Raw genomic sequence first — 82,066 nt, 5'->3', positions numbered from 1 at the left:
TCTCCTCGTCGACCGCGATCTTGATGCAGCGCAACCACGCGTCGCGTTCGATCGAGAACACGAATCGCCACTCACGACCGGCACGCACCTCACGTACCAGGACGGCAGAGGACCGGATTCACCAGCTCGGCGCACGGCCGGTGCCCGTGGGACCGGACGATGTCCTTGCCGACCTGGTTCGTCACGTACCGCAGGAAACTCGCGACGAGCGAGTCGGCCTTCGGCTCGCCGAAGGTGTACGCGTACTCGGTCTCCCAGAACGGGTACGCCGCGTGGATCGCGCCCTCCAGGGTCGCCTGGTGCCCGTCGATCCGGACCGGCAGCACGTCCTCGCGTTTCGTGGCGGCGCCGAGTTCGCTGTAGCCCAGCCCGCCCGGCACCCGCGAGACGGCGTCGAGGACGTCGTTCGTGGACGGCTTCGCGCAGCGCACCACGCCCGGCTGGGCGCCCGGCGCCTGTTTGAGGCAGTCGTCGGAGTTGTCGCCGGGTTCCCGCTTGCCCGCCAGGATCTGGACCTCGAACGTCCGCCGCGTCCCGGAGTCGGAATGCCGGTCGACGAGCCGGACCGGCAGGTCCTTGCCGCCGATCTCCTTCCAGTTCGCGATCTTGCCGTCGTAGACGTCGCGGATCTGCGCGAGCGAGAGATCCCGCACGCCGGCGTCCTTGTTGATCACGAGCGTGAACAGCGAGAACGCGACCGGCCGCGGCAGTAGTTGCGGGAAGCCCTCGCCCTTGGCGCCGTCGGAGAACGCCAGCACGCCATCGTTCCCGGCCTGGTTCAGGCTGCCGAGCCCCTCCGCGCTCCCCCGGCTGTCGAAGGTGAACGACGCGCCCGGGCACGTCTTCGCGTACGAAGCCGTTGCTTCCTTCAGCACCGGCGCGAACGCCGTCGACCCGGTGATCGTCAGCTTCCCGGCCGCGCAGTCCAGCGGCGGCGGCTTGTCGTCGAAGACCAGTGACCGGGTCAGCTGGAAGATGCTGACCACGACGAGGAAGCAGATGAGCGCGAGCACCGAGGTCGTCGGCCCGGTGCGGCTCTTGGTCTCGCGGAGGCTGCCGCCCTTGATCTCGCCGATGACCTGGGGGTCGTCGAACTCGACCGGGGTGCCGTCGGGGATCCGGTCGAGGACGGCGAGGACCTTGTAGTGCGCGCCGCGGTTCAGCGGCACGCGCGGCAGGTCGATCACCCCGGCCGGACGTTCGGGATTCTCGTCCCGCGCGCCGAAACCGGAGTCGTCGCCGAAACATTCGTGCAGATGCGGCGAACTCAGCTCGGTCACCACCATCCCGGCCACGGTGCGGCCGGGGAACTTCACGCGGATTCCGACGCGATCGTTCTCGTTGACCGCGTAGTCGTCGGTGTCGATGTCGGTGGTGCCGCTGTTTTCGATGCGCAGCAGCACGAACGACGGGTCGACGAGCCGCTCGCCGTTCTCGTGCTGCAACTGCGCCAGCGCGTCGGCCGTCGGCGCGAACCCGCGCCCGGACGCCGTCGGGGTGTCCATCTGCACGCGATAGCCGAGCCGTTTGCGGCCGACCAGCACGAACTCCCACAGGAACGCGATGGCCGGGACGGCGATCCCGACCACCGCGAGCAGGACGTCCCAGGGAAAGCCTTCCAAGACCAGCCTCCAGGTTCGGGGAATCGAACCTAAGGCTCATCCCGGCCCGGGCGGCCGGACTTCAGCCAGTGTTCACCGGCCGTCCGCGAAGGCGTAGTCGTCGAGGTCGAAGAACCGGCTCGTCACCATGGTTTCCAGTGTGGGCGACGCCCGGAACGGCACGTCCCCGTTCGCGTCGAAGTAGTAGCTGTTGGCCAGTGAGCAGCTGTCCTGGAAGAACACCTGGTGCTTGCGCCGGTCCAGCATGCTCCGGAAGTACCGGTCGTTGGCCTCGCCGGTGACCTCCACCCGGGTCGCGCCGGTCTTGCGCGCGTTGCGCAGGCACCGGACGATGTGCGCGGTCTGCGTCTCGATCAGGTTGAAGTACGAAGAACCGTTGTAGCCGTAGGGCCCGAGAATGGTGAACAGGTTCGGGAAACCGGGCACGCTGACGCCCTGATAGGCCTGGAACCGGTTCTCCTCCCAGAACTTCTCCAGATCGACGCCGTCGGCCCCGCGCACAGTGAACGCGGGCATGTTGCCCTTCTCGAACACCTTGAACCCGGTCGCGAGCACCAGGACGTCGACCGGATGCTCGACGCCGCCGGCGGTGCGCACACCCGATTCGGTGATCGTGTCGATTCCCGTGGTCTCCAAAGCGACATTCTCGCGATTGAACGTCTGGAGGTATTCGTTCGAGAAACTCGGCCGCTTGCAGCCCAGCGCGTAACGCGGGGTGAGCTTCTCGCGGGTCTCGGGATCCTTGACCGCGCGGCGTAGATGCGCGAGCCCGATCCGCTCACCCGCGCCCGCGGTCGGCAGGAGATTGTGGAAGTGCGCGGCCAGCGGGAAAGTCAGTTCGACGAGCGCCTGACTGGCCAATCGGGACAGCCTTTTGGCGCCGGGCAGCCGTCGCAACGCCAGCCGTACCGGGTCCGGCAGGGCGACGTCGGGTTTGGGCAGGCACCAGATCGGCGTGCGCTGGAACACCGTCAGCCGTCCGGCCGCCGGCGCGATGGACGGGATCACCTGAACGGCCGAGGCCCCGGTCCCGACGACGGCGACGCGTTTGCCGCGCAGGTCGACGCCGTGGTCCCAGCGCGCGGTGTGCATGACCGTGCCGCGGAAGCCGGCGAGCCCGTCGATGTCCGGCGGCTTCGGCTGGGTGAGCACGCCGGTGGCGCCGACGACGAACCGCGCCGTCATCGACCAGCCGTCGGCGGTTTCGAGGCGCCACAAGTGCGTTTCGTCGTCGAAGGTCGCCGAGACGACCTTGCTGCCGAGGCGGGTGCGGCGGCGGATGTCGTATTTGTCGACGCAGTAATCGGCGTAAGCCTTCAGTTCGCGGCCGGGCGCGTAGACCCGCGACCAGCCGGAGATCTGCTCGAACGAGAACTGGTAGCTGAACGACGGGATGTCGACGGCGACGCCGGGATAGGTGTTCCAGTGCCAGGCGCCGCCGACGCCGTCCCCCTCCTCCAGCATGACGAAGTCGCCGAAACCGGCCTTTTGCAGGAGGATCGCGGCCCCGATGCCGGAGAACCCTCCGCCGATGATCGCGATCTCGTGGTCCGGCGTCATGCGGGAAGTCCTTCCGTGGCGAAAAGCGAACTGGCGCCGAGCACGACGACGTCGGCCTGGTGCTCGATCCCCTCGGCGGTGCGGATTCCGTGGGGCGCGAAGGCGTAGACCGGCCAAGTGATGAGCTTGCAGCCGGGCCGCCGCAGCGCGCCGTAGTAGCCGAGCCCGGACGCGGTCCTCCGCGAGCCGAACCGGCGGTCCGGCGTCAGCAGCCTGCGGATCCAGGGGTCTTTCACCTGCCAGCGCAGGAAAACTCGGGCGACGGCGATGCCGAGGACGTTCGGCCCGGGGACCGGCATCGGCACGACCCAGTCAGGTTCCTCCTGGAACACCTTGACCGACCGCGCGGTGGCCGCCACCTCGGGCACGATCTGCGCCGCCTCGCGGCCGGGCGCGACGACCGCGACCCGCTGCCCGGCGAAGTCGTGCCCGAACCATTCGGTGCCGCGCAGCACCTCGCCCTCGAAGTCGCCCAGCTTCATGACGCGACCGGCTCGTGAGTGATCTCCTCGGTCCACGACTGCGGCTTTCCCAGCAGCCGGGAGGGGATCAGGCGGGTCACCTTCACCATCGGGTCGGCCAGCAGCCGGTGGTAGACGTGCGAGCGGTCGACGATCATCGCCGCCTGCGCCTTGAGCACGTGATACGCGGGGATGCGTTGGGTGAACTCGCCGCGGCCGCCGATGGTCGAGAACCGTTTCACCGCGTTGTACAGCTTCTTCTCCGGCAGGCCCATCGCGACGATGTTGTCCCGCATCTTGTTGATCAGCGGCACGAAGACGACGATCAGGCCGAGCACGATCTGCGGTTTGAGCGACCCGACGGACTCGGTGATCAGCTTGGTGGTGGAGCCGGCGCCGATCAGCTCCAGCACCTCGAAATCCGCCGTGATGTGCCGGGCCTCGTCGGAGTTGATGTGCCGGAACACCTGGTGGCACACCGGATCGGAGACCTCGTCGAGCAGGAACTTCACCAGCGCGCCGTCGAGCGCGCATTCCAGCAGCGGGATGAGCGTGGCCAGCGCCGTCAGCGGCAGTGTGTCGCCGTAGTCGTCGAGGACCTTGATGGCGAGCTTGACGTTGATGTTCGGCTCGGGCATCGAACCGTGCTCGTCGAGCATGCCCCAGCGCTTCATCAGCGCGAGTTCCGCGTTGGCGTGCTTCTGTTCCTCGGCGTGGAAGTACCGGTAGATCTCCTGGATCACCGGCGTCGGCGCCTTCTTCGCGAGCGAGGCGAACCCGCGGGCGCCGACGTGCTCGATCCACACGAGATCGGCCATGAACGGCCGCATCTTGGCGCGGAGTTCGTCGGTCATCGTCTCCGCGCCGGGCGCGTCCCAGTCGATGTCGGCGAGCGACCACTGCTTGTCCTTGATGGTCTGCAGCATCGCGGCGAAGTCGTAAGCCATCACTTCTCCTTTTCGGCGGGCAGGAACCGGCCGAGGAGACCGGCGATCCGCGTGTACGGGACGGGCACGAACCGCTTGGCGTGCCACAGAAGCTGGGCGTCGGGCTGCGGGACGACGTAGAGGCGTCCGCGATCGTGGGCGTCGAGCGTCATCTTGGCGACCTTTTCGGCGGAGAACCCGACCAGATCGGACACCTTCCGCGCGAGGCCGCGTGCCTCGTCGTCGATGAGTTCGCCGTCGAAGATGTTGGTGCGGACGAAGGTCGGGCACAGCACGGTGACCGCGACGCCGGTGCCGGACAGTTCGGCGGCCAGTGTCTCGGAAAGGCTGACGACCCCGGCCTTGCTCACGTTGTACGCGGCCATCCTCGGCGCGGCGGTGAAGCCGGCGGCCGAGGCGACGTTGATGACGCCGCCCGCCTTCGCCGCGCGCAGGGCGGGGACGAACGTGTGGCAGCCGTGGATCACGCCCCAGAGGTTCACACCGAGGGTGCGGTGCCAATCGGACAGCGGGCTCTCCCCGACGGGTTTGCCGCCCGCGCCGATCCCGGCGTTGTTGACGACGAGATCCGGTTCGCGGCCGAGCCACGAGCGCGCCTGGTTCGCGAGTTCCCCGACTTCGTCCACAGTGGACACGTCGCACGCGATGGCGACCGCGTTCTCGAGCGACTTCGCGGTTTCCTCGGCGGCTTCGAGGTCGATGTCGGCACAGACGACACGGCCGCCGCGCCGGACGAGCTCGGCCGCGATCGCCCTCCCGATCCCGCTTCCCGCGCCGGTGACGACGGCGTGCGCTCCGTGTGTCCGTTTCGTCATGCCGCCCTCACGATCGCCGGGAGATTCCCGGTGAGGAAGCGGCAAGCCCGCTCCATCGCCGGTCCCGCTTCGGGGATGAAGCGGGTCAGTGCCTGGAAGACGTGCATCTGGCCGGGGACCACGTCCAGTTCGCAGTCCGCGCCCGCCCGGCGCAGCGCCCTGGCCAGCTCGATGGCGTCCGCGGCCAGCATTTCGAGACCGCCCGCCTGGATGAGCGTCGGCGGGAAACCCTTGATGTCGTCGAAGGCGAACCGCAGCCGCTCGGACGCGAGGTCGGCGTCCACTGTGTACAGACCGACCAGCCGCGCGGCCGCGGCGGCGGAGATCATCGGGTCCGGGCTCATGCGTTCCCTTTGGGCGGCCAGCGAGAACGTCACGTCGAACAGCGGCGAGAACAGCGCGAGCGCGGCAGGCGGTTCTTTTCGTTCCCGGATCAACTGGGCGGCGAGGTCGACCGCGAGATGCCCACCGGCGGAGTCGCCGGCGACGAGGATCCGCCGATAGCCCTGGTCGAGAAGCCTTTCGTAGGCCGCGCGGACGTCGTCTGCGGCGTTCGGGAAGCGATGCCGGGGCGCGAGCCGGTACTCGCAGGCGAAGACCGGCAGCCCGGTGCCGTGGGAGACCCGCGTGGTCAACCCTCGATGCGTGCGTGCCGAGCAGAGCGCGTAACCGCTGCCGTGGACGTAGAGGACGACGGCGTTGCCTTCGGTCACTTCGGGACCGCGGACCCACTCGCCGCGGATGCCGGGCTCGACGCGGCTTCCCTTCAACGGCGGCGAAGCCAGCCACAAACCGCTCGCGATGAACGCGCGGGAGAACGCGATCCCGGCCCGGTTCGCCGGGATCGCGTTGGCGATCGGCCGGACGAAGGCGGACGTCAGCGCGGCGGCCAAACCGGGTCGCAGGCCATTCTGCGGTCGCATGCCCTCAGAATGAATCTGACGGCACCTGCTGTCAAGATGGAGGGGTGACCGCGTCCCGCCGCTACAGCGGCAAGACCGCCGACGAACGCCGTGCCGAACGGCGGCTCGCCCTGCTCGGCGCCGCCCTCGACATCTGGCAGGAACAAGGCTGGGCGGCGGTCACCATGCGAGGCGTCTGCGCGCGGGCGAACCTGACCGACCGGTACTTCTACGAGAGCTTCGCCAACCGCGACGCGCTGCTCGCCACCGCATGGGAACAGGTCCGCGACGAGACCCTGCGGATGGTCCTCGACGCCGTCGCTTCCCGGATCGAGCAACCGGCCTTGGACCAGCTCCGCGCCGCTGTCGACGTCGTCGTGCACCACGTCCAGGAAGAGCCTTCACGGGCGCAGATCCTCTTCGGCGACCACGCGGGCAGCGCCGTCCTGGAGCAGCTGCGGCGGCAGACCGTCCAGGAGACCACCGGCCTGCTGATCGAACTCGCGCGGCCGCATCTGAAGCCGGACGTGGACGAGCTGGAGTTCCGGGTCAACGTCCTGCTGGGGATCGGGGGCTTCGTGGAGATCATGCTCGCGTGGCGCTCGGGCCTGCTCGACGCGGACGCGGACCGGCTCGTCGATCACCTCACGGGAGTGGGCACCTCACTGTCGCGGATGTTCCTCAAGGGGTGAGGGGGATTGAGCGGTCCCGCGGCCAGCCGCCGAGGCCGGGGAACTGACGCAGGTACGTCTCGCATCGAGCAGCGAAGTCACTGCCGCCTTCGGCCAACCGAGTCTGGTCGACGACCTGGTCGGGCTCGGTCAGTCCCGGCCTCACCATGCGGATCTCCTCGTCGAGGTACTCGCCGCGGGCGAGCCGGGCCGCGGCCAGCGCGAGGCCGGTCGCCACGACCACACCCACACAGGTCCGGTCGGGACTGAACACGGCGCACCGGTGCCGGTACTCCCCGAACTGCTCGTGCCGGTGGTCGATCACCATGAGCGAGACCCCGTCGCCGGTGGCGGGCACGTCGATCTCGAAGTGGACGCCGCCGGAAAGGCCGCTCTCGCCCGGCGCGATCGGATCGCCGATCACCGCGGCGGCCAACCCCGCCGCGTCCAGGCGCCGGCCAGGATCGGTTCGCGCACCCTGCCGGTACTGGCGGTCGGCGAAGACTTCGAGGTCGGGCACGTCGGTGACGCCGAGCAGGTCGGACAGGGTCGTACGGGTCTGCTCGATCATCGCGGCCAGCGTGATCGGTTGGCGCAAGGTCGCTTCGAGATCGACGGACATACTGCTGACTGCTCCCCGGATCGGGTGAACTTGACCAACCCGGTGTTCCTGCGGCTCGGTCACGCCCAGAAAAGTTCAGGGCCCCATCCGGAGTGCTCCGAATGGGGCCCTGACCTGCGGAGCCGCCTAGGGGAATCGAACCCCTGACCTATTCATTACGAGTGAATCGCTCTGGCCGACTGAGCTAAGGCGGCAGACACCGGGCTCACACCCGATGACGAAGTCCAGTGTAGCGGAGGGGTTGAACGTCACCTTCTCCGGCCACCGTCGTTAGGGTCCTATGACGCCGGTCTCAGTCCCCCAAGACCGGCCCATCCCCACTGGAGGACCTGTTCATGCGGCAACGACTGCCCCGTGTGCTGGCACTTCCGGCCGCCGCGGCCCTGCTTCTGCTGACCGCGGCTCCGGCGATCGCCCAGGACATCCCGACCACGCCGATTCCCGATCCGGCCAATCCGGGGCAGCCGCCGATGTCGGCGCCGATCGGGCCGCAGCCGCTGGGGAAGGCGGTCGGTGACGCGGGGGCGGCCCTGGGTGTGCTGCGGCTGCTGCCCAACGCGGTGCCGACGAGCGCGATCCTGCCCGGGGCGGACAAGCTGCTGCCGAAGCAGTCCGCGCTGGAAGCCGGGATGGGGCTTTCCAGCGCGCAGGCCAACTCCGAGGCCTACCTGAACTACGAGAAGTCGATCGCGCAGTCTTCGCCGTTCGGCCTGTCCGCCGCGGGCAACGCGCCGCAGACACCGGGCAGCCTCGTCCAGACGGCGTTGCCGGACAACCCGAAGCCGATCAGCGGCGGCCTGAACGCGCCGACGAACCCGCTGTTCAACCTCGGTCTGCTGAACGGCGAGGCGCACGCGCGCTGGAGCCCGACGCTCGGGCCGTGTGTCGGCACCATCGCCGATTCGAGCACGTCGATCGCGAACCTCGCGCTGCTGCCGACCATCCCGAACCTCCCGGACGCCAAGCAGCTGACAGCGGCTAGCGAGCAGCTCCAGGCCGGTCTCAGTGGGCTTCCGGGTCCGCTGGCGAGTCTGGGAGGGCTGCTCTCCGGAACTGGCACCAACGCCGACGGCAAGGGCGCGGTGCTGAGCCTGCCGAACACGCTGTCGTCGCGTTCGGTCGTGCGGCTGGTCGACATCCCCGGGTCCAAGAACAAGGCCGTCGAGTCGACGTCGACCCTGCAGGCGGCCAGCATCGAACTGCTGAAGGGCACGCCGCTCGGCCTGACGATCAAGGTCGCCAGCCAGCCGACGCTGCGGGTCACCTCGACCGGCGACAAGAAGACGTCGAAGGTCGAGTACAGCGCGCCGGTGCTGCAGATCGTCCGCGGCGACAAGGTGCTGTTCACCCTCGACGCGAACAACCCGACCAAGGACATCCCGATCGGCATCCCGCTGCCTTCGCTCAAGCAGGTGCCGGGTTTCGAGCAGCTGAAGAACGTGCCGGTCATCGGCGGGCTCGCCGAGATGCTCGACGGCGCCACCAAGCAGCTCCCGGGCGGTGAGGCAGGGAACGGGCTCACCCTCGACCTCGGGGTGCTGAAGCTGTCGATCGCCGGGCTGAACCAGAAGTCGAGCGACACGACCACGCCGTTCAAGGGCTTCCAGCTCGGCGCTTCGGCGCGGCTGCTGGACCTGCAGATCCTGCCGACCACCGCGCTGCAGAAGGCGCTGCCGCCGGACGTCGCGAAGAAGCTGCCGTCGTCGCTGGCGCAGATCTCGCTCGGCGAGCAGATCGCCCGGGCGCACGCGCCGGCCGGTGGTGTCGAATGCGGCACGGCGACTCCGCCGCCCGCGGGCAACAACGGTGGCGCGGCGCCGAAGGGACCGGTCAAGAACCTGGCCTACACCAACGCCGCCTACGACACGGTGCCGATGTTCTGGTCGGGGACCGCGATGCTGCTGATCGGCGTGGTCCTCGTGGCCGCCATGCCGGGACGGCGCCGGCTCTCGGTGGTCGCAGTTCCTGTCGAGGCGAAGAAGCCCTTCAAGCCTTCTCCGCGTCCGCGCTCGGAGGACTGAGACGGGGCGAGGAGGGTGATGAACGGTCCTTTCACGCCCAGCCCCCGCGTGGGAGGCCCGTTCGTACCCTGATCGCCTGAGGCCCATGGGGACCTTCGCCGCTTCGCGGTGGAGGTCCCCTTTCTTGCCCGCCCCGCCTCGCTGGCCCCCGTGAGGTCCCCGTGGAACCCGAAGTCCCTTCACTTACCCACAGCACTTGTCCACAACCACCCCCACCTGTGGACAACTCCCCCGACCAGCACTTTTCCGCCCCATCCCCCGGTAAACTGGACTCGGGGTCGCCCCCCTGGGACGGGCGGGGGCTGGGGTAGGCGCGTTGAGGGTGTGGATCAGCCTTGGCGCAGGGTGGTGACCATGGCTTCGACGGCGATCCTCGGCTTCACGTTCAGATCGATGGCCTCGCGGCATTCCAGGACGGCTTCCAGCCGCCGCAGGATCGAGTCCGGCGCCCAGGCCGAGGCGGCCTGCGAGATTTCCGAGGCGTGATCGGGGTGGTTCAGCGTCGCGCCCGCCGCGCCGCTCTTGGTCACCAGCACGTCCCGGTAGAACGCGGCCAGGTCCACCAGCGCGAGATCGAGCGTGTCCCGCTGCGTCCGCGTCGCGCGTGACTTCTGGCGCTTCTCGAGCTGCTTCACCGCGGCCTCGGCGGCTCGTTTCGCACCGGCGACGCCCTTCCCGGTGCCGTCGCCGCCCATCGCGGTGCGGAGTTCGGACCGTTCGGCCTCGTCGCGGACCTTGCTCTCCTCGCCCGCGTCGGCCTCCGCCGCGCTGATCAGCTGATCGGCGCAGGTGAACACATCGGACGGACGCCGCAGGCCGAGCGGGATCCGCAACACCGTCGACCGCCGCTGCCTGGCCGCCTCGTCGGTGGCGAGACGACGCGCACGGCCGACGTGTCCACTGGAGACGGACGCGGCCCACCGCGCGCGTTCGGGATCGATACCGTCCCGTTCCACGAGCACCTGCGCGATCGCTTCGGCAGGCGGCGTCCGCAACGTCACCAGACGGCACCGCGAGCGGATCGTCACCGAGACGTCGTCCGGGTGATCGGACGGCGCGCACAGCAGGAACACCGTGCGGTCCGGCGGCTCCTCGACGGCCTTCAGCAGCGCGTTCGACGCGCCTTCGGTCAGCCTGTCGGCGTCCTCGATGATCACCACCTGCCACCGCCCGGTGGTCGGGCGGCGCGCGGCGGCCTGGACCAGCGAACGCATTTCGGCGACGGAGATCGAGAGGCCTTCCGGCGCGACGAGTTTGACGTCGGCGTGCGTACCCGCCATCACGGTGCGACAGCCGGGGCATTCCCCGCAGCCCGTCCCGGTGCTGCACTGCAACGCGGCCGCGAAAACCCTCGCGGCGGTCGAGCGCCCCGACCCGGGCGGGCCGGTGACCAGCCACGCGTGGGTCATCGCGCCGGGCGCCACAGGCTGGTTCTCGATGATCCGCGCGGCCGCGGCCGACGCCGAGGAAAGCGTGCGCGCGGCGGGCTCCTGGCCGACGAGCTGCTTCCAGACACCGATCAGCACAGGGGCTTCCGTCATCTCGCCTCGACCTTTTCCTCCGCCGGGGCGATCCCGGCGAGCCTGCCGACGAGCACCGCGCGGACCGCGGTCCGCACCCGGTCGCCCACTACTTCCTCGGTGCCTTCCGCGTCGACCACCACGTACCGCTCCGGGTCGGCGGCGGCCATCTCCGTCAGCAGGTGCTGCACCCGCCACTGCGCGTCCAGCGACTCCGACTTCCGCATCACCGTGCCGGGATCGGCGTCGAGCAGCACGGTGATGTCGGGCCGCAACCGGCCGGTCGCCCAGTCCGCGAGCCCTTCGAGTTCCTGGCTGTCCAGCCCGGCGACCGCGGACAGATGCGCCAGCGGCGAATCCACGAACCGCTCCATCACCACGACGGAACCGGCGTCGAGCGCGGGCTGGATGTCCCGTTCGACGATGTCCGCCCGCACCGCGGCGGCGGCCAGCGCCTGCGCCCGCGCACCGGACAGCGAAGCGCCCGAGACCAGCTTCGCGAGCCGTTGGTCGTCCAGCGCCGGGTCCGCCGCGAGGACGACCGGACGCGTACCCCCGCGCAGCCATTCGGCCAGCCGCTCGGCCTGCTTCTCGGTGTTGATCGCCCGCGTGCCTTCGAGCGCGATCAGCAGCCCGTTCACGCGGCGCGGGCTGCGGCGCAGGGCGTTGCGCAGGTCGGCGAGGATCGGTTCGGCCCGGCGATCGTCCATCTGCCGGTACGCGAAGATGCCGGCGAGCAGGGCGAGGATCCCGCCGCCGATCATCACCGGCCGCGTGCCGTCGATCGTGATGGTGCCGCCCCACAGCTCGACCTCGGTCGTCTGGACGGCGCTGATCAGCACCGGCACCAGGATCGTCGAGCCGAACAGCACGATCTTCATCAGCGACTGGTAGATCGCGTTGATCCGGCCGCGGATGGAGTCCTCGATCCGCGAGCCGATGATCGTGACACCGGTCAGGAACGCCGTCCCGGCCCAGACACCGACGGCGGAGACCGCGACCAGCGAGACGGCGAGGTGCGGCGACAGCGCGACGACCACGAGACACAGCCCGGCGGCGACGATCGAGAGGCCGAACAGCCGGTCGTGCGCGAGCCGCCGCGCGAGCTTCGGGGCCACGGCCATCCCGGTGGCGAGCCCCAGGAAGACGGCGAGCACCAGCAGGTTGAACGCCGCGTCACCGGCGAGCAGGCTGGACGAGTACGGCTTGGCCGAACCGATCACCGCGCCACCGGCGGCGAAAGCGCCGAAAGCGCCGATCATCAGCCCGCGCACCAGCGGCGTCGTCCGCACGAAGCGGGCGCCGTCGGCGATCATCTGGCGGAAGCCGAACTTCTCCTCGTCGGCCGCCTTGACCTTGGGCTTCTCGACCGCGTGGACGTTGCGCAGCGAGAGCTCGGGGATCCGGGTGGCGATCACGATCGCGCTGGTCAGGTACAGCAGACCGGTGATGACGACGGCGACCTTCGCGATGCCGAGCTGGGCGTCGCCCTGGAAGAAGTGGAACGTCGTGTTGCTGCCGGTGAGCACGGCGTTCGCCCCGGCCGCGGTGATCACCGCGAGGCCGTAGGTCATCACCATGCCGAGCTGGTTGGCCGTCTCGACCTGGTCCGGACGGCGCAGCAGGTTCGGCACCGCCGCGTCCTTCGACGGGATCCACATCATCGAACAGCAGCCGACCAGGAAGTTGCCGACGAACACCCACCACGGCGTGCCGACGAACGCGATCGACAGCAGGAACCCGCAGCGGCCGAGGTCGCAGAGCACCATCACCTTGCGCCGGTCGAACCGGTCGGCGAGCAGCCCGCCGAGCGGGGCGAACAACAGCCCCGGCAGCAGCGAGGTCAGCACGACCCCGACGAACGCGAAGTTCTGCGCGGCGTAGCTGTCGGTCAGTTTGGTGACCAGACCGGTCAGCGTCAGCAGGTTCAGCCAGTCCGCGACGCTGCACAGGTAGGAGACACCCCAGATCCGGCGGAACGGCTTGATCGCCAGTACCCGCCGCACACGGTGCATGGTGGACGCGTCTCGCCCCGCCGCACCCGTGCCCGCTTCGGGCACCGACTGCACGCCCTCGCTGATACGCCCACCCCACTAGTCACGCGGCGCCGGGAGCGACCCGGGTCAACGCCGAGTCCCCCGACCGTATGGCCAGGGTATCCCGATGGGTGAGGTGGGGGCGGACGGCCCCGTCCGGCGCTACCGCCGGACGGGTTACCCGAAGATCCCCGCGATGCTACTGAACAGGCTGGCCAGCAGCTGGATGGCGAGAACCGCGAAGACGATCATGAGGGCGATCGCGATCATCACGCCCGCCGTGTTCGACGACGGTTTGCCGATCCGCGGCATCTGCATCGATCGCTTGGCACGCCGCACTTCGGCCTCGGCCTCTTCGTCGACCTCGACCGGCTCTTCCTGCTTCAGCCGTCGGGGCTGACGGATCAGCTGGGACGGCCTCGACGGCCAGGTGCGCTGCTGCGGCAGGATCCCGATCGGCGCAGCGCCTTGCTCACCCACCGTGCTGACGATCTTGTTCGGCGGCTGGTCCGCGGTCTGCTCGGGACCCGGGCTCTCAGCGGGCTGATCGTCGGCGAGCATGGCCGCGTTGACCATCTTGCTCACCACTTCGGGGTCGTGCTGGACCGGTCCCGGCACCTGCACGTGGACCTCGTCGGCACCCGCCGACGGGTTCCCTGGCGCCGTCGTGCCCGTCGTGACCAGCCCGGACAGGGGATCGGCGAACCTGTCGCCCGGAGGATCTGCCTGAGTGCCGTCGCCTTTCACGAAGTCGGGGGCATCGAAGAAGGGGGTTCCGCCCTTCCCGCTCATGGTGACCACCTCACTACGGAATGTCTTCTGCTTCAAGGGTAACCACCTCGGCCCGGCGCACATCCGCCCAATGGGCCAGATAAATGTCACGCGCCGCGAGGCTGATCTTCACGTCTTCGAGCAAGGGTTCGAAGAAGGAACGCCGGTAACGGGCATCCGTCGCCGTCGACGCGGCGAAGTACAAACCGGAGAAAACGGCAAGGAAAAGGGAGACATTGACGAGTGCGGAACTCACCGGAAGAGGGACACCCAGCAGTGTTCCGGGCGCCGATTGCCTGCCGGCGAATTCCGTCACGACCTCCGGCCGGAGAATCAGCACCCCGAACACGATGAAGAAGGCGAACACCAGCACGCCGAACGCCACGATCTGCACCGCCTGGGCGAAGAACAGCACCAAGGCGATGTTCAGCCGCTCCGTCTTCGCCAGCGCGCGCCGGGCCCGTGCCGGCTCGGCGTCGTCGAAGGGCGTGTCGTCGTCGAACGGCGTGCCGCGCAGGACGGCCGCCCCCGGCTCCACGGTCCAGGACTTCAGCTCCTTCATCTCGTCGGACAGCATCGACGCCAGGAACACCGCGCCGATCAGCACGAGGAACCCGACCACCAGCCACAACCGTCCCGGGTCCAGCCCTTCGACGGCCTGCCACAGCTCCGCGGTGAAGAAGCTGAACATCACCACCAGCAGAAGCAGCGGCAACGCCCGCGACGCCAGCGTGCCGATGGCCCTGACCTGCGCGACCGCGCTGCGCGCCGCCCAGGTCAGGATCGAGCCGACGCCGATCCGCACCAGCAGCATCAGCACGGCCAGCGCGACGAGGTTGGTGAGCACGGCGGCCCACAACGGGTTGTCCCACGACACCAGCCCGGTGAGCCGCTCGCCGAGCGGCAGCACCAGCACCCAGAACCCGATCGTCGCCGCCATGACGGCCAGCCGGACCCGGGTGCGGCTCAACGCCCTGAGCAGCTTCACCATCAGGCGTCCGGCGATCACCGGGACCACGGCCACGGCGAACGTCAACGCGAGCACCCCGAGGACGTACGCGAGCCCGCTTTCGCGCATCCGGGCGTCGAGCACGTCCTGCGGGACGTCGAGCAGCTTCAGCAGGCCGGCCAGCAGCAGGTCGAGCAGGCACAGGAACACCAGGCCGGGCGTGGAGCGGCGCAACATGCCCGCTCCACGCCTCCTCCGGTGGATGACCATCGGCAACCCGCGCCGCCGGAACCACGCGTCGGCCGCCCGCCGATCCAGATCCATTCCCGCCCCCTCGTCGAAAGCGGCTACGTGCGGCTCATGTCCACCGCCTCGTGCAGCCAGCCCGCCAGTGCCCGGCGGTCCATTCCACCGAACATCAGCCACCCTTCGGAAGGGGCCGCGTACACCACGAACCTCCCCGAATCGTTGTCGACTATCACGAATCCGTAGTCCGGGTACTCGGCGTTCAACCCGCCGAAGGCGACCAGGTCGAGGATCGCCGTCCCGGTCCGGGGACGGTCGAGCACGTCCCCGACCAGGCCGACCTCTTCGTCCTGCCCAGGCAACGGCACGCCGTGCGCGTCGATCCTGATGCGCATCGGCTCCGTCTCCCCGGCGGGGACGTGCGGGAGCCCGCCGAAGACACGGGCTCCCAGCTCCTCGAAGTCGCTCAGGCTGAACGTGGTCCGCCGCCCCGACCGCATCCGCCAGACGACGGCCTGCTGCCCGTCGCCGTAGCAATCGACGCGCACCGAGCGGGGCGCGGACGCGAAGACGCCGGTGAGGACGCCTCGCACCGAACCCCTCAGCATCACGCCGTGCATCCGGACCGCGGCGGGATGGATCTCGCCGTTCTCCATCAGCCCGGCCTCTTCGAGCATCGCCGCCTTGGCCGCGTACCGCTCGGCCTGGGTGACGAGGTCCGCCGGCCCGTCATAGGACGGGCACAGCCGTCGGATCTCGTCGTCGGTGATCTCCGGGTCGTAGCCCAGGTAGACGCTCCGGCGCTCGGGCACCGCGCGCAGCACCGGCTCGGCGGCGCGCCTCATCAGTTCCCTCACCGTGGTCGGTTCACGCATGGTTCTGCACCGCCTTCACGATCCATTGCTCGGCCATCGACCGGCTGGCCGGGCCCCAGGTGAGCGTCCAGCGCCCGTCGCCGTTCATCGCCGCGCTGAACTGGTATCGGCCGAGGTCGTTGTCCACCAGGCCGAAAGCGCCGTGCGGGTACTCGGCGAGGATGGAGTTCCGCACCGCGAGATCGACGAGGACCGTGCCGTGACGCGGCCGCGAAGCACCCTCACGGATCACTTCGACGGCTTCCCTGGCCTTCAGCGGGATCAACCCGTCCGCGTCCGTCTCGATGCGCACCGTCTCGCCCGGCCCCGTCGGGTGGTCGGGCAGCCCGTCGAACACCCAGCCCGGCAGCGCGCTGAGGAAACCGGACCGCAGCCGCGCTCGTTTGCCGAGCTTGTTCAGCACCGTGGTGTAGTCCTCGTCGCCGAAGAACCGGACTTCCCACGGCTCCTCGCGCGACGGGAAGACCCCGGTCACCACACCGCGGATGAACCCGCCGCGCAGCGCGCGATACAGCCCGACGGCCTCGGGCGTGACCTCGCCGCCGGGGGCCAGCCCGATGGTCGCCATCCCGCTCACGAACCGGGTGTACTGCTCCACCTCCTCGGCCAGGGTGAGCCCTGGAGTCGGCTCCTCGTCGGCCAGCACCGGCGGCACGGCGAGCTCCGGGTCGTAGAACTCCATCACCGAGGGACGCTCCGGAACCTCGGCGGCCAGCGGGGCGATGACCTCGTCGATGACGTCGAAGACAGCGGTCGTTGAAATGCTCACCCGACCATTGAACACCCTGGTACCGACAATTTTTAGAACTTTTGTTCGAATGGGTGAGACGGGTCTGCGAGCGGTCGGCGAGCGGTCGGCGGTCGACAGATTTGCTCGGCTGAGCTATTTTTTGCTCATGCAAGCAAAAGCGAGGTCGTTCACCGAGAGCGCGCGGCGCGCACAGATCGTGGCCGCGGCCATCGAGACGATCGCGAGCCTCGGATACGCCCGCGCGTCGTTCGCTCAGATCGCGAAGGAGGCGAAGCTGTCGAGCACCGGGCTGATCTCGTACCACTTCGCGAACAAGGAGGAACTGGTCCGCACGGTCCTCGAAGACGTCTTCGGCGAGATCGGCGCGTTCATGGCGGAGCGGATGAGCGAGCCGTCGTCCGCGAGCGCGGCGCTGCGGACCTACATCGAGACGAACCTCGAATTCGCCGCCGCGCAACCGACCCGGATGCGGGCCCTGCTGAACATCTTCCTGGGCGGCGCGCTCGACTTCGACGCGTCGACCGAACAGGCGGCGCTCGAACCGGTGGAACGCATCCTGCGCTGGGGCCAGGAAAGCGGTGAGTTCCGCGAGTTCGACGTCCGGGTGATGGCGACGACCGTCCGCCGCTCGGTCGAGGGGCCGGTGTTCCTGCTCGCCGGCGAACCGACGATGGACCTGACCTCCTACGCCGAGGAACTGGTGACGCTCTTCGCTCTCGCGACCCGGCGATCGACATGACTCCCGCGATCCGCCAGTGGGGCGTGGTGCTCCTCGAAATCGTGGTGCCGCTCGCGGGCTACTACGTGCTGCGGGGTTTCGGCGTCGGAGCGCTGCCCGCGCTCGCTCTCGGCGCGCTGCCGACCGTGGCCTTCGTGCTGTACCGGGCGATCCGGCGGCGTTCGATCGACACCCTCGCGATCTTCGTGCCGGCGATCTTCGCGGTGAGCGTCGGCGTCTCGTTCGTGACCGGCAGCCCCCGGTTCATGCTGGCGAAGGCCGGCTGGGTCACCGGGGTGATCGGCGCCGGCTTCCTGATTTCGCTGCTGTTCACCAGGCCGCTCGCGTTCGGCATGGGTCGTTCCATGGTCGCGAAGAGCCGGTTCGCGGACACCCTGCGCGTCACCGAATGGAACGACCTCTGGCCGCGGCACGCGTGGTTCCGGCGTGCTTGGCGGGTCGCGACCGTCCTGTGGGGCGTCGCCCTGCTCGCGGACGCCGCCGGACGGGTCCTGATGGCGTACGCCCTCCCTGTCGACGCCGTTCCCGCTCTCGGCACCGCGCTGTACGTCGTCACCTTCGTCGCCGTGCAGGTCCTGCAACACCTCTATTTCCGCCGTGTCGGCCTGTGGCGCCGTCTCGCGGACTCCTGAAAGGACATCTCATGCATCTCTTGCTCGCACTCGTCACCGGCCTTCTCACGATCGTCGCGCCCGCGGATCCGCTGGTCGTGCGCACCGACGCGGGCGCTGTCCGCGGCGCCGAATCCGGACAGGCGCGGACGTTCAGCGGCATCAGGTACGCCGCGCCGCCCGTCGGCGAGTATCGCTGGAAGCCGCCGAGGCCACCGCAACCGTGGAAGGGCGTCGCCGACGCGACGAAACCGGGGAACGTCTGTCCCCAGGCCACCGGCGGCGACGAAGACTGTCTCTTCCTCAACGTCACCGCGCCCCGCGACGCGGGGAACCGCCGCCTGCCGGTGATGGTCTGGCTGCACGGCGGCGGGTACACCATGGACGCGGGCAGCCACTACGGCGCGCAACGCCTGGCGGATCAAGGCGACGTCGTCGTGGTGACGGCGAACTACCGCCTCGGCGTCTTCGGCTACTTCGGGTTGCCGGGGCTCGCCGGATCCGGCGATTTCGGCCTGGCGGACCAGATCTCCGCGCTGCGCTGGACCCAGCGCAACATCGCGTCGTTCGGCGGGGACCCGCGGAACGTGACCGTGGCCGGGCAGTCCGCGGGCGGGATGAGCACCTGCGCGCTGCTCACGTCACCCGCGTCGACCGGGCTGTTCACCAAGGCCGCGATCATGTCCGGCTCGTGCCTGCTGGACTGGCCGTACGGCGGTCTGGTCCCGAATCAGCCCGCGCAGACGCCGTACTCCCCGCTGGCCAAGACCGAGGCGGACGGCGTCGCGGCGGCCGCGAGCCACGGGTGCGCGGGCCCGGACGCGGTCGGCTGCCTCCGCCGTCTCCCCGCCGCCGATCTGCTGAAGCACACGCAGACGTTCTCCAACCATCTGACCTACGGCACCCCGCTGCTGCCCCTCGACCCCGCGAAAGCCTTGCGGCTGGGCGCTTTCCCTCGGGTGCCGGTGATCTCGGGCGGTACGCACGACGAGATGCGGTCGTTCATCGCGGGTGTCGCCTTGTACAAGCCGATCACCGAAGAGCGCTACCAGGAGTTCCTGCGCGCGTCCTTCGGCGAGCACGCGGACGAGGTGGGCGCGGAATATCCGTCGCGGGACTACGAATCGCCCGCGATGGCGTGGGCGACCGTCACCACCGACCGCTCCTGGGCTTGCCCGACGTCCGAGGGGAACAGGCTGCTGTCGAGGCGAACTCCCGTGTACGCCTACGAGTTCGACGACAAGAACGCGCCCAACGTCAACCAGATCGAGGTGCCGGGCCTGCCGCACGGCGCGGCGCACGCGCTCGACCTGGCCTACCTCTTCGAGCTCCACGGGCAGGAACTGCCGCTGCTCCCGGAGCAGAAACGCTTGTCGGAGCAGATGATCGCGTACTGGACCACCTTCATGCGCACGGGTGATCCGAACGCCGCCGGTTCGCCGCGGTGGCAGCCGGGCGACGTGCTGTCGCTCGCCCCGGACGCTGTCCGGCCGGTCGATCACGACGGCGATCACCGGTGCGGGTTCTGGGCGGGCCTGGGTTCCTGACCGGGGCTGCGACCTCCCCCGGATGTCATGAAAGGGTCGTTCAGGACGTTTTTCGTCCTGAACGACCCTTTCATGACACTTGCGGTCCGGGAGCTACTTCGTCTTCGTGGCCGTCGAGCGCGAAGCAGGCTTCTTCGCCGCGGTCGTCTTCGCGGCCGTTGTCTTCGACGCGGCGGTCTTGGTCGCGGCGGTCTTCTTGGCCGCGGTCGTCTTGGTGGCCGTCGTCTTCGACGCCGCTGTCTTCCGCGCCGGAGCCTTGCGCTTGGGCGCGGGGCCCTTCGCGCGCTTCTCCGCCAAGAGCTCGGCGCCGCGCTCGGCGGTCAGCTCCTCGATGCTGTCCGACTTCCGCAGGGTCGCGTTGTACTCGCCGTCGGTCACGTACGGACCGAAGCGCCCGTCCTTGACCACCATCGGCTTGCCGGACACCGGGTCGTCGCCCAGTTCCTTGAGCGGCGGCTTCGCGGTCGCCGAACGGCCACGCTGCTTCGGCTCCGAGTAGATCTTCAGCGCCTCTTCGAGCGTGATCGAGAACAGCTGGTCCTCGGTCGTGAGCGAACGCGAGTCCGTGCCCTTCTTCAGGTACGGCCCGTAGCGCCCGTTCTGCGCGGTGATCTCGTCACCGGATTCCGGGTCCTTGCCGACCACGCGCGGCAGCGAAAGCAGCTTCAGCGCGTCTTCGAGGTTCATCGTCTCGATCGACATGGACTTGAACAGCGAACCCGTACGCGGCTTCGGCTGCTTCGCCTTGGCGGCCTTCTTCTGCGCGGCGGTCGCGCCCTCGGGCAGCGGCTCCGGCTCGGGCAGCAGCTCGGTGACGTACGGGCCGAAGCGGCCCTCCTTCGCCACGATCTCGTGCCCGCTGACCGGGTCCTTGCCGAGCACGCGGCCTTCCTGCGGCGTCGCGAACAGCTTCTCCGCGATGGCCGGGGTCAGCTCGTCCGGCGGCAGATCCTCGGGCAGGTTCGCCCGCTGCGACGTCCCGTCGACCTCACGCTCGAGGTACGGGCCGTAGCGGCCGACGCGCACGACGACCGTGTGGCCGTCGGCGTCGCTGAACAGCGGGATCGAGTTGATCTCGCGGGCGTCGATGTCCTCGACACCCGAACCGACCAGCTTCTTCAGCCCGCCGAGGCGGCCGACGGAACCGTCGACGCCCATGTCGCCACCGAAGTAGAACTTCGACAGCCACTGCGTCCGGTGCTCGTCACCGGCGGCGATGCGGTCGAGCTCGTCCTCCATGCCGGCGGTGAAGTCGTAGTCGACCAGCCGCTCGAAGTGCCGTTCCATCAGCCCGATCACGGCGAACGCGACCCAGGAGGGCACCAGCGCGGAACCCTTCTTCCACACGTAGCCGCGGTCCTGGATGGTCTTGATGATCGACGCGTACGTCGACGGGCGGCCGATGCCCAGCTCTTCGAGCTTGCTGACCAGGCTCGGCTCCGAGTAGCGCGCCGGCGGCGATGTGGTGTGCCCGTCCGGGCTCAGCTCGGTCGCGGTCAGCGCCTGGTCCTTGACCAGCTGCGGGAGACGGCTCTGCTTGTCGTCCGCTTCGCCGCCGCTCTCGGTGTCGACGGCCTCGACGTACGCCTTGAGGAACCCGGCGAAGGTGATCGTGCGGCCCGACGAGGCGAAGGTGACCTCTTCGCCGCTGGTGGCGGTGCCGACGATGCGCACCGACATCGTGGTGCCCTTCGCGTCCGCCATCTGCGACGCGATCGTGCGCTGCCAGATCATCTCGTAAAGGCGGTACTCGTCGGTGTCCAGATCCTTCGCGACCTGGCCCGGCGTGCGGAAGACCTCGCCCGAGGGACGGATCGCCTCGTGGGCTTCCTGCGCGTTCTTCACCTTGCGGGTGTACTGGCGCGGCGACGGCGAGACGTACTCCTTGCCGTACAGCTGCGTGGCCTGGCTGCGCGCCGCCGTGATCGCCGACTCCGACAGCGTCGTGGAGTCGGTACGCATATAAGTGATGTAACCGTTCTCGTACAGCTTCTGCGCGATCCGCATGGTGCGCTCGGAGGTGAACCGCAGCTTGCGGCCCGCCTCCTGCTGCAGGGTCGAGGTCATGAAGGGCGCGTACGGCTTGCGCGTGTACGGCTTCTCTTCGACGCTCGCGACCTTGAAGTCACGGTTCTTCAGCGCCTCGGCCAGGCGGACCGCGTCGGCCTCGGCAAGCACGCGGATCTCGTTGTTCGAAGCCTTGAGCTGCCCGTCCGAACCGAAGTCCCGGCCGGTGGCCAGGCGCGCGCCGTCGACGGCGATCATCCTGGCCGGGAAGCTGCGCGGCGAGGCCTCGGCCCCCGCGTCCATCGTCGCCGAGATGTCCCAGTACGACGCCGAGGTGAAGCGCATGCGCTCGCGCTCCCGCTCGACCACGATCCGGGTCGCCACGGACTGCACGCGGCCCGCCGAGAGCTTCGGCATGACCTTCTTCCACAGCACGGGCGAGACCTCGTAGCCATAGAGCCGGTCCAGGATGCGGCGGGTCTCCTGCGCGTCGACCAGGTCGCCGTCGAGCTCGCGGGTGCTGTCGGCCGCGGCGCGGATCGCCTGCTCGGTGACCTCGTGGAAGACCATCCGGCGTACCGGGACCTTCGGCTTGAGGGTCTCCAGCAGATGCCACGCGATGGCCTCGCCCTCGCGGTCGGGGTCCGTGGCGAGGTAGAGCTCGTCGACGTCCTTCAGGAGCCCCTTCAGCTCGGTGACCTTGGATTTCTTGTCCGGTGTGACGACGTAAAGCGCCTTGAAGTCGTTGTCGACGTCGACACCCAGCCGCGCCCAAGACTCACCCTTGTACTGGGCGGGGACGTCCGCCGCGCCGCGGGGAAGGTCGCGGATGTGTCCGACGGAGGACTCCACGACGTAGTTTCCGCCGAGGTACGGGGCGATCTTGCGGGCCTTGGTCGGCGACTCGACGATCACCAGCCGACGACGGCCGGCGCCGTCGTCCGACGCCGCGGTCTTCTTCGTCCGTGCTCCTGCCACGCTGTCCTGCTCTCCGCTCATCTTCGGCGCTCTCGCGCCGCCTCTCGACCCGTCAGTGTGCACGCTCGTACCGCTCGGACCCCGGCTAGGTGGCGCAACACGCCGCCGATCGTGTGTCCAGCGCATCGCCGCTGACCTCGTCGATGTTTCCTTTCAACACCTAGCACGTGATGTCGGACACGTCCGCCTGGGGTACCGCGTGACGGGGTGAACACCCTCCGTTCGACGGTGGTGGGTCCCTTCCGCCAACGCTTCACTTGGTATCCACGCCGACCCGAAAGGACTCCACGTGACTCGACGACTCCTCGGCACACTGTTCGCCATGCTGACCGCATCCGCCCTGGTCGGAGCCGCCCCGGCGGAGGCGGCGACGACCACCTTCGCCGGCACCGTGGCGTTGTCGAACTGCTCCGGGTCGGTGGTCAAGCCGCCCGAGGCGAGCCTCGACGACCCGGCCCTCGTCCTCTCCAACGGGCATTGCCTGCAAGAAGGTTTCCCGGACCCGGGAGAAGTACTCGTCGATCAGCCTTCGTCACGGACCTTCACCCTGCTGTCCAAGGACGGCCGTTCGTCGCTGGGCACGCTCAAGGCGAAGAAGCTGCTTTACGCGACGATGACCGACACCGACGTCTCGCTCTACCAGCTCAACACCAGCTACTCGAAGATCCAGTCGACCTACGGGATCGCCCCGCTGACGCTCTCGCCGACCCGTCCGTCGGCGGGCGTCGCGATGGACGTGGTGTCCGGCTACTGGAAGAAGATCTACTCCTGCAACGTCGACGGCTTCGTCCACGAGCTGCACGAGGCGAACTGGGTCTGGAAGGACTCGATCCGGTACACCCCGGCGTGCAAGACGATCGGCGGGACCTCGGGGTCGCCGATCGTCGAGACCTCGACCGGGAAGGTCATCGGCGTCAACAACACCGGCAACGAGAGCGGCCAGCGCTGCACGATGAACAACCCGTGCGAGGTGGACGCCGCCGGGAAGGTGACCGTGCGGAAGGGCATCAACTACGGGGAACAGACCTATCAGCTGACCTCCTGCCTTTCCCACAGTGAACTGAACCTGTCGAACCCGGACTGCAAGGCGCCCAAGCCCTGACCCGCGTGGGTCGTGAGAGGCGTTTCGAGCCGGCATTCGCCTATCTGCCGGGCTTGGGCTCGTTTGAGGAGTTCGGCCGCTGAACGTCCGGATTCTTCCCCGCTCGGCTGTCGGCGGAGAGGCCTTGCCACTCACGAGGCCGGGAGGTGGCGCCGGGCGTGTCCTGAAGGGTCCTTTGGGGCGTTCAACGTCCTGAAGGGCCCCTTTGGGACAAGGCCCGGCGACGCTTGAAGAGGCGAGGGTAATTATTGAGGGGTAAGGCAAATGTGGCGTGGTGCTTCGCTCGCCTACCTGCCGATCGCGACACCTCCACACCTTCGCCGCCCCGAGGCCCGCAAGACCCGAGCACCAGTCCGTGAAGGCCTCCTTGAGGGACCCAGGGTCCCTCAAGGAGGCCTTCACGGACTTGGCACCCGACAGGACCTTGCCTCTCAAGAGAACCCGAAACGCCACTCACGAGGCTCAGACGGCGCGCACCACCGGCACCAGGCTGGGCCAGGCGGGCTCGGCTCCCGCGGGCGCGTCCCCGATCAGCTCCAAGACGTGCGCGAGCCGCCGCCGTCCGGTGACCCGGAGCAGCGCGTCCTCACCTTTCTGCGCCTTCGCCGGCACGCCCAGCTGGGCCAGCGCCGTGATCAGCCGCTCATGCGTTTCCGGCGCCTCCGGATCGAGCGCGAGCAGGTAGCCGTTGCCCTGCGGACTGCCCGCCGCCAGCGCCCACATCCTCAGCATCGCCCCGTCGAGCCGGAACCCGTCCGGCAGGACCTTCTCCTCACCATGGGTCCAGCGCTGCTCCAGCGGCAGCAGATCGACCCGGAACGGCGTCCTCACGAGCGGCCGCCCGCATTCGGCGGCCGAGACCTGCGCCTGGACACCGCGCCGACGACATTCCCTGGCGAGGGCACCCGCCCGCCAAGGCTCGTCGACCAGGGCGGACAGCCGTGCCGCCGTCCGCCCGAAGCCCGTCATCCGCCCGGGCCCGCACAGCACTCCGGCGAGATCGGCGAGCCCCGGCCCGCTCGCCTCCGCCGAGAAGAGCGAGATCGTCCCGTCCACCCGGACAGAATAGAACACAAGTTCGAGTCGTGGCCAGTGATAGCCCGGTGACTCAGCGCGGTTGTTTGACCAAATCCTGGCAGGCCGGGATCCGGCTGCTCGCCGAAGCGAGCTGAGGCACGTCGTTAAGGCCCCTGAGAAGGTCGAGGCGGTCGAGTTCGTCGAGGGAGGTCCTCGCGTCTCGAAGCGCCGTTTTCGTCGTCTCGGCGTCGGCTGAGGAGTCGAGGCGGCGGCGGACGTCGTCGGTGCGGGTGCGGATGCCGTCGAGCTGGGCGACGGCGGACGTCCGGGAGGTGTCCCCGCCGGCGACCGGGGCCGGGCCGAGGTTCGTGAGGGCGGAGGACGTGCGCTTCAGGCCTTCGGAGAGCGAAGCCATCAGGTCACCAGAGGTCCGTGAAGCCTGCTGCGGAGTGCTCGGGTCGACGCTGGGCAACGTCGCCAGCGTCCGGACGAGGCCGCCCGCCGCGTCGCAGTACCCCTCGGTCCAGGCGGAGGTGGGGTCGGCCTCCGACGCGCTGACCGTCGCGAGACCTTCTTGTCTGGCGTGGGAAGTCACCGCGGGCTGCTGCCCGCACCCGGCGAGGCCGAGCCCGATACCTGTTGCTAGCGCGGCAAGGACGGTGAACCGCGGCCGCACGAAAACACCTCCCGATCTCCACGACTTCCCAGCTGGTCCCCGACGGTACCGATACCGGGGGGCAATGCAAATCGCCGGGCGATCACCGTGGCGAAAAGAATGGTCAGGAGGGCAGCTTCTTGCAGTTCGGGGCCTGTTCGGCGAGGGCCTTCAGCGAAGCGTTCGTTTCCAGCTGCTGGAACGGGTCGGGCATGTCGTTGATGTCGGACCCGATCTGCCGGAAAGCGACCGCCGCTTCGGCCGCGGCCGTCTTGTCGTCCTTCGGCGCTGAGTCCAGTTTCGCCTTCGCGGCGACGACCTGGTCCCGGATCGGCGTCAGCGCGTCGACGATGCTTTTGCGCGCGTTCTCGGCATCGGCGTTCGGCGCCTGACCGAGCCCTTTCAGGCCGTTGACGGCGTTGTCGAAACCGGGCGCGAACACCCCGAAGGCCTCGTCCATCGCCTTCCGCGCACTGGCGACGTCACCCTGCTCGACGTCGGGCATCTTGAAGTCGCCGATCTTGGCGAAGTCGATCATCGATCCGCAGAAGCCGTCCATCCAGGAACCACCGGCCGCGGGGGCGGAAGAAGGCGGGGCGACGGCAGCCGGCTCGGCGCCAGTGCAACCCGCCAGCAGGAACGCGGCGGCGAACAGGAGGAACGAACGCCTCATGGCGGGACTCCCGGGATCAGGATCGGTGTGACGCGCAGAGATTAACCTGCCCGGACACGGCGCCGGGCCCGCCACGGGAATGTGGCGGGCCCGGCGGGTACTGCTTTTACCGCTATGCCTTCGCTTCCGCGGGGCTGTCGGAAAGAACCGACTCGCGACGCTTGGAAACGACGATCGCCGCGACGATGATCGCGACCGCGACCAGCGAGATCGCGATACGGACGCCGACGTTGGCGTCCGCGCCGATCGAGAACTGCACGATCGCCGGGGCGATCAGCACCGACACCAGGTTCATCACCTTGATCAGCGGGTTGATCGCGGGACCGGCGGTGTCCTTGAACGGGTCGCCCACGGTGTCACCGATGATGGTGGCCTCGTGCGCGTCCGAACCCTTGCCGCCGTGGTTTCCGTCCTCCACGAGCTTCTTCGCGTTGTCCCAGGCGCCACCGGAGTTGGCGAGGAAGATCGCCATCAGGGTGCCGGTCGCGATCGCGCCGGCCAGGTACCCGGCGAGCGCGCCGGTGCCGAGGCCGAAGCCGACCGCGATGGGCGCGAAGACCGCGAGCAGACCGGGCGTGGTCAGCTCACGCAGCGAGTCGCGCGTGACGATGTCGACGACCCGGCCGTACTCGGGACGGGTGGTGCCCTCCATGATCCCCGGGATGTCGCGGAACTGGCGGCGCACCTCGTAGACGACCGCGCCGGCGGCGCGGGACACCGCGTTGACCGCGAGACCGGAGAACAGGAACACGACGGCCGCGCCGACGATCACGCCGACGAGGGTGTTCGGGCTGACCACCGAGTTCACGAAGAAGTTCAGCGTCGACATGCTGGCTTCGGCCGCTTCCGGGATCGACTTCAGCGCCTTGCTGATCGCGTCCTGGTAGGACCCGAACAGCGCCGTCGCCGCGAGGACCGCGGTGGCGATCGCGATGCCCTTGGTGATGGCCTTGGTGGTGTTGCCGACCGCGTCGAGCTCGGTGAGGATCTGCGCCGCGTCTTCGTCGACGTCGCCCGACATCTCCGCGATGCCCTGCGCGTTGTCCGAAATCGGGCCGAAGGTGTCCATCGCGACGATGACGCCGACGGTGGTGAGCAGACCGGTACCGGCCAGCGCCACGGCGAACAGCGCGACGCCACCACCGAGCAGGTACGCGCCGAACACGGCCGCGCCGATGACCAGCGCGGTGTACACGGCGGACTCGAAACCGACCGAAAGACCGGACAGGATCACCGTCGCCGCACCGGTTTCCGAGGTCTTGCCGACCTCCTTGACCGGCTTGTACTCGGTGCCGGTGTAGTACCCGGTGAGCTTGAGGATGACCGCCGCGAGCACGATGCCGATGATCACCGAGATGGTCGCGATGAGCGCCGGGTTGCCCGGCTCGCCCGTGGCGCCACTGGTCAGCTCGGAGAACGAACCGGGCAGGTAGACGAACGCCGCGATCGTCGAGAGCACCGCGGAAATGGCGGCGGAGATGTAGAAGGAGCGGTTGATCGTGACCAGACCGCCTTCGCCCGCCTTGGCCTTGGTGATGTAGACACCGATGACCGCGGTGATCACGCCGATGGCGGGAACGATGAGCGGGAAGATCAGGCCCTGCACGCCGAAGGCGGTGCTGCCCAGGATCAGTGCCGCCACGAGCATGACCGCGTACGACTCGAAGAGGTCCGCCGCCATGCCGGCGCAGTCGCCCACGTTGTCACCGACGTTGTCGGCGATGGTGGCCGCGTTGCGCGGGTCGTCCTCGGGGATGCCCTGCTCGACCTTGCCGACCAGGTCCGCGCCGACGTCGGCGGCCTTCGTGAAGATACCGCCGCCGACACGCATGAACATGGCGATCAGCGCGGCACCGAACCCGAAGCCCTCCAACACCTTCGGGGCCTGTCCCGTGTAGACGAGGACGACCACCGCGGCGCCGAAGAGACCGAGACCGACGGTGATCATGCCGACCACGCCACCGGTGCGGAACGCCAGGCGCATCGCCTTCTCACGACCGCCGGACTCGCGCGATGCGGCCGCGACGCGCAGGTTCGCCTGCGTCGCCAGCCACATGCCGAGGTAGCCGATCGCGAAGGAGAACGCCGCGCCGACCAGGAAGAAGATCGACCTGCCGATCTTTTCGTTCCAGTCATCGGCCGGCAAGGCGAAGAGCAGTACGAAGACGATCGCACCGAAGATCGCGAGGGTGTTGCGCTGCCGTTTCAGATAGGCAGCCGCGCCTTCCTGCACTGCCTTCGCGATGTCCTGCATCTTGGTGGTGCCCTGGCCGGCGGCCAGCACCTCCTTGAGCAGAACGTAGCCGATGACCAGTGCGGCAAGGGCGACCACGGCGACTACACCGACGACGGTGTAGCCACCTCCGGTGAGCGAGAGTTCGCCCGCCGCGAGGAACTGCCGGGACATTCGTCCTCCTGGAGACGTCGCCGTTGGCCAGCGACGCTCCGCCGATGGATCCGGCGGCTCGTGCGCTGGCATGGGGATCTGAACCGAATGTCACGCTAGTCGCACTGCAAGGTACGTCTCACATGACGCTCGCCACAGACGGTGTGGATTGCGGGAGTGTATTGGTAGTGGGATGGCGGGCGGCAAGGCGTCCCTGCCACCATACGTTCCGTAACCTTGTGAGTCTGATCACTGTATCGATCATCCGCGGCCCCTTTCCGGCGTCCGCTCCGCCCGGCGGCGGTCCGTTTCTGTCGGTGCGCTGTGCGAAGCTTCCGAAGGTGGACGGCACGGCGGAATCCGGTAAGGGGCGGCGGCTTCTCGACCGCGCGACGGCGGGAATCCCGGCTTCGCTGTACCCGGTCACCCATGTGGCCGAGCTGCCGGCTCGCGCGGCGGATTCGGTGGACTGGCCGGGATGGGCGGCGGCCGAAGTCGTCGAGGCGCTGAAGGCGAGCGGCGTCAAGGCGCCGTGGCGGCATCAGGCCGAGGCGGCGTCCTTGGCCCGCGAGGGCGAGCACGTCGTGATCTCGACGGGGACCGCGTCGGGCAAGTCGCTCGCGTACCAGTTGCCGGTGCTGTCGGCCCTGGTCGAGGACGAGCGGGCTTCGGCGCTGTACCTGTCGCCGACCAAGGCGCTCGGCGCGGATCAGTTACGGTCCGTGTCCTCTTTGGACATCAAGAAGGCGCGGGCGGCGTCGTTCGACGGCGACACCCCGCTGGAAGAGCGGGATTGGGTCCGCGCGCACGCGAACTGGGTGTTCACGAACCCGGACATGCTGCATCGCGGGATCCTCTCGTCGCACGCGCGCTGGTCCCGGTTCTTCCGGCGGCTCTCGTTCGTCGTGGTCGACGAATGCCACAGCTATCGCGGCGTCTTCGGTTCCCACGTCGCTCTGCTGTTGCGCAGGCTGCGGCGGGTCGCGGCGTACTACGGCGCTTCGCCCGTCTTCGTTCTCGCGTCGGCGACGACGGCGGATCCGGCGGCGTTCGCCTCGAAGCTCTCCGGGCAGGACTGTGTCCCGGTCACCGAGGACGGTTCGCCGCGCGGCGCCCGCACGGTCGCGTTGTGGGAGCCCCCGCTGCTGTCCGAGCTTTCGGGCGAAAACGGGGCGCCGGTGCGGAGATCGGCCGGCGCCGAGGCCTCCCGGATCCTCGCCGAACTGGTCATCGAGGGCGCACGCTCCCTGGCGTTCGTCCGCTCGCGGCGGGGCGCGGAACTGACCGCCCTCGGCGCGCGGCGGATTCTGTCCGAAGTGGATGGTTCACTGGCGGAATCGGTCGCCGCGTACCGATCGGGATACCTGCCGGAGGAGCGCCGCGCCCTCGAAGCGGCCTTGCTTTCCGGACGGCTGCTCGGGGTGGCGACGACGAACGCGCTCGAACTCGGCGTCGACATCGCGGGGCTCGACGCGGTGGTGCTGGCCGGTTATCCGGGAACGCTCGCGTCGTTCTGGCAGCAGGCGGGTCGGGCCGGGCGCGCGGGAGACGCGGCACTGGTCGTCTTCGTGGCCCGCGACGATCCGCTGGACACCTATCTCGTGCACCATCCGGCCGCGATCCTGGACAGGCCGGTGGAAGCCGCCGTCCTCGACCCGTCGAACCCGTATGTGCTGGCACCGCAGCTGGCCTGCGCCATCGCCGAACTCCCGCTGACCGAACCGGAGGTCGCGGCCTTCGGCGGGAACGCGGCGCGTGCCGTGCTCGCGGATCTGGTCAAGGAGAAGATCATCCGGCGCCGCACGAGTGGCTGGTACTGGACTTCGCGCGACCGTCCGCACGCCGAGGTCGGCATCCGCGGTTCCGGCGGTGAGCAGATCGCCGTGGTGGAAGCCGATTCCGGGCGGATGCTCGGCACCGTCGACCCGGGTTCCGCCTGCTACGCGGTGCATCCCGGCGCGGTGTACCTGCACCAGGGTTCGTCGTACGTGGTCGACGAACTCGATCTGGAGACCGGGCTCGCGCTGGTGCACGCGGAGGATCCGGACTGGACCACGTCACCGCGCGAGATCGTCGACATCAGTGTGCTGCGCACCGAAGAGACTCGGGTGCACGGCGGGATCACGGTGAACCTCGGCGAGGTTTCGGTGAGTTCGCAGGTAGTCGGCTACTTGCGAAGACGGCCCTCGGGCGAGGTCCTGGACCAGACTCCGCTGGACCTGCCGGAGCAGAGCCTGCACACCCGCGCCGTCTGGTACACGATCTCGGCGGAGCTGCTCGGCTCTTCCGGTGACCTGTCTTCCGATGGCATGGCGGGGACCGGGGGCCATCGGTCGGGGACCGGGGTTCTGGAGCCGGTGGGGACCGGAGGCTCCAGGGTGGGGACCGAGGATCTTGGCGGAGCACCGGGGACGGGCGCCGGAGTGGATCCGGCGCGCGTCCCCGGTGCCCTGCATGCCGCCGAGCACGCGGCGATCGGCCTGCTACCGCTGTTCGCTACTTGCGACCGCTGGGACATTGGCGGGGTGTCTACCGCGTGGCACGAGGACACCGGGGAGGCGACGGTGTTCGTGCACGATGGCCATCCCGGGGGTGCGGGATTCGCCGATCGCGGGTTTGCCGCAATTGTCCCTTGGCTGGCCGCAACGCGGGAGGCGATCGTTTCCTGCGAATGCCCGGCCGGCTGCCCGTCCTGCGTCCAGTCGCCGAAGTGCGGGAACGGCAACGAACCGCTGGACAAGGCGGGGGCAGTGGCCGTTCTGGACACCGTGCTCGGGGCGTTGCGTCAGCACGGGTCCCGGTCAGGCCACTCGGAGCTGTGAAATTGTGGGTTGAGATCGCGGGGTGATCAGGCGGCGGTGGTCAGGCTCGCCACGGGGGCGACGACCTGGTCACCGGCCAGCGCACGGACGAGCACGTCGTGCACTTCGGTGGCCTCGGGGAGCTGCCAGCCCCAGACCTCGGGCTTGACCCGCCAGTGCACGACACCGTGCTGGAACGGCGACGGGGGCAGCGGGATGTAGTCGTTCGCGCCGTGCCACTGGATCGAGGCGTGCTCGGCCAGCTCGCGGGGGATGCTCGTGGCGACGGTGGTCAGGAACAGCCAGCGGCCGTTCGGCATCGCGACGATCGGGGCCGGGTGGCCGGTGGCGCGCAGCAGGCGGGCGGCGGCCTTGCCGAGTTCGTCGTCGACCTCGATGGCGTCCAGCACGGTGCCGGTGGCCACGAGCAGGCTGTGGGTGTCGTCGCCGAACCAGGTGGCGACGTCGTGCGGGTGGGCCTCGGTCAGCTCACGCCAGTTGTCCTGAGCGGGGACGGGACGCCGCCAGGTGAGGTCGTCACCTTCCGCGGTGATCGAGACGGGCTCCGCACCGGGGAGCACCGGCCAGCCACGCCACGCGAGACCGATCGCCTCCGCCCGCATCTCGATGCGGAAGGCGCCCCGCCAGCTGTCCGGCCAATTCGCGTCCAACATTACTGTCCCTGCCTCAGGTCAACTCTGTCCTGTGTCTGTCCCGCGCTACCCGGCGACCTTCTCGAGGTGGCGCACATCTCAATAAACGGCAAGTTGCACATCGGGAGAAGACCTCACGCGACAACCGGCCGTTACTTAGCGATGAACGCGCGGTAGTCCGACAGGACGGACTGAAGGCCGGACGTCCGATTAACGGGCGCGCCCGACCGGTTCGAAGCCGTTCGTCGCAGCCGAGCTGGGCAGCCTCACCCGTGTGACCATGCTCACGACCTGCGGCGCGCGACCGTTCGGCGGAGCGCTGATCATGACTTCGACCGCTCGCCGCGCGTCAACGACCGCTGCTCGCGCCTGGCGGTTACTCGCCCGTACTACCCACAGGTCACCGCTGGGCGACCGTTCACCGTGCGACGTCCGTCACGGTGGCCAGTCGACCGGCCCCGCCCTGGCCCGTGCCTCCGCCCGCCCGGCGGCCGCCGGCTGTCCCGACGGCTCCGCCCGCACCTCGACCAGGGCATCGCCTCGTTCCCACCGGCAGGTCAGCAGGGTGACCGACATCCTGGCAGCCACCTGCCGCGCCCGCTCGCAGGCCGCGCCGGGCCCGTCCGCCGAGTGCGAAGCCGCGGCGAGCGCCGCCAGATCTGCGGCGGCCTCGGTGCGGTGCCGGGTCGTGACGGCGGCGCCGATCCAGAAGACGAACGCCGCCGCGCAGACCAGGACGGCGACGATCGAGGCGGTCCACACCGTCGCGACGCCGCGATCGTCGCCGCTCACGGCCCACCGCCCGGCTCGGCGACCGCGAACGCGTGTGAGCGCACCCGGATGCCCGGCAGGAGTCCGGCCACCGGTTCGGCCTCGACACCGGCGGTGATGGCGTCGCCTTCTCGGACGACATCCAGCCGCGCGCCGGGCGGCGCGATCTCCCGCATCGCCTGTTCGGCGCGGGCGGGCTGCCCCCGGGCCAGGAGCCTGGCCGCCTCGCGGGCCGCGTCGGTGCAGCGGAGCTGATCGGCGGCGACTCCGATCCCGGCGAGCAGCAGCGCCGCGACGAAGGTCAGCGCGCCGATGCCGAGCGCGGCCTCCACCGTGACGGATCCGCGGTCGTCGCGAGGCATCAGAACTTCACCGACAGGGCCCGCTCGACGAGCGCGGTGAGCCAGGTGGCGACGGCGTCACTGGTCAAGACCAGATAGAGGACGGTGGCCAGCGCGGCGGCGGCCACGGTCGCGATGGCGTACTCGACGGTCACCATTCCGTCGTCTCTGCGGAAGGTGGGGGGCTTGCGCATGGGAAGTCGCCTTTCGGTTCAGAGGACGCCGTCGAGACGACCGGCGAGGCCGAGCACGACGGGCAGGACGCCGAGGCAGAGGAACGCGGGGAGGAAACAGAGGCCGATCGGTGCCGCCAGAAGCACTCCGGCCCGTTCGGCGCGTTCCTCGGCTTCGGAGGAGAGCGACTCGCGCAACCTTCGCGCGAGGTCTTTCGCGTGTTCCGCGAGCGCGGTGCCCGCTCTCGCCGTGCGGACGGCGGCGACGGACAGTTCGGTCAGGCCGGGCCGGCCGCGGACCGGCGCCCAGGCTTCGGCCGGTCCGACGCCCACGGCGAGATGCGACGACACGGAACGCAGGGCCATCGCGGTTTCCGGGGACGCCGTCGGGGCGACGGCTCCGAGCGCGACCGGAACCGGCAGCCCGCCCGCCAGGCAGGCGGCCAGAAGATCGAGGGTGGCGGCCGACCGGAGGAGTTCGGAGACACCTTTCTCCCGCGCCGCCCGCCCCCGGAGCCAGGTGAGGAAACGACCCGGCCGCGCGACGGATCCGGGACCGGCACGCGGCAGGCAGAAGACGGCACCGCCCAGCAGGATCAGCGCCACCCCGGTCAGCACGACGCCACCCGCCCGGTCAGCGCCCGGCACCAGGCCGTTCCAGCCCAGATCAGCCCGCTGCCCACGACGAGCAGCAGCTGACCGGCACCGGTCCCGGTGAGGACGGTGAGCGGGCTCGCCCCCATCGCTTCGCCGAGCAGCAGGCACACCGGCGGGAGGACGGCGAGCACGGCGGCGCTCGCGCGAGGTCCGGCCATCTTCGCTTTGAGACGACGCCGGAAGCCGATCTCCGCCTCGGCGTCCCGACGCGCGGCATCGAGCACGTCGGCCATCGGGAGCCCGTACCGGCCCGCGAGCTCCCACGCGTTCGCCAGCGCCGGTGGCGCGTCCGGATCCGCCGTCCCGCCGCCGAGCCGGGCGGCCGCGATGAGCCCGCGCAACCGTCCGGCCGCGGCGGGCATCGCTTCCGCCACGGCCTCGGCCGCCGCCACCGGATGGGCGCCCGCCCGGAGTTCGCTGATCATCGCCCGCAGCACGGAGGCGGTGAGTTCGGCTTCGGCCAAGGCAGTTTTCGCCCGCGCCCGCCATCGGTGCTCCTGGCGGACGGTCACGGTGAGCACCAGCGTCGCCATGGCCCAGCCGATCCCGAGGAACGGCAGGACCAGCAACGCGGGCAGCGGCCACCAGCCCCCGCGAGCGACCCGCGGCAGCCGCCAGGCGAACGGCAGGCGCACCGCCGTCCTCGGCCAGCAGGCCAGCCCGGCGCCGCAGGAGAGGAGGAACCAGGGGTTCATGCCGCCATCTCCTCGAACGGTGTCTCGTCGCCGATCCAGTTGCCTTTGCTCCAGACCGGGACGACCTTGGCCTCGCCTCGGAACGACCGGAGGACGCCGACCTCGTCCAGCCGCCGGATCCCGCTCGGCAGGCGGCGCATGTGCAGGACCACCCGCACCGCCGCCGTCAGCTGACTGTGCAGCGCGTCCCGTTTGAGCCCGCCGAGCGCGGCCAGCGCCTCCATCCGCGCCGGGACCTCCGCCGCCGAATTGGCGTGCAGGGTGCAGGCTCCGCCGTCGTGCCCGGTGTTCATGGCGTTGAGCAAGGCGATGACTTCGCCGCCCCTCGCTTCGCCGACGACGATGCGGTCCGGGCGCATTCGCAACGCTTGCCGCACCAATTCGCCGAGTCCGATCTCGCCCGCTCCCTCGACGTTGGCCGGACGGGCGATCAGGCTGACGAACTGCGGATGGTCCGGTCTCAGTTCGCCCGCGTCCTCGACGCAGACGATGCGCTCACCCGGGGGCACCGCGCCGAGCAACGCGGACAGCAGCGTCGTCTTGCCCGTCCCGGTTCCGCCGGACACCAGGAACGTGAGCCGGCGCCGGATGACCGAATCGAGCAGATCCGCGCCGCTGGTGCCGAACACCCCGCGCAGCCGGAGTTCGGCGAGATCGTGGGTGGCGGGCCGGAGGATCCGGAGCGAGAGCGCGGTCCCGGCGGGTGCGAGCGGAGGGAGGACCGCGTGCATCCGGATCCGGCCCCGCGGTCCGACGCCCGGCAGCCAGCAGTCGGCGAACGGTTGGGCGTCGTCGAGGCGCCGGCCGCCGGCAAGGGCGAGGCGCTGGGCGAGCCTGCGGACGGATTCCTCGTCGGCGAAGCGGACTTCCGTCTCTTCGGGGCCTCCCCCGGTGTCGACCCAGACCTTGTCCGGTGCGGTGACGAGAACGTCGGTGACGCCGGGCTTTTCGAGAAGCGGCGCGAGCGGGCCGGCACCGACGAACTCGTCACGGGCCAGCCGGACCGCTCCGAGGACGGCGTCCTGGCCGAGCGCGCCGCCTGCCTCGGCGCGGACAGCCCGCGCCACGCTCACCGGATCCGTCGGGGCGTCCGACGCGGCCAGCCGTCGCCGGACCCGCTCGAACAGATCATCGGTCATCGCGAGGCACCGGCCAGATTTCCCCGCGCGGCGGCGAGGACCTCGGCGGCGGCCGTGGCCAGATGCCCGCGATGCCGGAGCAGGAACTCGCCGCGATCGAGGGCCACCGACAAGGACCGTTCGCGGCCCATCGACGTGATCAGCGGCGCGCCCACGGCGTCGGCGACCTCTTGCGGGACCAGCCCCGCGGGCGACGGTCCGCGGACCGCGACACCGATCCGATTCGCGTGGGGTTCGAGCCGGGCGAGGACCTGCTTCGCCGCGGCGCAGGCACGGAGTTCCGCGGGGACGACGACCACGATCAGATCGGCCAGCCCGATCGCGGTGGACGTCTCCACGCCGAAGTACCTCGGCAGATCGCAGACGACCGTCCGTCCCGCCCGGCGACCGGCGCACAGCACGCCTTCGATCGCGTCCGGTCTCGGACCGCTCCCTTCCCTGCCATAAGACACAAAGGACAGTGAACCGGTCGCGTACTTCTTCCGAGGCAGGGCTTCGCTCAACGCCGTCATGGTCACCCGGCCGCCGAGGTCGAGTTCCGGCCAGCGCGGCCCGCGATCGCGTTCCGCGGCGAGGAGCACGTCGACACCGCCGCCGAGCGGATCGCAGTCGACGAGCAGCCCGCCGCCCCCGGATCTCTCCGCCCGGTACGCGACGGCGGCCGCCAGTACGGAGGCTCCGGCGCCGCCCCGGCCGCCGATGACCCCGATGACGACGCCGTCGTCACGCGCGGGCCCGTCGACGACGTCGGCGAACTCGCCGATGAGGTCGCCCTCCTCGTCCGGCAGCGAAAGGACCTTTTCCGACCCGGTGTTGAACGCACGCTCCCAGGTCTCCGGTGTCGGCGCGCCCTTGCACACGAGCAGGACCTTGTTCCGCCGCAGCAGGCGGTTCGGCGCGCTCGCGGCTTCTTCGTCGAGCACCACGAGCGGCGCGCGGGCCCATCTCCCGCGAGCGGCGTCCAGATCGGGTGCGCGTTCCACCTCGCAGCCCGCGGCGGCCGCCACGCGCAGGATCTCGTCGAGCAGGATGTCGTCTCCGGCGACGACGAGCGGATGGTGTTCGGTCATGACTTCCCCCGGGGATTCGGTCGGACTCGGGCTGTGTCTCCACGGTCGCGCCGCATCCCGGTCGCGCACAACACCATTCCGTCCCACCTGTGGACAACCGGGGTGTTGTGGACAACTCCTCCTCCGAAAACCGGTTCCGGAGCGTTTCCGTCGGCCTTTTCCGGCATACTTCCCGGCCTTTTCACACCGGATACCCCGAGCTCGTTCTTCCAGCCGAACAGTGCCCGAAAACCCTTGAGAAAAAGGAAAGTTTACGAACATCGACCGATTAAGTCTTGCCCAGCAGAGTTTTCCACGATCGCCGAGGTCTGAACCATTGGCAGTAAAGGAAAAGTAAGAGGGCGACCCTCGCCAGGGGGGAGGGACGAGGGCCGCCTGAGGTTCAGCCCCGGGGGGTCGGACTGAACCTGGGTCCGGTTCGACACCGGACAATCTCACTGTAACTCCGATACCTGCCCGTTGCGTGCGATCTCCGTACCCACAATTCGATAACGGCACGACGCGCCGGAGCGGCCGCGCGGTCGTGAATTTTCCACCGCCTCGGCCCTGGCGTGGTCGACCAACGGGCGGGCGGCCGCCCGGCTCTCCTATCCTTGGCGAGTGGACCGACCCAGCACGACGCCAAGCCCGGTCGCGGCGTTCTTCGATCTCGACAAGACGATCATCGCGTCCTCGAGCGCGCTGGCCTTCAGCAAACCTCTTTTGCGCGAAGGCCTCATCAACCGCCGAGCGGCGCTTCGCAGCGCGTACGCCCAGCTCGTGTTCTCACTCGCGGGCGCGGACGCGGCGAAAACCGAGCGGATGCGAGCCGAGGTTTCCGCGCTGTGCGCCGGCTGGGACGTCGCGCAGGTGTCCGCGATCGTCCGCGAGACGCTGCACGACGTCGTCGACCCGCTCGTCTACGCGGAGGCGGCGGAACTGATCTCCGCGCACCGCGCGGACGGTCACGACGTCGTGGTGCTGTCCGCGACCGGCGAAGAGGTCGTCGCCCCGGTCGCCGAAATGCTCGGCGCGACGCGCAGTGTGGCGACGCGGATGCAGATCGTGGACGGCCGCTACTCGGGCGAAGTCGATTTCTATTGCTACGGCGAGAACAAGGCCATCGCGGCGAAGGAACTCGCGGCCACGTACGGCTACGACCTCACCCAGTGCCACGCCTACACCGACTCGAGCACCGACATCCCGCTCCTCGAAGTCGTCGGGCGGCCGCACGCGGTCAACCCCGACCGCGTCCTGCGCAAGCACGCGGCCGAACAGGGCTGGGAGATCCTCACCTTCGAACACCCGATGTCCCTGCGGACCCGGATCCCGGCCCGGTCGGCGGGCCTGGTCGCGCTCGGCGCCGTCGCCGCGGGGGCCACCTGGTACGGCTACAACCGGCGCAAACGCACCCGCTGAACGCGTACCCGGACGGCGGTACGGAGCCGGTTTCCGCAGACAGGACGGCGAGTTGTCCGTCGCCCAGTGTGCCCGTGTCACTAGATCGAGCCTCTGTACCGGTGCACCCGTCTGCGCACTTGAAGTGACCCGGCTCACGGCGTAGAAAGTAGGTGCGGACGTTCGGTCGGCCAGGGAACAGGTAGAAGAGAAGCCTGTTCCACCCCGGCGAATCTCCGTGTGCGGACACCGGGTACCCACGCGCAGCGCGCCGCGGGAGGCTCGTCGTCTAGGGACTGCGTACCGGGACGCCGGACGCCGAGTCCATGAAGGTACGACCAGAGTTGCACGCTTGGTCGCCCGAGTGGTCCGCGCTGACTGGCGGCGCCCGCCGGCTTAGGCCGACGGGCGCCGCCAGTGTTTTGTCCCTGTTTTCAAGCGTGACAGGCCCGTTCGCGTCCCTTTGTGTATGAACGGACCGTTCGTGCGCCTGGCCGATGGACAAGCAAAGTGCTCGTGGGTAGCTTCCGGATATCAGTGCTTCCAGGTGGACTTCTTTCCACCTGTGAGTCAGGCACGAATCTGGGAGGCTTGAGGTGACGACCCGAATCGCGCACGCCCGTCATCGGAGGATCCATGCGCTCGCCGTGCCCCTCGCGGGTCTGCTCACCCTCGCCGCTGGTGTCGCAGCGGCCGGCCCGGCCACCGCGCAGCCGGTGAGCGCGGACGCGGAGGCCCAGCGGGCACTGCGCGGGCTGACCCTGGAGCAGAAGGTCGGGCAGCTGTTCGTCACGTGGGTGAACGGGAAATCCGCCGACGAAGTCAACGCCAAGAACAAGGCCGACTTCGGAGTGGACACCCCCGCGCAGGTGGTCGAGAAGTACCACTTGGGCGGCGTCATCTATTTCAACAACGACAGCCGCGACAACTTCGACGACCCGGTCCAGGTCGCGAAGCTGTCGAACGGGCTCCAGCGGGCCGCGATCCGCAGCGGCGCCCACATCCCGTTGCAGATCGCGACCGACCAGGAAGGCGGCACGGTGACCCGCATGGGCGCCCCCGCCACCGAGCTGCCGAACGCGATGGCGATCTCGGCCGGCCGTGACACCAAGGCCGCGCGGGAGGCCGCCCGGATCCTCGGGCACGAACTGCGCGCCGTCGGCATCAACCAGGACTTCGCCCCCGACGCGGACGTGAACTCGAACCCGGCGAACCCGGTGATCGGCGTCCGTTCCTTCTCCGGCCGCCCGGATCTGGCGAGCCAGTTCGTCGGCGCCCAGGTCAAGGGCTTCCAGGACTCCGGACGGCGTTCGGAGACGGTGTCCGCCGCGGCGAAGCACTTCCCCGGCCACGGAGACGCGGCCACGGACAGTCACCTCGAACTGCCCCGGATCGACCGGAGCGAAGCCAGCTGGCGCGAGACCGACGTCCCGCCGTTCAAGGCCGCCATCGGCGCGGGCATCGACTCGATCATGAGCGCGCACATCCAGTTCCCCAGTCTCGACCCGTCGGGCGAGCCCGCCACGCTGTCGAAGCCGATCCTCACCGGCAAACTGCGCGACGAGCTGGGCTATCGCGGCGTCGTCATCACGGACTCGCTCGAGATGGACGCGGTGCGCGAGATGCACTCCGACGCGGAGATCCCGGTACTGGCGCTGAAGGCGGGCATCGACCAGCTCCTCATGCCGGTGCACCTCGAAGTCGCGATCAACGCGGTGCTCGACGCGGTCCGCAAGGGAGAGCTGACCGAGAAGCGGATCGACGAGAGCGTCCTGCGGGTGCTCAAGCTCAAGCTGAACCGGGGCATCCTGACCTCGCCGTTCGCCGACCCGGCCAAGGTCGCTTCGAAGGTCGGCACCCCGGCCAACCTCGCGACCGCGCAGGGCATCGCCGACCGGTCGGTCACCGCGATCCGCAACGACGGCGGCGTCCTGCCGCTCGCGCAGCAGCCCGCGAAGACCCTCGTGACCGGCTGGGGCGCGACCACCACGACCGCGCTGGCCTCGAAGCTCACCGCGCACGGAACGCAGGCGACCGCGCTGCAGACCGGCCAGACCCCGACCGACGCGCAGATCGCGCAGGCCGCCGCGGCGGCGAAGAACGTCGACCTGGTCGTGGTGCTGACCAACAACGTCGGCACGTATCCGTTGCAGGGCAAGCTGTTGCAGGCGCTGGCCGACACCGGGAAGCCCGTGGTCGCGGTCGCCGCCCAGATCCCCTACGACGCCGGTTACGAGAACCCGGTCAAGACGTGGCTCGCGACGTACGGCTACATCACGCCGTCGCTGGAGGCGCTGGCGAAGGTGATCCTCGGGAAGGTGAAGCCGCAGGGCAAGCTCCCGGTCGACGTCCCCGCCGGCAAGGACGTGGGCACCGTGAAGTACCCGTTCGGTCACGGGCTGACCTGGTGAACCTCAACCGCCGCCACTTCCTCGCCACCGGCGCGCTCGCGGTCCCAGCGCTGACGGCTGGGTCCTCGGTCGCGACGGCCCAGCCCGAAAGCGAGAGCAAAGGTCCCCCGCTCACCCGCACCGGAGCGGACGTGCTCGCCGCCCGCGGCTGGGCGGCGCTGGCCGGGCGCAAACTCGGCGTGCTGTCGAATCCGACCGGGGTCCTGGCCAGCGGCGACCACATCGTCGACTCGATGGTCGCCGCCGGGGTCCGGCCGCTCGCCGCGTTCGGGCCGGAACACGGCTTCCGCGGCAGTGCGCAGGCCGGCGGCTCCGAAGGCGACTACACCGACCCGCGCACGGGTGTGCCGGTGTACGACGCGTACGGCGTCGACGCGACGAAGCTCGCCGGGATGTTCACGAAGGCCGGCGTCGACACCGTCGTCTTCGACATCGCCGACGTCGGCGCGCGGTTCTACACCTACATCTGGTCGCTGTACACGGCGATGGTCGCGGCGGCGAAGGCCGGCGCGGCGGTCGTCGTGCTGGACCGGCCGAACCCACTGGGCGGCAAGGCAGCCGGGCCGATGCTGGACCCGGCGTACGCCTCGGGGGTCGGCCGGAAGCCGATCGTGCAGCAGCACGGCATGACCGTCGGCGAACTCGCGCGGTTCTTCGCGGCCGAGTTCCTGCCCGCCGAGGGCGTCACGCCGGGCAAGGTCGAGATCGTCGAGGTGCGCGACTGGCGGCGTGATCAGCTCTTCGACCGCACCGGGCTGACCTGGGTCCCGCCGAGCCCGAACATGCCGACGCCGGACACCGCGCTCGTCTATCCCGGCACCGGGATGTTCGAGGGCACCGTGTTCTCCGAAGGCCGCGGCACCACCCGGCCGTTCGAGATCATCGGCGCGCCGGGGCTCGATTGGCACTGGCGCGAGAAGCTCGGCGAGCTCCGGCTTCCCGGGGTGAAGTTCCGCGAGACGTACTTCGTGCCGACGTTCGGCAAGTTCGTCAACGAGCCCTGCGGCGGCGTGCAGCTGACGATCACCGACGCGCGGGCGTTCGACGCCATCCGCACCGCGGTCGCCATGTTCGTCACCGCGAAACAGGTGCACCCGGACAAGTTCAAGTGGCGGCCGGACAACTTCCTCGACAAGCTCTCGGGCTCCGACAGGCTGCGCACGATGATCGACAAGGGCGCCGGGGTGGACGAGATCGTCGGTTCCTGGCAGGCCGAACTGGCCGAGTTCGACCGGAAACGCCGCCGCCATCTCATCTATCGCTGAAGGGAACGACCGTGCGTGTTAGGAAGATCCTGATCGCGGCTGTTTCCGTGCTGGTCGCGGCGACCACGCTGTCGACGGCGGGAGCACAGGCGATTCCGAGTACCGGACAACAGGAAGACCGCGCGGCGGGCCGGTTCGACAAGCCGCGCGGAGGCTTCGCGCCCGCGTCCACCGTCCTGCGTGACGGCGCGCCGTCCGACGTCGGTCTCGACCCGGAGCCGATCAAGGCGGCCGAGCGGTTCATCGACGGCTGGACGAAGCCGGACGCCACCGGGCATCCGCACTTCTCCGGCGCGGTCGGCCTGCTCGCGCACGACGGCGTGGTCGTCGAGCGGCAGGCCGTCGGCGGTGCCGTCCGCTACGCCGACGCGAACGGCACCGAACTGCCGCCGGAGCAGCAGGTGCCGATGCGCGCGGACACCATCTTCGACATGGCTTCGATCTCGAAGCTGTTCACCTCGATCGCGGTGATGCAGCTGGCCGAGTCGGGCGCGCTGGAGATCTCGGCGCCGGTGGTGCGGTACCTGCCGGAGTTCGGGGTGAACGGCAAGGAGTCCGTCACCGTCCAGCAGCTGCTCACCCACGTCTCGGGTTTCGCCGCGACGCCGCTCCCGTCGCTGTGGGAGGGCTACCCGGACATCCCGTCGCGCCGGAAGGCCGTCCTCGACAGCCCGTTGAAGAACCCGCCGGGCAGCACGTACCTCTACTCCGACATCAACCTGCTGACGCTCGGATTCCTGGTCGAGAAACTGGCCGGGGCGCCGCTGGACAAGGTCGTCCAGGACCGCGTCGCCGGTCCGCTCGGCCTGGCCGACACCGGGTACAACCCGCCGGCGTCGAAGCTCGCCAGGATCGCGGCGACCGAGTACGCCGGGAAGCCGCCACGAGGTCTCGTACGCGGCGAAGTCCACGACGAGAACGCCTGGTCGCTGGGCGGCGTCGCCGGGCACGCGGGCGTGTTCTCCACCGCCTCCGACATGGCCGTGCTGGCGCAGACGATCCTCAACGGCGGCGCGTACCGCGGCCATCGGATCCTGCGGCCGGAGACGGTGCGGGCGATGCTGACGAACTACAACCACAAGTTCCCCGACAACGCCCACGGACTCGGCTTCGAACTCGACCAGCCCTGGTACATGGGCGCGCTGTCGGCGCCCTCGACCGCCGGCCACACCGGGTTCACCGGGACCTCGCTGGTGATCGACCCGCTGTCGCGGTCGTTCGCGATCCTGCTCACCAACCGCGTGCATCCGACGCGGAACTGGGGCTCGATCAACCTCGCCAGGGAGACGTGGGCGAGCTCGCTCGCGAAGGCGATGGCCGTCCGCCCGGCACACGGGCGCGACGCGTGGTTCAGCGGCGCCGGGGACGCCTCCACGGCCACGCTCACGACGCCGCCGTTACAGACCCGCGGCGGCCCGGTGAAGGTCTCCTTCGACACCTTCGTGGACACCGAGGGACCGTCCGATTCGCTTTTCCTGGAAATAAGTACCGACGGTGGCGCCACCTGGAAAACGATTACTGTGCGTGTAAGCGGCCCTGGGGCGCCCGCGGGGGACCAGACCGGCCTCGGCGGGCACGGCCACCGGGCTTGGTGGAAGGCCGCCGCCGAGGTGTCACAAAGCTCACAAATCACCCTGCGCTGGCGTTACACGACCGACGCCCGTTACACGGGACGCGGAATTTCCTTGGACAGTGTGAAAGTCACTGAAAGCGGCCGCATGCTGCTGGACAGTGAGCATAATCGCCCTCCTTTCGTCGCTACCGGATGGAAGTTGAGCAGTAGGTGACCGGGCGGCTCCATTCCGCTCACCGAACTGCCCCGTTGACCGGGACACAGCCCCTTGCGTCGCGACACTAAGTTGCCAAGTCGTTAGCTCGACCTCGTTAACGGCCTCGACCTGGTTAGCGACTTTCTGGTCAACGATTAATCGCAAATCGAATCCGCAGACACGGATAGGTTGCGATCTTCCCGAAGGGTGTGGGTAGCCTTGTCGCAGATGCCAACGGTTAGTAACTTTCCCACGGTGGGCGATACCGAATCAGTAATCGCGGCCGCACCGTCCGAGGCCGTGCCGGCGCAGCCGACACGGGACGCTGACGCGAGCCCGCTGGTCCGGATCCGCTCCCTCCTGCCCGGGCTCGCCCGGGCCGAGCAGCGCGTCGCGAAGGTCGTCCTCGACGACCCCGCGCAGGTCGCGCGGCGCAGCATCACCGAGGTCGCGCTCGCGGCCAACACCAGCGAAACCACCGTCACGCGGTTCTGCAAGGCGGTCGGCGTCGGCGGATATCCGCAGCTCAGGATCGCCCTGGCGGCCGATACCGCCCGGTCCGAGGCGCGGTCGAGCCGCAACCTCGGCGGCGAGATCGGTCCGGAGGACGACCTGGCCGCGGTCATCGGCAAGGTCAGCTTCGCGGACGCGCGTGCCGTGGAGGAGACCGCCGACCAGCTCGACGTCCCGTCGCTACAGCGCGTGATCGACATCGTGGCGGGCGCGGGCCGGGTGGACGTCTACGGCGTGGGCGCGAGCGCGTTCGTGGCCGCGGACCTCCAGCAGAAGCTGCACCGCATCGGACGGGTCAGCTTCGCCTGGTCCGACACGCACATCATGCTGACCTCGGCCGCCGTGCTGAGCCCCGGAGACGTCGCGATCGGCATCTCGCACACGGGCGCGACCACGGACACCGTCGAGGCGCTGCGGGTGGCGCGTGAGCACGGCGCGATCACCGTCGCCGTGACGAACTTCCCGCGGTCGCCGATCACCGAGGTCGCCGACCACGTGCTGACCACGGCCGCGCGGGAGACGACGTTCCGTTCCGGTGCGACCGCCAGTCGCATCGCGCAGCTGACCGTCATCGACTGCCTGTTCATCGGTGTCGCGCAGCGGCACATGGACGCGTCGGTCAACGCACTCGACGCGACCAGGGACGCGGTTGGCTCGCACCGGCTGGGCGTACGGCCCGACGGCAGGCGGCGGCCGCGGGAAACCGGCAAATGAGCGAAAAAGTGAGGCGCATGATGACCGTCCCACGCCAGGTGGTGCACGTCGATTCGCCAACCGAACAGCGGAATCCACGGACCACCGACATCGACCTGATGTCGACCATGGGCATCCTCGGCGCGATCAACGCCGAGGACCGCCGGGTCCCCGAAGCCGTCGCCGCGGTCCTGCCGCAGGTGGCCCGGGCGGTCGACTTCGCCGTGGAAGCGCTGCGGTCGGGACACCGCGTGCACTACTTCGGCGCCGGTACCTCCGGCAGGCTGGCGACGTTGGACGCGGCGGAGCTCGTGCCGACGTTCAACGTGCCCTCCGACTGGTTCATCGCGCATCACGCGGGCGGCGCGCGCGCTCTGCGGCAAGCCGTCGAAGACGCCGAGGACAACGCGAAGGCAGGAGCCGCCGAAGTGGCGGACTCCGTCTCGCCCGGCGACTTCGTGCTCGGACTGACGGCTTCCGGCCGGACGCCCTACGTGCTCGGCGCGCTGGCCGCGGCCAGCCGTCTCGGTGCCCGGACCGCGCTGGTCTCGGGCAATCCGGCCGCGGTGATGCCGCCCGGTGTCGACGTCCTCATCGCGGTGGACACCGGCCCCGAGGCGATCGCCGGATCGACGCGGATGAAGGCGGGCACGGCGCAGAAGATCATCCTCACCGCGTTCTCCACGGCGACGATGATCAAGCTCGGCCGCACGTACTCGAACCTGATGGTCAGCATGCGCGCGACGAACGCGAAGCTGCGCGGGCGGACCATCCGGATCCTGCGCGAGGCCACCGGGATGAGCATGGCGGACTGCTCCGACGCGCTCACCGAGGCCGACGGCGACCTGAAGGTGGCGCTGGTCCACCTGCTGTCCGGCGAGGACGTCGCGAACGCGGCGAAGGCTCTGACGGCCAATGACGGCCACGTACGGAAGGCTCTCGACTCCCTGCGGGTGCGCGCGAGCTGAAAGATCAGATGAGCACCGGCGGGCGACCCCGTTCATCCCGACGCCTCGCGCTCACGCGACGCGAACGGGTGTCCGTCGCCGGGATGGCCGGATTCATCCTGTTCCTCAATGTCGTGGGCTGGGGGGTCCTGACGCTTTTCGTGGCGCCGCGCCAGTACGAGCTCGGCGCCACGGGCGTGTTCGGGGTCGGTCTCGGCGTGACGGCCTTCGTGCTCGGGATGCGGCACGCTTTCGACGCCGACCACATCGCCGCTATCGACAACACCACCCGCAAGCTGATGGCCGACGGGCAGCGGCCGCTCTCGGTCGGGTTCTGGTTCTCCCTCGGCCACTCGACGATCGTCTTCCTGTTGTGCCTGCTGTTGTCCTTCGGCGTGCGGGCGCTGGCCGGCGCCGTCGAGGACGACACGTCGGCGTTGCACCATGCGACCGGGCTGATCGGGACGTCCGTTTCGGCGGTGTTCCTGTACCTCATCGGGATCATGAACCTCGTGGTGCTGGTGGGTATCGTGAAGGTGTTCCGGCGCATGCGGCGGGGCGAGTTCGACGAAGCGGCGCTGGAACGGCAGCTCGACAACCGCGGCTTCATGAACCGCCTGCTGCGCGGCGCCACCAAGGCGGTGCGGAAGCCTTGGCACATCTATCCGATCGGCGTGCTGTTCGGTCTCGGCTTCGACACCGCGACCGAGATCAGCCTCCTGGTGCTCGCCGGTGGCGCGGCCGCGTTCTCGCTGCCCTGGTACGCGATCCTGGTGCTGCCGATCCTGTTCGCCGCCGGGATGACGCTGTTCGACACCGCCGACGGCTGCTTCATGAACTACGCGTACGGCTGGGCGTTCGCGAAGCCGGTGCGGAAGATCTACTACAACCTGACGGTGACGGCGCTTTCCGTCGCGGTCGCGCTGCTCATCGGGACGATCGAGGTGATCTCGATCGTCACCGAACGGTTCGGCATCACGACCGGACCGCTCGCGGCGATCGGGTCACTGAGCCTGGACTACGTCGGCTACGCGGTCGTAGCGCTCTTCGTGCTTACGTGGCTCTTCGCGCTCCTCGTGTGGCGCTTCGCGCGTATCGAGGAGCGTTGGTCGGCCCGGCTGCCCGCGAAGTAGCCCCTGACCTGCGAAAGAGAGCAAGGGACCTTTGCTATCACCCCGCCGAGGCCGTTCATGACCTCAACTGTCCACAAGGGACAGTAAGTGCCACCCGAACGCCCGATTTGAGCGCTTTGCATTGGGTCGTGAGTGGCGTTTCGGGTTCTATTGAGGGGCAAGGCCAATGTGGCGTGTTGTGTCGCTCGCCCGTGCGTCGGCCTCGGGCGTCGCGAAAGCCACTTTCGGGACACCCTATGCCCCGAAAGTGGCTCTCGCGACACCTCCGGGCCTCCGTCACCCACGACCACCGCAAGACCCGCGGAGATGGGGGCTTTCCACTCACGCGACGCGGGGAAAGTCCCCATCGTCTCGTTCGTCACCGTCGGTCGCCGGTCCGTGAAGGCCTCCTTGAGGGACCCAGGGTCCCTCAAGGATGCCTTCACGGACTTGACACCCGGGCAGGGACACCTTTGCCTTACCCCTCAATAGAACCCGAATCGCCACTCACGACCACCTGTACCGACGCCTCACCGCAGCCCCTTCAGCTGCCGCCCACGATGGGTTACGCTCTCGCTAGAGCGATCTATCAAGTCGCAAGGGGGCGATCATGGAAGCTCTGCGAAGCCAAGGGCTCACCGCGCTGAGGCTGATCCTGGCCTTCACGTTGCTGTCCACCACGCTGCACTACGCGCACAACGTGATCAGAGCGGCGGACTACCCGCAGATCGACGGGATCCCGGTCGGCGTCGCCGCCACGCTGGTCGCCGTCGCGTACTTCGTCTTCACCGCGTTCGGCCTCGCCGGCTACCGCGACTACCTGCGCGGACGCTACTGGCGGGCGCTCGTCTTCCTGATGGTCTTCTCGCTGTCGGGGCTGGCGAGCCTCGGGCACTTCCTGGTCGGCGTTCCGCAGGTCCCGGCGTTCTGGTTCGCCACGATCTTCACCGACGGCGCCTCGGCGCTGTTGCTGTGGGGCTTCACGACCTGGGCGGCGACGAAACTCAACCGGGTGCCCGCGCCCGCCTAACCGCCATAGGTGATGTGGTGCGGCGCGGCGACTTTGTTGATCTTCGCCGGATCGATCGCGCCCTCGGTGAACACGGCCGGACCCGCCTCGAACAGGTCCTCCAGATAGTGCTCCCACCCTCCGGGGGACGAGATCTGGAGGACTCGGGGCGGCTCCGAGTTCCGGCGCAAGGCGTGCGGGACGCCACGCGGCAGCAGGAGGAACGTGCCCTTGGCCGCGACGTGGCTCTCGTCGTCGAAGTCGATGCCGAGTTCGCCTTCGAGGACGTAGATGCACTCGTCGGCCTCGTGGTGCACGTGCCGCGGGATGTCCGTGGTCACGGTGACCTCCAGCAACGAGAACCTCGTCTCGGTGTCCTCGGTCATCGCCTTGACGCTGAACGCGGGCGGCAGCGGTACGCGGCCGGGTCGCGCTTCGCCGGGTTTGAGCAGGAGGAAACGGTCCTTCGACATGCTATGCTCTCCTTCAATCGGAATCGGAGTCCGTTTCCACTTAATCGCGAGGGAGGCAGCTTGTCAACCAAGCCGCGTGCGGACGCGGAGCGCAATCGGGCTCGGGTGGTCGAGGCCGCGCGGGAGCTGTTCGCCGAACGCGGGGACGACGTGCAGATGCCGGAGATCGCCCGCGCGGCGGGTGTCGGCGTCGGGACCGTGTACCGCCATTTCCCCGACCGTCAGGCGCTGGTCGAGGCGGCCGCCGAACATCGGTTCGCGGAGATCGAGGAGTACGCCCGGACGCACTGCTTCGGCGAGGATTCCGGTCTGGAGCGCTACTTCCGGTACGTCGGCGAGCTGCTGTCTCGCGACCGGGGCCTCACCGCGGCCATCGATTCGGCGCGCGGGCGGCCCGGCAGCGAGCCGCGCGGAACCGCTCGCGGAAGCCTCGAAAGCGTGGTCGCCGAGATCGTCGCCCACGACCGGGCGGCGGGACTCGTGCGCCCGGACTGCACGGTCGCCGACGTTTACCTGCTGATCGGCGCGCTCTCGTCCGTCATCCGCACGGGTTCCGACTGGGCACGGTTCCTCGATCTGACGCTTCCCGCGCTTCGTGACCAACTTTCTACAGAACATTGACGGTAGTCAGTGCAATGTAGACAATCGGTAGGGTGACGCGGACCACATCGGTGACGTTCGAACGTCATCCCAGCGGCTACCGGCACTGGAAGCTGTCCACCGACGGCGACGTCGCGTGGCTCGAACTCGACGTCGATGCCGACGGAGGGCTCGTCCCGGGGTACGAGCTCAAACTCAACTCGTACGACCTCGGCGTCGACATCGAGCTGTACGACGCGACGCAGCGGCTGCGGTTCGAACATCCCGAGGTCCGCGTGGTCATCGTGACCAGCGCGAAGGACAACGTCTTCTGCGCCGGGGCGAACATCCGCATGCTGGCGTCGTCGTCGCACGAGTGGAAGGTGAACTTCTGCAAGTTCACCAACGAGACCCGCAACGCCATGGAGGACGCCACCGCGCACTCCGGGCAGCTCTACGTCGCCGCGGTCAACGGCACGTGCGCCGGCGGCGGCTACGAAATCGCGCTCGCCTGCGAGAAGATCCTGCTGATCGACGACAACTCCTCGACCGTCGCGCTGCCGGAGGTCCCGCTCCTCGGCGTCCTCCCCGGCACCGGCGGGCTCACCCGGGTGGTCGACAAACGCGGCGTCCGGCGGGACCTGGCCGACGTCTTCGCCACGCGTCCCGACGGGGTCAAGGGACGGACCGCCGTCGACTGGCGGCTCGTCGACGAACTCGTGCCGCGCCAGGGTTTCCGCGAAGCCGTCCTGGCCAGGGCGAAAGAACTCGCGCGGACGACCGAGCGGCTCGACGGTGAAGGTGTCCGGCTCGCGCCACTGAAGCATCGCTATGTCGACATCGTCCACGGCGAGACCGAAGCGACCATCACCGTCAAAGGACCCGAAGACGACGAGGGCTGGTTGCTGGACGTCACCCGGGAGCTGGACGACGCGATCCTTCGCTTGCGCACCAACGAACCCGGACTCGGCACCTGGGTGCTCCGCACCGAGGGTGATCCCGCGAAGGTCCTGGAGCACGAACGTGCCGTTTTCGACGCGAAAGACTGTCTCGGCAACGAAATCGTCCATTACTTCAAGCGGACGCTGAAACGCCTGGACGTCACCAGCCGCAGCCTGATCGCCCTCATCGAACCCGGCGGCTGCTACGCCGGGCTCCTGCTGGAACTCGCGCTCGCCGCGGACCGGCAGTACATCTTGGACGGTCCGCCGATCGACGACGAGGACAGTGCGGAACGTGCGTCGATCACGTTGTCCGAAGCCAACTTCGGCCGCTTCCCGATGGGCAATGGCCTGACCCGTCTGGAGTCCCGTTTCTTCGGCGACCCGGAGCACGTCACGAGGCTCGCGGAGCGACGCGGCCGTCCGCTGAACCCGGCGGAGGTGAACGAACTCGGCCTGGTCACCGACGCCCCGGACGACCTCGACTGGGAGGACGAGATCCGGATCGCGCTGGAAGGGCGGGCTTCGCTCAGCCCGGACGCCCTGACCGGGATGGAGGCGAACCACCGGTTCGTCGGCCCCGAAACGACGGAAAGCAAGATCTTCGGCAGGCTCGCCGCCTGGCAGAACTGGATCTTCACCCGTCCGAACGCATCCGGTCCCGAGGGCGCGTTGCGTCGCTACGGTACTGGTCAGAAGGCCGTCTTCGACAGGAAGCGGGTCTGAAACCCATGCCCACCAAGATCGATTACGACGCACTCATCCCCAACAACGTCGATCTCTCCGGCGACCGTCGGCTCCAGCGGGCGCTGGAGGGCTGGCAGCCGAAGTTCCTGGACTGGTGGGGCGAAATGGGCCCCACCTTGCGGACGCAGGGTGTCTACCTGCGCACCGCGGTCAGCGTCGGCCGGGACGGCTGGGCGCATTTCGACCACGTCAACGTGCCCGACTACCGCTGGGGGATCTTCCTCGCGGAGCGCGACCCGGACCGCGTGATCGGCTTCGGCGAGCACAAGGGCGAACCGGCCTGGCAGCAGGTTCCCGGCGAATACCGCGCCGACCTGCAACGGCTCATCGTCATCCAGGGCGACACCGAACCCGCGTCGGTCGAACAACAGAAATTGCTGGGACTCACCGCGCCGAGCCTCTACGACCTGCGGAACCTTTTCCAGGTCAACGTCGAAGAAGGCCGTCATCTGTGGGCGATGGTGTATCTGCTGCACGCCTACTTCGGCCGGGAAGGCCGCGAAGAGGCGGAAAGTCTCCTGCTCCGGAATTCCGGAAGTCCGGACGCCCCGCGTATCCTCGGCGCCTTCAATGAGGAGACCGCGGATTGGCTCGCGTTCTACATGTTCACCTATTTCACCGATCGCGATGGCAAATATCAGCTCGGCACCCTCAAGGAAAGCGGCTTCGATCCCCTTTCCCGCACCTGCGAATTCATGCTCAAGGAAGAGGCACACCACATGTTCGTCGGCACCACGGGCGTCGACCGGGTGGTCACCCGCAGTGCCGAACTGATCCGCGAACACGACACCTTCGACATCGCCGGGCACGGCGGGATCCCGCTCGACGTGATCCAGCGTTACCTCAACTTCCACTACACCGTCTCGCTCGACCTGTTCGGCAGCGAGACCTCGACCAACGCCGCGAACTACTACACCGCCGGGCTGAAAGGCCGCTGGCAGGAGCCCCGCCGCAAGGACGACCACCGGCTCACCGACGCCGCCGGAACACTGTCCCGGCCGAAACCCGACGGCACCTGGGAGAGCGAGGAACACCAGGCCATCCTGTTGCTGAACCTCGACCTGCGGGAGGAGTACCGCGCCGACTGCCAGACCGGGGTCAACCGCTGGAACAAGATCCTGGACGAGGCGGGCATCGACTTCCGATTCGTCCTCCCGCACCCTGGATTCAATCGCGAAGTCGGCATAAACTCCGGCCACCATGTGACGCCCGACGGCACCGTTGTCGACGAGCGGACCTGGCTGGCCGGCAAACGCAAGTGGCTGCCCACTCCCGAAGACCTGACCTTCGTCCGATCGCTGATGCACCCGGTGTACGAGCGAGGAAAGATCGCGAGCTGGGTGGCGCCGCCACGCCAGGGCATCAATGGGAAACCGTTCGATTACGAATACGTTTACCTGAGCTAGCCGATAGAAGGTGCGCCCGTGACCGCTGCTGCTACCGGGTTCAACGCGACGAGCTACTTGCTCGACAGGCATTCGGCGGAAGGGCGTGGAGCGAAGAACGCCGTCGTTTCCCCGCGGCGAAGTCTCACGTACGTGGAACTCGCGGCCGAAACCCGCCGGTTCGCGGCCGGGCTGAAGGCGATCGGCGTCCGCCCCGAGGAACGCGTCCTGTTCTGCATGGTCGACGACGTCGAACTGCTCACCGGGATCCTCGGCGCGATGCTGGCCGGAGCGGTCGCGGTCCCGGTGTCCACCATGGTCACCGGGATGGACCTCGGCAAGGTGCTCGCCGATTCGCGCGCCAGGGTGCTGTGCGTCTCCGGCGAGTTCGCCGCGCAGGCGACGATCGCGCTGGGGCTGGCGCCGGAGGTCACCGACGTCGTGCTGGACCGGGCCAAGGCTGCCGAGCTGCCGCCCGGGGTCCGCGCGCATCAGTGGAGCGATCTGTCCACAGTGGACGACAAAGATTTCGAACCGGCGCGGACCTGGGAGGATTCGCCCGCGCTCTGGCTGTACACCTCGGGGACGACCGGCAAGCCGAAGGGCGCGACGCACCGGCACGCGGGTATCCGCGCGGTCTGCGAGACGTACGCGCGCGGCGTGCTGGACGTCGGGCCGAACGACCGTTTCCTTTCCGTTCCGAAGCTGTTCTTCGCTTACGGCTTGGGGAATTCGGCGTTCTTCCCGCTCGCGTCGGGCGGGACGTCACTGCTCGAACCGGCGAGGCCGACCCCGGGACTGATCGCGGCCAGGGTCCGCGCGGAGCGGCCGACGTTGTTCTTCGCCGTCCCGACGTTCTACGCCGCGCTGCTCGCCAGCGACATCCCCGACGACACGTTCGCCTCGGTGCGCCAAGCGATTTCGGCGGGCGAACCGCTGCCCGCCGTGCTGTACGAGCGGTTCCGCGACCGGTTCGGCGTCGAGATCCTCGACGGGATCGGTTCGACGGAGGCGCTGCACGTCTTCCTGTCCAACCGGCCGCACCAGGTGCGTCCCGGCAGCACCGGGGTCCCGGTGCCCGGCTACGAGGTCGCGCTGCGCGACGAGCACGGCGATCCCGTGCCGGACGGGCAGCCCGGTGAGCTGTTCGTCGCCGGACCGTCGATCGCGACCGGGTATTGGGCGCGGTACGAGACGACGAAGCAGGTCTTCCAAGGGGAATGGCTGCGGACCGGCGACAGTTTCGTGCGCAACGTGGACGGCAGCTACACCTGTCTCGGGCGGTTCAACGACATGCTGAAACCGGGCGGGATCTGGGTTTCGCCCGCCGAGGTCGAGGACAGGCTGCTCCAGCATCCGGCGGTCGCCGAGGTCGCGGTCGTGGCCGCCTTCGACGCCGACGGCATCGAGAAACCGGTCGCGTGCGTGGTCGGCGTGCCCGGGCACCGGCTGGACGCGGACGAGCTGATCGGCTTCTGCCGGGCCGGGCTGGCGTCGTTCAAACGGCCGCGGGGCATCGTCGAACTGGGCGAACTGCCCAAGACCGCGACCGGCAAGATCCGGCGCGACGTCATCCGCGAACTGGTGCGGGACATGTACGAGGTCCAGGCCTTTCAGTCCGATCCCGCCTCACCCCTGCCCGGCTGACGTCCACCCGATCACGCGAGTTCCGCCTCTGATCACGCGAGTCCCGTCTCCAAGCACGCGAGTCCCGCCTTCAAGCACGTGAGTTCGGGGAAACCGCACGCCGGGCCGGTGTGACCAGATGGACGACTCGCGTGATCGAGCGGCGAGCTCGCGTGCTTGGAAGCGGAACACGCGTGCTTGGAAGCGGAACTCGCGTGCCTGAAGGCGGATGTCAGGAGCCGTTGACGGTCCGCAGGGTCCGCATCGCTTCGGCCAGGCCGTGCGCGTCGTCGCCGAGCGGGGCCAGGACGATGCGCCGCAGGATCTCCGCGCACGCCTCCCTCGCCCGCTCCGCGACGTCGAGCCCGTGCTCGGTGAGCGCCGCGAACGTGACGCGCCGGTCGTCCGGGCTGGGCACGCGGCAGATCAGGTCCGCGGCGACCAGCCGGTCCGCGACCTTGGTGAACCCGCCGCTGGACAGCGCCGCCTCGACCGCGAGCCGGGTCATCGGCATCCGGTGCTCGGGTGACCGCACGAGCCGCAGCAGGATGTCGAACGACGCCGGCGCCAGGCCGAACCGTTCGGCGATCTCGCCCATCAGCTTGTTCTGCGTGGCCAGGTAGCCCTCGATCACCAGGCCCCACCACGTGACCACTTCGTCGTCGTTCGGTTCCTCCGGTTTCACCACTGTCACGCGAGCGAGGGTACACCCAAAACTCTTCCAGGAATATATCTTGCGCGCGAGAGGTTATCGGGTTAGCGTGATTTCACCGGCTACCGGAGGAGGGGCACCATGTCGATCAAGACCTCGGGCCTGCATCACGTCACCGCCATCGGTGGCGACCCCCAGCGCAACGTGGACTTCTACACCCGGGCCCTCGGCTTGCGGCTGGTGAAGACCACCGTCAACTTCGACGACCCTGGGACCTTTCACCTCTATTACGGCGACGAGCACGGCAAGCCCGGCTCGCTGATGACCTTCTTCCCGTGGCGGGACGCGCCGAAGGGCCGTCACGGCACCGGTCAGGCGACCACGACGTCCTTCTCCGTGCCGGAAGCCTCGCTCGGCTGGTGGAAACAGCATCTCGCCGAAAACAAGGTCGAGACCAGTCAGATCCGCAACTCCGACGGCGAGGAGACGCTCTCCTTCGCCGACCCGGATGGCCTGAAGCTCGCCCTCGTCGCCCATCCGCAGGGCGACCCGCGCGATCCGTGGGACACGAAGCTCGTCCCCGCCGAGCACGCGATCCGCGGCCTGCACTCCGTCACGCTGTCGGTGTCCAAAGAGGACGCGACCGCCGGGATGCTGACCGACGGGCTCGGCCTGGCCTTTGTGAACCAGGAAGACAACCGCCTGCGGTTCTCCGCCGGTGAAGGCGGCCCCGGCGCGCTCGTCGACGTCCTCGTGACGCCCGACGCCCCGCGCGGTCTGGTGGCGGCCGGCACCGTGCACCACGTCGCGTGGCGCGCGCCGGACGAGGAGACCCAGGCCGCCTGGCGCGACGAGCTGATCGACGACGGCGTGAACGTGACGTCCATCCTGGACCGTCAGTACTTCCGCTCGATCTACTTCCGCGAGCCGGGCGGCACCCTGCTCGAGGTCGCGACCGACGAACCCGGGTTCGCGATCGACGAGCCGCTGCTCGAACTCGGCCGCGCGCTGAAACTGCCGCCGTGGCTGGAGCCCAAGCGCGAGGACATCGAGGCCATGCTGCCGAAGCTGGACCTCCCGAGCGAGAACAACCCGCGATGACCACCTTGGAACACAAGTACGTCGAAGGATCGCCGGACGAGCCGGTGCTGCTGCTCCTGCACGGCACCGGCGGCGGGCCGGACGATCTCGTGCCGCTCGCGCGTCAGCTGAGCCCGGCCTCCGCACTGCTCGCGCCGGCCGGGCCGGTGTCGGAACACGGTGCGGCGCGCTGGTTCCGGCGGCTCGCGGAAGGCGTTTTCGACCACGAGGACGTCGTCGTCCGCGCGAACCAGCTTGCCGATTTCGTGGTCGCCTCGCGGGAGGAGTACGGCCTCGGGGACCGGCGGCTGGTCGCCATCGGGTTCTCCAACGGAGCCAACATCGCCGCCGCGGTGTCCCTGCTCCGCCCGGACGCCGTCCGGGAAGCCGCGCTGTTCGCGGCGATGTCCCCGCTTCCGGAACCGCCGCGGACCGACCTGTCCGGGACGCGGGTCTTCCTCTCGAACGGCGAACACGATCCGATGGCGCCGCTGGCGCCGGCCGAAACGCTCGTCCGTGACCTGCGCGAACGCGGCGCGGACGTCGTCGCCCACCGGCATCCTGGCGGGCACCAGGTGACCGGCAACGGTTTGGCGGCGGCCACGGGGTGGCTCAACCCATAGCGCGGAGAGCAAAGCACGCGAACGTAAAATCGTCCGATGACTAACGGGGACCTCGTCCGCGCCCAGGCACTGCTCGACAGGGTGCTGCTCGCGGACGGGCACAACGATCTGCCATGGGAGCTGCGGGTCACGACCGGGCCGGACCCGGTCGAGGCCGTGGCCGGCACGGATCTCACGGTCCGCCAGCCGCATCTGCACACCGACTTCCCGAAGCTCGCCGAAGGCAGGCTCGGGATGCAGTTCTGGTCCGTCTACGTGCCCTGCCAGTTCGAGGGGCACAGCGCCGTGACGGCGGTGCTCGAACAGATCGAGATCGTGCACCAGATGGCCGAGCGGTACCCCGATCGCCTGGCCCTCGTGGACACCGCCGACGAGGCCGAGGCCGCCTTCCGTGACGGCAAGATCGCGTCCCTGCTGGGTGCCGAAGGCGGCCACAGCATCGCCGAATCCCTTGGCGTGCTGAGGATCCTGCGCCGACTCGGCGTCCGCTACATGACGCTGACGCACAACTACAACACCACCTGGGCCGACTCGGGCACCGACGAACCCGCGCACAACGGGCTCACCGGCTTCGGCCGTGACGTCGTCCGCGAGATGAACAAGATCGGCATGCTGGTCGACCTCTCGCACGTCGCGCCCAGCACGATGCGCGACGCGCTGGAGGTCAGCTCCGCGCCGGTGATCTTCAGTCACTCCTCGTGCGTCGCGGTCAACGACCACGCCCGCAACATCCCCGACGACGTCCTGGAAACCCTCGCCGCCAAGGACGGCGTCGCGATGGTGACGTTCGTGCCGGGCTTCATTTCGCCGAAGGTCTCCGAGTGGGACGCCCAGCTGCGGCAGGACATGGAAGCCGCCGGCGCGGACTACCGGAACATCGACCAGCGCACGAAGTTCACCGCGGAACGCGGCGGCCCCGAGAAGCCGAAGGCCACCGTCGGCGACGTCGTCGCGCACATCGAGCACGCGCGTGAAGTGGCCGGTGTCGACCACATCGGCCTCGGCGGCGACTACGACGGAGTCGCGTCGCTGCCCGAAGGCCTCGAAGACGTTTCGAAGTACCCGGTGCTGTTCGCCGCGCTGCTGGAACGCGGCTGGAGCGAAGAGGATTGCGCGAAGCTGGCAGGCAAGAACACCTTGCGCGTGCTGCGCGCGGCGGACGAGGTCACCCGTTCGGACGCTTGAGAGCGCGATCGCGCGCACTTCGGCGGACACTGTCCTGCATGACGCAGCCGCAGGATGGTGCCGCCGAGGTTCCGGTCGAGCCCGTCAAGCCGCCCGAAACCGGCGGCGCGCGCCACAGCGGGAAATTCGAGGCCGGCCCGAAGCTCAAGCGCACGCGGGTGAGCGGCACGTGGATCGCCGTCATCGTGGCGCTGATCGTGCTGGTCTTCCTGCTCGTGTTCATCCTGCAGAACCAGGACACGGCGACCGTCCACTTCCTCGGGATGTCCGGCAGCATGCCGCTGGCCGTCGCGATGCTGTTCTCCGTGATCGCCGGCGGCGCGCTGGTCGCGCTCGTCGGCGGCGCCCGGATCCTGCAGTTGCGCAAGCAGGCCAAGAAGTCCCGCCATCAGCTCCGCTGAGGGGTGCCGCGCCGGAACTCGCTGGGGTTGACGCCCCGCACGCGTTTGAACGCCGCGCTGAACCCGAAGGGATCCGAGTAGCCCACGGTGCGCGCGATGTCGGAGATCGTCGCGGATTCCTCGCCGGTCAGCAGATCCGCCGCGAGGGTCATCCGCCAGCGGGTGAGGTAGGTCAGCGGCGGTTCCCCGACCAGCTCGGCGAACCGTTTGGCCAGCGTCGACCGGGACACCCCGGTCCGCCCCGCCAGCGAGCCGACCGTCCACGGCGCCGCCGGTTCCGCGTGCAGCAGGCGCAGCGCGTCGCCGACCACCGGATCCCGCTGCGCCGCCCACCACGCCGGGGGCTCGCCGCCGGGCCGGTCGAACCATTCGCGCAGGGAACAGACCAGCATCCAGTCCAGCAGCCGGTCGAGGACGACCTGCTGACCCGGCGCGTCGATGGCGACCTCGGCGGCGAGGTGGTCCAGCACGGGATCGCCCGCGCCCCCGGCGTCCACCCGCAGCACGACGGGCAGCGCGTCCAGCAGCGGCCTGCCGATCTCGCCGCGTACCGGATACGCGCCGACGATCAAGGTCGTCTCGCCGCCGGGATCGTCGACCCAGCCGAGCCGATGCCGGGTCCCGCCCTGTTCGGGCGTCGCGCAGTGCTCGCCGCACGAGATCGGCTCGGCCGCGGTGCCGACCTCGTCGACGAAGGTGAACGTCGCGGGGCCGCGCACGATGATCGTCTCGCCCGCGCGAAGCGGTTCGGGCGGACCGTCCTCCGGCACGATCCAGCCCGCCCCGGTGAGCACGGCGCACAGGGTCAGCGGCGCGCCGTCCACGAAGTGCAGTGACCAGGGCGGGGACAGCGTCGAGCTGCCGAACAACGAGCCCTGGGACCGCACCCCGCGGATCAGGTCACTGAAGACGTCCACCTCTCCGAGGTTAGACGAATAGACAGGTGATCCGGCTTTTCGCCTATGGGCACGTCCAAGACTGACCGGTTGAATCGAGCCCATGCTGACCGCCGAAGACCTCGAATTCCTCCGCCGCCCCCTGCACGGGTTCCTGACCGTGGCCGACGGTCCGGTCCGGCCGGTGTGGTTCGAAGCCGCCGCCGACGGCACCGTCCAGCTGTTCACGCCGAGCGACTCGCCCAAGGTGCGGAAGCTGAACGGCGATCCCCACGCTTCGATCGTCGTCGCGGCCCCGGTCGGCGAGCGTGAACGCTGGGTCTCGGTCGCCGGTCGCGTCACGGTGGAGCCCGGCGGGGCGCACGAGCTGGCCGCCCGCCTCGCCGGGCGTTATTGGGACCTCGAAGACCCGGCCCACGCGGGCGAGCTCGCCGGGATCCAGACCCTGGAACTCGTCCGGCTCGTCATCCACCCGGAGAAGGTTGGTCGTTACTCGATGTGATGATCGACGTCATCCCGAGCACGGCCGCGCAAACGTTTTCGTCGCCCGTGGCGGTCACCCGGTCCCGGTCCGCCGGGTTCCGCGTGCACAGCCGCCAGAAGGTGTCCGCGTCCGTCGTCACCGAGGCCAAGGGCGCGCGTGACGTCGGCGCGACCCGGTCGATCTCCCAGCCGTCCGCGGTTCGCCGCGCCGTCCACTTCCCGCCGCCCTGACCGGTGACGGTGTACGCGACCTGGCGCCCCGCCCGCGCTTCCACGTCACGCAGCGTGTGCGGCAGCGCGCGCATGAAGGTGTCGATCACCGGCCCTCGGAACTCCGGATCGTCGAGTGGCCGAGCCCCGACGGCTTCGCGGATCTGCTGCTGGTGCACCCAGAACTCGGTGTACTCGCGGGCGACGTCGAGCCACACCGGCGCCGGTTCGTCCCCGGCCCAGCTCATCGGACCTCCCAGGGCTTCGAGGTCGGCGCGGCCGAACATCTCGGCGATCTGCGCGGTGCTGTCCACCAGCATCGCGAACAGCACTTCGGGGGACAGCCGCCGGCACGCGACCACCCATTCGTCGTTGATCCGGTCGATGAAGGCCCCGAACCGCTCGCCTTCGCGCGGGGCCGTCGTCCGGTAGTCGTCGCGGTCGCGGGACAGCCTGCCGAGTTTGTCGCCCAGGATGTGGGCGGCCAGATCGTGCGCCGTCCAGCCCGTGCACACCGTCGGCGCGGCCCACTGTTCCGCGTCGAGCCCGGTGAGGACGTCCAGCAGGGCTTGTTCCTCCCGCGCGAACATCGGGAGGACGTCGATCGGCGGACCCCAGCGCGTGAAGCTCATGATGACCATCCAAACACCCTGGTCGATCACAATTTCGGCCATTCGGCCTACTCGCAGGTAGCATCAGCGCGAACGCGAGGGGAGTGTCCGTGAGCAACGATCGACCCGCCGGTGACGACCTGGCCGCTTTCGCCAAACGCGCGGGGCAGCTGGCGGGCTGGGCCGCCCGCACGGGGTTCGAGTTCACCCGCAAGCTTCCCGGCGTCGAACTCGCCGAACAGATCGTCAAACAGGGTGAGCGGCAGCTGCTTTCGGAGCTGCGCCGCCGTCTCGACGAGGTCGACGACCCGTATCACGCCGCGCTCACCGCCGCGTCCGCGATGAACCGGCCCGACACCAACGGCGCGCGCCCGGTCGAAGCGACCATCACCCTCGTGCACACGCGCGACCGGCTCGAACCGCTTCGCGCGGCGATGGCCGAACTGCTCAACCACTCGATCGGCTTCGGCCGCGAACGGGCACGCGAGTACCTCTACGCGATCATCCTGCGGCAGCTGACGCCGGACGAGGCCCGCATCCTTTCCGCGCTCTCCGACGGCTCGCCGTTCCCCGCGGTCGACGTCGCCGAGCGGACGAACCTCGGTGGCGCCGGACGGTTCGTGCTGCGCAACGCCTCCACCGTCGGCAAGGCCGCCGGGGTGTCGCTGCCCGACCAGGTGCCCGGCTACCTGACCCGGCTGATCGGGCTCGGCCTGGTCGAGCTGGACGAGGAGGTGCCCGCGCTGGAGACGCAGTACGAGATCCTGCTGACCGACGAGACCGTCCGCGAGGCGGAGAAGTCGGTGAAGCGGGCCAAGTTCGTCAAGCGCACGGTGCACATCTCGCGGCTCGGCGCCCAGTTCTGGCAGGCCTGCGACCCGAGCGCCGGCTGATCCCGGCATGGGCGCGTTCCTCGACGGGATCCTCGACGACTTCGGCCGCCACTGGCCGATCTACGTCTCCATCCCGATCGTCGCCGCGCTGATCGGGTACACCACCAAACTCGTCGCGATCCGGATGATGTTCCAGCCGGTCGAGTTCATCGGCATCAAGCCCTTCCTCGGCTGGCAGGGCATCGTGCCCAAACGTGCCGCGCGGATGGCGAGCATCGCCTGCGACACGATGACCGAGCAGCTGATCAAACCGGCGGAGGTCGTCGCCCGGCTCGATCCGCAGAGAATCGCGCGGGAGATCGAAAAACCGCTCCAGGCCGCCGTCGAGGACATCGTGCGCGACGTCGCGGCGCACTATCAGCCGGGGCTGTGGGAATCGCTGCCGGTGGGGATGCAGCGGCTGGTGATCCAGCGCGTCCAGGCCGAGACGCCGAAGATGGTCGCGGCCGTGCTGGAGCTGATCAAGTCCGATGTGGACAGTGTGTTCGACCTCAAGGGCATGGTGGTCACCGCCCTGGTCAAGGACAAACGGCTGCTGAACCGGATCTTCCAGGAGGCGGGCGACAAGGAGTTCAAGTTCATCGCCCGCTCCGGCATCGTCTTCGGCGGGCTGATCGGCGTCATCCAGATGGTCGCGTGGGTGCTGTTCAAGTTCCCGCTGATCATGCCGCTGTTCGGTCTGTTCACCGGCTGGTTCACCGACTGGCTGGCGCTGCGCATGATCTTCTACCCGATCGAGGAACGCCGGTACTTCGGCGTGCGCTGGCAGGGCCTGTTCCTGAAGCGGCGCGGCGAGGTCGCGGAGGCGTACGGCGCGCTGATCGCTAAGGAGATCATCACCCCGCACAACGTGATCGAGGCGGTGCTGCACGGACCGCTGTCGGACCGGGTGCTCGGGCTGATCCAGCGTCAGCTCGACGAACAGCTCGGGCGCCGTGTCGGCGTCGGGAAGCCGCTGGTGGTGTTCGCCGTCGGCAGCAGGCGGTATCAGGACATGAAGCTGAACATCGCCGAGAAGATCATGGACAAGCTGCCCGAGACCATGCGGTACATCGAGGACTACGCCAACGACGCGATGGACATCCGGAACGTCCTGGTGACCAAAATGAAGGAGCTGTCGCCGCGTGAGTTCGAGGGCCTGCTGCGTCCTGCTTTTCAGCAGGACGAATGGATCCTGATCGCGACCGGCGCCGTCCTCGGCTTCGCCGTCGGTGAGGCCCAAGTCCTCCTGCTCGAACACTTCGCCGCCTGACGCGCCGCACCGCCCCGCGCGCAAAGTCCGTGAAGGTCTCCTTGCCTACCCTCAAGGTAGTGAAGGAGGCCTTCACCACGTGCGCGATGCCCGAGGCGGAGGCGTGTCGCGAAAGTGGCTTTCGCGACACACGCGCCCCCGCCCGATGACGCCCTACCGCTCCCCGTACGCAGAGGACGAAACGCGGGCGAGTTGCCCTTACGGGTGAACGAATTTCGGCACCAACGGCGGTACAGCGGTTCGCCCGTCCGGTCTACAGTGCTCGTGCACTGAGCCTTGGGGAGGGCGCACATGGCCGACGCGGGGAGCCCGTGGCCGCAGGAGATCCGGCTGGCGATGACCATGGTGGGCGGGGCGAGCCTCGCGGTCTGGATGGGCGGGGTCGCCACCGAGACCTCGCATCTGCTTCAGGCGTCGAGGGCGCCGGATTCCGAAGGGCCGTACCGCGCCCTGCTCGACCTGCTCAACGCCACCGTCTCGCTCGACGTGCTCACCGGCACGAGCGCGGGCGGCATCAACGCGGCGTGCCTCGGGCTGGCCGAGGCGTTCCGGTCGAGCCCGCAGGTGCTGCGCGACACGTGGATCAGCACGGGATCGCTCGACAACCTGATCCGCGATCCCGGCGAGAAGGAACCGCGCTCGCTGCTCGACGGCGACAAGGTCCTGCTCGGCGACCTGAAGGACGCGCTGCACCGGATCACCGACAAGGCGACGGTGAAACCCGACTGTCCCGACATCACCGTGCTGCTCACCGGCACGATGATCGACGGCGAGATGACCAGGTTCGACGACGCGCTCGGGAACCTGGTGCGCGACACCGAACATCGCCTGCTCTTCCGCTTCGATGGTCCTTTGTGGACGGATGACGTGGTGGGCCCGCTCGCGCTCGCGGCCCGGTCCACCGCGTCGTTCCCCGGCGCGTTCGAACTTTCCCGGATGCCGATCGGCGAGAACACCGGGCCGCTGCATCCGGACATGACCAAGTACACCGACGTCGCGCGGTCGCATTGGCTCACCGACGGCGGTGTACTGCTGAACAAGCCGTTGCGCCCGGCGCTGCGGGAGATCTTCGAACGGCCGTCGCATTCGGACGTCCGGCGGCTGCTGCTGTATGTCGTGCCGACGGCGGAACGCGAAGCCGAGCGGGTCGCGGTCGATCCGGAGCGCCCGCCGCTGCTCGGCAGCGCGATGAGCAAGGTCGTCGGCACCGTGCTGAGCCAGACGATCAGCGCCGAACTCGAAGACCTGACCCGGCACAACGACGCCGTCGTCCGCACCAGGGGGACCCGTGTTTCCCTCGCCGCGATGGGGGTTCGCGGCGGTCCGGACACCCTGGTCGACCAGCGGCTGATGAACGACTACCGCGACAGGCGGGTCCAGGAGGACGCCACGGCGCTGGTCCGCGAGGCGACCCGCAGGCTCTCACTGTCCGATGTGGAGGGACGTCAGTGGGCGTCCGGCACGGCGGCGCAGCTGCGCGCGGCCGCGGCGGACGGGCTGCGCGACGGCCTGCCCACCGAACCGCCGAGCGACACCTGCGAACTCGACGAGGTGGTCGCCTTCCGCACCACCGCGCTCGACGATTCGGTCGCGACCGGACTGCAGCTGGTGAACGCGGGCTTCCGGCTGGACCCGTCGCCGGAGCAGGCGACGCAGCTCAACCAGTGCCGGGTGCTGCTGCACGAGGCCCGGCACAAGGCCGCGCGCGGCTACCGGATCGCGGGCTGGGTCACCGAGCAGGAGCCGCCGAAGTCCGAGGACACGTTGGCGGCCTGGATCGAGGCGCTCGCCAGGAAATGGGCCGGACTCGGCCGGGCGGACACCCTCAAGGAAGCGTGGCCGCTCGTGGTCGCCGCGCTCCGGCAGGCGACGCCGATCCTTTTGCCGCTGGCGCAAGCGAAACCCGACACCGAGGCCGCCGACACGGTCAGCACGCTGCTGGCGTGGACCGGGCTCACCTCCGACGACAAGAGCGCCGGCGATCCCGTCGTCACTTCGCGCCTGGTGCGCCTGCACATCGCGACCCGGGGACTGCTCGCGCAGCCGCCGTCGGTCGATCAGCGCGTCGATCTCGTCCAGGTGAGCGCGGATTCCCGGACGCTGCTGGACATGAAGCGCCGTCGTTCGTGGACGAAGCTCACCGGCATGCAGGCCGACTACTTCGGCGCGTTCTACAAGGCGTCCTGGCGCGCGAACGACTGGATGTGGGGCCGGGTCGACGGCGCGGGCTGGCTGATCCAATGCCTGCTCGACCCGAAACGCCTGCGGCTGCTGCGCGACGTCGTCGGGCGGGAGGCGTTCCGGACGCGGGTGCGGGACACCTTCACGAAGATCGGCTGGCGCCGTCCCGGGACTGAAGACGGGCTGTCCCAAGAGGAAGCGGACGCGCTGTGCGCGCAATTGGCCGAAGAGCTGGCCTTCCTCGGCCTCGACGGCGAACTCGCCGACGTCGAGGGCGAAGCCGCCCTCCCGATCAGCATGCCGGTGACGGCGATGGTGCTCGCGCGGGTCCGGCAACTGGAGATCGCGCGCGAAGAGCTGCCCTGCGTCGGCCTCCACAGCGGACACGACGCGAAAACGGCCAAAGGGAATGGGAAGCCGTCGGAACGGTTCAGAAAACTGATCGAGAACGAGCCGGAGACCGACGAGCAGACCCAGCGCGCGTTCCAGGCCTGCCAGGTCTCCGGCGAGCGGTTCGAACACGAACGCGGCACGATGCTGCTGACGAAGACGCTGGTCAAGGCGGGTGCCGCCGGGCTCAACGCGGCCGCGGGGGCGACACGGGTGCCGAAAACGGTCCAGCCCGCCGCGACCTTCGCCCAAGCGGCGGGGCGCAGCGCCTGGTGGATCACGCGCGGCGCGGCCACCCTGCCCGCGCCGTGGAACGTGCTCGCCGCGCTGATCACCGTGCTGGCCGGCTTCGTCATCGGCGGACAGGGCGGTCCCGTCCTGCAATGGGTCGGCGTCCCGGTGGCCGCGGGCGCCGTCGTGTTCCTGGCGGTCAGCCTGATGACACTGCGCAAGACGTGGCGGATGGTGCTCACGGTGCTCTGCGTGCTGGTGGGAGCGGGCCTGCTGTTCGCCGCCTTCCTGCCGCCGGTCCGCGAGCCGCTGTTCGGCTGGCTCGGCGACGTCGTCGCGGGCTGGCGGCGCGGCGAGGCGCCGGTCTGGTGGCTGGTCGTCTGCCTGCTGCTCGTGCTGCCCGCCGTCTGGACGCCGCTCGGTTCGCTCACCCGTCGCAGACGCGGCCGTAAATAGCGGAATCGAGGCCCGAATCGCGCCCTGACCGTGCGACGAAGTGGTAACGGTTGGTATCGTCACATGCAGTGAGACCGTGTCGAAGCGGCCTTACCCACGCGTGCTGCGTTTCAAACGTTACCGTTACCTTTGTCACGTGTGTTTCGGGGTTGTTGCAGGTAGCCGCGTTGCCGCCGCCGCGCTGATCTGACCGCGCCCGAATCCTCCGGTACGTTTCTTGAACATGTCCGGAAAGCACTTGATCGAAAATCCGACCAAGGCAGACGGTGCCGCGCTCTGGAGAATCGCCCGCGATTCGAAGAAGCTCGATCTCAACACGCCTTACGCCTATTTGCTGTGGTGCCACGATTTCGCGGACACCTCGGTCGTCGCGAAAGTCGACGGCGAGCCGGTCGGTTTCGTGATCGGGTATCGGAAGCAGGACACCGGCTTCGTCTGGCAGGTCGCGGTCGACGCGTCCCAGCGTGGAAAAGGCCTGGCCGGGGCACTGCTCGACGATCTGTTCGCCAGGCTCGCCACCCAGGGTGTGCGATACCTCGAAACGACGATCACCCCGGACAACGAGGCTTCGATCCGGTTGTTCGCCTCGTTCGCCAAGCGCTGGGACGCCACCTTGGAACGCCAGGATCTGTTCTCCGCGACGGATTTCCCGGCCGAGGAAGGAACGCATGAGCAGGAGGACCTGTACCGAATCGGTCCGCTCGGCAACAACTAGGACGTAAAACCGGGGATCCCAGGGAGAAAGAAAACGTGATGAGTATTTTCGAGGAACTCGAATCCGAAGTACGCAGTTACAGCCGTGGCTGGCCCGTGGTGTTCGACCGGGCCCAGGGGAGCTACCTGTACGACGAAGACGGCAAGGCCTATCTCGACTTCTTCGCCGGCGCCGGCGCGCTCAACTACGGGCACAACAACCCGGCGCTCAAGCGGGCACTGATCGACTACATCGCCCGTGACGGCGTCACGCACGCGCTCGACATGTTCACCGTGGCCAAGCGGGACTTCCTCCAGACCTTCAAGGAGAAGATCCTCCAGCCGCGCGAACTCGACTACAAGGTCGTCTTCCCCGGCCCCGGTGGCGCGAACGCGGTCGAGGCCGCGCTGAAGCTCGCGCGCAAGGTGACCGGCAAGGAATCGGTCATCAACTTCACCAACGCCTTCCACGGGATGACGCTGGGCGCCCTCTCGGTGACCGGTAACTCGATGAAGCGCGGCGGCGCGGGCGTCCCGCTGGTGCACGCCACGCCGATGCCGTACGACAACTACTTCGACGGCTCCATCCCGGACTTCCTCTACTTCGAGAAGCTGCTCGAAGACTCCGGCAGCGGCCTGAACGAGCCCGCCGCCGTCATCGTCGAGGGTGTCCAGGGCGAGGGCGGCATCAACGCCGCGCGCATCGACTGGCTCAAGGCGCTGGACGACCTGTGCAAGAAGCACGGCATCCTGCTGATCCTCGACGACGTCCAGATGGGCTGCGGCCGCACCGGGCCGTTCTTCAGCTTCGAGGAAGCGGGCATCAAACCCGACATCGTCTGCCTGTCGAAGTCCATCGGCGGCTACGGCATCCCGATGGCGCTGACGCTGATCCGCCCCGACCTCGACGTCTGGGAGCCGGGCGAGCACAACGGCACCTTCCGCGGCATCAGCCCGGCGTTCGTCACCGCGACCGAGGCGCTGCGCGTCTACTGGAGCGACGACGAGCTGGAGAAGTCGACCAAGGCCAAGGGCGAGCGCATCGCCGCCGCCTTCCAGGGCATCGTCGAGGCGTACCCGGACGCGAACCTGTTCGCGAAGGGCCGCGGCCTCGCCCGCGGCATCGAGTTCGCCAACGGCGATCTCGCGGGCAAGGTCTGCGCCGCCGCCTTCGAGCGCGGGCTGCTGATGGAGACCTCCGGCCCCGACGGCGAGGTCATGAAGGTGCTCCCGCCGCTCACTCTGACCGAGGACGAGCTCACGAAGGGCCTGTCGATCATCGACGAGGCCGTCGCCACCGTCCTCGCCTGACCCGAACCGACCGCCCTCAACCGAGAACGAGAAGGAGTTTTCCGTTGCTTGTCAGAACCCTCGACGAGGTCACCGACACCGACGCCGACATCAAGACCCCGAACTGGCGCAGCAAGCGCATCGTGCTGGCCAAGGAGGGCGTCGGGTTCTCCGTGCACGAGACCACGCTCTACGCCGGGACCGTCAACGACTTCTGGTACGCGAACCACATCGAAGCGGTCTTCATCACCTCCGGTGAGGGAGAGCTCGAAAACACCGCGACCGGTGAGGTCTTCCAGCTGAAGCCGGGAACGTTGTACCTGCTCAACGACCACGACAAGCACCAGGTCCGGCCCAAGACCGAGATCAAGTGCGTCTGCGTGTTCAACCCGCCGATCACCGGACGCGAGGTCCACGACGAAAACGGCGTGTACCCGCTCGTAACCGAACCCTAGGAATCGCTCGAGGAGGCGACCGCTTTGACGCTGACCGACACCCGAGTCGACGACAGTTACCCGACACGCATCACGGGTAAGCCCGAACACCTGCCCAGGACGCACCCCACCGTCTGGGGCACCGAGGCCGAGGGACCGCTCGACGCGGCCACCCTGGCCAACCACGAGACCCGTGGTTACACCGTCGTCGACCAGTTGTTGTCGCCTGGCGAGATCCAGACGTACTGGCAGGAACTCGTGCGGATGTCCTCCGGGGACCACCGCGACGACGAGCGCGTCATCACCGAGGCCAGGACCGGTGAGGTCCGCTCCATCTTCGACGTCCACGAGACCAGCGAGCTGATCGCGGAACTCGTCCGCGATCCGCGCGTGCTCGACCGGGCCCGGCAGATCCTCGGCTCCGAGGTGTACATCCACCAGAGCCGCGTGAACTACATGCCCGGCTTCAAGGGCACCGGGTTCTACTGGCACTCGGACTTCGAGACCTGGCACGCCGAGGACGGCATGCCGGCGCCGCGGGCGGTCAGCTGCTCCATCGCGCTCACCGACAACTACCCGTTCAACGGCGGGCTGATGGTGATGCCGGGCTCACAGCGGACCTTCGTCCAATGCGCCGGGGAAACCCCGGAGTCCAACTACAAGAGTTCGCTGAAAGAGCAGCGGGTCGGTGTTCCGAGTGAGGATGACATCACCAAACTCGCCGCCGAATACGGAATCGATCAATTCACCGGACAGGCCGGTTCGGCGCTCTGGTTCGATTCGAATGTGATGCACGGTTCGTCGAACAACATCACGCCGTACCCGAGGTCGAACATCTTCATCGTGTTCAACAGCGTCGAGAACGCGTTGCGGGAGCCGTACGCGGCGATCGAACGACGGCCCACGTTCATCGCCGGCCGCGACACGGCCCCGCTGTCCCGGTGAAGAACCGCAGGTAGCGAAGGCCATGACGGGGTGCCTGTAGCCGGTAGTGTGCGCCCTGTTACGTTGTCGCCACGTGAGCGGGCCAGTGGGCCCGCTCACGTAGGTGTTGTCGACGGTCGAACGGGTTCTTCGCTCGGGGTGAGCCCACCCGGACGGACGTGGACGCCGATGTCCGGTGTGGGTCGCGCCCCCAGGTGGCCCAAATCGGACATCCCCCGGCTCCGTGCCATCAGATCGGGACTGATGGCACGGAGCTTTTTTATTGCCGCGCGCTGACGCGCTTCCGGGGAGACGGTTCGCCGGTGCCCCCTCGCGTCGGCTTCCGGCCGGACTTTGGATCAATTCGCGGGGTCGGTTGTGTCCTGCTTTGTCTCTCTTTCCTCGTGTTTTCTGGTTGGCGGCGTCTTCGCGCGGTAGGTTGGCTACTCCGGTAAGGGGAGAGATCGGAGGAGGGGTGCTTGCCATGGGCGAAAACGGTTCCCCTGCCCGTTTCCAGCTCCTCGGTCCCGTGCGCCTCCTCGACGGTGATCACCCCGTCCCCGTGGGCGGTCCCGGCGTCCGCGGTCTGCTCGCGCTGCTGGCCCTGAAGGTCAACAAAGTTGTCGCGCTCGACGAGATCATCGACGCACTTTGGGGACACGATCCGCCGGCCACCGCCCGCACGATCGTCCACGGCAACGTCTCCCACCTGAGGCGCGTGCTGCGCGACATCCAGGGAGATCATCCGCGCGGCGCCCGCATCCTCACCGCGCCGCCCGGCTACCAGCTCACCGTCGAACCCGCCCGGATCGACGTCCACCGTGCCCGGTCGCTGCTGGAGCAGGCGTCGGCCGAGGATCCGGAGAAGGCGTCCGAGCTGCTCGCCGAGGCCCTCGCGCTCTGGCAGGGACCCGCGCTGGCCGGCGTGCCGGGCTCGGTCCGCGCCCCCGAACTGGAGGACCTGCGGCTCGCCGTCCACGGCGCCAGGGTCGACGCGGACCTCGAACTCGGCAGGCACGCGGAACTGATCGTCGAACTCAGCCCGCTGGTCCGCGCGAACCCGCTCGCGGAGCGCACCGCCGGTCAGCTGATGCGCGCGCTCTACCACGCCGGGCGCCGCGGCGACGCGCTCGAGCTCTACCGCACGGTGTCCCGGGCGACGCTGCGGACGCTCGGCGTCGAGCCCGGCGCGGACCTGCGCTGGCTGCACGAGCGTGTCCTGAACGACGATCTGCCGGTCAAGGTCGTCGCGGAACCGAAGGCCGAGACGGCGCCGGTGCAGCAGTTGCCGCCCGCCGTGCCGAACCTCGCCGGACGCGAGGCCGATCTGGCCTGGCTCGACGACCTCGCCGAGCGGGCCGAAGCGGGCGAGACCGCGGTCGGCGTCGTCACCGGGACGGCCGGCATCGGCAAAAGCAGCCTCGTGGTGTGGTGGGCGCATCGCTCGGGCCGCCGCTTCCCCGATGGCATCCTTTTCGCCTCGCTGCGCGGTTTCGACCCGCACCATCCGCCGCTGGAGCCCGCCGACCTGCTCACCCAGTTCCTCCTCGGGCTCGGCGTCCCCGCCGAGGGCGTCCCGGAGCAGGTCCACGAACGCGTCGCGCTCTACCGCTCGATGATCGCCGGACGCCGGATGCTGGTCATCCTCGACAACGCCCGTTCCGCCGAGCAGGTCCGGCCGCTGCTGCCGCCCGGCTCGCGGTCGATGACGCTGGTGACCAGCCGGTCGCGCCTCGACGGGCTCGCCGTGTCCAACGCGGCCAAACTGCGCGTCCTCGGCACGCTCGCGCCCGGCGACGCCGTCCGGCTGATCGAGGAACTCGCCGGGCCCGCCGGGTTCGACCTGAACCACGCGCTCGCCCGGCTCTGCGGTTATCTCCCGCTGGCACTGCGGATCGCGGGCGCCCGGCTCGCCGCCAGCGCGCAGTGGTCCGCGCAGGATCTGGTCGACGAACTCGGCAACGAGCGCACCAGGCTGGCCGCGCTCGACGTCGAGGGTCCGGACGACGGGGTCCGCGCCGCGTTCGACGTCTCGTTCCGCGGGCTGCCGCCCGAGGTCGCGAACACGTTCCTGCGGCTGGGTGTCGTGCAGGTCGTGTCGGCCGGTTCGCATCTGACGGCCGCGATCGGCGGGATCACCGTCGCCGAGGCGCGGCGGCATCTGCGGGTGCTCGCCGCGCACAACCTGCTCGCCGAAACCGGCCGCGACTCCTTCGTCCCGCACGACCTCGTCCGCCTGTTCCTCCGCGAACTGGCGGAGAACGAACTCGACGAGACCGACCGGCGGGACGTGCTGACCCGGTCCGTGCGGTACTACCAGGCCGTCGCCGACCGGGCCCGGCGCAAGATGCTGCGGATCGTCGATCCGCTCGACTTCACCGGCCTGCTGACCGACGCGCAGACGCCGCCGATGGGCTCCTTCGCCGAAGCGCAGGACTGGTTCGCCGCGGAGTGGGTGAACCTCCTGGAGGTCCTCGAAGCGGCCTGTGCCGACGGACGCCACGACGACGTCTGGCGGCTGGCCAGGGTCGCGCACACCTATCGCGCGGTGTATCCGTTGCTGGACGATTGGACGCGGCTGGTCGAGATCGGACTGGCGGCCGCCGAGCGGTCCGGTGACGTCCTCGGCCGGTGCTGGATGCTGATCTCCCGCTGCGCCATCGCGCTCACCTTCGAACTCCCGCAAGGCTGTCTCGCCGACGCCGAACGCGCGCTGGAACTCGCGAGCGCGATCGGCGACAACCGGCTGATGGTCTCGGCGAACATCCACCTCGGTTCCGCGCTGACCCTGCTGGGACGGCACGACGAGGCCATCGGGACGTTGCGGCGGGCGGTCGAGGAGACCGACCGGACCGGCGACCTCGATCTGCGCGGGCAGGCGCTCAACAACTGCGCGGAGGCGGAAAAACGGGCCGGGCGGTTCATCGAGGCGATCGGGCACCAGGTCGCCTCGCTGGAGATCGACCGGACCCTCGGCGACGAAAGCTACGTCGTCGTCTCCTTGAACAACCTGGCCGAGCTGAGCATGCGGATCGGCGAACTCGCCGCGGCGGAACGGTATGTCTGGGAGGCCGTGGACCTGACGATCAGCCGCCGGTTCGTCCTCCAGGAGGGCGTGCTGCGGATGACCCTGGGCAGGGTGCTGCGGGCCGGGTCGGATGTGGACGGTGCCCGCGAGCAGTTCGCGCTCGCGTTGAAAATCCTGGCGGACGCCAATCCGAAGCTCGCCGCGCTGGTCCGGGCGGAGCTGACGGGCCTCGGCGAAGGTCCGTGAGTGATCCTTAGCGGATTCTTAGTGGCCTCGCCGCACACGCGCGTAGGGTCCCGTTCAGCGTCGATCGAGCCCTAGGGGAGGGGCATGCGGTAGGGATCGGCGCTCGGGCGGCCCCTTCGGGAGCCGTCTGAAGAGCCGCCAGGAGCGGCTCGTGGCGGTCCGGCCGGTGGAGGTGGGGGCGATACCGGCCGGCCGCCAGGCGGGTGATCCGAAACAGGGGGACTCAGCCGGTGCTCGCCGTGCACAGGGCGATGGTCTGGCCCTTGTTCTCCGCCACCTTCTGGCCGTTGACCAGGATCGTGCAGGAGATCTGGTTGCTGACCGACGCGTTCCGGGTGTCCGCGGTGACGGTGAGCAGGTAGTCGCCCGAGTTGAAGGACGCCGTGCCGCGCCATTCGTCGGTGCTGGCCGGGGTCGTCTCGCTCCGCTGGTCGTTGAGCGAACCGAACCGGACGGTCGCGCCGCCGGACGCGCTGACGACGAACTCGACGGTGTGCTTGTCCCCGGCGACCGCCGGGATGTGCAGTCCCGACTGACCGGTAGCGAAGAAGTTGGTGTAGACCAGTAACCCGCTCGCGGCCAGCAAACCGGCGACGGAAAGCGCGAGTCCCGCGATCCCCATTCCCTTCTTGTCTGCTTCGCCCTTCTTGATTTTGGTAAGACCGATCACGGAAAGAACCAACCCGATCACGGCGAGCGGCCAGGCGGCGATCCCGGCGACCGGGACGAAGGCGACCCCGAGTGCCGCCAGTCCGACCAGGAAACCGGCGATGACCAGGCCGTTCTTGGGCTTCCGATGACGGGTCCCGTGGGTGGCGAAACCCGGGCCGTAGCGGGTCGCCGGCGGGTGCGGGAGAGGTGGATCGGTCGGCATACGTGCCCTTTCGGAGGCTTCCGTCCGAAGACGTTAACCCATCGTTCGGGGCAATGGCCGAAATTGTTACCTGCCGGAAAAAGTCATCATTCCACGATGATCAAGCGGTCATCGACATTTTCTGACGAGAATTGTCGCATCGCCGAAATATCGGAAACCCGATCACTGATCGAACAGGCTGACTTCGGGGGTGATCTCCAGCAGTTCGTGCACCGGCCTGCCGCGCCTGCCGTCGATGGTCGTCGTCCGCACGACCCGCAGGCGGGCGGTCACCGGCCGGTCCAGGTTCTCCTTGATCTCGTCGAGCAGATCCGGCGCGACCGCGCCCTGGATCGTGCCGCCCGATTCGCGTTCGAGATAGAAGATCCGGCGCCGGGTGCGGACGCCGTCCAGCCTGCCGCTGACCGTCTCGTAGCCGACGGCCTCGCGGGACTCGCGCAGGCTCCCGGACAGGATCCGCGCCTGCTCGGTGGTCATGCTGCGGGTCAGCTCGTCGCCCGCGGTCGGGGTCAGCGCCATGCCGACCCCCGCGTGCTTGCTGACCGCGTTGACGATGTCGCTGACCGCGTTGCGGACGGTGTCGCGCTGCAGCAGCACCGCGTCCAGCGCGCCGTCGTCGGAGCCGTTGGCGGGCAGGAAATCGCACAGTTCCTTGACCGCGCGTTCGGACAGCGACTCGATCCCGTCGTGGATGAGCGCGTCGTCGAGCGCCGGTTCGGGGAAGCCGAAGAAGATCGCGTTGCCCGCCTGGCCGCGCTGGATCAGCGGGGCCTTCTCCCGGTCCGCCGGCTGGACGAAGGTCACCTCGCCCGACGGGTTCCGGATGATGTGCCCGATCTTGGCCGTCGCGTCCTGCAGCGCGCGGCTGATGTCCGAGAAGGTGTACGCGTCGAGATGCGACTCGCCGAGCACGGACACGCGAAGCAGCGGAGAGCGCGACGTCCGCTCGAACTTGGCGTACGCGGCCATCGCCGAAGCACGGGCGAGGTCGTCGAGCCAGGTGCCGCCGGGGATCTCGTCGGCGATACGCCGGAATTCGTTCCTCACCAGATCACTTCCGGAATCCCCCTGCCGTCGGCCGCCCACACTTCTTCCCAGATCTCCTCGTCGCCGGGACGGCAGAGGAAGCCGTCGAGCATGCCGCCGACGGGCTGGACCTGGTCCAGGTACATGGCGGGCTGGCCGACGATGACACCGCGCAGCGTCAGCAGCCCGTACAGCGCCGAGCGGCCCGCGTCGTCGAGTCGTTTGAGCGCGCCCCATTCGTCCGGGAACAGCACCACGTCGAGCCCGAGCGGCGCGTGCGGGGTCCTGGCGGTCAGGTCGCCGCCGATCCACGCGCGGCCGGTCGGCATGATCCGCCGGGCGACCCCCAGGTAGCTGTTCAGCGCGCTGAACAGGATTTCCCGGTCGTTCTGATGCGGCGCGTCGAAGACCAGCCGCTCGTAGACGTCGGCCAGGTCGGCGGGGTGGCGGCCCGGAGGCAGCAGGTTGTGCGGCGTCCAATAGGGGAGCGCCAAATCGGAGCCTCCTTCGTGTGCCGGAGCTCCCGAACGAAGAAACGTACCCGGCGTCACGCTCACAGTGCGTAGCCGAATTTACCAGGCGAGTGTCAGCCGCCTTGCCCCGGCCGGTGCTCGGACGCGCGCCCGGCCGGTGGCCAGTCCTCGTCGCTGGGCCAGACCGGTTCGGGTTCGTGGCCGCCCTCGCCGTTCCGGCCCGCCGGCCCCGGTTCGCCCGGGTGGTGGGCGTGCACCGGTTCCGGGGTCAGCTGGCCCTCTCGGTGGCCTTCCGCCTCCTGGTCGTACGGCTCGTCGTCGTCCTGGATCCGCGCGGGCGGGATGAACTGCGTCTGTTCGGACGAGAGCAGCTCGGGCACCGGCTCGGGGTCGGGCTCGGTGCGGACGGCGCGTTCCGGCTCGCGGACGGCGGGCTCGGGCGCGGTGCGCTCACGTCGTTCGCCGCGCGTCATCAGCCACGTGACCCCGCAGCCGAGGGCGAAGGAGATGAGCAGCCAGAGCCAGATCTGCCCGAAGAGCCAGAGCATTCAGCCATCACCTCTGTTCTGCCGTGATGTCGACGCGGCGGCCCTCGCCGCTCGCGCCGTCGGAGGTCCTGCGTTGGGTGGAGTACGCCTGGTCGCGCTTGACCCCGTTGCGCTCCAGCAGCCGCTCCACCGTCAGTGCCCGGTTCAGCGAGAGCTTCTTGTCCGAACCGGTCGCCACCGTCCCGGTGATCCGGAACCGCAGCTCGCGCGGTGCGTCCGTGAGCAGCTTCGCGATCTCCAGCGCGCCGCGTTCGCCGTCCGCGGTGAGGTCGGTGGTGTCCGGTTCGAAGGTGATCGGCGTGGCGGCCAGCAGGCGGTCGATCTCGGCCTGGAAGCCCGCCTTGTCCGTCGGTTTGGCCGGAGCCGTCGAGCTGGGCGGCGGGCTCGGCGGGGCGGGCGGCGGGCTCGACGGTTCGCCGCTGGTCGTCACCGGACCGGTGGGCGGGGCGGTGTCACCGGAGATCTCGACCGTGCGGACCCCGTCGATCCGCTGGATGGCGTCCATCGCCTGCGCGGCCTTGTCGGGCGGGAAGCCGGTGAGGTTCGCGTCGCGGCCGGAGAAGGTCACCTCGCCGCCGGAGACGCCGACGTCGGCGAGCGCGTTCTTCGCGCGTGCCGTCAGCCCGGCCTCGATGTCGTCCGAGGTCGACCAGACGGAGATCGCCGTCAAGGCGAGCGTGACCAGCAGCGCTGTAGGCAGCAAGCGGCTCCAGCGTGTACCGGGCATGAAGGGACTGTAAGCCGGGGCAGGCCCGGGTGCATCGGACGAACAGGACATGACCCGTTCGGGTGACGTCCAGAGACGGCCGAAGGGGCCCTTCCCCGCATGCGGCGCGGTGAGGGGCCCCTTCGTGGCGGCGGATGAGGGGAAAGTCCCCTTCAGCTCGCGTGGTGGTGGATCTCGCGCGCGGGCAGCATCGGCTCGGCCGGGAGCGAGACGCTCGCCGCCTCGATCTGCTCCAGCGGCAGCAGCGGCGCGAGCTCGGGGCGCTTCGGGGACAGGCCGTCGCCCATGGACTCGCCCTTGAGCTGACGCCGGATCCACGGCAGCAGATGCGCCTTCGTCCACTCCAGGTCGGAGCGGCGCGAGGTGATCCAGGTGTTCGGCTGCTCGGACGCCGGCCACGGCTCGCGCCAGTCGTCGGCGACCGGGACGCCGAGGACCTCGGCCGCGCGCAGCGCGATCCGCCGGTGGGCCTCGGGGGTGAAGTGCAGCCTGTCGTCGCTCCAGGCGCGGCGGTCGTGCAGCGGGGCCATCGCCCACATGTCGACCATCTTGGCGCCGTGCCGGTCGGCGATCGCCCACAGATGCGCGTTGTAGATGCCGACCTTCCCCCGGAGGACGTGCATCACGGACAGGTACTTGGTGTCCGGGCCGTTGAAGATGAGCACCGGGATCCCGGCCTCGCGCAGCTTGGCGACCCCCGCCTCCAGCCGCGCGGCGACGGCGTCCACGTCCGCGCCGGGCACGATGATGTCGTTCCCGCCCGCGCACAGGGTGACCAGGTCGGGCTTGACCGCGAGCGCGATCGGCAGCTGCTCTTCCAGGATCTCGTCGAGCATCTTCCCGCGGAGGGCGAGGTTCGCGTACTGGAAATCGGGCCTGCCTTCGGCCAGGATCTCCGCGAGCCTGTCCGCCCAGCCCCTGAAGGTGCCGTCGGGCAGATCATCGTTGAGTCCTTCGGTGAAGCTGTCACCGATCGCGACATAGCTGTCGAATCCGTACACGTTGGGTCCCCTTCCGTCCGTGTGCCCCCGGTTGGTACTTGTACACCACAACTAACAGCTGAGAGCGCCCCTGCAATCCCGCCTGACCGAAACCCGTGGTTCAGCCCGTTGACACAGTCTCTTATTTTGTCGGACGTCCATGCATCTCCATTACTGGGATGTACACTCCTGGGCTGCTGAGATTCACCTCAAGCAGGTGCGAAACGGACACGGTATGTGGCGAACGTCTCCCCGCCCGGGTGTCCGGGGTCATGGATCCGGCAGGCTGTGAGGGTGACCTCACGACCCCCGCGCGAGTCGCTCGCCCAGATCCTCGGCGGGCGGCGTGGCGCCATCGACGCGAGCATCCCGCCCGCGGCCTTCGTCCTGGGCTGGCTGATCGCCGGCCAGTCGATCGCCTGGGGGGCCGGCGTGGCCATCGGGGTGGCGGTGCTGCTCGGCGCGTTCCGGGTCGCGCGCGGGGATAAGGCCCGCGCGGTCGTGGTGAGCCTCGCCGCGGTCATCGCCGCCGCGCTGATCGCCCTGCACACCGGCCGCGCCGAAGACTTCTTCCTCATCCAGCTGCTGTCCAATGTGGCCAGCGCGCTGCTGTGGGCGGCCAGCATCGTGGTCCGGTGGCCGCTGCTCGGCGTCGTGGTCGGGCTCGTCATCGGGCAGAAGACCCGCTGGCGCCGCGATCCCGCGCTGCTGCGCGCCTATTCGCGGGCGAGCTGGGTGTGGGTCTTCCTCCAGTACACGCTGCGCGTGGTCGTGTACGGCTCGCTGTGGTGGAGCGGGCAGGTGGTCGCGCTCGGCATCGCGCGGACGGTGCTCTCCTGGCCGCTGGTCGCGGTGACGGTCGCCGTGAGCGGCTGGGTGCTGTACCGCACGCTGCCGCCGGAACATCCCGGTCTGCGGGTGGTGGAGGCGAACGGAGATCCCTCGGATCCGGCGCCCGGCGGGCTGCCCAGGACATAAGGCGGCCCCCGGCGAGGGGGGAGGGTCCGGGGGCCGGGTCCTACGGTACCCGGAGTTCGGCCCCGGAGTCGATGGTTTGGTCTTTTAGGGCGCGTTTTTGGTGATTTTCCCGGCTGCGACCGGCCGGGGCGCGTCCTCCCCGTAGGCGTCGACGGCAGCGAGCCACGCGGCCCCCAGGACACCGTCGGTGCTGGTCAGGGCCTCGAAACCGGCGAGTTCGGCACGGACTTTCGCCCCGACCGGGCCCTCCGGGGACAGCACGCTGCCGACGAGGACGATCGGCGTGGTCTCGCCGGGGTCCCGCACCGCCATGACGTTCGTCACCAGATGGGCCGCCGCGCGGGTGGTGATCCCGTCGGCCGCCGGGTCGCCCGCGCGGTCGGCCTCGCTGACGAACGGGGCGAACCTGGCGAGCCGGATCGGTGCTTCGGAGTTGGCGCTCGTGATGAGCGCGCGCCACAGCCCGGCCCGATCGCCCGGGGAGTCCACTGCGGACGGTCCGAGCGCTTCGGCGAGCACGGCGCGCGCGAGCGATCCGGGTTCGCCGCCGAGGCTCAGGACATCCAATGTGGAGCGAACGGCTTCACGGCCGAGCCAGTACGCCGAACCTTCGTCACCCAGCAACCAGCCGTAGCCGCCGGCGGTGGAGACCACGCGCCTGCCGCGGACCCGTCCGGCGATCGACCCGGTGCCGGCCACGAGGACCGAACCGTCCGGCGCGGAAGTGGCCGACGCGTAGGCGACCTCGGAGTCGGGGACCGTCCGCACCGGACTGATTCCCGCGTCCTTCCAAGCGGTTTCGAAGATCCCCGCGATCGCCGGATCGCTCAGTTTGCTGACCCCCGCCATGCCGACGACGCACGCGGCGGTCGCGGCCGGGTCCAGCCCGCCCAGCGCCTGCGTGATCGCGCTCGTGATCCGCGCCGCGGCCTCCGCGGGCGGATGGGAGTGGGGATTCGCCCCGCCCGCGCGCCCGGCGCCGAGCACGACGCCGGAGGCGTCGACGGCGATCGCTCGCGTCGACGTGCCCCCGGCGTCCACACCGATGACGTGACTCACCGCGTCTTGGTCACCTTGAGCAGCCCGCGAGGACTGTCCGGGTCACCGCCGCGCGCCAGCGAAAGGCCGAGCGCGATCCGCTGGATGGGCAGGATCTCCAGGATCGGGGCGACCTCTTCGGCGGACGGCGCGACACCGATCCGCAGCGCCGCCGGGACGTCGGCCGAAGCCGAACCGACCGCGAGCACGTCCGCGCCGCGTTTGCCGACGGCCTCCAGGACCTCCTGCATCGCGCCGACGCCGTGGCCCTGGCTCGTCACGGCGAGCACCGCGGTCTCGCCGTCGACGGCGGCGACCGGACCGTGCAACAGGTCCGCGCCGCTGTACGCGCGGGCCGCGAGGTAGCTGGTTTCGGCCAGCTTCAAAGAACCTTCCAGCGCCGAGGCGTAGGAGTAGCCGCGGCCGGTGGTGAGCACCCGGTCGACGAAGCGGTAGCGGTCCACCGCGCGCTGGACGCCTTCGTCCGCGCCGTCGAGGGTCTGCTGCGCGAGTTCGCCCAGCTTCTCCGCGTCCTCGCCCTTGCCGCCGCGGACCGCGTCGATCAGCAGGTAAAGGGAGAGCAAGGTGGCCGAGTACGTCTTCGTGGCGGCCACGGCCTTTTCCAGCCCCGCGCCGATGTCGACGCCGAGCTCGGCGGCGGCGCGCAGCGGCGATTCCGGGGTGTTGGTGACCGAGACGGTCAGCGCTCCCTGGCGACGCGCGGTTTCGGTGACCTCGATGAGATCCGGGGATCCGCCGCTTTGGCTTACTGTGATGAAGAGAACGTCCCGCAGATCGGGACGGGCGCCGTACAAAGTCGCGGTGGAGGGCGAGACGAGACCGCAGGGGAGACCGAGGAGTACTTCGATCAGGTACTTCGCATACAGGGCGGCGTGGTCGCTGGAGCCACGGGCGGCGAGCAGTGCGAACCTGGGCGGACGCTTGGAGATGGCTTCGGCCACCTCGGCGATTTCGGCCTGTCGCTCCACGATTCCTGCCAGAATGGCGGGTTGCTGGGAGATCTCCGCGGCCATGTGCTCGCCGGGGCGCTGTTCGGTCATCTCGTTCCCTTCCACCGGGACGTACTTCGTCCCCCGAGTAGGTCTAGACCAATGCTAGCCCGAATGGACGTTTGTGGTGAAGGGTACGTTTCCTAGCGGGGACGGTGCGCGTTTGAGTGGAAGGGCTTAGGGAGTCGGTCATGTTGGAGACAACCACCGCGAGTGAGGCGGGCGCTACGGCTGGGATGCGCGGGCAGCGCGAACCCAAGTACTGGGCGCTGAAACAGCATCTGCTCGATCTGCTCGACGCGTTGCCCCCGGGCTCGCCGATTCCGACGGAACGGGCGCTCGCGGGAGAATTCACCGTTTCGCGCACCACGGTCCGCCAGGCGCTCGCCGACCTCACCGCCGAGGGGCGGCTCCACCGCGTGCAGGGCAAGGGCACCTTCGCCGCCGAGCCGAAACTCGCGCAGCGCCTCCAGTTGTCGTCCTACACCGAGGACATGCGCAAGCAGGGCCTCAAGCCGTCGTCCAAGCTCCTGGAGATCGACGAACTCCCGGTCGAAGCCGATCTGGCGAAACTCCTCGGAATCCGTGTCGGCGCGAAGATTCTTCGCCTTCGCCGCCTCCGGCTGGCCGACTCGCAGCCGATGGCGCTGGAGACCACACACCTCCCGCTCGGCCGCTTCCGAGGTTTGCGCAAACACGTTTCCGCAGGTGGTTCGCTGTACGCCGTGCTGCGGGAGCACTACGGCGTCGAGCTGGAAAGGGCCGAGGAAACGATCGAGACCGCGCTCGCCGGACCGCATGAGGCGGAGATGCTCGGCGCCGACGTCGGAATGCCGATGTTGCTCCTTTCGAGGCATTCTTACGCCACGGACGGAAAACCGGTCGAGTTCGCCAGGGCGATCTACCGTGGCGACCGTTACAAATTCGTCACCACGCTGCTTCCCTGACGAGTCAGGTAATTCCGGGAAAGATCGCTTTCCCGGGAAATGTGCCGATTTCGCGGTGGCCCGGTACCGCCCGTCGTGCTTCAGTCGACCCATGACTGACACGGCGGCGGGAATCCGCTGGGGGACGCCGGTGGCGCGCGGGGTGCTCGCGACGACCATCGTGGGCTCCGGCATGGCGATGCTCGACGGGACGATCGTCAACGTCGCGCTGCCGAGGATCGGCGAAGAACTCGAAGCCTCCGTCGCGGGCCTGCAATGGATCCTCGACGGCTACCTGCTCGCGCTCGCCGCGCTGATCCTCGTCGCCGGTTCGCTCGGCGACCGCTACGGCCGCCGCCGGATGTTCGTCGTCGGCGTCGTCTGGTTCGGGATCGCGTCCGGGCTGTGCGCCGCCGCGACGACGACCGAGATGCTCGTCGCGACCCGGATCCTCCAAGGGATCGGGGGAGCTTTGCTCACGCCCGGCTCGCTCGCGATCCTCCAAGCCTCCTTCGCCCACGACGACCGGGCCCGCGCGATCGGCGCGTGGTCCGGGCTCGGCGGGATCGCGGCGGCGGTCGGCCCGCTGCTCGGCGGCGTGCTGGTGCAGGTGTGGTCCTGGCGGCTGGCGTTCCTGATCAACCTGCCGCTCGCCGCCGTCTGCGTCCTGCTCGCCCGGCGCTACGTGCCCGAGTCCCGCGACGAGGAGGCGACCGGGCATCCGGACTTCACCGCGGCCGCCGTCGGCGCCGTCGGCCTCGCCGGGCTCACCGGCGCGCTCGTCGAGGCGCCCGGACGCGGCATCGGCGACGTCGTCGTCCTGGTGGCCATGGTGCTCGGCGTCGGCGGACTCGGGGCGTTCCTGGTGATCCAGCACCGCTCGGCCGATCCGCTGGTGCCGCCGAAACTGTTCCGCGACCGGACGTTCAGCCTCGCCAACGCGCTGACCTTCGTCGTCTACGCGGCGCTCGGCGGCGTGATGATGCTGATGGTCATGCAGCTCCAGGTGTCGCTCGGCTATTCGCCGACCGCGGCGGGGCTCGCCGGGTTGCCGATCACCGTCATCATGCTGATCTTCTCCGGCCGGTCGGGCGCGCTCGCGCAGAAGATCGGGCCGCGCGCGCAACTGGTCATCGGCCCGATCCTGGTCGGCGTCGGCATGCTGCTGCTGATGCGGGTCGGGCCGGGATCGTCGTACCTCGGATCGGTGCTGCCCGCCGTCGTCGTGTTCGGCGCCGGGCTGGCGACGGTCGTCGCGCCGGTGACCGCGACGGTCCTCGCCGCCGCGCCGGACCGGTACGCCGGCGTCGCCTCCGGGGTCAACAACGCCATCGCCCGCTCCGGCGGCCTGCTCGCGATCGCCGTGCTGCCCGCGGTCGCCGGGCTCTCCGGCGCGGCCTACACCGACCCGGTCGCGCTGACCGCGGGCTGGCGGACGGCGCTGCTGGTGTGCGCGGCGCTGGCGATCGGCGGCGGGCTGATCGCGCTCGGCATCCACAACGGCGTCCTCGACACGCCTTCCGCCGAGGAGACCGCCGACACCGGGGACGCCGACGAGTCACCGCATCCGGGTGAATGTCTCCACTGCGGGGTCGACTCGCCGCCGACGCACGTCCGGCCCGCCGGCCACCCGAGCTTCACGGTTCTTCGATCGCGACGCCCATCGAGCGGGCCGTGCCCGCGATCGTGCGCACGG

The 82,066-nt window shown here is 69.2% G+C and carries 73 protein-coding genes and 1 tRNA gene; 35 read left to right on the top strand and 39 right to left on the bottom strand.

Annotated features, from left to right (window positions below; all coding sequences use genetic code 11):
* Positions 1–89 precede the first annotated feature (89 nt).
* The 6 genes from AB0N89_RS26235 to AB0N89_RS26210 all read right to left on the bottom strand — a co-directional run bounded on the left by AB0N89_RS26235 (position 90) and on the right by AB0N89_RS26210 (position 6,328).
* The gene (locus AB0N89_RS26235) at positions 90–1,622 is read right to left on the bottom strand and encodes a substrate-binding domain-containing protein (RefSeq protein ID WP_364209105.1); all 1,533 of its coding nucleotides are present in this window, start codon (positions 1,620–1,622) and stop codon (positions 90–92) included.
* Positions 1,623–1,694: 72 nt separating this feature from the next.
* Positions 1,695–3,182, bottom strand: coding sequence for an NAD(P)/FAD-dependent oxidoreductase (locus AB0N89_RS26230; protein ID WP_364209102.1), 1,488 nt, complete (start codon positions 3,180–3,182; stop codon positions 1,695–1,697).
* Positions 3,179–3,664, bottom strand: coding sequence for an FAD-dependent oxidoreductase (locus tag AB0N89_RS26225; RefSeq protein ID WP_364209099.1), 486 nt, complete (start codon positions 3,662–3,664; stop codon positions 3,179–3,181). The genes AB0N89_RS26230 and AB0N89_RS26225 overlap by 4 nt, the downstream gene beginning before the upstream one ends.
* Positions 3,661–4,590, bottom strand: a complete 930-nt coding sequence (locus tag AB0N89_RS26220; protein WP_364209096.1) for a ferritin-like domain-containing protein — start codon at positions 4,588–4,590, stop codon at positions 3,661–3,663. The genes AB0N89_RS26225 and AB0N89_RS26220 overlap by 4 nt, the downstream gene beginning before the upstream one ends.
* Positions 4,590–5,405, bottom strand: a complete 816-nt coding sequence (locus AB0N89_RS26215) for an SDR family NAD(P)-dependent oxidoreductase (protein ID WP_364209093.1) — start codon at positions 5,403–5,405, stop codon at positions 4,590–4,592. Before AB0N89_RS26215 ends, AB0N89_RS26220 begins: the two co-directional genes overlap by 1 nt.
* Positions 5,402–6,328 (bottom strand): alpha/beta hydrolase, encoded by a 927-nt coding sequence (locus tag AB0N89_RS26210; protein WP_364209090.1) that lies wholly within the window; start codon positions 6,326–6,328, stop codon positions 5,402–5,404. Before AB0N89_RS26210 ends, AB0N89_RS26215 begins: the two co-directional genes overlap by 4 nt.
* 44 nt (positions 6,329–6,372) lie before the next feature.
* On the opposite strand from AB0N89_RS26210, the gene AB0N89_RS26205 reads away from it, so the two are divergent.
* Positions 6,373–6,999, top strand: coding sequence for a TetR/AcrR family transcriptional regulator (locus tag AB0N89_RS26205; protein ID WP_364209087.1), 627 nt, complete (start codon positions 6,373–6,375; stop codon positions 6,997–6,999).
* Here AB0N89_RS26205 and AB0N89_RS26200 read toward each other — a convergent pair.
* Together AB0N89_RS26200 and AB0N89_RS26195 are read right to left on the bottom strand one after the other, a co-directional pair.
* Complete coding sequence (locus AB0N89_RS26200; protein WP_364209084.1) at positions 6,989–7,600, bottom strand: hypothetical protein; 612 nt, start codon at positions 7,598–7,600, stop codon at positions 6,989–6,991. The two genes, AB0N89_RS26205 and AB0N89_RS26200, sit on opposite strands and share 11 nt — an antisense overlap.
* A 120-nt stretch (positions 7,601–7,720) precedes the next feature.
* Positions 7,721–7,794: transfer RNA gene (locus AB0N89_RS26195), tRNA-Thr, on the bottom strand.
* Between the two features lie 141 nt (positions 7,795–7,935).
* Here AB0N89_RS26195 and AB0N89_RS26190 point away from each other — a divergent pair.
* On the top strand, positions 7,936–9,621 hold the full coding sequence (locus AB0N89_RS26190; RefSeq protein ID WP_364209081.1) for a hypothetical protein: 1,686 nt from the start codon (positions 7,936–7,938) through the stop codon (positions 9,619–9,621).
* Between the two features lie 329 nt (positions 9,622–9,950).
* Here the strand turns inward: AB0N89_RS26190 and AB0N89_RS26185 are convergent, their stop codons facing one another.
* The 6 genes from AB0N89_RS26185 to AB0N89_RS26160 form a co-directional block, all read right to left on the bottom strand.
* Positions 9,951–11,162 carry a DNA polymerase III subunit delta' gene (locus AB0N89_RS26185; protein ID WP_364209078.1) on the bottom strand — a complete coding sequence of 404 codons (1,212 nt, stop codon included), beginning with the start codon at positions 11,160–11,162 and terminating at the stop codon, positions 9,951–9,953.
* The gene (locus tag AB0N89_RS26180; RefSeq protein ID WP_364209075.1) at positions 11,159–13,210 is read right to left on the bottom strand and encodes a dTMP kinase; all 2,052 of its coding nucleotides are present in this window, start codon (positions 13,208–13,210) and stop codon (positions 11,159–11,161) included. The genes AB0N89_RS26185 and AB0N89_RS26180 overlap by 4 nt, the downstream gene beginning before the upstream one ends.
* A 144-nt stretch (positions 13,211–13,354) precedes the next feature.
* The gene (locus AB0N89_RS26175; protein ID WP_364209072.1) at positions 13,355–13,969 is read right to left on the bottom strand and encodes a hypothetical protein; all 615 of its coding nucleotides are present in this window, start codon (positions 13,967–13,969) and stop codon (positions 13,355–13,357) included.
* Positions 13,970–13,982: 13 nt separating this feature from the next.
* Positions 13,983–15,221: a hypothetical protein gene (locus AB0N89_RS26170; protein ID WP_364209069.1), complete on the bottom strand. Its 1,239-nt coding sequence runs from the start codon at positions 15,219–15,221 to the stop codon at positions 13,983–13,985.
* Positions 15,222–15,244: 23 nt separating this feature from the next.
* The gene (locus tag AB0N89_RS26165) at positions 15,245–16,018 is read right to left on the bottom strand and encodes an ESX secretion-associated protein EspG (RefSeq protein WP_364209066.1); all 774 of its coding nucleotides are present in this window, start codon (positions 16,016–16,018) and stop codon (positions 15,245–15,247) included.
* Complete coding sequence (locus AB0N89_RS26160; RefSeq protein ID WP_364209063.1) at positions 16,011–16,802, bottom strand: ESX secretion-associated protein EspG; 792 nt, start codon at positions 16,800–16,802, stop codon at positions 16,011–16,013. The genes AB0N89_RS26165 and AB0N89_RS26160 overlap by 8 nt, the downstream gene beginning before the upstream one ends.
* A gap of 112 nt (positions 16,803–16,914) precedes the next feature.
* Here AB0N89_RS26160 and AB0N89_RS26155 point away from each other — a divergent pair, with 112 nt between their 5' ends.
* From AB0N89_RS26155 to AB0N89_RS26145, 3 genes are read left to right on the top strand one after another with little or no spacing between them, the layout of a single operon-like run.
* Positions 16,915–17,508, top strand: coding sequence for a TetR family transcriptional regulator (locus tag AB0N89_RS26155; RefSeq protein WP_364209062.1), 594 nt, complete (start codon positions 16,915–16,917; stop codon positions 17,506–17,508).
* Positions 17,505–18,140, top strand: coding sequence for a VC0807 family protein (locus tag AB0N89_RS26150; RefSeq protein ID WP_364209059.1), 636 nt, complete (start codon positions 17,505–17,507; stop codon positions 18,138–18,140). The genes AB0N89_RS26155 and AB0N89_RS26150 overlap by 4 nt, the downstream gene beginning before the upstream one ends.
* 11 nt (positions 18,141–18,151) lie before the next feature.
* A complete protein-coding gene (locus AB0N89_RS26145) occupies positions 18,152–19,666 on the top strand; it encodes a carboxylesterase family protein (RefSeq protein WP_364209056.1) in 1,515 nt (504 codons plus the stop codon).
* A gap of 93 nt (positions 19,667–19,759) precedes the next feature.
* On the opposite strand, the gene topA is transcribed toward AB0N89_RS26145, so the two are convergent.
* The gene (gene topA / locus AB0N89_RS26140; protein ID WP_364209053.1) at positions 19,760–22,672 is read right to left on the bottom strand and encodes a type I DNA topoisomerase; all 2,913 of its coding nucleotides are present in this window, start codon (positions 22,670–22,672) and stop codon (positions 19,760–19,762) included.
* 268 nt (positions 22,673–22,940) lie between these two features.
* On the opposite strand from topA, the gene AB0N89_RS26135 reads away from it, so the two are divergent.
* A complete protein-coding gene (locus AB0N89_RS26135; RefSeq protein WP_364209051.1) occupies positions 22,941–23,753 on the top strand; it encodes a serine protease in 813 nt (270 codons plus the stop codon).
* A 462-nt stretch (positions 23,754–24,215) separates the two neighbouring features.
* On the opposite strand, the gene AB0N89_RS26130 is transcribed toward AB0N89_RS26135, so the two are convergent.
* From AB0N89_RS26130 to AB0N89_RS26115, 4 genes are all read right to left on the bottom strand, one after another.
* Positions 24,216–24,827, bottom strand: coding sequence for a hypothetical protein (locus AB0N89_RS26130; protein WP_364209048.1), 612 nt, complete (start codon positions 24,825–24,827; stop codon positions 24,216–24,218).
* A gap of 34 nt (positions 24,828–24,861) precedes the next feature.
* The gene (locus AB0N89_RS26125; RefSeq protein WP_364209046.1) at positions 24,862–25,446 is read right to left on the bottom strand and encodes a hypothetical protein; all 585 of its coding nucleotides are present in this window, start codon (positions 25,444–25,446) and stop codon (positions 24,862–24,864) included.
* Between the two features lie 103 nt (positions 25,447–25,549).
* The gene (locus AB0N89_RS26120) at positions 25,550–26,098 is read right to left on the bottom strand and encodes a hypothetical protein (protein ID WP_364209045.1); all 549 of its coding nucleotides are present in this window, start codon (positions 26,096–26,098) and stop codon (positions 25,550–25,552) included.
* 112 nt (positions 26,099–26,210) lie between these two features.
* Positions 26,211–28,505, bottom strand: a complete 2,295-nt coding sequence (locus AB0N89_RS26115) for a sodium-translocating pyrophosphatase (RefSeq protein ID WP_364209042.1) — start codon at positions 28,503–28,505, stop codon at positions 26,211–26,213.
* 320 nt (positions 28,506–28,825) lie between these two features.
* Here AB0N89_RS26115 and AB0N89_RS26110 point away from each other — a divergent pair, with 320 nt between their 5' ends.
* Entirely contained in the window at positions 28,826–31,306 is a 2,481-nt protein-coding gene (locus AB0N89_RS26110; RefSeq protein ID WP_364209039.1) for a DEAD/DEAH box helicase, read from the top strand.
* Positions 31,307–31,332: 26 nt separating this feature from the next.
* On the opposite strand, the gene AB0N89_RS26105 is transcribed toward AB0N89_RS26110, so the two are convergent.
* The 8 genes from AB0N89_RS26105 to ssd all read right to left on the bottom strand — a co-directional run bounded on the left by AB0N89_RS26105 (position 31,333) and on the right by ssd (position 36,784).
* Entirely contained in the window at positions 31,333–31,959 is a 627-nt protein-coding gene (locus AB0N89_RS26105; protein WP_364209036.1) for a bifunctional DNA primase/polymerase, read from the bottom strand.
* A 414-nt stretch (positions 31,960–32,373) separates the two neighbouring features.
* A complete protein-coding gene (locus AB0N89_RS26100; protein WP_364209033.1) occupies positions 32,374–32,730 on the bottom strand; it encodes an Rv3654c family TadE-like protein in 357 nt (118 codons plus the stop codon).
* Positions 32,727–33,071, bottom strand: a complete 345-nt coding sequence (locus AB0N89_RS26095; protein ID WP_364209030.1) for a TadE family type IV pilus minor pilin — start codon at positions 33,069–33,071, stop codon at positions 32,727–32,729. The genes AB0N89_RS26100 and AB0N89_RS26095 overlap by 4 nt, the downstream gene beginning before the upstream one ends.
* The gene (locus AB0N89_RS26090) at positions 33,071–33,244 is read right to left on the bottom strand and encodes a DUF4244 domain-containing protein (protein WP_364209027.1); all 174 of its coding nucleotides are present in this window, start codon (positions 33,242–33,244) and stop codon (positions 33,071–33,073) included. The genes AB0N89_RS26095 and AB0N89_RS26090 overlap by 1 nt, the downstream gene beginning before the upstream one ends.
* An 18-nt stretch (positions 33,245–33,262) precedes the next feature.
* Positions 33,263–33,871 (bottom strand): type II secretion system F family protein, encoded by a 609-nt coding sequence (locus AB0N89_RS26085; protein WP_364209024.1) that lies wholly within the window; start codon positions 33,869–33,871, stop codon positions 33,263–33,265.
* On the bottom strand, positions 33,835–34,575 hold the full coding sequence (locus AB0N89_RS26080; RefSeq protein ID WP_364209021.1) for a type II secretion system F family protein: 741 nt from the start codon (positions 34,573–34,575) through the stop codon (positions 33,835–33,837). Before AB0N89_RS26080 ends, AB0N89_RS26085 begins: the two co-directional genes overlap by 37 nt.
* On the bottom strand, positions 34,572–35,714 hold the full coding sequence (locus AB0N89_RS26075) for a TadA family conjugal transfer-associated ATPase (protein WP_364209018.1): 1,143 nt from the start codon (positions 35,712–35,714) through the stop codon (positions 34,572–34,574). Before AB0N89_RS26075 ends, AB0N89_RS26080 begins: the two co-directional genes overlap by 4 nt.
* Positions 35,711–36,784: a septum site-determining protein Ssd gene (ssd, locus tag AB0N89_RS26070; protein WP_364209015.1), complete on the bottom strand. Its 1,074-nt coding sequence runs from the start codon at positions 36,782–36,784 to the stop codon at positions 35,711–35,713. Before ssd ends, AB0N89_RS26075 begins: the two co-directional genes overlap by 4 nt.
* Positions 36,785–37,384: 600 nt before the next feature.
* Here ssd and AB0N89_RS26065 point away from each other — a divergent pair.
* The 8 genes from AB0N89_RS26065 to AB0N89_RS26030 all read left to right on the top strand — a co-directional run bounded on the left by AB0N89_RS26065 (position 37,385) and on the right by AB0N89_RS26030 (position 47,901).
* A complete protein-coding gene (locus AB0N89_RS26065) occupies positions 37,385–38,182 on the top strand; it encodes an HAD-IB family hydrolase (protein WP_364209012.1) in 798 nt (265 codons plus the stop codon).
* A gap of 575 nt (positions 38,183–38,757) precedes the next feature.
* Positions 38,758–40,572: a glycoside hydrolase family 3 N-terminal domain-containing protein gene (locus AB0N89_RS26060; RefSeq protein WP_364209009.1), complete on the top strand. Its 1,815-nt coding sequence runs from the start codon at positions 38,758–38,760 to the stop codon at positions 40,570–40,572.
* Positions 40,569–41,837 carry a DUF1343 domain-containing protein gene (locus AB0N89_RS26055; RefSeq protein ID WP_364209007.1) on the top strand — a complete coding sequence of 423 codons (1,269 nt, stop codon included), beginning with the start codon at positions 40,569–40,571 and terminating at the stop codon, positions 41,835–41,837. Before AB0N89_RS26060 ends, AB0N89_RS26055 begins: the two co-directional genes overlap by 4 nt.
* An 11-nt stretch (positions 41,838–41,848) precedes the next feature.
* Complete coding sequence (locus AB0N89_RS26050) at positions 41,849–43,624, top strand: serine hydrolase (protein WP_364209004.1); 1,776 nt, start codon at positions 41,849–41,851, stop codon at positions 43,622–43,624.
* A gap of 237 nt (positions 43,625–43,861) precedes the next feature.
* Positions 43,862–44,833, top strand: a complete 972-nt coding sequence (locus tag AB0N89_RS26045) for a MurR/RpiR family transcriptional regulator (RefSeq protein WP_020632110.1) — start codon at positions 43,862–43,864, stop codon at positions 44,831–44,833.
* A 17-nt stretch (positions 44,834–44,850) separates the two neighbouring features.
* Positions 44,851–45,780, top strand: coding sequence for an N-acetylmuramic acid 6-phosphate etherase (locus AB0N89_RS26040; RefSeq protein ID WP_364209001.1), 930 nt, complete (start codon positions 44,851–44,853; stop codon positions 45,778–45,780).
* A gap of 8 nt (positions 45,781–45,788) precedes the next feature.
* A complete protein-coding gene (locus AB0N89_RS26035; RefSeq protein ID WP_364208998.1) occupies positions 45,789–46,892 on the top strand; it encodes a HoxN/HupN/NixA family nickel/cobalt transporter in 1,104 nt (367 codons plus the stop codon).
* A gap of 589 nt (positions 46,893–47,481) precedes the next feature.
* Positions 47,482–47,901, top strand: coding sequence for a hypothetical protein (locus tag AB0N89_RS26030; RefSeq protein ID WP_364208995.1), 420 nt, complete (start codon positions 47,482–47,484; stop codon positions 47,899–47,901).
* Here the strand turns inward: AB0N89_RS26030 and AB0N89_RS26025 are convergent.
* On the bottom strand, positions 47,898–48,353 hold the full coding sequence (locus AB0N89_RS26025) for a cupin domain-containing protein (RefSeq protein ID WP_364208992.1): 456 nt from the start codon (positions 48,351–48,353) through the stop codon (positions 47,898–47,900). The two genes, AB0N89_RS26030 and AB0N89_RS26025, sit on opposite strands and share 4 nt — an antisense overlap.
* A 60-nt stretch (positions 48,354–48,413) precedes the next feature.
* Between AB0N89_RS26025 and AB0N89_RS26020 the strand changes: the two genes are divergently transcribed.
* Genes AB0N89_RS26020 through AB0N89_RS26005 form a run of 4 tightly spaced genes read left to right on the top strand, consistent with a single transcriptional unit; the run spans position 48,414 to position 53,652 of the window.
* Positions 48,414–48,974 (top strand): helix-turn-helix domain-containing protein, encoded by a 561-nt coding sequence (locus AB0N89_RS26020; RefSeq protein WP_364208989.1) that lies wholly within the window; start codon positions 48,414–48,416, stop codon positions 48,972–48,974.
* A gap of 32 nt (positions 48,975–49,006) precedes the next feature.
* Positions 49,007–50,599, top strand: coding sequence for a 2,3-epoxybenzoyl-CoA dihydrolase (gene boxC / locus AB0N89_RS26015; RefSeq protein ID WP_364208986.1), 1,593 nt, complete (start codon positions 49,007–49,009; stop codon positions 50,597–50,599).
* A gap of 5 nt (positions 50,600–50,604) precedes the next feature.
* A complete protein-coding gene (gene boxB, locus AB0N89_RS26010) occupies positions 50,605–52,026 on the top strand; it encodes a benzoyl-CoA 2,3-epoxidase subunit BoxB (RefSeq protein WP_364208983.1) in 1,422 nt (473 codons plus the stop codon).
* 18 nt (positions 52,027–52,044) lie between these two features.
* Positions 52,045–53,652 (top strand): benzoate-CoA ligase family protein, encoded by a 1,608-nt coding sequence (locus AB0N89_RS26005; RefSeq protein ID WP_364208980.1) that lies wholly within the window; start codon positions 52,045–52,047, stop codon positions 53,650–53,652.
* 211 nt (positions 53,653–53,863) lie between these two features.
* On the opposite strand, the gene AB0N89_RS26000 is transcribed toward AB0N89_RS26005, so the two are convergent.
* Entirely contained in the window at positions 53,864–54,325 is a 462-nt protein-coding gene (locus AB0N89_RS26000; protein ID WP_364208977.1) for a MarR family transcriptional regulator, read from the bottom strand.
* A 99-nt stretch (positions 54,326–54,424) separates the two neighbouring features.
* On the opposite strand from AB0N89_RS26000, the gene AB0N89_RS25995 reads away from it, so the two are divergent.
* From AB0N89_RS25995 to AB0N89_RS25980, 4 genes are read left to right on the top strand one after another with little or no spacing between them, the layout of a single operon-like run.
* On the top strand, positions 54,425–55,384 hold the full coding sequence (locus tag AB0N89_RS25995; protein WP_364208974.1) for a ring-cleaving dioxygenase: 960 nt from the start codon (positions 54,425–54,427) through the stop codon (positions 55,382–55,384).
* A complete protein-coding gene (locus AB0N89_RS25990; RefSeq protein ID WP_364208971.1) occupies positions 55,381–55,986 on the top strand; it encodes an alpha/beta hydrolase in 606 nt (201 codons plus the stop codon). Before AB0N89_RS25995 ends, AB0N89_RS25990 begins: the two co-directional genes overlap by 4 nt.
* Before the next feature lie 36 nt (positions 55,987–56,022).
* The gene (locus tag AB0N89_RS25985; protein WP_364208968.1) at positions 56,023–57,171 is read left to right on the top strand and encodes a dipeptidase; all 1,149 of its coding nucleotides are present in this window, start codon (positions 56,023–56,025) and stop codon (positions 57,169–57,171) included.
* Between the two features lie 38 nt (positions 57,172–57,209).
* The gene (locus AB0N89_RS25980; protein WP_364208965.1) at positions 57,210–57,572 is read left to right on the top strand and encodes a lipopolysaccharide assembly protein LapA domain-containing protein; all 363 of its coding nucleotides are present in this window, start codon (positions 57,210–57,212) and stop codon (positions 57,570–57,572) included.
* Here AB0N89_RS25980 and AB0N89_RS25975 read toward each other — a convergent pair.
* Positions 57,560–58,489, bottom strand: coding sequence for an AraC family transcriptional regulator (locus tag AB0N89_RS25975; RefSeq protein WP_364208962.1), 930 nt, complete (start codon positions 58,487–58,489; stop codon positions 57,560–57,562). The genes AB0N89_RS25980 and AB0N89_RS25975 overlap by 13 nt on opposite strands.
* Positions 58,490–58,571: 82 nt before the next feature.
* On the opposite strand from AB0N89_RS25975, the gene AB0N89_RS25970 reads away from it, so the two are divergent.
* A complete protein-coding gene (locus tag AB0N89_RS25970) occupies positions 58,572–58,970 on the top strand; it encodes a pyridoxamine 5'-phosphate oxidase family protein (RefSeq protein ID WP_364208959.1) in 399 nt (132 codons plus the stop codon).
* On the opposite strand, the gene AB0N89_RS25965 is transcribed toward AB0N89_RS25970, so the two are convergent.
* Complete coding sequence (locus tag AB0N89_RS25965) at positions 58,933–59,802, bottom strand: maleylpyruvate isomerase family mycothiol-dependent enzyme (RefSeq protein ID WP_364208956.1); 870 nt, start codon at positions 59,800–59,802, stop codon at positions 58,933–58,935. The genes AB0N89_RS25970 and AB0N89_RS25965 overlap by 38 nt on opposite strands.
* A gap of 80 nt (positions 59,803–59,882) precedes the next feature.
* Between AB0N89_RS25965 and AB0N89_RS25960 the strand changes: the two genes are divergently transcribed.
* From AB0N89_RS25960 to AB0N89_RS25925, 8 genes are all read left to right on the top strand, one after another.
* Positions 59,883–60,665 (top strand): Abi-alpha family protein, encoded by a 783-nt coding sequence (locus AB0N89_RS25960; protein ID WP_364208953.1) that lies wholly within the window; start codon positions 59,883–59,885, stop codon positions 60,663–60,665.
* Between the two features lie 7 nt (positions 60,666–60,672).
* Entirely contained in the window at positions 60,673–61,917 is a 1,245-nt protein-coding gene (locus AB0N89_RS25955; protein ID WP_364208950.1) for a DUF445 domain-containing protein, read from the top strand.
* Between the two features lie 291 nt (positions 61,918–62,208).
* Positions 62,209–65,175 carry a patatin-like protein gene (locus tag AB0N89_RS25950; protein WP_364208947.1) on the top strand — a complete coding sequence of 989 codons (2,967 nt, stop codon included), beginning with the start codon at positions 62,209–62,211 and terminating at the stop codon, positions 65,173–65,175.
* 223 nt (positions 65,176–65,398) lie between these two features.
* A complete protein-coding gene (ectA, locus tag AB0N89_RS25945) occupies positions 65,399–65,890 on the top strand; it encodes a diaminobutyrate acetyltransferase (RefSeq protein ID WP_364208944.1) in 492 nt (163 codons plus the stop codon).
* A 38-nt stretch (positions 65,891–65,928) separates the two neighbouring features.
* The gene (ectB, locus tag AB0N89_RS25940) at positions 65,929–67,179 is read left to right on the top strand and encodes a diaminobutyrate--2-oxoglutarate transaminase (RefSeq protein ID WP_364208941.1); all 1,251 of its coding nucleotides are present in this window, start codon (positions 65,929–65,931) and stop codon (positions 67,177–67,179) included.
* A 44-nt stretch (positions 67,180–67,223) separates the two neighbouring features.
* Positions 67,224–67,613 (top strand): ectoine synthase, encoded by a 390-nt coding sequence (locus AB0N89_RS25935; RefSeq protein ID WP_007033454.1) that lies wholly within the window; start codon positions 67,224–67,226, stop codon positions 67,611–67,613.
* 24 nt (positions 67,614–67,637) lie between these two features.
* Positions 67,638–68,537, top strand: a complete 900-nt coding sequence (gene thpD / locus AB0N89_RS25930) for an ectoine hydroxylase (protein WP_364208938.1) — start codon at positions 67,638–67,640, stop codon at positions 68,535–68,537.
* Positions 68,538–69,000: 463 nt separating this feature from the next.
* On the top strand, positions 69,001–71,790 hold the full coding sequence (locus tag AB0N89_RS25925; protein WP_364208935.1) for a BTAD domain-containing putative transcriptional regulator: 2,790 nt from the start codon (positions 69,001–69,003) through the stop codon (positions 71,788–71,790).
* A 223-nt stretch (positions 71,791–72,013) separates the two neighbouring features.
* Here the strand turns inward: AB0N89_RS25925 and AB0N89_RS25920 are convergent, their stop codons facing one another.
* The 6 genes from AB0N89_RS25920 to AB0N89_RS25895 form a co-directional block, all read right to left on the bottom strand.
* Complete coding sequence (locus tag AB0N89_RS25920) at positions 72,014–72,664, bottom strand: DUF4190 domain-containing protein (RefSeq protein ID WP_364208932.1); 651 nt, start codon at positions 72,662–72,664, stop codon at positions 72,014–72,016.
* 162 nt (positions 72,665–72,826) lie between these two features.
* Positions 72,827–73,711, bottom strand: coding sequence for a hypothetical protein (locus AB0N89_RS25915; protein WP_364208930.1), 885 nt, complete (start codon positions 73,709–73,711; stop codon positions 72,827–72,829).
* Positions 73,708–74,184: a hypothetical protein gene (locus AB0N89_RS25910; RefSeq protein WP_364208927.1), complete on the bottom strand. Its 477-nt coding sequence runs from the start codon at positions 74,182–74,184 to the stop codon at positions 73,708–73,710. Before AB0N89_RS25910 ends, AB0N89_RS25915 begins: the two co-directional genes overlap by 4 nt.
* Positions 74,185–74,276: 92 nt before the next feature.
* Positions 74,277–74,711, bottom strand: a complete 435-nt coding sequence (locus AB0N89_RS25905; protein ID WP_364208924.1) for a hypothetical protein — start codon at positions 74,709–74,711, stop codon at positions 74,277–74,279.
* A gap of 7 nt (positions 74,712–74,718) precedes the next feature.
* Positions 74,719–75,438, bottom strand: a complete 720-nt coding sequence (locus AB0N89_RS25900; RefSeq protein ID WP_364208921.1) for an OmpA family protein — start codon at positions 75,436–75,438, stop codon at positions 74,719–74,721.
* 152 nt (positions 75,439–75,590) lie between these two features.
* Positions 75,591–76,439 carry an SGNH/GDSL hydrolase family protein gene (locus AB0N89_RS25895; protein ID WP_364208918.1) on the bottom strand — a complete coding sequence of 283 codons (849 nt, stop codon included), beginning with the start codon at positions 76,437–76,439 and terminating at the stop codon, positions 75,591–75,593.
* A gap of 273 nt (positions 76,440–76,712) precedes the next feature.
* Between AB0N89_RS25895 and AB0N89_RS25890 the strand changes: the two genes are divergently transcribed.
* Entirely contained in the window at positions 76,713–77,396 is a 684-nt protein-coding gene (locus AB0N89_RS25890; RefSeq protein WP_364208916.1) for a DUF3159 domain-containing protein, read from the top strand.
* 84 nt (positions 77,397–77,480) lie between these two features.
* Here AB0N89_RS25890 and AB0N89_RS25885 read toward each other — a convergent pair whose 3' ends face one another.
* Together AB0N89_RS25885 and AB0N89_RS25880 are read right to left on the bottom strand one after the other, a co-directional pair.
* Entirely contained in the window at positions 77,481–78,455 is a 975-nt protein-coding gene (locus tag AB0N89_RS25885) for a BadF/BadG/BcrA/BcrD ATPase family protein (protein ID WP_364208913.1), read from the bottom strand.
* On the bottom strand, positions 78,452–79,495 hold the full coding sequence (locus AB0N89_RS25880; protein WP_039918896.1) for an SIS domain-containing protein: 1,044 nt from the start codon (positions 79,493–79,495) through the stop codon (positions 78,452–78,454). Before AB0N89_RS25880 ends, AB0N89_RS25885 begins: the two co-directional genes overlap by 4 nt.
* Before the next feature lie 140 nt (positions 79,496–79,635).
* Here AB0N89_RS25880 and AB0N89_RS25875 point away from each other — a divergent pair, with 140 nt between their 5' ends.
* Together AB0N89_RS25875 and AB0N89_RS25870 are read left to right on the top strand one after the other, a co-directional pair.
* Positions 79,636–80,391, top strand: a complete 756-nt coding sequence (locus AB0N89_RS25875) for a GntR family transcriptional regulator (protein WP_026467051.1) — start codon at positions 79,636–79,638, stop codon at positions 80,389–80,391.
* Positions 80,392–80,482: 91 nt separating this feature from the next.
* Positions 80,483–82,066: MFS transporter (locus AB0N89_RS25870; protein WP_364208908.1), on the top strand; the 1,584-nt coding region annotated here is incomplete at its 3' end.

It is taken from the genome of Amycolatopsis sp. NPDC089917 (assembly GCF_040684635.1).
Classification (GTDB): Bacteria; Actinomycetota; Actinomycetes; order Mycobacteriales; family Pseudonocardiaceae; genus Amycolatopsis.
This window is presented reverse-complemented; position numbering and strand designations above follow the sequence as displayed.

Coding starts and splice junctions, on each gene's coding strand:
- AB0N89_RS26200 (WP_364209084.1), bottom strand. CDS start 7,600: ATGTCCGTCGATCTCGAAGCGACCTTGCGCCAACCGATCACGCTGGCC.
- AB0N89_RS26120 (WP_364209045.1), bottom strand. CDS start 26,098: ATGAGGCGTTCGTTCCTCCTGTTCGCCGCCGCGTTCCTGCTGGCGGGT.
- AB0N89_RS25965 (WP_364208956.1), bottom strand. CDS start 59,802: ATGGTCATCATGAGCTTCACGCGCTGGGGTCCGCCGATCGACGTCCTC.
- ectA (WP_364208944.1), top strand. CDS start 65,399: ATGTCCGGAAAGCACTTGATCGAAAATCCGACCAAGGCAGACGGTGCC.
- AB0N89_RS26170 (WP_364209069.1), bottom strand. CDS start 15,221: ATGGATCTGGATCGGCGGGCGGCCGACGCGTGGTTCCGGCGGCGCGGG.
- AB0N89_RS26105 (WP_364209036.1), bottom strand. CDS start 31,959: ATGTTGGACGCGAATTGGCCGGACAGCTGGCGGGGCGCCTTCCGCATC.
- AB0N89_RS26215 (WP_364209093.1), bottom strand. CDS start 5,405: ATGACGAAACGGACACACGGAGCGCACGCCGTCGTCACCGGCGCGGGA.
- AB0N89_RS26225 (WP_364209099.1), bottom strand. CDS start 3,664: ATGAAGCTGGGCGACTTCGAGGGCGAGGTGCTGCGCGGCACCGAATGG.
- AB0N89_RS25950 (WP_364208947.1), top strand. CDS start 62,209: ATGGCCGACGCGGGGAGCCCGTGGCCGCAGGAGATCCGGCTGGCGATG.
- AB0N89_RS25980 (WP_364208965.1), top strand. CDS start 57,210: ATGACGCAGCCGCAGGATGGTGCCGCCGAGGTTCCGGTCGAGCCCGTC.
- AB0N89_RS26155 (WP_364209062.1), top strand. CDS start 16,915: ATGCAAGCAAAAGCGAGGTCGTTCACCGAGAGCGCGCGGCGCGCACAG.
- AB0N89_RS26210 (WP_364209090.1), bottom strand. CDS start 6,328: ATGCGACCGCAGAATGGCCTGCGACCCGGTTTGGCCGCCGCGCTGACG.
- AB0N89_RS26040 (WP_364209001.1), top strand. CDS start 44,851: ATGATGACCGTCCCACGCCAGGTGGTGCACGTCGATTCGCCAACCGAA.
- topA (WP_364209053.1), bottom strand. CDS start 22,672: ATGAGCGGAGAGCAGGACAGCGTGGCAGGAGCACGGACGAAGAAGACC.
- AB0N89_RS26075 (WP_364209018.1), bottom strand. CDS start 35,714: ATGACCGATGATCTGTTCGAGCGGGTCCGGCGACGGCTGGCCGCGTCG.
- AB0N89_RS26190 (WP_364209081.1), top strand. CDS start 7,936: ATGCGGCAACGACTGCCCCGTGTGCTGGCACTTCCGGCCGCCGCGGCC.
- ssd (WP_364209015.1), bottom strand. CDS start 36,784: ATGACCGAACACCATCCGCTCGTCGTCGCCGGAGACGACATCCTGCTC.
- AB0N89_RS26095 (WP_364209030.1), bottom strand. CDS start 33,071: ATGCCTCGCGACGACCGCGGATCCGTCACGGTGGAGGCCGCGCTCGGC.
- AB0N89_RS26035 (WP_364208998.1), top strand. CDS start 45,789: ATGAGCACCGGCGGGCGACCCCGTTCATCCCGACGCCTCGCGCTCACG.
- AB0N89_RS25905 (WP_364208924.1), bottom strand. CDS start 74,711: ATGCTCTGGCTCTTCGGGCAGATCTGGCTCTGGCTGCTCATCTCCTTC.
- AB0N89_RS25880 (WP_039918896.1), bottom strand. CDS start 79,495: ATGACCGAACAGCGCCCCGGCGAGCACATGGCCGCGGAGATCTCCCAG.
- AB0N89_RS25995 (WP_364208974.1), top strand. CDS start 54,425: ATGTCGATCAAGACCTCGGGCCTGCATCACGTCACCGCCATCGGTGGC.
- AB0N89_RS25925 (WP_364208935.1), top strand. CDS start 69,001: ATGGGCGAAAACGGTTCCCCTGCCCGTTTCCAGCTCCTCGGTCCCGTG.
- AB0N89_RS26220 (WP_364209096.1), bottom strand. CDS start 4,590: ATGGCTTACGACTTCGCCGCGATGCTGCAGACCATCAAGGACAAGCAG.
- AB0N89_RS25990 (WP_364208971.1), top strand. CDS start 55,381: ATGACCACCTTGGAACACAAGTACGTCGAAGGATCGCCGGACGAGCCG.
- AB0N89_RS26080 (WP_364209021.1), bottom strand. CDS start 34,575: ATGAACCCCTGGTTCCTCCTCTCCTGCGGCGCCGGGCTGGCCTGCTGG.
- AB0N89_RS26115 (WP_364209042.1), bottom strand. CDS start 28,505: ATGTCCCGGCAGTTCCTCGCGGCGGGCGAACTCTCGCTCACCGGAGGT.
- AB0N89_RS25875 (WP_026467051.1), top strand. CDS start 79,636: ATGTTGGAGACAACCACCGCGAGTGAGGCGGGCGCTACGGCTGGGATG.
- AB0N89_RS26025 (WP_364208992.1), bottom strand. CDS start 48,353: ATGTCGAAGGACCGTTTCCTCCTGCTCAAACCCGGCGAAGCGCGACCC.
- boxB (WP_364208983.1), top strand. CDS start 50,605: ATGCCCACCAAGATCGATTACGACGCACTCATCCCCAACAACGTCGAT.
- AB0N89_RS25920 (WP_364208932.1), bottom strand. CDS start 72,664: ATGCCGACCGATCCACCTCTCCCGCACCCGCCGGCGACCCGCTACGGC.
- AB0N89_RS25955 (WP_364208950.1), top strand. CDS start 60,673: ATGGGCGCGTTCCTCGACGGGATCCTCGACGACTTCGGCCGCCACTGG.
- AB0N89_RS25970 (WP_364208959.1), top strand. CDS start 58,572: ATGCTGACCGCCGAAGACCTCGAATTCCTCCGCCGCCCCCTGCACGGG.
- AB0N89_RS26145 (WP_364209056.1), top strand. CDS start 18,152: ATGCATCTCTTGCTCGCACTCGTCACCGGCCTTCTCACGATCGTCGCG.
- AB0N89_RS26175 (WP_364209072.1), bottom strand. CDS start 13,969: ATGAGCGGGAAGGGCGGAACCCCCTTCTTCGATGCCCCCGACTTCGTG.
- AB0N89_RS26230 (WP_364209102.1), bottom strand. CDS start 3,182: ATGACGCCGGACCACGAGATCGCGATCATCGGCGGAGGGTTCTCCGGC.
- ectB (WP_364208941.1), top strand. CDS start 65,929: ATGAGTATTTTCGAGGAACTCGAATCCGAAGTACGCAGTTACAGCCGT.
- AB0N89_RS26165 (WP_364209066.1), bottom strand. CDS start 16,018: ATGCGTGAACCGACCACGGTGAGGGAACTGATGAGGCGCGCCGCCGAG.
- AB0N89_RS26090 (WP_364209027.1), bottom strand. CDS start 33,244: ATGCGCAAGCCCCCCACCTTCCGCAGAGACGACGGAATGGTGACCGTC.
- AB0N89_RS25900 (WP_364208921.1), bottom strand. CDS start 75,438: ATGCCCGGTACACGCTGGAGCCGCTTGCTGCCTACAGCGCTGCTGGTC.
- AB0N89_RS25985 (WP_364208968.1), top strand. CDS start 56,023: ATGACTAACGGGGACCTCGTCCGCGCCCAGGCACTGCTCGACAGGGTG.
- AB0N89_RS26150 (WP_364209059.1), top strand. CDS start 17,505: ATGACTCCCGCGATCCGCCAGTGGGGCGTGGTGCTCCTCGAAATCGTG.
- AB0N89_RS26030 (WP_364208995.1), top strand. CDS start 47,482: ATGGAAGCTCTGCGAAGCCAAGGGCTCACCGCGCTGAGGCTGATCCTG.
- AB0N89_RS26185 (WP_364209078.1), bottom strand. CDS start 11,162: ATGACGGAAGCCCCTGTGCTGATCGGTGTCTGGAAGCAGCTCGTCGGC.